Origin of the sequence: Sorangium sp. So ce590, from assembly GCF_051521365.1 — a bacterium.
Taxonomy (GTDB): domain Bacteria; phylum Myxococcota_A; class Polyangia; order Polyangiales; family Polyangiaceae; genus Sorangium.
On the sequence record NZ_CP150346.1, the window covers coordinates 6,060,628 to 6,175,970 of the forward strand.

General features: G+C 71.9%; 84 protein-coding genes and 2 pseudogenes (1 of these 86 running past the window's edge). 52 read left to right on the forward strand and 34 right to left on the reverse strand.

The genetic code is table 11. The annotated features are described in order from the left end of the window. Nucleotides 1–155: 155 nt before the first annotated feature. Entirely contained in the window at nt 156–515 is a 360-nt protein-coding gene (locus tag WMF28_RS22560) for a S16 family serine protease (RefSeq protein WP_437595302.1), read from the reverse strand. Nucleotides 516–749: 234 nt separating this feature from the next. On the opposite strand from WMF28_RS22560, the gene WMF28_RS22565 reads away from it, so the two are divergent. Beyond that, nucleotides 750–4,223, forward strand: coding sequence for an RCC1-like domain-containing protein (locus WMF28_RS22565; RefSeq protein ID WP_437595303.1), 3,474 nt, complete (start codon nt 750–752; stop codon nt 4,221–4,223). A gap of 108 nt (nt 4,224–4,331) precedes the next feature. Here WMF28_RS22565 and lon read toward each other — a convergent pair whose 3' ends face one another. From lon to WMF28_RS22585, 4 genes are all read right to left on the reverse strand, one after another. Beyond that, nucleotides 4,332–6,728 carry an endopeptidase La gene (gene lon / locus WMF28_RS22570; protein ID WP_437595304.1) on the reverse strand — a complete coding sequence of 799 codons (2,397 nt, stop codon included), beginning with the start codon at nt 6,726–6,728 and terminating at the stop codon, nt 4,332–4,334. A 233-nt stretch (nt 6,729–6,961) separates the two neighbouring features. Next, a complete protein-coding gene (locus WMF28_RS22575) occupies nt 6,962–8,773 on the reverse strand; it encodes an LA_2272 family surface repeat-containing protein (RefSeq protein WP_437595305.1) in 1,812 nt (603 codons plus the stop codon). 49 nt (nt 8,774–8,822) lie between these two features. Beyond that, a complete protein-coding gene (locus WMF28_RS22580) occupies nt 8,823–9,704 on the reverse strand; it encodes a tetratricopeptide repeat protein (RefSeq protein WP_437595306.1) in 882 nt (293 codons plus the stop codon). Continuing rightward, a complete protein-coding gene (locus WMF28_RS22585) occupies nt 9,701–10,399 on the reverse strand; it encodes an RNA polymerase sigma factor (protein WP_437595307.1) in 699 nt (232 codons plus the stop codon). The genes WMF28_RS22580 and WMF28_RS22585 overlap by 4 nt, the downstream gene beginning before the upstream one ends. Nucleotides 10,400–10,776: 377 nt before the next feature. Here WMF28_RS22585 and WMF28_RS22590 point away from each other — a divergent pair, with 377 nt between their 5' ends. The 10 genes from WMF28_RS22590 (at nt 10,777) to WMF28_RS22635 (ending at nt 22,071) form a co-directional block, all read left to right on the forward strand. Further along, a complete protein-coding gene (locus WMF28_RS22590) occupies nt 10,777–11,283 on the forward strand; it encodes a hypothetical protein (protein WP_437595308.1) in 507 nt (168 codons plus the stop codon). Nucleotides 11,284–11,476: 193 nt separating this feature from the next. Further along, nucleotides 11,477–12,523 (forward strand): alpha/beta hydrolase family esterase, encoded by a 1,047-nt coding sequence (locus WMF28_RS22595; RefSeq protein ID WP_437595309.1) that lies wholly within the window; start codon nt 11,477–11,479, stop codon nt 12,521–12,523. 268 nt (nt 12,524–12,791) lie between these two features. Next, nucleotides 12,792–13,856 carry a DUF3237 domain-containing protein gene (locus WMF28_RS22600; RefSeq protein WP_437595310.1) on the forward strand — a complete coding sequence of 355 codons (1,065 nt, stop codon included), beginning with the start codon at nt 12,792–12,794 and terminating at the stop codon, nt 13,854–13,856. A 59-nt stretch (nt 13,857–13,915) separates the two neighbouring features. Beyond that, nucleotides 13,916–15,115 (forward strand): MFS transporter, encoded by a 1,200-nt coding sequence (locus tag WMF28_RS22605; RefSeq protein ID WP_437595311.1) that lies wholly within the window; start codon nt 13,916–13,918, stop codon nt 15,113–15,115. A 113-nt stretch (nt 15,116–15,228) separates the two neighbouring features. Then, nucleotides 15,229–16,455: a flavin-dependent oxidoreductase gene (locus WMF28_RS22610; RefSeq protein ID WP_437595312.1), complete on the forward strand. Its 1,227-nt coding sequence runs from the start codon at nt 15,229–15,231 to the stop codon at nt 16,453–16,455. Further along, entirely contained in the window at nt 16,452–16,898 is a 447-nt protein-coding gene (locus tag WMF28_RS22615; RefSeq protein ID WP_437595313.1) for a DUF3237 family protein, read from the forward strand. Before WMF28_RS22610 ends, WMF28_RS22615 begins: the two co-directional genes overlap by 4 nt. A 90-nt stretch (nt 16,899–16,988) precedes the next feature. After that, nucleotides 16,989–18,275, forward strand: coding sequence for a hypothetical protein (locus WMF28_RS22620; RefSeq protein ID WP_437595314.1), 1,287 nt, complete (start codon nt 16,989–16,991; stop codon nt 18,273–18,275). A 375-nt stretch (nt 18,276–18,650) separates the two neighbouring features. After that, complete coding sequence (locus WMF28_RS22625) at nt 18,651–19,628, forward strand: fumarylacetoacetate hydrolase family protein (RefSeq protein ID WP_437595315.1); 978 nt, start codon at nt 18,651–18,653, stop codon at nt 19,626–19,628. Between the two features lie 131 nt (nt 19,629–19,759). Beyond that, a complete protein-coding gene (locus WMF28_RS22630) occupies nt 19,760–20,911 on the forward strand; it encodes a 4-hydroxyphenylpyruvate dioxygenase family protein (protein WP_437595316.1) in 1,152 nt (383 codons plus the stop codon). Then, a complete protein-coding gene (locus WMF28_RS22635; RefSeq protein WP_437595317.1) occupies nt 20,911–22,071 on the forward strand; it encodes a homogentisate 1,2-dioxygenase in 1,161 nt (386 codons plus the stop codon). The genes WMF28_RS22630 and WMF28_RS22635 overlap by 1 nt, the downstream gene beginning before the upstream one ends. Before the next feature lie 90 nt (nt 22,072–22,161). Here WMF28_RS22635 and WMF28_RS22640 read toward each other — a convergent pair whose 3' ends face one another. Continuing rightward, nucleotides 22,162–24,471: a protein kinase domain-containing protein gene (locus WMF28_RS22640; RefSeq protein ID WP_437595318.1), complete on the reverse strand. Its 2,310-nt coding sequence runs from the start codon at nt 24,469–24,471 to the stop codon at nt 22,162–22,164. A gap of 131 nt (nt 24,472–24,602) precedes the next feature. After that, nucleotides 24,603–25,226 carry a TetR/AcrR family transcriptional regulator gene (locus tag WMF28_RS22645; protein ID WP_437595319.1) on the reverse strand — a complete coding sequence of 208 codons (624 nt, stop codon included), beginning with the start codon at nt 25,224–25,226 and terminating at the stop codon, nt 24,603–24,605. 312 nt (nt 25,227–25,538) lie between these two features. Between WMF28_RS22645 and WMF28_RS22650 the strand changes: the two genes are divergently transcribed. Both WMF28_RS22650 and WMF28_RS22655 read left to right on the forward strand, forming a co-directional pair. Beyond that, the gene (locus WMF28_RS22650; RefSeq protein WP_437595320.1) at nt 25,539–27,047 is read left to right on the forward strand and encodes a serine/threonine-protein kinase; all 1,509 of its coding nucleotides are present in this window, start codon (nt 25,539–25,541) and stop codon (nt 27,045–27,047) included. A 10-nt stretch (nt 27,048–27,057) separates the two neighbouring features. Then, complete coding sequence (locus tag WMF28_RS22655) at nt 27,058–28,161, forward strand: hypothetical protein (protein WP_437595321.1); 1,104 nt, start codon at nt 27,058–27,060, stop codon at nt 28,159–28,161. A gap of 4 nt (nt 28,162–28,165) precedes the next feature. Here WMF28_RS22655 and WMF28_RS22660 read toward each other — a convergent pair whose 3' ends face one another. Further along, nucleotides 28,166–29,605: a PQQ-dependent sugar dehydrogenase gene (locus WMF28_RS22660; RefSeq protein WP_437595322.1), complete on the reverse strand. Its 1,440-nt coding sequence runs from the start codon at nt 29,603–29,605 to the stop codon at nt 28,166–28,168. A 248-nt stretch (nt 29,606–29,853) separates the two neighbouring features. Here WMF28_RS22660 and WMF28_RS22665 point away from each other — a divergent pair, with 248 nt between their 5' ends. The 14 genes from WMF28_RS22665 to WMF28_RS22730 all read left to right on the forward strand — a co-directional run bounded on the left by WMF28_RS22665 (nt 29,854) and on the right by WMF28_RS22730 (nt 44,117). Beyond that, nucleotides 29,854–30,504, forward strand: coding sequence for a cytochrome c3 family protein (locus tag WMF28_RS22665; protein WP_437595323.1), 651 nt, complete (start codon nt 29,854–29,856; stop codon nt 30,502–30,504). 122 nt (nt 30,505–30,626) lie between these two features. After that, complete coding sequence (locus tag WMF28_RS22670) at nt 30,627–33,653, forward strand: TAT-variant-translocated molybdopterin oxidoreductase (protein WP_437595324.1); 3,027 nt, start codon at nt 30,627–30,629, stop codon at nt 33,651–33,653. Beyond that, entirely contained in the window at nt 33,650–34,993 is a 1,344-nt protein-coding gene (nrfD, locus tag WMF28_RS22675; protein ID WP_437595325.1) for an NrfD/PsrC family molybdoenzyme membrane anchor subunit, read from the forward strand. The genes WMF28_RS22670 and nrfD overlap by 4 nt, the downstream gene beginning before the upstream one ends. Continuing rightward, a complete protein-coding gene (locus WMF28_RS22680; protein ID WP_437595326.1) occupies nt 34,993–35,526 on the forward strand; it encodes a DUF3341 domain-containing protein in 534 nt (177 codons plus the stop codon). The genes nrfD and WMF28_RS22680 overlap by 1 nt, the downstream gene beginning before the upstream one ends. Continuing rightward, the gene (locus WMF28_RS22685; protein ID WP_437595327.1) at nt 35,523–36,158 is read left to right on the forward strand and encodes a c-type cytochrome; all 636 of its coding nucleotides are present in this window, start codon (nt 35,523–35,525) and stop codon (nt 36,156–36,158) included. Before WMF28_RS22680 ends, WMF28_RS22685 begins: the two co-directional genes overlap by 4 nt. After that, entirely contained in the window at nt 36,155–37,342 is a 1,188-nt protein-coding gene (locus WMF28_RS22690; RefSeq protein WP_437595328.1) for a hypothetical protein, read from the forward strand. The genes WMF28_RS22685 and WMF28_RS22690 overlap by 4 nt, the downstream gene beginning before the upstream one ends. Continuing rightward, nucleotides 37,339–37,731 (forward strand): hypothetical protein, encoded by a 393-nt coding sequence (locus tag WMF28_RS22695; RefSeq protein WP_437595329.1) that lies wholly within the window; start codon nt 37,339–37,341, stop codon nt 37,729–37,731. The genes WMF28_RS22690 and WMF28_RS22695 overlap by 4 nt, the downstream gene beginning before the upstream one ends. Next, entirely contained in the window at nt 37,728–38,567 is an 840-nt protein-coding gene (locus WMF28_RS22700) for an SCO family protein (RefSeq protein ID WP_437595330.1), read from the forward strand. The genes WMF28_RS22695 and WMF28_RS22700 overlap by 4 nt, the downstream gene beginning before the upstream one ends. Continuing rightward, a complete protein-coding gene (gene coxB / locus WMF28_RS22705) occupies nt 38,564–39,655 on the forward strand; it encodes a cytochrome c oxidase subunit II (protein ID WP_437595331.1) in 1,092 nt (363 codons plus the stop codon). Before WMF28_RS22700 ends, coxB begins: the two co-directional genes overlap by 4 nt. Then, entirely contained in the window at nt 39,652–41,310 is a 1,659-nt protein-coding gene (locus WMF28_RS22710) for a cytochrome c oxidase subunit I (protein ID WP_437595332.1), read from the forward strand. The genes coxB and WMF28_RS22710 overlap by 4 nt, the downstream gene beginning before the upstream one ends. Beyond that, on the forward strand, nt 41,285–41,950 hold the full coding sequence (locus WMF28_RS22715; protein ID WP_437595333.1) for a cytochrome c oxidase subunit 3: 666 nt from the start codon (nt 41,285–41,287) through the stop codon (nt 41,948–41,950). Before WMF28_RS22710 ends, WMF28_RS22715 begins: the two co-directional genes overlap by 26 nt. A gap of 15 nt (nt 41,951–41,965) precedes the next feature. Further along, nucleotides 41,966–42,304, forward strand: coding sequence for a cytochrome C oxidase subunit IV family protein (locus WMF28_RS22720; protein ID WP_437595334.1), 339 nt, complete (start codon nt 41,966–41,968; stop codon nt 42,302–42,304). Between the two features lie 144 nt (nt 42,305–42,448). Next, on the forward strand, nt 42,449–43,186 hold the full coding sequence (locus WMF28_RS22725; RefSeq protein WP_437595335.1) for a hypothetical protein: 738 nt from the start codon (nt 42,449–42,451) through the stop codon (nt 43,184–43,186). Nucleotides 43,187–43,304: 118 nt separating this feature from the next. Continuing rightward, a complete protein-coding gene (locus tag WMF28_RS22730; RefSeq protein ID WP_437595336.1) occupies nt 43,305–44,117 on the forward strand; it encodes a ferritin-like domain-containing protein in 813 nt (270 codons plus the stop codon). Nucleotides 44,118–44,195: 78 nt separating this feature from the next. Here the strand turns inward: WMF28_RS22730 and WMF28_RS22735 are convergent, their stop codons facing one another. Next, a complete protein-coding gene (locus WMF28_RS22735) occupies nt 44,196–44,708 on the reverse strand; it encodes a GNAT family N-acetyltransferase (protein WP_437595337.1) in 513 nt (170 codons plus the stop codon). A 527-nt stretch (nt 44,709–45,235) separates the two neighbouring features. Between WMF28_RS22735 and WMF28_RS22740 the strand changes: the two genes are divergently transcribed. Then, nucleotides 45,236–45,829, forward strand: coding sequence for a hypothetical protein (locus WMF28_RS22740; RefSeq protein ID WP_437595338.1), 594 nt, complete (start codon nt 45,236–45,238; stop codon nt 45,827–45,829). A 498-nt stretch (nt 45,830–46,327) separates the two neighbouring features. After that, nucleotides 46,328–47,539 (forward strand): hypothetical protein, encoded by a 1,212-nt coding sequence (locus WMF28_RS22745; RefSeq protein ID WP_437595339.1) that lies wholly within the window; start codon nt 46,328–46,330, stop codon nt 47,537–47,539. Between the two features lie 59 nt (nt 47,540–47,598). Here WMF28_RS22745 and WMF28_RS22750 read toward each other — a convergent pair whose 3' ends face one another. Further along, a complete protein-coding gene (locus tag WMF28_RS22750) occupies nt 47,599–49,146 on the reverse strand; it encodes a phytoene desaturase family protein (protein WP_437595340.1) in 1,548 nt (515 codons plus the stop codon). Between the two features lie 334 nt (nt 49,147–49,480). Between WMF28_RS22750 and WMF28_RS22755 the strand changes: the two genes are divergently transcribed. Together WMF28_RS22755 and WMF28_RS22760 are read left to right on the forward strand one after the other, a co-directional pair. After that, the gene (locus tag WMF28_RS22755; RefSeq protein WP_437595341.1) at nt 49,481–51,187 is read left to right on the forward strand and encodes a protein kinase domain-containing protein; all 1,707 of its coding nucleotides are present in this window, start codon (nt 49,481–49,483) and stop codon (nt 51,185–51,187) included. Between the two features lie 264 nt (nt 51,188–51,451). Then, nucleotides 51,452–56,458 (forward strand): translocation/assembly module TamB domain-containing protein, encoded by a 5,007-nt coding sequence (locus WMF28_RS22760; protein WP_437595343.1) that lies wholly within the window; start codon nt 51,452–51,454, stop codon nt 56,456–56,458. Between the two features lie 148 nt (nt 56,459–56,606). Here WMF28_RS22760 and WMF28_RS22765 read toward each other — a convergent pair whose 3' ends face one another. After that, a complete protein-coding gene (locus tag WMF28_RS22765) occupies nt 56,607–57,104 on the reverse strand; it encodes a hypothetical protein (RefSeq protein WP_437573098.1) in 498 nt (165 codons plus the stop codon). Nucleotides 57,105–57,182: 78 nt separating this feature from the next. Between WMF28_RS22765 and WMF28_RS22770 the strand changes: the two genes are divergently transcribed. Continuing rightward, nucleotides 57,183–57,941 carry a class I SAM-dependent methyltransferase gene (locus tag WMF28_RS22770; RefSeq protein ID WP_437595344.1) on the forward strand — a complete coding sequence of 253 codons (759 nt, stop codon included), beginning with the start codon at nt 57,183–57,185 and terminating at the stop codon, nt 57,939–57,941. Nucleotides 57,942–57,959: 18 nt separating this feature from the next. On the opposite strand, the gene WMF28_RS22775 is transcribed toward WMF28_RS22770, so the two are convergent. The 5 genes from WMF28_RS22775 to rpsO all read right to left on the reverse strand — a co-directional run bounded on the left by WMF28_RS22775 (nt 57,960) and on the right by rpsO (nt 65,752). Next, on the reverse strand, nt 57,960–59,018 hold the full coding sequence (locus WMF28_RS22775; RefSeq protein ID WP_437595345.1) for a hypothetical protein: 1,059 nt from the start codon (nt 59,016–59,018) through the stop codon (nt 57,960–57,962). 84 nt (nt 59,019–59,102) lie between these two features. After that, entirely contained in the window at nt 59,103–61,010 is a 1,908-nt protein-coding gene (locus tag WMF28_RS22780) for a protein kinase domain-containing protein (protein WP_437595347.1), read from the reverse strand. After that, nucleotides 61,007–62,434, reverse strand: a complete 1,428-nt coding sequence (gene pyk / locus WMF28_RS22785) for a pyruvate kinase (protein ID WP_437595349.1) — start codon at nt 62,432–62,434, stop codon at nt 61,007–61,009. The genes WMF28_RS22780 and pyk overlap by 4 nt, the downstream gene beginning before the upstream one ends. A gap of 277 nt (nt 62,435–62,711) precedes the next feature. Beyond that, complete coding sequence (pnp, locus tag WMF28_RS22790; protein ID WP_437595350.1) at nt 62,712–64,976, reverse strand: polyribonucleotide nucleotidyltransferase; 2,265 nt, start codon at nt 64,974–64,976, stop codon at nt 62,712–62,714. Between the two features lie 509 nt (nt 64,977–65,485). Further along, the gene (rpsO, locus tag WMF28_RS22795) at nt 65,486–65,752 is read right to left on the reverse strand and encodes a 30S ribosomal protein S15 (protein WP_437595351.1); all 267 of its coding nucleotides are present in this window, start codon (nt 65,750–65,752) and stop codon (nt 65,486–65,488) included. Nucleotides 65,753–66,138: 386 nt separating this feature from the next. On the opposite strand from rpsO, the gene WMF28_RS22800 reads away from it, so the two are divergent. Further along, the gene (locus WMF28_RS22800; RefSeq protein WP_437595352.1) at nt 66,139–67,710 is read left to right on the forward strand and encodes a serine/threonine-protein kinase; all 1,572 of its coding nucleotides are present in this window, start codon (nt 66,139–66,141) and stop codon (nt 67,708–67,710) included. Between the two features lie 55 nt (nt 67,711–67,765). On the opposite strand, the gene ruvX is transcribed toward WMF28_RS22800, so the two are convergent. Continuing rightward, complete coding sequence (gene ruvX, locus WMF28_RS22805; RefSeq protein WP_437475727.1) at nt 67,766–68,194, reverse strand: Holliday junction resolvase RuvX; 429 nt, start codon at nt 68,192–68,194, stop codon at nt 67,766–67,768. Between the two features lie 113 nt (nt 68,195–68,307). On the opposite strand from ruvX, the gene hisS reads away from it, so the two are divergent. From hisS to WMF28_RS22825, 4 genes and pseudogenes are all read left to right on the forward strand, one after another. Beyond that, nucleotides 68,308–69,594, forward strand: coding sequence for a histidine--tRNA ligase (gene hisS / locus WMF28_RS22810; RefSeq protein WP_437595353.1), 1,287 nt, complete (start codon nt 68,308–68,310; stop codon nt 69,592–69,594). Next, entirely contained in the window at nt 69,591–71,369 is a 1,779-nt protein-coding gene (locus tag WMF28_RS22815; protein WP_437595354.1) for a hypothetical protein, read from the forward strand. Before hisS ends, WMF28_RS22815 begins: the two co-directional genes overlap by 4 nt. Nucleotides 71,370–71,472: 103 nt before the next feature. Beyond that, on the forward strand, nt 71,473–72,105 hold the full coding sequence (locus tag WMF28_RS22820) for a COMM domain-containing protein (RefSeq protein ID WP_437595355.1): 633 nt from the start codon (nt 71,473–71,475) through the stop codon (nt 72,103–72,105). 103 nt (nt 72,106–72,208) lie between these two features. Next, nucleotides 72,209–72,265: pseudogene (locus tag WMF28_RS22825) on the forward strand (hypothetical protein); the annotation flags it as partial. A 103-nt stretch (nt 72,266–72,368) separates the two neighbouring features. Here the strand turns inward: WMF28_RS22825 and WMF28_RS22830 are convergent. The 3 genes from WMF28_RS22830 to WMF28_RS22840 form a co-directional block, all read right to left on the reverse strand. Then, the gene (locus WMF28_RS22830; RefSeq protein ID WP_437604383.1) at nt 72,369–73,073 is read right to left on the reverse strand and encodes a hypothetical protein; all 705 of its coding nucleotides are present in this window, start codon (nt 73,071–73,073) and stop codon (nt 72,369–72,371) included. After that, on the reverse strand, nt 73,070–74,014 hold the full coding sequence (locus WMF28_RS22835) for an alpha/beta fold hydrolase (RefSeq protein ID WP_437595356.1): 945 nt from the start codon (nt 74,012–74,014) through the stop codon (nt 73,070–73,072). Before WMF28_RS22835 ends, WMF28_RS22830 begins: the two co-directional genes overlap by 4 nt. A gap of 92 nt (nt 74,015–74,106) precedes the next feature. Beyond that, nucleotides 74,107–75,162: an AraC family transcriptional regulator ligand-binding domain-containing protein gene (locus tag WMF28_RS22840; RefSeq protein ID WP_437595357.1), complete on the reverse strand. Its 1,056-nt coding sequence runs from the start codon at nt 75,160–75,162 to the stop codon at nt 74,107–74,109. Nucleotides 75,163–75,506: 344 nt separating this feature from the next. Between WMF28_RS22840 and WMF28_RS22845 the strand changes: the two genes are divergently transcribed. The 7 genes and pseudogenes from WMF28_RS22845 (at nt 75,507) to WMF28_RS22875 (ending at nt 83,626) form a co-directional block, all read left to right on the forward strand. Further along, complete coding sequence (locus WMF28_RS22845) at nt 75,507–77,168, forward strand: MutS-related protein (RefSeq protein ID WP_437595358.1); 1,662 nt, start codon at nt 75,507–75,509, stop codon at nt 77,166–77,168. Nucleotide 77,169: 1 nt separating this feature from the next. After that, nucleotides 77,170–78,153 carry a hypothetical protein gene (locus WMF28_RS22850; protein WP_437595359.1) on the forward strand — a complete coding sequence of 328 codons (984 nt, stop codon included), beginning with the start codon at nt 77,170–77,172 and terminating at the stop codon, nt 78,151–78,153. Between the two features lie 742 nt (nt 78,154–78,895). Beyond that, nucleotides 78,896–79,960: pseudogene (locus WMF28_RS22855) on the forward strand (S8 family serine peptidase); the annotation flags it as partial. A gap of 241 nt (nt 79,961–80,201) precedes the next feature. Continuing rightward, a complete protein-coding gene (locus tag WMF28_RS22860) occupies nt 80,202–81,353 on the forward strand; it encodes a hypothetical protein (protein ID WP_437595360.1) in 1,152 nt (383 codons plus the stop codon). Then, complete coding sequence (locus WMF28_RS22865; protein WP_437595361.1) at nt 81,350–81,973, forward strand: RNA polymerase sigma factor; 624 nt, start codon at nt 81,350–81,352, stop codon at nt 81,971–81,973. Before WMF28_RS22860 ends, WMF28_RS22865 begins: the two co-directional genes overlap by 4 nt. Next, nucleotides 81,964–82,839, forward strand: a complete 876-nt coding sequence (locus WMF28_RS22870; protein WP_437595363.1) for a hypothetical protein — start codon at nt 81,964–81,966, stop codon at nt 82,837–82,839. The genes WMF28_RS22865 and WMF28_RS22870 overlap by 10 nt, the downstream gene beginning before the upstream one ends. A gap of 61 nt (nt 82,840–82,900) precedes the next feature. Continuing rightward, nucleotides 82,901–83,626, forward strand: coding sequence for a hypothetical protein (locus tag WMF28_RS22875; RefSeq protein WP_437595364.1), 726 nt, complete (start codon nt 82,901–82,903; stop codon nt 83,624–83,626). Between the two features lie 193 nt (nt 83,627–83,819). Here the strand turns inward: WMF28_RS22875 and WMF28_RS22880 are convergent, their stop codons facing one another. Both WMF28_RS22880 and WMF28_RS22885 read right to left on the reverse strand, forming a co-directional pair. Then, nucleotides 83,820–86,006 carry a hybrid sensor histidine kinase/response regulator gene (locus tag WMF28_RS22880; protein WP_437595365.1) on the reverse strand — a complete coding sequence of 729 codons (2,187 nt, stop codon included), beginning with the start codon at nt 86,004–86,006 and terminating at the stop codon, nt 83,820–83,822. 47 nt (nt 86,007–86,053) lie between these two features. Continuing rightward, entirely contained in the window at nt 86,054–88,456 is a 2,403-nt protein-coding gene (locus WMF28_RS22885) for a hypothetical protein (protein ID WP_437595366.1), read from the reverse strand. A 209-nt stretch (nt 88,457–88,665) separates the two neighbouring features. Between WMF28_RS22885 and WMF28_RS22890 the strand changes: the two genes are divergently transcribed. The 3 genes from WMF28_RS22890 to WMF28_RS22900 all read left to right on the forward strand — a co-directional run bounded on the left by WMF28_RS22890 (nt 88,666) and on the right by WMF28_RS22900 (nt 92,200). Beyond that, entirely contained in the window at nt 88,666–89,916 is a 1,251-nt protein-coding gene (locus WMF28_RS22890) for an MFS transporter (protein ID WP_437595367.1), read from the forward strand. 184 nt (nt 89,917–90,100) lie between these two features. Then, nucleotides 90,101–91,531: an MATE family efflux transporter gene (locus WMF28_RS22895; protein ID WP_437595368.1), complete on the forward strand. Its 1,431-nt coding sequence runs from the start codon at nt 90,101–90,103 to the stop codon at nt 91,529–91,531. 78 nt (nt 91,532–91,609) lie between these two features. Then, complete coding sequence (locus WMF28_RS22900; protein WP_437595369.1) at nt 91,610–92,200, forward strand: Uma2 family endonuclease; 591 nt, start codon at nt 91,610–91,612, stop codon at nt 92,198–92,200. A gap of 7 nt (nt 92,201–92,207) precedes the next feature. Here WMF28_RS22900 and WMF28_RS22905 read toward each other — a convergent pair whose 3' ends face one another. From WMF28_RS22905 to WMF28_RS22915, 3 genes are all read right to left on the reverse strand, one after another. Next, nucleotides 92,208–95,831, reverse strand: coding sequence for an SNF2-related protein (locus WMF28_RS22905; RefSeq protein WP_437595371.1), 3,624 nt, complete (start codon nt 95,829–95,831; stop codon nt 92,208–92,210). A 394-nt stretch (nt 95,832–96,225) separates the two neighbouring features. Continuing rightward, a complete protein-coding gene (locus tag WMF28_RS22910; RefSeq protein WP_437595372.1) occupies nt 96,226–97,155 on the reverse strand; it encodes a hypothetical protein in 930 nt (309 codons plus the stop codon). A 79-nt stretch (nt 97,156–97,234) separates the two neighbouring features. Continuing rightward, a complete protein-coding gene (locus WMF28_RS22915; RefSeq protein ID WP_437595373.1) occupies nt 97,235–97,498 on the reverse strand; it encodes a hypothetical protein in 264 nt (87 codons plus the stop codon). Nucleotides 97,499–98,174: 676 nt separating this feature from the next. Here WMF28_RS22915 and WMF28_RS22920 point away from each other — a divergent pair. Then, on the forward strand, nt 98,175–98,792 hold the full coding sequence (locus tag WMF28_RS22920; protein ID WP_437595374.1) for a hypothetical protein: 618 nt from the start codon (nt 98,175–98,177) through the stop codon (nt 98,790–98,792). A gap of 555 nt (nt 98,793–99,347) precedes the next feature. Beyond that, on the forward strand, nt 99,348–100,442 hold the full coding sequence (locus WMF28_RS22925) for a serine/threonine-protein kinase (protein WP_437595375.1): 1,095 nt from the start codon (nt 99,348–99,350) through the stop codon (nt 100,440–100,442). A 602-nt stretch (nt 100,443–101,044) separates the two neighbouring features. Here the strand turns inward: WMF28_RS22925 and WMF28_RS22930 are convergent. The 4 genes from WMF28_RS22930 to WMF28_RS22945 all read right to left on the reverse strand — a co-directional run bounded on the left by WMF28_RS22930 (nt 101,045) and on the right by WMF28_RS22945 (nt 105,776). Continuing rightward, the gene (locus WMF28_RS22930; RefSeq protein WP_437595376.1) at nt 101,045–102,160 is read right to left on the reverse strand and encodes a hypothetical protein; all 1,116 of its coding nucleotides are present in this window, start codon (nt 102,158–102,160) and stop codon (nt 101,045–101,047) included. A gap of 287 nt (nt 102,161–102,447) precedes the next feature. Beyond that, the gene (locus tag WMF28_RS22935; protein ID WP_437595377.1) at nt 102,448–102,642 is read right to left on the reverse strand and encodes a hypothetical protein; all 195 of its coding nucleotides are present in this window, start codon (nt 102,640–102,642) and stop codon (nt 102,448–102,450) included. Nucleotides 102,643–102,892: 250 nt separating this feature from the next. After that, on the reverse strand, nt 102,893–104,254 hold the full coding sequence (locus WMF28_RS22940; protein ID WP_437595378.1) for a DUF1552 domain-containing protein: 1,362 nt from the start codon (nt 104,252–104,254) through the stop codon (nt 102,893–102,895). Between the two features lie 31 nt (nt 104,255–104,285). Continuing rightward, nucleotides 104,286–105,776, reverse strand: coding sequence for a DUF1592 domain-containing protein (locus tag WMF28_RS22945; RefSeq protein WP_437595379.1), 1,491 nt, complete (start codon nt 105,774–105,776; stop codon nt 104,286–104,288). An 849-nt stretch (nt 105,777–106,625) separates the two neighbouring features. On the opposite strand from WMF28_RS22945, the gene WMF28_RS22950 reads away from it, so the two are divergent. Beyond that, nucleotides 106,626–106,811, forward strand: a complete 186-nt coding sequence (locus WMF28_RS22950) for a hypothetical protein (RefSeq protein ID WP_437595380.1) — start codon at nt 106,626–106,628, stop codon at nt 106,809–106,811. Between the two features lie 145 nt (nt 106,812–106,956). After that, on the forward strand, nt 106,957–107,997 hold the full coding sequence (locus WMF28_RS22955) for a Gfo/Idh/MocA family protein (RefSeq protein WP_437595381.1): 1,041 nt from the start codon (nt 106,957–106,959) through the stop codon (nt 107,995–107,997). A 275-nt stretch (nt 107,998–108,272) separates the two neighbouring features. Here WMF28_RS22955 and WMF28_RS22960 read toward each other — a convergent pair whose 3' ends face one another. Then, nucleotides 108,273–109,412: a family 16 glycosylhydrolase gene (locus WMF28_RS22960; protein WP_437595382.1), complete on the reverse strand. Its 1,140-nt coding sequence runs from the start codon at nt 109,410–109,412 to the stop codon at nt 108,273–108,275. 302 nt (nt 109,413–109,714) lie between these two features. Beyond that, complete coding sequence (locus WMF28_RS22965) at nt 109,715–111,442, reverse strand: glycoside hydrolase family 43 protein (RefSeq protein WP_437595383.1); 1,728 nt, start codon at nt 111,440–111,442, stop codon at nt 109,715–109,717. A 715-nt stretch (nt 111,443–112,157) separates the two neighbouring features. Here WMF28_RS22965 and WMF28_RS22970 point away from each other — a divergent pair. After that, nucleotides 112,158–112,898: a hypothetical protein gene (locus WMF28_RS22970; protein ID WP_437595384.1), complete on the forward strand. Its 741-nt coding sequence runs from the start codon at nt 112,158–112,160 to the stop codon at nt 112,896–112,898. Nucleotides 112,899–113,221: 323 nt separating this feature from the next. Here the strand turns inward: WMF28_RS22970 and WMF28_RS22975 are convergent, their stop codons facing one another. From WMF28_RS22975 to WMF28_RS22985, 3 genes are all read right to left on the reverse strand, one after another. Then, nucleotides 113,222–114,436, reverse strand: a complete 1,215-nt coding sequence (locus WMF28_RS22975; protein WP_437595385.1) for an endo-1,4-beta-xylanase — start codon at nt 114,434–114,436, stop codon at nt 113,222–113,224. Nucleotides 114,437–114,536: 100 nt separating this feature from the next. Then, nucleotides 114,537–114,986 (reverse strand): hypothetical protein, encoded by a 450-nt coding sequence (locus WMF28_RS22980; protein WP_437595386.1) that lies wholly within the window; start codon nt 114,984–114,986, stop codon nt 114,537–114,539. Nucleotides 114,987–115,214: 228 nt separating this feature from the next. Further along, nucleotides 115,215–115,343: the end of a hypothetical protein gene (locus WMF28_RS22985; RefSeq protein ID WP_437595387.1), read on the reverse strand. The gene runs 1,011 nt beyond the window's last position; only the last 129 of its 1,140 coding nucleotides appear in the window; its start codon lies off the right edge, out of view; the stop codon is at nt 115,215–115,217.

The window sequence follows — 115,343 nt, forward strand, 5'->3', positions numbered from 1 at the left end:
GGCGAGCCATCGCCCTCACCCAGCGCGACGGCTACCCGGGCCGGTCTGCGGCTCCCCCACGGCTGGCGGGTAATCTTCGACCGGCGGAGCGGCCAGCGGTCCATCCCGGAACTGCGCGCCCCCCCGGCGCGCGCGGCTCGGCGCAGCCCCCTCCCCTACGCGGCGGCCGCCGGCTCGGCCGCCGTCACGTTCGCCGCCGCGCCCGCGGCCTCGATCGGCGCCCCCTCCAGCGCGGCCGCGATCACCTGGCTCATGTCCTGGACGAAGATGAGCTCGAGCTCGGACCGCACCTCCTTCGGGATCTCCTCGGCGTCGCGCGCGTTCTTCTGCGGCCGGACGACCCGCGTGAGCCCGGCGCAGTGTGCCGCGAGCACCTTGGCCTTGATCCCGCCGACCGGCAGCACCCACCCGCGCAGCGTGCACTCGCCTGTCATCGCCGTGTCCGAGCGCACGCGCGGCCCGAGATCGCGCGGGGACGAGCACCTCTCAGGTGAGTAGTGGTCAAATTTGAGCATCTAGGCGGGAAGGCGAAAAAAAGAAGAGACCCATGATCTTCCCGCCTTCATGTGAACTCTCTCTGGGCAAATGCGACCACGACCGGAGCTTGACAAGGAAGGAAATTCTATAGTTTCCTGCGAAGCTTCATCACGGCCAGACGGAGGATTGCATTGGACACTCGGCGGCGCCCTCGCATCGACGAAAGCAGGGCTGTATCTGGTCGAGGTGCGGGTCGAGCGCTGTTCGCGCGGATGCTCGTCGCGATCGTCGCGATCGTGACCGTGGCGTGCGGCGACGAGCCAGGCGACAGCAGCACGAGCAGCGGCGACCCGGGCGGGACCGGCGGCAACGCGGCAACCAGCACGAGCGGCACGGGCGGGACCGGCGGCAACGCGGCAACCAGCACGAGCGGCACGGGCGGGGCCGGCGGCGCAGGCGGCAGCGGCGGGGGCCCCGGCTGCACCGCGGGCGCGTCGCAGAGCGTGCCGTGTGGCGCCAATGGAAACGGGGAGCAGACGCAGGTCTGCACCGACGGTGTCTGGGTCGATGAGGGCGCGTGCGACGATCGGGACGAGTGCGTCAACGGAGCCCAGCAGAGCGAGCCTTGCGGCCACAACGGCGCCGGGACGGCGACCTCGGTCTGCACGGGCGGCGTCTGGCCGCCGCGCGCCTGCGTCGATCCGGACGTCTGCACGAACGCCGCTACGCAGCAGGCGGCCTGTGGGCGGAACGGGGCGGGCACGAAGCCGCAGGTCTGCACGGCAGGGCACTGGCAGGACGATGGCGCCTGCGCCGACCCCGACGTCTGCACGAACGCCGCTACGCAGCAGATCGCCTGCGGGTTGAACGGGGCGGGCGCGAAGCCCCAGCGCTGCGCCGCGGGCCAGTGGCAGGACGATGGCGCCTGCGTCGATCCGGACGTCTGCACGAACGCCGCTAGGCAGCAGGCGGCCTGTGGGCGGAACGGGGCGGGCACGAAGCCGCAGGTCTGCACGGCAGGGCACTGGCAGGACGATGGCGCCTGCGCCGACCCCGACGTCTGCACGAACGCCGCTACGCAGCAGATCGCCTGCGGGCTGAACGGGGCGGGCGCGAAGCCCCAGCGTTGCGCCGCGGGCCAGTGGCAGGACGATGGCGCCTGCGTCGATCCCGACGTCTGCACGAACGCCGCTACGCAGCAGGTGGGCTGCGGATACAACGGCGCGGGCACGAAGCCGCAGCGTTGCGCGGATGGCCAGTGGCAGGACGATGACGCCTGCGCCGACCCCGACGTCTGCACGAACGCCGCTACGCAGCAGGTGGGCTGCGGATACAACGGCGCGGGCACGAAGCCGCAGCGTTGCGCGGATGGCCAGTGGCAGGACGATGGCGCCTGCGTCGACCCCGACGTCTGCACGAACGGCACGACGCAGGACGTTTCGTGCGGGCTCAATGGTCGCGGCGATCAGCAGCAGACCTGCACGCAGGGCGCGCAGGTGGACACCGGCGCGTGCATCGATCCCGATGAGTGCGTCGACGACGAGGTGGCGCTCGCGACGTGTCCCGGCGGGGTCCAGTCGACGACGTGCGTCGAGGGGCTCTGGGTCGAGGACGGGGCGTGTGAGAAGAGCCCGATCAGCGCGAACGAGCGCAACACGTGCGCTGTCGTGGGCGGGAAGGTCCACTGCTGGGGCAGCAACACGAACGGCGAGCTCGGCAATGGCACCATGATCTCGACGGGCGTGCCGACGCCGGTCTCGAACCTGAACGACGCCGTGGCCGTCGGGATGGGTACTTCCCACGCGTGCGCGCTGCGCGCGACCGGCGCCGTCGTGTGCTGGGGGTCGGGCAGCTCGGGCCGGCTCGGGAACGGTTCCGCCACGACGACGACGACGCCCGTCCCCGTGTCCGGTCTCAGCGACGCCGTGGCCCTCGACGTCGCGTCCGGCCACGCGTGCGCGCTGCGCGCGACCGGCGCCGTCGTGTGCTGGGGGTCGGGCAGCTCGGGCCAGCTCGGCAATGGCTCGACGGCGCAAGCGACGACGCCGGTCACGGTCTCGAACCTCGCCGACGCCGTCGACGTCGACGCGGGCGCCGCACACACCTGCGCGCTGCGCGCGACCGGCGCCATCGTGTGCTGGGGAGCGGGCAGCGCGGGCCAGCTCGGCAATGGCATCGCGGCGAACCAGACGACGCCCGTGGTCGTGTTCGGCCTGAACGACGCGATTTCGATATCGGCCGGCGGGGGCCACAGCTGCGCCGTGAGGGCGAACGGCGGCGCCGTTTGCTGGGGTCAAGGGCGCGCTGGCCAGCTCGGCAACGGCTCGTCGAACGACGTCTTCACGCCCGTCGCGGTGTCGAACCTCTCGGACGCGGTCGCGATAGAGGCGGGCAACGCTGATAACAACGGCTCGAGCACGTCCTGGGGCCACACGTGCGCGCTGCGCCGGAACGGCGCCGTCCGGTGCTGGGGGTATGGCGTTGATGGCCAGCTCGGGCAGGGCGGCTTCTCTTCGAGCTCGGCCGGCGTTGCGGTGCTGGATCTGAGCGACGCGCGCGCCGTGACGGCGGGCATGCGTCACACGTGCGCCATGCGAGGCACCGGTGAGCTCCGCTGCTGGGGGGCGGCACGCGACGGACAGCTCGGGAATGGATCGACCGCCACCGCGCTGTTTCCGGCCCCCGTCGTGAATCTCGGTGACGCGGTGGGGATCAGCGCGGGTACATACCACACGTGCGCGCTGCGCCAGAACGGCCAGGTCCAGTGCTGGGGGGCGGCAGGCGACGGACAGCTCGGCAACGGCTCCACGGCGGACCAGACGACCCCCCTCGCCGTGTCCAACGTGACCGACGCCGTTCAAGTCAGCGCGGGCGATTACCACACGTGCGCCCTGCTTCAGGACGGGCAGATCCAGTGCTGGGGGTTTGGCACCGATGGCCAGCTCGGGTACGGCTCGGCGCTCAGCCGCAGCACGCCCGTCACGGTGTCGGGCCTGACGGACGCCGTCGCGATCAGCGCAGGCCATCGCCACACATGCGCGGTGCGCCAGAACGGGCAAGTTCGGTGCTGGGGCGATGGGGACGTGGGAGGACTCGGCGACGGCTCCAAGGCGGACCAGACCACGCCCGTCACCGTGTCCAACATCGCCGACGCTGTCGACGTCGCGGCCGGCAGCTATCACACGTGCGCCTTGCACGCATCAGGCGCTGTCTCGTGCTGGGGCCATGGAGCGAACGGGCGGCTTGGAAACGCCACCTTGACGAGCGCATTGACGCCGGTCGCGGTGACGAGCCTGGGCGACGCCATCGGGCTCGCTGCGGGGAGCGATCACACGTGCGCGATCCACCGCACGGGCGCCGTGAGCTGCTGGGGCTCCGGTTTTTACGGACAGCTCGGGAACGGCACGATGACGGACGTCACCATTCCGATCCCGATCTCGAACCTCGGCGATGTCGTGCACCTGAACGCGGGGAACTCGTACACCTGCGCGGTCACGGCTCTCGGGGGAGCGTTCTGCTGGGGTCGCGGTGACAGCGCGCAACTCGGAGGCGGCTCGGTGGCCAATGCGCTGACGCCGGTGCCGGTCTCGGACGTCGCCGATGCGGTGAGCATCAGCGCTGGGACGAGCCACACCGCCGTACTTCGCCGGACGGGCTCGGTCGCGGCCTGGGGCGCGACGGGCATGGGTCAACTCGGCAATGGCAGCCCGAAGGTGAGCTTCCCCATCGCCGTCGTCGGGCTCTGAGCTTCGCACGCGAGCGCGCCTCCGCACGTCGAGGCGCGCTCGCGGTGGCGAAAGCTGGCCCATGGCTCCGACGAGTACCCCGCGCCCGGCCGCCCCCCCCCGCGCGACTCACGCGGCAGCCGCCGGCTCTCCGGCCGCCGCGCCCGCGCCGACCGGAGCCACCGCCTCGATCGGCGCCTCCTCCAGCGCCGCCGCGATGACCTGGCTCATGTCCTCGACGAAGATGAGCTCGAGCTCGGACCGCACCTCCTTCGGGATCTCCTCGGCGTCGCGCGCGTTCTTCTGCGGCAGGATGACCCGCGTGATCCCGGCGCGGTGCGCCGCGAGCACCTTGGACTTGATCCCGCCGACCGGCAGCACCCGGCCGCGCAGCGTGCACTCGCCGGTCATCGCCGTGTCCGGGCGCACGCGCCGGCCGGAGAGGAGCGAGGTGAGCGCCGTGAACATCGTCACGCCCGCCGACGGACCGTCCTTGGGCACGCCGCCCGCCGGGACGTGGATGTGCAGGTCCTCCGCCTCGAGCTTCGCCGTGTCGACGCCGAGCTCGCCGGCGTGGCTGCGCACGTAGGTGAGCGCCGCCTTCACCGACTCCTTCATCACGTCGCCGAGCTGGCCCGTGATCTCGACCCTCCCCTTCCCCGGCATCCGCGAGGTCTCGATGAACAGGATGTCCCCGCCCACCGGCGTCCAGGCGAGCCCGGTCGCGACCCCAGGCACGCTCGTCCGCTCCGCGACGTCGCTGAAGAACCGCACCTTTCCGAGGTACGCGCCGAGATCGCGCGCCTCGATCACCCGGCGCGACACCTTGCCGTCCGCCGCGCGGGCGATCTCGAGCGCGACCACCCGGCAGAGCTTCTTGATCTCGCGGCCGAGCTGCCGCACCCCGGCCTCGCGCGTGTAGTCACGCACGATCGCCGCGAGCGCCTCGTCCGTGATCGACAGCGACCCCGGATCGATGGCGTGCTCCTTGAGCTGCTTCGGGACGAGGTGCGACCGCGCGATCGCGATCTTCTCGTCCGGCGTGTAGCCGGACAGCTCGATGACCTCGAGCCGGTCCCGGAGCGGCGCCGAGAGCGCGCCGAGATCGTTCACCGTGCAGAGGAAGACGACCTCCGACAGATCGAACGGGAGCTCCATGTAGTGGTCGACGAACGTCCGGTTCTGCTCCGGATCGAGCACCTCCAGGAGCGCCGCCTCGGGCGAGCCGCGGAAGCCCGCGCCGAGCTTGTCGACCTCGTCGAGCAGCACGACCGGGTTCCTCACCTTGGCCTTCTTCAGCGCGTGCACGATGCGGCCAGGCAGCGCGCCGACGTACGTCCGCCGGTGGCCGCGCAGCTCCGCCTCGTCATGCACGCCGCCCAGCGAGATGCGCACGAACGGGCGGCCGGTGGCGTCGGCGATCGACTGGCCGAGCGAGGTCTTGCCCACGCCGGGCGGGCCCGCGAAGCACAGGATCGTGGCGCGGGCCTTCCCGGTCAGCTTGAGCACCGCCATGTGCTCCAGGATGCGGCGCTTCACGTCGTCGAGGCCGCGGTGATCCTCGTCGAGCTTCGCCTGGACGGCGTCGAGGTCGTCCTTGACCTCCGCCCTCGCGCTCCACGGCAGATCGGCGATCCACTCGAGGTAGGTGCGGATCACGTTGTGCTCCGCGCCCTGCGGGCCGATCGACTCGAGCCGCCGGAGCTCCCGGTCGGCGACGGCGCGCGCCTCCTCGGAGAGCCCGGCCTCGTCGAGGCGCCGCCGGAGGAGCGACAGCTCGTCTTCGCCCTGCTCGCCGCCCGCGAGCTCCTTCTGGATGGCCCGGAGCTGCTCGCGGAGGATCGCCTCGCGCTGGCCCTTGCCGAGCTCGCGACGCACGTCGCTGTCGATCTTCTTCTTCAGATCCGCGAGCGCGGCCGCCTCGGAGAGCAGGCCGGCGACCCGCTGGAGCCGCGGGACGACGCGGAGCTCGGCGAGCACCTCCATCTCCTTGTCGGTCGGGAGGCCCAGCGCGCCGGCCACCTGATCGGCGAACAGGCCCGGCTCGGCCCGGCTCGCGGCGGCGATCTCGGGGAGGTTCGTCGCGGTCCTCGGGCCGAGCTCGCGGGCGCGCTCGCGCAGCGACGCGGCGAGCAGGCGCGCCTCCTCGGCGTCGCCGGGGAACTCGGGCGCGAGGGCGCCCTCGGCGCGCCAGTACGGCTCGGCCTCGACAAGGGAGGTGAGCGCGAAACGATCGAGCCCCTCGATCACCAGCCGGTAGCCGTTCGAGACGCGCGTGACGTCGACGATCCGGGCGAACGTGCCGATGTCGTGGAGATCCTCGCGCCGCGGATCCTCGCGCTTCGGATCGCGCTGCGCGATCACGCCGATGACGTCGCCGGGGTGCACCGCGGCGAGCAACGCCACCGAGCGGGCGCGGCCCACCGGAAGCGTGAGCACGGTGCCCGGGAAGAGCACGCCCGTGCGGAGCGGGAGCAGAGGGAACGGAGAGCGAGGCGCGCTGGCGCCGCTGCGAAGCTGGCTCATGCGAACTCCTGTGGGCAGCGGTCGGCTCGCGCCATCCCTGCCGGTTCGTTCGATGGACGGGTGGTTACGGCGCGCCGCGCCCCTGCCGGTCAGGCAGCGCGCGGCACGCGGATCGGACGCTCACGTAGACCGCCGCGAGCAACCGCTCGGGCGAGCTCCATGAATCGATGAACGGAAAGTAAATTCGTTCACGCGTCCGTCAACCCACCCCGCGAGCGAGCGCGGCGGTTGGCTCAGAACGCCTGGACGCCGAGCACGACGCCGGGCCAGCGGCGCTGGGCGTCCGAGTCGCCGATGCCGAGGGGGATGCTGCCGTAGGGGCTCAGCCGGGCGTCCTCGGCGGTGTCGCCGAACGCAACGTTGTAGCTGGGGCCGCCGAAGACAGCGAGCTCCGGGAAGAGGCGGACGCCGAGGACCGCGCGCGCCTGCACCAGCGTGGCCGAGGCGTTGATCGACGAGGGCTCGTGGAGCGAGTACCCGAGCAGGTCCATGTCGGCGTAGACGCGCTCGCCGAGGGGGATGCGGCCGCCCAGGCCGAGCGAGACGACCATGCGGGGGCGGTCGCCCGTCATGCGGATGCCGATCCCGTAGATGTTGTGGAAGTGGTCGCTCCCGTTCTTGAGGCCGGCCATGACGATGCCGGACTCGAGCCCCCACACGTCGAGGTGGAGGCGGCCGTTGCGGACGACGTTGAGCAGCCCGAACGAGAACGGCGACTCGTCGGCGTAGTTGACGAGGCCGATCTGCATCCCCTCCACCTTGCCGGTGGCCACGTTGACGAGCCCGATCTGCACGCCCGTCGACTCGCCCGCGGAGAGGTTGGCGAGGCTCACCTGAGCGCCCGTCGACTTGCCGGCGGCCACGCTGGCCAGGCCGACCTGCACGCCGGTCGCCGCGCCCACGCCGAGGTTGACGAGGCCGACCTGCACGTCGGTCGCGTCGCTCACGGCGACGTTGGCCACGCCGATCTGCAGGTCGGTCGAGGCGCCCGCCGCGACGTTGACCATACCGAGCTGCGCACCGTCCACGGCGCCGGAGGCGATGTTGAGCACGCCGCCCTGCGCGCCCGTGACCGGGCCGGCGGTGACGTTGATCGGGCCGACCTGCGCGCCCCAGAGCCCCCTGGCGAGGTTGAGGCCGGCCGAGATCTGCACCCCGCGCGCCGGACCGAGCGCGAGGTTGGCGCCGGCCGAGAACTGCGCGCCGCACACGAACGACGAGGCGATGTTGACGCCGACGCCGACCTCGAGGCCCGTGATGCCCGCCGTGTACCCGCCGGCGAGGTTCAGCGAGTAGCGGCGGACGACGTTCGCGCCGTCGACGGTCGAGGTGCCGACGAACGGGAAGAGGTCGGCGCCGAGGACGACGGTCTTCGCGCCGGGGAGCTCGCACCGAGGAGGCTCCGGGGGCGCGGAGCGCGCGGCTCGCCTGGCCTGCGCGGACGGCGCAGGGCGCGCGGCGCGGGGAGGCGCGGCCTGCGCGCCTGCGGGGGGCGCGGCGGGCTCCGGCTGCGCCGGCGGCGGCGGCGCCGTCTCGCGCGGGCGCTTGCCGAACGCCGCCGCGAGCTCCGCCGCCTCGTCACGAACGAGGTTGCCCGCGAGCAGGGCGATCGCCTCGGCGGCGCGATCGGGATCCTCGGGGACGTCGATGGTGCGCTCGATGCGGCGGTCGTCCGCGGCGCTGTAGCTCAGCGTGACGCGGCCGTCGGGCTCGCCGCGGACGACCAGCGTCGGGCGCCCGGCGGTCGCCGCGGAGGCCAGCGTGACGCTGGCGCCGAGCTCGCGGCCGACGGCGGCGCGCACCGCGTCGGGGTCGAGCGTCCACGGCGCGCCATCGACGACGAGCTCGACGCCGACGGCGCTCGGCGCCTCGGCGAGGACGCGCGCAGGAGGCGCGGAGATCGCGGCGAAGGCGCCCGCGGCCGCGAGGGAGCGCACGAGGAGGACGCCCGCGCGGAGGCCTGCGCCGCGCGCGGACGTGCTCCGTTCGCGGCGCGGCGAGCCCCGCAGAGGCGCGGGGAGGAGAGCGATGTCGGGTGTGTTCATCAACCGTGCTGTGCCCGCTCGCGGCGCGTTCGTTCACGCGCCGTGACGTTCACTCGTCCGCGCTGCGCATCGCCTCGATCAGCGAGCGCGACTCGGCCTGGCGGTAACCGCCGAAGGTGCCCTGCGCAAACGGCTCGAGCGCCCGCTGCGCCTCGTCCTTGCGGCCGAGTCGAACGAGGCAGAGGGCGCGGTTGTACTGGGCCTCGACGGCGAAGCGGCCGCGCGGGGCAGCGGCCAGGTAAGCGTTCCAGGCGTCGAGCGCGGACGCCGGGTCGCGCTCGACGAAGTGCGCGCGGTGCGCCGCTTGATAGAGCGCGTCCGCGTCGGGCCCGGCCGGCGGGCGCTGGATGGCCTGGGGATCGGCGGCCTTTGGCGGGGCGGGCGGGACGCGCGCGGCGCTCGGCGCGACGGCCTTGCGCGCGGGCGGCGCGACAGCCATCACCGGCGCGCGCGGCGGCGCGGGGTCCGGGCTGGGCGGCGGCATCGACGGCTGGACCGGCGCGAGCGGATCCGCGGGCGCCTCGGCCTCCGGCGCGGGCGCCTCGGCCTCCGGCGCGGGCGCCTCGGCCTCCGGCGCGGGCGCCTCGACCTCCGGCGGCGCGGGCGCCTCGGCCGCGCGCCGCGGCCCGGACAGCGCGCGCGGCGACGGCGGCGCGGGCGGCTCGCTCGGCGCCTCGGCCGCGCTCAGGCCGAGCTGGGACGCGATGTCGTTCCAGCCGCCCGGGAACCAGCGCGCGGCCGAGGCCCACGCGACCGATCCGACGAGCACGGCGGCCAGCGGGACCACCACGCGGACGGTGGTGAGCCGGCGGGCGCGCTGCGCCTTGAGGCCCCTCATCACGCGGGCGCGCGTCTCGTCACGACGGGCGCGCGACGCGTCTGCATCCTCGCGCAGCGCGCGCGCGGCCTCGCGGAGCACGTCGTCCTTCATGGGGTCCTCTCTTCCAGCAGCGTCCGGAGCTTCTGCTTGGCGTGGAACAGCCGCGTGCGCACCGTCGCCTCGGGCACGCCCAGGATCTCGGACACCTCGCGCGCGCTGCGCTCCTCGACCTCGCAGAGCACGAACGTCGCGCGCTGCGCGTCCGGCAGCGCGTCGAGGGCGCGGTTCAGGGCCTGGGCGAGCGCGGCGCGGCCGGCCTCCCGCTCGGGGCTCGGCGCGTCGTGCTCCTCGGGCTCCAGGGCGAGCCGCTCCATGGCCGCGCGGCGCCGCGACGCGCCGCGGAGGTGATGGCGGGAATGGTTGACCGCGATCGAGATGAGGAACGTCTTCAGCGACGAGCCGCCGCGGAACCGCTGCGCGGCCTGCGGCAAGCTGACGAAGACGTCGTGCGCCAGGTCCTCGGCGGCGGCGTCGTCGCCGGTGAGGCGGCGGGCGAACCCGCGCACCGCCGCGTAATGCTTGTCGTACGCCTCGCCCACCGCCGCGGCGTCCCCGCGCCGCAGCCGCTCGACGAGCGCTTCCTCCTCGTCCTGCGCGCGCTCGGCGCCGCGGGAGAAGAGGAACGGCATGACGAGCGCGATCGCCCTCATCGGCCGCGACCTCTCCGCCGCGCGCTCGGGGTGAACGACGCCCGGCGTCTGTCCCGGCGGAAAGCCCGCCGATCGCTCCGTCCCATCTCGGTCCATTCCTGCGTTGTCATCGTTACATCCGAACGGGCCCCGCGGCGCTGCCCTTTTGCCGTCAGCAGGCGTCGGAGGGCTCGAGGCGACCTGGTGCACAGCGCTTCGTGCCCGGAAGGGAGGGGACCGTTCATGGAGGCCGTCCATTTCGTGCCCGGACCGGTCGGGAACGTTCAACCCCGGCGGGCGAGATCGACCCCCTCAGGGGGTCCCCCCGCCGCCGGGCGGGTTCCGGGCGGGTGGGCGTCGGAATCGTGCCGAGGCTCGCGACCGTTGAACGAAGCGCGCGGCAGCGGGCACGCAGCATCGAGTGGGCAGAAGGCGCCGCCGCGACGCGCGGCGCCGCGGCCACGGATCCATCGCAGATAAGGAGTGATGACGCTATGAGCATGCGCACGGCTTTCGAGTGGGGTCTTGGTCTCTCTCTGTGCTTCGTCTCCACGACGATGATCGGTTGCCATATCAACACCCACTGCGACTGGGACGACGACGAGGAGGAGTGCTTCTGGCACGAAGATCGCGATGCTCCCGACGCCCCCGACGTCCCCCACGCGGAGCGCCCGGACCGCGACGACGACGACGACGGCGGCTCGAGCAGCGCCGGCGGAGGCGGCTCGAGCAGCGCCGGCGGAGGCGGCTCGAGCAGCGCCGGCGAGGGCGGGAGCTCCTCGGAGAACCCGGGCGCCTGCAAGGCGGACTGCGACTGCCCGAGCGGCAGCGAGTGCGTCGCGGGGGCCTGCAAGGTCCCGTGCGCGGCCTCGTGCGATTGCCCCGAGGGCGAATCCTGCGAGGCCGGCTATTGCGAGCCGCCGCCCGAGCCGGCGCTCTCCTGCGAGGCGGACTGCGACTGCCCGAGCGGCGGCGCGTGCGTCGAAGGCCTCTGCACCTGAGCCGCGCCGCGCTCCCCCGCGGCAAAGCGCGCCGAACACGAAACGCCGTCTCGATGGGGTCGTGACGCCTCGCGTCGAGGCATAGGCGAGTATGCCTATGCCTCGATCCTGCGGGCTCGGGTACAAGTTCGTCGCAGGCACCTGCATCGGAAGATGCGAGGACGGACGGCGATCTTGGACGAGGCGAGGACCCATGAAAACGCTCCGCAATTTCGGCACGACGGTTCCCGAGGTCGTCGCGCTCGCGGCGTTCGCGGCGTTCGCGGCGATGGCCTGCTCCAGCCAGGGAGACGGGACGACCGAGGCACCGGCCGGCAGCGCCAGCGCCGGAGGGCTCGCTGACGCCAGCACCAGCGGCTCCGGTGCCACGGGTGGCTCGTCGGCGACGGGTGGCTCGTCGGGCGCTGTCGGTGGCGCCAGCGGCAGCGGCGGGCACCCGACCTCGGGGGGAGCCGGCGCGGGCGGCGCGGGCTCCGTCGGCTCCAGCTCGAGCGGTTCGGGGGGAGAGACGGAGAGCGCGGGCTGCGGTAGCACGACGGAGCCGACGAGCGGCCGTTTCAGCATCGATGTCGGGGGCACGACGCGCGAGTACATCCTCGCCGTGCCGGACGACTATGATTCGAGTCGTCCTTACCGGCTGATCTTCGCCTGGCATCCCCGCGGCGGCTCGGCCGAGCAGGTCGCGACCGGGTTCGGCGGCGGCTACTACGGCCTCCAGGGCCGCGCCGGCGGCTCGGCGATCTTCGTCTCGCCCGAGGGCATCGACCAGGGCTGGGAGAACAAGAGCGGCCGCGACATCGCGTTCCTCCGCGCCATGCTCGACCGCCTCAGCGCCGATCTCTGCATCGACGAGAGCAAGATCTTTTCGACGGGATTCAGCTACGGCGGCATGATGTCGTACGCGATCGGCTGCGCGATGGGCGACACCTTCCGTGCCATCGCCTCCATGTCCGGCGCGCTCTACAGCGGCTGCGAGGACGGCGACGACCCTGTGGCCATGTGGGGCGCCCACGGCGACACCGACAACGTGGTTCCAGTCGATAATGGTCGGAGCGCTCGCGATGTCTTCCTCGAACGAAACCACTGCGACCAGCAGACCACACCGACCGAGCCGAGCCCCTGCGTCAGCTACGAAGGCTGCGACGCGGGCTATCCCGTCGTCTGGTGCGAGTTCAGCGGGGGCCACGCCCCACAGAACAACTCCGGCGAGTCGATCTGGAGCTTCTTCTCGCAGTTCTGAGTCGGGTCTCGCTCGCCGCAACTTTCATGGACGACGTCTGGCGCCACCGCTGCCAATCGACGACATGCTCTTCACTGAATGGACGGATCCGACGATGAAGATGGGGAATTGGCCGACGAAGGCCTTGATGTTTGGAATCCTTGGCATCTGCTCTGGAGGGTGTGGTCAGTCAAGCGAGGATGGCAGCGGACCCACGACGAGCAGCAGCGCTAGCGGCGCGGCGTCGGGCGGCTCTGGTGCAACGACCGGCACCGGCGGCGACGCCGGCATGGACGGCGCGGGTGGCGGGATCGCCGGAGCCGGTGGCGCTGGGGAGACCGGCGGCAGCAGCGGCAGCGCTGGCGGGAGCGCCGGCGCTGGCGGCGACAGCAACGGCGGCGGCGAGGCGACGATCGTCCCCGATCCATCGTGGACCTGCGGCATGCCCGGCGGCATCCCGCTCCCCACGCTCGGCGAGCCCGTCTTTCGGGCGACGCTCCAGCTCGGCGAGACCCACGACGTCGGGACCACCCAGTTCGGACACCGCCGCCTCCTCGACGTGAAGGGGGGCACGCTCACGGGCGACAAGGTCCAGGCCACGTTCCTCACGGGCGGCATGGAACTCGAGCTCACGCTGTCGAACGGATCCGTCGAGCTCGAGGAGATCAACATCCTGAGAGCGAGCGACGGCACCCTCATCTACCTGCGGAGCTGCGGCGTCGCGCCCGCCGGCGATGCGGTCGTCCGGATCGTCCCGGACTTCGAGGTCGCGACATCGAGCTCGCTCGCCTGGCTCAACACAGGGAAGTTCGCGGGCACCCGTGTCGTCGACGCCGCGGCGGGCACGGTCCAGATCGACGTCTACGACATCGCCGACGTGGCCGCCGGAGAGCCGAAGATCCAGCTCAAGGATCCCGAGGGCGTTCCCAACCAATCGTGGGAGTGCTCGACGGCGACCGGGGCGAGGGGCTCGAGCGTGTTCACCGAGTCCGTCACGCTCGGTGCTTCCATCTCCGTCGGCGCGAGCAAGCGCGGCACGCGCAACATCATTCCCATCACCGGGGGCACAGTCACCGGTGGAATGCTGCTCAGCGGCCTGTCGGGCTCGGTGCTCCCCGGAGGCGCGGACTACCAGCTCCTCGGATCGAGCACGGTGCTGGACGCCAGGTACGCGCTGTCCTCGAACGGCGAGGTCATCGTGGTGAGGAACTGTGGACCGTTCGGCGCGCTCATCCCGGTCTTCGAGACGCGCGCGGACGGCCCCTACGCGATCCTCAACACGAAGCAATACGTGAGCTCCGACCCGGGAGGCGCGGCGGGCGGTGTCAGCCTCACCTTCTACGAACGCAGATAGCTCCAGTGCGGCCAGTTGCAACCATCCCGGGTAACGGGACGAAAACGGGAGATTTCCCCATGGGCGCATCGCCCCCTCACGCGTCACGCGGCGCGGTCACGCTGTCGCTGTGCTTCCTGATTGCCCTGCTGGAGGGGTTCGATATCCAGGCCATCGGCGTGGCCGCCCCCCTGCTGATCCCCGACCTGGGCCTCTCGCCCGCGCAGGCGGGCGTCGTGTTCGGGGCCGGCATGGCCGGGCTGGTCTGCGGCGCGCTGGCCGGCGGCTGGATGGCCGACCGCACGGGCCGCAAGCCGCTGCTGATGATGGCTGTCGGCGTCTTCGGCCTGTTCACGCTGGCCACCCTTGTGGCGGGCGGACCGCTGTCGCTCGGCCTCTACCGGTTCCTGGCTGGGGTCGGACTGGGGGCGGCGATGCCCACCCTGGTGGCCATCGCCCTGGAGATCGCCCCGCCCGACCGGCGGACCCGCACCACCACCATGATGTTCAGCGGCATGCCGGCCGGCGGGGCGCTGGCGGCGCTGTTCGCGGCCGGTTTCCTGGAACGGTTCGGCTGGCACAGCATCTTCCTGGTCGGCGGCGTGCTGCCGCTCTTGCTGCTGCCGGCCATGGCGTGGCTGATGCCCGACAGCCGCACGGCGGCGGCCGGCGGCGCCCGGCGGCCGGGCAGCGCGCAGGCGCTGTTCGGCGAGGGCCGGCTGCTTGTCACGCTGCTGGCCTGGTTCACCTTCGGCCTGACGCTGCTGGTGCTGTATCTGCTGCTGAACTGGCTGCCGTCGCTCGTGGCGGCCAAGGGCCTGGGCGGGACCGGGGGCGCTGGGGCCGCCTTCGCCTTCAATGTCGGCAGCGTCCTCGGCTGCTGGATCATCGGCGCGCTGGTGGACCGGCTCGGGCCGCGCCTTCCCATCATCGCGGCCTATCCCGCGCTGGCCCTGTCGCTGTTCGGGCTGGCGTGGGCCGACAGCCTGCCGCCGGTGGTGGTGCTGGCCGGGCTGGGCGGCTTCTTCCTGCTGGGCGCGCAATATTCGCTCTATGGCGTCATCCCGCTCTATTACCCGGCGCCGGCGCGCGGGCTGGCCACCGGCGCCTCCATCGCCGCCGGCCGGCTGGGTTCCATCGGCGGGCCGCTGATGGCGGGCCTCCTGCTGGGCCAGGGCTGGGGCCCCACCGCCGTGGCCATGGCCATGGTGCCAGTGGTGCTGTCGGCCGGGGTGGCGGCCGCGGTGATGACCCTCCGCGGCCGCTATGCCAGTGATTGAGGAATGGGCGGCGGCGATCAGCGCCGGGCCGTCGCGGTTGACGTCGGGACCAAACCATCATCAAAGCCTATAACAACAGGCGGCTTCAAGCCGCATGTCTGCGGGAGGACTTTATGCAGGTGATCGTCGCAGGCGCCGGGATCGGCGGCCTGGCCGCGGCTCTGGCGCTGCACGCCTCGGGCCACGAGGTGACGGTGTTCGAGGCCGCGCCCACCATCCTGCCGCTCGGGGTCGGCATCAACCTCCTGCCCCACGCCGGCGAGGTGCTGGACGAGCTGGGCCTCGTCGAGGCCCTGCTGGCCCAGGGGGTGGCGACCCGCGAGCTTGTCTATTTCAACCGCTTCGGCCAGCGCATCTGGGGCGAGCCGCGCGGCCGCTTCGCGGGTCACGCCGCGCCGCAGATCTCCCTGCACCGCGGCGCCCTGCAGGGCGTGCTGTTCGACGCCGCCGTCGAGCGGCTGGGCGCAGGCCGGGTGATCTGCGACCGGCGCCTCTCGGACCATGAAGAGGACGGAGGCCGCATCGTGGCGCGCTTCTTCAATCGCGAGGGCGTGGCCTCGGAGGTTCCCGCCGACCTCCTGATCTGCGCCGACGGCATCCATTCGGCGGCGCGCGCCGGCCTCTATCCGGACGAGGGGCCGCCGGTCTATGGCGGCCGCATCCTGTGGCGGGCGACCAGCCTGGCGGCGCCCTTCCTCACCGGCGCCAGCATGATCATGGCCGGGCATCAGGACCAGAAGTTCGTCGCCTATCCCATTTCCCCGCCGGGGCCGGACGGCCGGCAGAGGGTCAACTGGATCGCCGAGCTCACCGTCGCCGAGAGCCTGCGACGGGAGGACTGGAACCGGACGGGCGATCCCGCCGACTTCCTGCCCAGGTTCGAGGCCTGGCGCTTCGACTGGCTGGATGTGCCCGGCCTGATCCGGAGCGCCGAGGCGATCTACGAGTTCCCGCTCGTCGACCGCGATCCCCTGCCGCGCTGGAGCCATGGGCGCATGACCCTGCTGGGCGACGCCGCCCATCCCATGTATCCGATCGGCTCCAACGGGGCGAGCCAGGCCATCCTGGACGCCCGCGCCCTGGTCCGCGCGCTCGCTGCCCATACCGATCCGGTGGAGGCGCTCGCCGCCTACGAGGCCGAGCGCCTGCCCGCCACCGCCGCCATCGTCGCGGCCAATCGCGGCAACGGCCCGGAGCAGTGCATGCAGATCGCCCAGGACCGCGCGCCCGACGGCTTCGAGCGTATCGAGGACGTCTTCGCCCCCGGCGAGCTTTCGGCCATCGCCGCCCGCTACAAGGTGCTCACCGGCCTCAAGCGCGCCTCGGAGCCCCGCGCGTGAGCCCGCCCCTCGTTCGCCTGATGACGCTCGAGGTGACGGTGGACCCGCCGGTCACCGTCAGTCCGAGCCCGCCCGGCCGGCGCTTCATCCCGATCGTCGGCGGCACGGTGGCCGGCGGCCTCGAGGGCCGGGTGCTGCCGGGCGGCGACTGGCAGACGATCTGGGCCGACGGACGGATGGACATCTCCGCCCATTACATCCTCGACATCGCCGGCCATGGGACGGTGGAGATCCTCTCCGAAGGCGTCCGCGCCGGGCCGCCGGAGGTGCTGGCGGCGCTCGGGCGCGGCGAGGCCGTGGATCCCAGGCTCTACTATTTCCGCACCGCCATCCGTATGCGCACCTCGGCGCCAGGGCTCCTGCGGCTGAACGCCGTGCTGGCCCTGGCCGTGGGCGAGCGGCTGGCCGACCGGGTGCGGCTCACGGTGTACGAGATCGGCTAGGGGGCGCGACCGTTGCTGAGACCTCACGGAGAACGCATGAGCACACAGACGAGAGCGTCGAGACGCCGGGGCGATGTTGGCGCAGGGTTCTTGGCCCTCATCGTCGGCATCACTTCCTTCAACCGGTCGGCACAGGCGCAAGCGCAGCCCGAAGCACCGCCGGGGCCCGCGGGCGGAGACCTGCCGATCGCGGCTCCCGCGACCGAGCCCGCGAGCCCTCCTGCAGACGCGACCACGGCGCGAGCGCCGTCTGCGGAGGCCCACGCCGGCGCGCCGGCACTGCAAAGCGCGGCCGGGCCCGGCCCAGCTTCGCCGGCGCCGCCGCCTCCGGCAGAGGAGGAGCCATGGAAGAAGCCGCTCAGCGTCGCGGCCTGGGCCCGCGTCGGAGGTCGCCTGCAGAACCCCGGCGCGCGCGAGAAGATGGACCGACTGCTCGCGGACGGAGAGCTGGATCTGTCGTTTTCAGGCGAGATCAACCGGTTCATCGGGGTGCAGGGCGCGATCGTTGCTCAGTTTGGGCCGACCCCGACGGGGGGCAACATCGCGGGCAGCGCGACCCTCCGTGACGCCATCGCCAAGATCAAATTTCATGATTTGCTGAACGTCTGGATCGGTCGAATGATCGTGCCGTCGGATCGCTCCGCCTTCTCCGGGCCGTGGTCGATGGGGCCGTGGAACTATCCAGGATTCTTCGAACCCTATGCGCCGCCGATTGGTCCGAGACAGGGGCCTCTCGGGCGCAACGATGGAGTAACCGCCTGGGGCAAGATAGCGGGCGGCCTATTCAAATATTACGCCGGTGCTTTCAACCTGCATGACTCTTCGGTGAGCCCGCTCTACACGGCGAGGCTCAATTTGAGCTTGCTCGACCCGGAGCCAGCTTATTACCAGAAGTCCACGTACCTCGGAGAGAAGAGCATCCTCGCGCTCGGCGTGGCGGGTGAAGTGCAGAGGGAAGGTTCAGTCGAATCGTTGCCGCCCCCCGCGATGGGCATGCCCCCAGGCGTCCCGCGCAAGGACACCTTCATGGAGGCCAACGCCGACATCCTGTTCGAAAGGAACCTCGGCACGGCGGGCACGATCACGCTCGAAGGCGCATTTTACAAGTACTTTGGAGACTTCGAGAGGCTCGACTATTCCTTTTTTGCACTCGCGAGCTACCTCACGCCGAGCAACGTCGGCGTCGGGAAGCTGCAGCCTCTGGTTCGACTGCAACAAGCGAAGCCGAAGAACGCCGACCCCTATGTGCTCATCGATGCCCAGATGGGCTACATCATCGAAGGGCACGCTGCGCGCGCGGCGCTCGGCTATCAAAGGAGCGATCTCTCGGGGGCGAAGGGGAATGCCCTGTTCCTCGGCGTCCAACTGCAGAAATGATCCCCGAAGCTTGGGAGTCTTGCGTCCACGACCCGCTTGCGAGGAGCTGGTCATGCGCGGCATGGGAGCGGCCCCGTCGGCAAGTCGACGTCACCGACGTGGGCGTGAGTCTCGCATCGCGGCATAGGTGAGTATGCCTATGCCGCGAGCCAGAGGGATCGGGTACGAAGTCGTTGCAGTCACCTCCATGGCGCGCTGCACAGGATCGTGGAGCGTCGTGAAAACATCCAATCCGGTGTTCATGCGGATCCGTTCAACCGGTTACCCGATGCGCAGCGCGCAACGAAGGACGAGCCCTGGCAGGCGCGACGGGGCTCCTGCTCGTCGAGCGGAGGCGAAGAGACGCCCGGGGCGCCACGAGGAGCTCGCACGCGCATGAAGCTCGCCTCTCTCCGCGGCCCCGGCCGCGACGGCACGCTCGTCATCGTCCGCCGCGACGGCCTCGCCTGCGCGCCGGCCGGCGCCGCCTTCCCGACGCTCCAGGCTGCGCTCGACGACTGGGAGCGCGCCGAGCCCGCGCTGCGCCGCATCGCCGACGACATCGAGCGCGGCGACGCGGCGGTGGCCCCGCTCGTCATGGAAGAGCTCGCTGCGCCCCTGCCCCGCGCGTACGAGTGGGTCGACGGATCGGCCTACATCCATCACATCGAGCTCGTGCGCAAGGCGCGCGGCGCCGAGCCCCCCGCGACGCTCACGACCGATCCGCTCGTGTACCAGGGCGGCTCCGGCGTCCTCCTCGGGCCGACCGACGACATCGTCCTGCGCGACGAGGCGTGGGGCCTCGATTTCGAGGCCGAGGTCTGCGTCGTCCTCGGCGACACCCCGCAGGGCACGCGCCGTGACGAGGCCGACCGGCAACTCCGCCTCTTCCTGCTGGCCAACGACGTGACGCTGCGCAACCTCGTGCCCGCCGAGCTCGCGAAGGGGTTCGGCTTCTTCTGCTCGAAGCCCGCCACGGCGTTCTCTCCGTTCGCGATCACGCCGGACGAGCTCGGCGACGCGTTCCGGGACGGGCGCGTCCACCTGCCGCTCCGCTCGACCTACAACGGCGCGCTCATCGGCGATCCCGAGGCCGGCCCGGAGATGCACTTCTCGTTCTTCGATCTCGTCGAGCACATCGCCAGGACCCGCAGCTTCACGGCCGGGACCCTGCTCGGCAGCGGCACCGTCTCGAACCGGGATACGGCGCGCGGCGTGTCGTGCCTGGCCGAGAAGCGCATGCTCGAGATCCTCTCGCACGGCGCGGCGAGGACGCCTTTCATGAAGCCGGGAGACACGATCATGATCGAGATGCTGAGTCGCTCGGGCGAGAGCCTCTTCGGGCGCATCGCGCAGCGGGTGGTGTCCGGATGAGCGCCCCGGCGAAGCGGACCACGCGCTACGGCCACTGGCGGAGCTCGCGCAGCTGGCGCGCGCGCATCGCCCTCGCCTACAGGGGCGTCTAGCTCACCCCTGCGTTTACCCCCTCGCGACGGAGGATCCGGATGGCCAAGGTGGAGTCGATCGGCATCAAGCGGGTAGAGGCGCTGCACTATTACGTGCGCGACCTGGAGCGGAGCCGCAGGTTCTACACGGAGAAGCTCGACTTTCAGGAGATCGCCGCGAGCTCGCCGGAGCTCACGGCGGCGGCGGCGCAGCGGTCGGTCGTCTTCCAGGCCGGCGAGTGCGCCATCGTGTGCTCGCAGCCGCTCGGCGAGGGCGGGCGGGCGTGGCGCTACCTGCGCAAGCACCCCGACGGGGTGGGCACGATCATCTTCGAGGTGGAGGACGTGGGCCGCGCCTTCCGGCTGCTCGAAGGCCGCGGGGGCACGCCGATCGACGAGATCCACCGGGCGACGGACGAGGGCGGCACGTTCGCGTCGTTCTCGATCACGACGCCGTTCGGCGACACCACCTTCCGCTTCGTGGAGCGGCGCGGCTACCGGGCGCTGTTCCCCGGCTGCGTGGCCTACGACGCGCCGCGCGGCGGAGAGAACCGCTTCGGGCTCGCCCGGTTCGATCACATCACCTCGAACTTCCAGACGATGGCGCCCGCCCTGCTCTGGATGGAGCACGTGCTCGGGCTCGAGCCGTTCTGGAAGATCGCGTTCCACACGAACGACGTCGCGGAGGGCGCCGATCACGGCTCGGGCCTGCGCTCGGCCGTGATGTGGGACCCGGGCTCGGGCGTGAAGTTCGCCAACAACGAGCCTTACCGGCCCTACTTCAAGAGCTCGCAGATCAACGTCTTCAACGAGGAGCACCGCGGCGACGGGGTGCAGCACGTGGCGCTCGCCGTGGAGGACATCCTCGCGGCCGTGCGGGCGATGCGCGCGCGCGGCGTGGAGTTCATGCCGACCCCGGCCGCCTACTACGACATGCTGCCCGAGCGCCTGCAGCAGCTCGGCGTCGGGCAGCTCGACGAGGACGTGGCGGCGCTGCGGGAGCTCGAGGTGCTGGTCGACGGCGACGGCGCGAGGTCGTACCTGCTCCAGATCTTCCTCAAGGAGTCGGCCGGCACGCACCGCGATCCCGACGCCGGGCCGTTCTTCTTCGAGCTCATCCAGCGCAAGGGGGACCGCGGCTTCGGCGCCGGCAACTTCCGGGCGCTGTTCGAGAGCATCGAGCGGCAGCAGAAAGCGGAAGGGAGCGGCTGATGCTCGATCGCGTCGTCGCCGGGAGCGTGCCGCGCAAGCACCACATCGCCCTCCGGAGCGAGGCGGGGGAGCTCCGCTACGAGGAGTGCCTGACGCGGGAGGGCTTCGACGGCCCCTACACGATCGCCTACCACGAGCGCCGGCCGCACGAGCACCGGGTCGCGCGGGCGGCGCACGGCTTCGCGCTGCCGGTCGCCGCGCCGGCGCGCCCGCTCGCGAAGCGGCACTACCGGTCGCAGGAGCTGCCGCGCCGGGGCGGGCCCGCGATCGACTGCCGCGTGCCGCTGCTGTTCAACGACGACGTGGTGATCGGGATCGCCCAGCCGGACGCCGATGATCCGGTGTACTTCGCGAACGCCGACGCCGACGAGCTGCTCTTCGTCTTCCGCGGCGGCGGCGTCCTGCGCACGATGCTCGGCGATCTCCGCTTCGAGCGGGACGACTACGTCGTCGTCCCGAAGGGGCTCTTCCACCGCTTCCTCCCGGACGCCGCGCCCCAGCAGTGGCTCTCGATCGAGGCGGCGGACATCCACCTCCCGCGCAAGTGGCGCAACGAGGTCGGCCAGCTGCGGATGGACGCGCCCTACTCCCACCGCGATTTCCGGCGGCCGACGTTCGTCGGCCCCCTCGACGAGGGCATCCGCGCGCTCGTCGTGAAGCGCGGCGGCGCGTTCCACGGCTTCGCCTGCGAGCGCTCGCCGCTCGATGTCGTCGGCTGGGACGGGACGGTGTACCCGTTCGCGTTCCCGATCCAGAGCTTCCAGCCGCGCGTCGGGCTGGTGCACCTGCCGCCGGACTGGCACGGGACGTTCGCGGCGCGGGGCGCCCTCATCTGCAGCTTCGTGCCGCGCCCGGTCGACTTCCACCCGGAGGCGATCCCCTGCCCCTACCCCCACTCGTCCGTCGATTGCGACGAGCTGCTGTTCTACTGCCGCGGCAACTTCACCTCGCGCCGCGGCGTCGGCCCCGGCAGCATCTCGCACCACCCGGCCGGCGTGCCGCACGGGCCGCACCCCGGCGCGTACGAGGCGAGCCTCGGGAGCCGCGAGACGAGCGAGCTCGCCGTCATGCTCGACACGATCCGCCCGCTCGCGGCCACCCCGGCCGCGCTCGAGGTGGAGGACCCGGGCTACCAGGACAGCTTCATCGCGGGCCCCTGATCCGGATCAGGCGCTCGGCGCATCGAGAAGCAGCGGTTCAGGAACTCGTTGATTTCCTTCTCCCCGAGGCCGCTTCGCGCAGCCGCCTTCTCAAGCGAGCGCCTCGGCGTCGATCCTCCCGCGCCGGGGCGCGGTGGCCGGGAGCTCGAGCGTGAACTTCGCGCCCAGGCCGGGGCCCTGGCTCTCCGCGCGGAGGGCCGCGCCGAGCAGGCGGGCCTCCAGCACGCTCGCGTGCAGGCCGAGCCCCGTGCCCTCGGGCCACGTGGTGAACCCCTGCTGGAACAGCCGCGCCAGATGCTCCGACGCGATGCCCACGCCGGTGTCCTCGACCTCCACCGAGCAGCCACCCTCCTCCCGCGGCGCGCACCGGACGAGGACCCGGCGATCCGGGCCCGCCGCGTGGCACACCGCCCGCCGCGCGTTGGTGATGAGGTTCGTGACGATCTGCAGCAGCCGGCGCCGGTCCGTCTCGACCCGCGCGTCGTCCGAGAGCTCGCAGACGACCTCGATGCCGTGGTGCGCGCGCTCGGCGCGGTTCAGCCCGACGCGCAGGGCGTCCTCGACCACGGAGGAGACAACGACCGGCTCGACGATGATCTTCATCCCGGCGTTGCGCAGCTGATCCGACACGATGTCGCGGATGCGGCTCACGCATTCGCCGAGCTCCGAGAGCTCGCTGGCCGCGGCCTCCTGCTCGGCCGCGAGGTGCCGGGCCAGCTCCTCGACGTACTCGATCAGCCGCTGGCCGCGCGGGTCCGCCGCGAAGAACCCCGCGAGGTCGTCCCTGTGCGTCTTCAGGAGCTGCGCCACCTGGCCGAGCCGCGGGACGCGCGAGCCCGCGATCCGCTCCGAGAGCTGCATCCGCAGCACCATGACGCTGTTCAGCGCGTTGCCGACGTTGTGCACGGCGCTGTCCGCGACCTCGGCCATCCCCGCCTTGCGCGCGGCGTCGGCGAGCCTCTGCTGCGTGCTCCGGAGCTCGCGCGTGCGCTCGTCCACCCTGCGCTCGAGGTCCTCGTGGACAAGCGCGTTGCTGAGCGAGACGGCCGCCTGCGCGGCGAGCAGGTGGAGGATCTCGAGCCGCTCGGGCCCGAAGAGCCCCTCGAACAGGTTGTTCTCCAGGTAGATCGCGCCGAGCACCCGCTCCCTGCACAGGAGCGGCGCGCAGAGCATCGACCGGACCTTGCGGGAGCTCACGCAGGGGTCGTCCCGCAGCGCCGGGTCCCGGGAGGCGTCGGCGTGGATCACGCTCTGGCGCGTGCGCACGGCGAGCCGCACCACCGAGGCGCAGACCTCGTCGCTCTGGTCCTCGAGCGGGATCGACGGCAGCGCCCGCGACTCCGGCGGGTGCGCCACGCCCTGCGCGACGAGCACGAGGCCGTCGCCGCGGACGAGCAGCAGCGCCCCCCGCTCGGCGTCGGCGTTCTCGATGAGCACCTGCACCATGCTGGTGAGCAACCGCTCGACGACGAGCTCCTCGGAGAGGACGCGCGCCGCGTTGAGCAGCGGCGACAGGGACCGCTGCGCCTCCCCCTCGCGCCCGACCAGGCGGTGCGGGAGGCAGCAGCGACCGGAGGCGTCGCGCTCGCCTGGAGGGAACGGGGCGATACGACCGTCTTCGCGGAGCGAGCGCTGGCACCTGAGCAGGTCTCTCGCCAGGCCCTCTGCGCTCTGGTACCGCGCCTCGGCGTCCTCCGCGAGGAGCTTCATGACGAGGGCCGACACGGCCGGAGGCACGGAGCCCTCGGGCAGCGGCGCGGGGGGTCGGGGGGAGTGCATCCACTCGAGCGGGCCCGAGGCGTCGAACGGCAGGCGCCCGGCGAGCATCACGTAGAACACGACCCCGAGCGAGTAGAGGTCTGTGCGCCAGTCGAGCGTCCGGCTCGTCCGGCCCGCCTGCTCGGGCGACATGTAGGGGAGCCTGCCCTCCTCGACCGCGCTCTGCGCCTGCGGGTGCTCGTTGCGGAGCCGCGTCGAGAACATGAAATGGGTCAGCCGGACCGCGCCGGCCTTCGGGTCGACGAGGAAGCTCTGCGGCTGGATGTACGTGTGGATCACGCCGCCGCCGTGCACCTCGGCGAGCGCGCCGGCCATGCTCGCGGCCCACGCGAGGAGCTGCTCGATCCCGAGCGGTGAGCGCGCGAGGAGCCGGTCGAGGGGCACGAGATCCTCGTCCTCGAAGACGAGGACCGGCGTCTCGCCGCAGCGCTCCATCCGCGTGGGGCGCAGCACCTGCGCGGCGTCGAGAGAGCGGGTGATCTCGAGTTCGTTGAGGAGCGCGCCGGCGGCCAGAGCCGTCGTGTGACGAGGTGAGTCGAGGTGAGCCTTGAGCAGCACGCGCCTCCCGTCGCTCTCGCGCACGGCACGCACGAGGATCCACCGCTCATTCGTCGTCTGCAACACCTCTTCGTATCGATAGCCCACCGCTGCTTGCAAGGCTCTGCTCCGATCTGGCGAGGCGCCGATTGGCCGCCAGCAAGGAGCCGATGGTAAGCCAGCGATCCGCGCCTGTCACATATGCGGCGCCGGAGTCAGCGCTCCGGCTTGCGGGCGGGCTCACGGCCGACGAGGCCGTAAAGGACGATCCGGTGGACGGCGGACAGCGTCGCTTCCACCTCCTCGCGGGAGCTCTGGAACAGCCACGGAGGGGAGAAGCTCGCATAGGCGCGCAGGAGCGCGCGCGCGGCGAGCTCGGGGTCCTCGACGTCGAGCTCGCCCGCGCGGGCGCCGCGCGCGATGAGGTCGCGGAGGAGCGCGCGCTCCTCGTCGAGGAAGCGGGCGTGGGCCGCCTTCACGGCGCGGCTCTGGCAATGCACGAGATCGCACGCGTGCGCGCCCGAGCCGGCGAGCTCCAGGAACGAGCGCGCGCGGGTGTCGAAGACCGCGCGCAGCCGGTCGCCGAAGGGCTGGCCGTCCCCGGCCGCGGCGGCGCGCATGGCGGCCATGACGGCGCGGTGCTGGCCCTGGGACAGCTCCTCGACGATGGCGTCCTTCGAGGCGAACTCGAGGTACACGGCGCCGACCGCGATCTCGGCCTCGCGCGCGATGTCGGCGACGGTCGTCTTGGCGGGCCCATACCGGCAAAGGAGCCGCTCTGTCGCCTCGAGGATACGCTGGCGCCGCTCGCTCGCGCTGCCGGGGTGACCGTGCTCCATGAGGTGAGCGATGTTCTCTCGGATTCACGCGCGGGGGAAGTGGCCCGGCGAACAGCTGGAGGGAGCCGACGGGGGCGCGGGCAGCGCGACGGCGCCGGCCGCGCGGGGGGCGCGGCGGCAGCGCGGGTCGGCGCGGCCGCGCGGCGGCGCGCGGGCCGCGCGGGGCGCGCGGTCGCGGCGCGTCGGAGCCCAGCCCCGAGATTGATCGCCGTCCGCCCGGCGGCTATCGTGGGCTGGCTTTGCGCCGGATCTTCCGCGAAGATCGCGCGGTTCACGAGATCCGCGATCCGGCGCCGCCGAAGGGACCGATCCATGACGAGCACCGCGCCGACACACGACGAAGCCGAAGGGCTGGTTCGACAGGGGCAGGTGATCGCCGGCAAATACCGCGTCGAACGGGTGATCGGCATCGGCGGGATGGGCGTCGTCGTCGCGGCGACCCACCTCCAGCTGGAGGAGCAGGTCGCGATCAAGCTGCTGCTGCCCAGCGCGGCCCACTCGCGCACGCTCGCCGAGCGCTTCGTGCGCGAGGCGCGCGCCGCGGTGAAGGTCAAGAGCGAGCACGTGGCGCGCGTGACCGACGTCGGGACGCTCGATTCGGGCACGCCGTACATGGTGATGGAGTACCTGTCGGGCAGCGATCTCGCCGAGGCGCTCCGCGCGGGCGGGCCCATGGCCCCGCAGGCCGCGGTGGAGTACGTGCTCCAGGCCTGCGAGGCGCTCGCCGAGGCGCACGCCGCGGGCATCGTCCACCGCGACCTCAAGCCGGCGAACCTGTTCCTGACGCGGCGCGCCGACGGCTCCCCGTGCGTGAAGGTGCTCGACTTCGGGATCTCGAAGGTGGCGACCGGCGGCTCGGATCCGCGGATCACCGACACGACGGCCGTCATGGGCTCGCCGCTCTACATGTCGCCGGAGCAGCTCAAGTCGTCCCGCGACGTCGACGCGCGCACCGACCTCTGGTCGCTCGGCGTCATCCTGTTCGAGCTGCTCGCGGGCGCGCCGCCGTTCGACGGCGCGACCATGCCGCAGCTCTGCGTGGCGATCATGCAGGGGATCCCCCGCCCGCTCGCCTCGCTCCGCCCCGACGTGCCCCCGGCGCTCGTGGCGGTGATCCTCCGGTGCCTGGAGAAGCTGCCGGAGCGGCGCTTCCGCGACGTGGGCGCGCTGGCCGAGGCGCTCGCGCCGTTCGTGACCGGGCGGGCGCGGCTGTCCGTCGACCGGATCAGCGGGATCTCCCGGAGCTCGGCGCCCTCGCGGCCGGACACCCCGGCGCGGAGCGGGGCGACCTCCCCGACCATGGTGAACACCTCCCCGGCGTGGACCGATACGGTGGTGCCGCGGAAGCGGCCGGTGGGGCTCGCCGTCGCGCTGGCCGGCATCGGCCTGTCGCTGGTCGCCGCGCTCGCGGTCTTCGGCTTCCTGAGCGCCCGCGCGCGCGGCGACGGCGCCGCGACCGAGCCGTCCGGCAGCGCCTCGGCCGCGTCGTCCCCGGCGGGCTCCGCGGCGCTGCCGGAGGCGCCCGCGGCGCCGTCGCCGGCGGGCTCCGCGGCGCCGCCGGACACGCCCGCGGCGCTCTCGCCGGCCGTCACGCCGGGCGGCGTCGAGGCGCCCGCGCCCGCGGAGGACCGCGCGGCGCCGGGTCCGGCCCAGGCGGCCTCGGCGCCGCCGGCCAGCGCCAGGCCCGCGGCGGCGCGACCGGCGAGCGCCGCTCCCCGACCCGCAGTCGCCGCGACCGCGCCGCAGATCCGGACCGCCCGGCCGGCCGCCGCTCCGGCCGCCGCGCCGACCAGCGGCAACCTGTTCGACGATCGCAAGTGAGGACACGATCATGACGAGCCTGCCCATGCAGCACCTCGGGCGCCTGCTGGCGCTCGCGATGTTCCTTGCCGCCCTCGTGGGGGGCGGCCGCGACGCCAGGGCCGATACGGCGGCCGCGCAGGCGCTGTTCGACGCGGCCAGGCAGCTGATGGCCCAGGGCAAGTACGCCGACGCGTGCCCCAAGCTCGAGGAGAGCCAGCGGCTCGACCCGGGGATCGGCACGCAGTTCAACCTCGCGGCCTGCTACGAGCAGATCGGCCGGACGGCGAGCGCCTGGTCGACGTTCCTCGACGTGGCCGGCGCGGCGAAGGCCGCCGGCCAGGCGGAGCGCGAGAAGGTCGCGCGGCAGCGCGCCACGGCGCTGGAGCCGAGGCTCATCCGGCTGACGATCACGGCGCCAGCCGACGCCCCGGCCGACCTCCAGGTGAAGCGCGACGGCGCCCCCGTGGGGCGCGCGCAGTGGGGCACGCCGGTGCCCCTGGATCCCGGAAAGCACACGATCGAGGCCTCCGCCGCCGGCCGAACGCCGTTCGTGAAGGCCGTCGAGCTCACCCGGGCGGGCGCCTCGGAGACGGTGGCCATCCCCCCGCTGCCCGCAAGCGCGCCGGCGCGCGCCGCCACGCCGCCGGCCAGCACCGCCGCGCCGCCGGTGAGCGCCGCCGTCGCGCCGCGCGCCGCCGCGCCGCCGGCCAGCGGCGCCGCGTTCGCGCCGGTCGCCGGACGCGCGCCGGCCCCGCCGGCCGAGCCGCTGACCCGGCGCCGCAGCAAGGGGATGATGGTCACGGGCATCGTCCTGACGAGCATCGGCACCGTCGCCCTCATCGGCGGGGCCCTGGCGATCGCCTCCGCGTGCTCGGGCCCGGGCTGCGAGTCCGGGGAGGAGCTCGACCCGTTCGAGGAAGAGTTTGGCTACGCGGAGGAGGACAGCGAGATGGACGCCGGGTACGCGCTCGTCATCGGCGGCCTCGTCTTCGCCGGCGTCGGCATCCCGCTCGCCATCATCGGCGGCCGCAAGGTGCCGGTCCAGGCGGAGAGGAAGGCCGCCTCCGCGCCGGCGCCGCCGCCCGAGCTCGTCATCGGCCCGCGCTACGCCGGGCTCCGCTGGTCCATGTGAGCCGTCACTCCGGATCGACGCGGTACACGGTGCCGCCGCCGAAATCCGTGACGTAGACCTCGCCCACGCCGTCTTGCCCGAAGCTGGCGACCTTGAACCCGAACGACCCGAGATCGTCCGTCCGGTCGACGGGCGCGGACGCCACCCCGCCCTCGTACGTCAGCGTCCAGATCCGGCCGCTGCAGTAATCGCCGAAGAAATAGCTCCCCCGGAGCCATGGGATCCTGCTGCCCCGGTAGACGTAGCCGCCCGTGACCGAGCAATCCTCGATGACCCGCCCGGCGTGGGCGTACTCGGCGGCGGGGGGCGTGGTGATGCCGTCAGGATCGCAGTCTTCCGCGGGCACGAAGCAGTGCGCGCCCTCCATGAGGCGCCAGCCATAGTTCTTCCGGCCCTGCCCCGCCGGCTCGATGTTGATCTCCTCCCACAATCGCTGTCCGACGTCTGCGATGTAGAGATCGCCCGTGCATACGTCGAAGCTGAAGCGGTACGGGTTCCGCAAGCCGTAGTCCCAGATCTCGGGCAGGACGCCCTCACCGGTCATGTTCCCTTCCGGGATGCGGTACGGGTGCGTCGAGACGTCCAAGCGAAGGATCTTCCCGAGCAGCGTCGCGAGCTCCTGGCCATTGCCGATGGGCGAGTGGCCGGAGCCGAAATCGTTGCTGTTCCCGCCGTCGCCGAGGCCGAGATAGAGAAAGCCGTCGACCGGGCTGAACTCCAGCGAGCCGCCGTTGTGGTTTCGCTCCGGCTGCGCCTGCTCGAGGATCGTGGCCACCGGCGCCGGATTGGCCACGTCCGGGCGGTCGCCCCGCGCGAGCTCGACGACGCGCGTGTCGCCGCCCGTCGCCTTGTCCGAGTAGTGAACGAAGAACCGGCCATTGCTCTCGTAGTCCGGGTGGAAGGCGAGCCCGAGGAGGCCGCGCTCGCCCGCGAAGAGGACGAGGTCCCGCAGATCGAGGAACGTCGTGGGCTCGGTCGCCCCCTCGTCGAGCACGAGGATCTGACCGGGCTGCGTCACGATGAAGAGCCGCGTGGGGTCGCCCGGCGCGGATTTCACGAGGAGCGGTGACCGGAGGCCGGTGACGACCGGGGTGAGCTTCAGCGAGCCCTCGTCCTCGGTCGGCGGCGAGCAGCTCGGCCGCGCGACAGGCGCGCCGCCGCCGCCGTCACCGCCGCTCCCGCCGGCGCCGCCCTCCCCCGCGCCGCCCTGATCGGCTCCGCCCCCGCCGGCGCTCCCCCCGGCATCGCCGCTTCCGCCGGCGCTACCCCCCTCGATGCCGCTCCCGCCCGTCCCGCCGCTCGAGGAGACCGAGGAGGCCCCGCCGCCGCCGAGCGACAGCGGGGAGAGCGATTCGTCGCGCGAGCACGCGACGAAGGCGAGCCCGGCCGCCACGGGAAGCGCGATGAGCAGGAGGGGCGACAGGGCAGAGCTCGATTGCCTCATCGCGGGAGGATATCGCAGATCTCCGTCCCGGGAGGTGAAGAACGGGTGTTCGTGCCCGGCGTCGCGCGCAATCCAGCGCAATCCAGCGCGCGGGACAAGCACGCCGGACGGCGCCGCTCCGGGATCGCCCTCGCGCGCTGCTCCCGCCGCGCGCGAGATGACGAGATCGCGAAACGACCCCAGCGATCCTCGCATCGATGGAGATGGCCGTGTCGCCGCACATCGAGCGAGGCCGGCCACACGCGATCATGGCATCCGTTTTTCCGCGATGGAGCAACACCGCCTTTCGACTCGCCATCGCCGCCGTCCTCCTCGGCGGCGCGGCGGCCGTGGCAGCGCCGATGATCTACGTGCGAACCGAGTGGAACACCGGGCAGAGCCTGCCCGTGCAGCAGCCGGTGCAGTTCGACCACAGGCACCATGTGCAGGACGACGCCATCGATTGCCGGTTCTGCCATTACACGGTCGAGCGCGCCGGCACGGCGGGCATGCCGTCGACGGCGCTCTGCATGGGGTGCCACAGCCAGATCTGGAATCAGAGCCCCAAGCTCGAGCTCGTCCGGAGCAGCTATTTCTCGGATATGCCCATCCGCTGGAACCGCGTCACCGACGTCCCCGACTTCGTCTATTTCAATCATGCGATCCACGTGAACAAGGGGGTCGGCTGCGTGACGTGCCACGGCCGCGTGGACCAGATGGCCGACGTCTACAAGGTGTCTCCGATGACGATGGGCTGGTGCCTCGACTGCCACAGGGCGCCGGAGCGGCACCTCCGCCCGCCCTCCGCAGTCGCGGACATGGACTGGGACGCCGGCCCCGACGCGGAGCGGATCGGCCGGCAGATCGCGCAGGAGCTCGGCGTGCGGCGTCTCGAGTACTGCTCGACCTGCCACAGGTGAGCGCGCGCAGGAGCAAGAGCCAGGCGGGGACGGGGACAAGAAGACAACGACGGGCGTGCGACGAACCGCGGAGAGCAGTCGAGGCGGCGGCGCCGATCCACCGATGACCTGAAGAGGGATTGATGGCTGATCAGAGACAGACCCCCTGGAGCGCGGCGCTCGACGGCAAGACGGGCAAGGCGTACTGGCGCAGCCTCGCGGAGCTCCTCGAGTCGCCGGAGCTCCGCGAGGCCGCCGCGCGGGAGCTCCCCGGAGGCGAGGGCGGCCCGGGCGCGGTGAGCCGGCGGGCCTGGCTCAAGCTCCTCGGCGCGAGCATGGCGCTCGCAGGCGTCTCCGGGTGCAACTCGAGGCCCGCGGAAAAGATCGTCCCCTATGTGACGACGCCGCCGGAGGTGACGCCGGGCATCCTCCGGTACTACGCCACCAGCCTGGAGCTCGACGGGTTCGCCACAGGCATCCTCGTCGAGAACCACGAGGGGCGGCCGACGAAGGTCGAGGGCAACCCGGAGCACCCGGCGAGCCTCGGCGCGACCAACGTCTACGAGCAGGCGTCGGTGCTCGGCCTCTACGATCAGCACCGGGCGCGCGCGGCGCGGCGCGGCGCCGCCCCGGCGGCGTGGCAGGCGTTCGTCGAGCAGCTCGGGGGCGAGCGGAGCGATCGCGGCGCCGGGCTCCGGTTCGTCCTCCGGCCGACCGGCTCCCCGCTCGTCCTCGACCTCATCGGCCGCATCCAGGCGCGCCATCCGGCCGCGCGGTTCACGTTCTACGCGCCCGCCCGGTCTTCGCACCCGGCGCGCGGGGCCGAGCTCGCCTTCGGCGCTCCGCTCCAGGCGCAGTACGACTTCCGTACGGCGGACGTCATCCTCGCGCTCGACGCCGACTTCCTCGCGTCGATGCCGTTCAGCGTGCCGCATGCGCGCCAGTTCTCGGAGCGCCGGCGCCTCGGCTCGCCGACGGGCACCATGAACCGTCTCTACGTCGTCGAGCCCGGGATGAGCCCCACCGGGAGCATGGCCGATCACCGCCTGCGCAAGCGCCCGAGCGAGATGCCGGCGCTCGCCGCGGCGATCGCGGCGGAGCTGCTCCTCGCGGAGGGCGCGCGCCCCGGATCCATCCCGCCGCAGGCGCTCGGCGCGCTCGAGCCGCTCCGGGCGCACGTGCGCGAGGAGGAGAAGCCGTTCGTCCGGGCGCTCGCGCGCGACCTCGCGCGCGGCGCCGCGGCGAGCGTCGTCATCGTGGGGGAGCGGCAGCCGCCCCAGGTCCACGCGCTCGCGCACGTCATGAACACGGCGCTCCACAACGACCGCGCGGCGTGGGTCACCCGGGCGACCCTGATCTCGGCCGGCGCCGCGGAGCAGGAGCTCGCCGCGCTCGCCGACGAGATCCGGCGCGGCGGCGTCGATACGGTGGTGATCCTCGAGAACAACGTGGCCTATACGGCGCCCGCGGATCTCGAGCTCGCGGCGCTGCTCCGCGCCGTCCCGAACCGCGTCTATCTCGGGCTCTACGAGGACGAGACGGCGGCCGCCTGCGACTGGTTCTTGCCCGCCGCGCACGAGCTCGAGGCCTGGGGAGACGCCCGCGCCTACGACGGCACGATCTCGCTGGTCCAGCCGCTCATCGAGCCGCTCTTCATGGGCAGGACCGCCTCCGAGGTGCTCGCGGTGTTCGCCGGCGAGCCGCGCCGGGGCGCGCGCGAGCTCCTGCGCGACGCCTGGACGGCGCGGCGGGGCGGCGCCGATTTCGAGGCGTTCTGGGAGGACGCGCTCCGGCGCGGGCTCGTCGAGGGCAGCGCGGCCCCGCGCGAGAGCGCCGCGCTGCGGGTCGACGGGGTGATCGCGGCGCTCGGGCAGCTCGCGGCGGCGGTCCCGGCGCCGGCCGAGGTCGTCGAGGTCGCCTTCTCGACCGACTCGAACGTCTATGACGGCCGGTTCGCCAACAATCCGTGGCTGCTCGAGCTGCCCGATCCCGTGACCAAGCTCACCTGGGACAACGCCGCGCTGCTCAGCCCGGAGACGGCCAGGGCGCTCGGCGTCGAGAGCGAGGATGTGGTCGATCTCGAGCTCAGGGGGCGCGCGATCTCGATACCGGTCCTCATCGCGCCGGGGCACGCCGACGGGACGGTGTCGCTCGCGCTCGGCTACGGGCGGAGCGGCGCCGAGTCGATCGCCGCCGGGGTGGGGGCCGACGCGTACCGGCTCCGCACGGCGGACGCGCCGTTCTTCGCGGCGGGCGTCTCGGTGCGGAAGCGGCCGGATCAGAAGCACCCGCTCGCCCTGACGCAGGCGCACTTTCGCCTGCAGGGGCGCCCTATCGCGCTCTCGGTCCCCCTCGCCGTCTACCGCGAGCACCCCGGCTTCACGGAGGCGCTCAAGGGGCCGCTGCCGTCGCTCCTGCCCGAGGTGCCTGCCCCCGGGGCGCCGCTCGGGCAATGGGCCATGACGATCGATCTCACGATCTGCACAGGATGCAGCGCGTGCGTCGTCGCGTGCCAGGCCGAGAACAACGTCCTCGTGGTGGGCAAGGAAGAGGTCCTGAACAGCCGCGAGATGCACTGGCTCCGCATCGACACCTATTACGCGGGCGACCTGCGCGACCCGGGTGTCGTCCACCAGCCCATGCTGTGCCAGCACTGCGAGAAGGCGCCGTGTGAATACGTGTGCCCCGTCAACGCGACGACGCACAGCCCCGACGGACTCAACGAGATGACCTACAACCGCTGCGTCGGGACGCGGTTCTGCTCGAACAACTGCCCCTACAAGGTCCGCCGTTTCAACTGGTTCGATTATACCGAGCTCCACGCCTACAACACCGGGCTCGCGAAGCTCCAGCGCAACCCCGACGTGACCGTGCGGGAGCGCGGCGTCATGGAGAAGTGCACGTACTGCGTCCAGCGGATCCGCCGCGCGGAGATCGCGGCGCGCATCGAGCAGCGCGGGATCCGCCCGGGGGAGGTCGTCACCGCCTGCCAGCAGGCCTGTCCGACGCGGGCGATCCAGTTCGGCTCGCTCGATCACGAGGGGACGCCGATGGTCGCGTGGCGGAGCGAGCCGCGGAGCTACGCGGTGCTGCACGACCAGGGGACCCGGCCGAGGACGATGTACCTCGCGCGCATCGACAACAAGAACCCGGAGATCGGCGAGCCGTGACACAACCCCTCATCCTCGGGAGGCCCACCGACGAGGCCCTCTCGGAAGAGCTGCTGTCGGTCGTCTGGAAGCCGCGATCGCGGCTCTGGTGGGCCGCGTTCGCGCTCGCCGGCGCAGGGACGATCGTGCTCGCGATGACCGTCACCTACACCATCACGAGCGGGATCGGCGTCTGGGGCAACAACATCCCGGTCGGCTGGGCGTTCGGGATCATCAATTTCGTGTTCTGGATCGGCATCGGGCACGCCGGGACGTTCATCTCGGCGATCCTGCTCCTCCTCGAGCAGCGCTGGCGCACGAGCATCAACCGGTTCGCCGAGGCGATGACCCTCTTCGCGGTCGTCCAGGCGGGCCTCTACCCGCTCCTGCACCTCGGGCGGCCGTGGTTCGCGTACTGGCTCATCCCCTACCCTGCCACGCTGAGGGTCTGGCCTCAGTTCAAGAGCGCGCTGCCCTGGGACGCGGCGGCCATCTTCACGTACTTCACGGTCTCTCTCGTGTTCTGGTACGTCGGGCTCGTCCCCGACTTCGCGTCCCTCCGCGACCGGGCCCCCGATCGCCGCCGACGGGTGATCTACGGGATCCTGTCGCTCGGCTGGCGCGGCTCCGCGCAAGGCTACCGCCATTACCGCCTCCTCTACGGGCTCCTCGCCGGTCTCGCGACACCGCTCGTGCTCTCGGTGCACTCGATCGTGAGCAGCGACTTCGCGATAGCGCTCGTCCCGGGCTGGCACTCGACCATCTTTCCCCCGTTCTTCGTCGCCGGCGCCATCTTCTCCGGCTTCGCGATGGTGCTGACGCTCCTCATCCCGGCGCGCCGGGTCTTCCACCTGAAGAGCGTCGTCACCCAGCGGCACATCGACAACCTCAGCAAGCTGACGCTCGTCACGGCCTGGATCGTCATCTACTCGTACATCATCGAGCTCTTCGCCGCCTGGTACAGCGGCTCGGCGTACGAGATCTATCAGTTCTTCGTCGCGCGCCCGAGCGGACCGAACGCCGCCGTCTTCTGGGCGCAGATGATCTGCAACGTCGCCGTCCCGCAGCTGCTCTGGTCCTCGCGGGTCCGGAGCAACATGGTCCTGCTCTGGATCATCTCGATCCTCGTGAACGTCGGTATGTGGTCCGAGCGGTTCGTGATCATCGTCCTGTCGCTGCAGCGCGAGTTCATCCCGTCGGGGTGGCACGCCTACAGCCCGACGTGGGTCGATCTCTCGATGTTCGCCGGGACGTTCTGCTTCTTCCTGCTCCTCTTCCTGATCTTCCTGCGCCTCTTGCCGTTCATCCCGGTGGCCGAGGTCAAGGAGCTGAATCACGAGCTCGGCAAGGAGGAGCACTGATGCGAAGAGGTCTGCTCGCCGAGTTCGAGACGCCGGAGGCGATGCTCCGGGCGATCGCGGAGCTCAGGAGCCGCGGGTACCGCAGGCTCGATGCGTTCACGCCGTACCCGGTGCACGGCCTTGACGAGGCGCTCGGCCTGCGCCGCTCGCCGCTCAACTGGATCGTCCTGCCGTTCGCGCTGGCGGGCGCCGCCGGAGGCTACCTCGTCCAGTGGTACAACAACGCGTACGACTACCCCCTCAACGTCGGCGGCCGGCCACAGCACGCGGCCCCCGCGTTCGTGCCGATCACCTTCGAGATGACGGTGCTCGCGGCCGCCCTCGGGGGGTTCGTCGCGCTGCTCGTCCTCATGCGGCTGCCCGAGCTCTGGAGTCCGATCTTCGACGTTCCGGGCTTCGAGCGCGCCACCATCGATCGATTCTGGATAGGCATCGACGCCCGCGACCCGGCGCTCATCCGCCCCCTCGCCGAGCGCGACCTCACCGATCTCGGCGCGCTCGCCGTCGCCTGGGCCGGGAAGGAGCGCACATGAAGCGCGGCCGCCTCCTCCCGCTCTCCTGCCTGGCCGCGGCGGCGCTCTGCCTGTCGTGCACCCCGGCGGCCCCGAGCGAGCGCGAGCCCGGGGACGCCGACGCGCTGGACCTCGAGCGCATGCTCCACCAGGCGCGCTACGCACCCTACCAGGCATCGGAGCTCTTCCACGACGGCTCGGTCATGCGCCATCCGCCCGAGGGCACCGTTCCGAACGACCGCGTGACCGGCGATCCCGGGCTCACGCGGGGCGTCGCGGGCGGGGCGTACGTGGCGCGCATCCCGGTCCCGGTGACGATCGAGCTGCTCCGGTACGGCCAGGGCCGTTACGAGATCTTCTGCGCCGCCTGCCACGGGATCGCCGGAGACGGCGAGTCGGAGGTCGCGCGCAACATGACGCAGCGCCGCCCGCCGTCGCTCGTCGACCCGCGCGTGCAGGCGTTCCCGCCGGGCCGCGTCTACCAGGTCATCGTCGAGGGCTACGGGCTCATGCGCTCTTACGAGACGAACATCCCGCTCCATGAGCGCTGGGCGATCGTCGCCTATGTGAAGGCGCTCGGGAGGAGCCGCGCCGCCGCGCTCGACGCGCTCCCTCCACCCCTCCGCGAGCGCGCCCGGAAGGAGCTCCCGTGACGTTTCGTATCCCGGTATTCCGGGGCGGCCGCGCGATCGTGACGCGGTCCCTCGGCCTCGCGCTCGTCGGCGCCGCGCTGCTCGTCGCCGGCGCGTTCGTGGACCGCGAGCGGCTCTTCTATGCGTACCTCGCGGCGTACGCCTACGCCGTGACCACGGTGGTCGGCGCTCTCATCTTTCTCATGATCTGCCACGCCATGAACGCGACGTGGCCGGTGGCCGTCCGCCGCCTCGCGGAGGCGATCGTCGGGGCTTTGCCCCTCCTCGTCGTCCTGTTCATCCCGCTCCTGTTCGGGCTGGACACGCTCTATGGCAAGTGGCTCCGCCCCGAGTCCATCGGCGACGAGCACGTGAGGGCGATCGTGCTCCACAAGCAGCCTTACCTGAACCTCCCCTTCTTCCTCGTCCGGACGGCGATCTACTTCGCCGTGTGGCTCGCCTTCGGCGCCCTGCTCCTGCGCGGCTCGCTCCGGGGCGACGCGAGCCCGGCCGTCGCGGACAGCGGCCGGCTCCGCACGATCAGCGTCGCCGGCCTCCCGCCCGTCGCGCTCACGCTCTCGTTCGCCTCGTTCGACTGGCTCATGTCCCTCGCGCCGACGTGGATCTCGACGATGTTCCCTGTCTACGTCTTCGCCGGCGGCTTCGTCGCGGCGATAGCGCTGCTCACGGTGCTCGCGTTCGCCGCCGAGCGCGCCGGGCTCCTGCCCGGGCTCCGCGCGTCGCACTACTACGCCCTCGGCCGGCTGCTGCTCGCGTTCACCATCTTCTGGGCCTACGCCGCCTTCTTCCAGTTCATGCTGATCTGGATCGCGAACAAGCCCGAAGAGGTGGAGTTCTACCTGCACCGCTCCCACGGCCCGTGGGGGCCCGCGACCCTCGTCCTCGTGCTCGCGCGGTTCGTGATCCCGTTCGCGATCCTGCTCAATTACAGGATCAAGCGGCGGCCAGCCTGGCTGTCGGCCGTCGCCGCCTGGATCCTCCTCGCGCATTACCTCGACATGCACTGGCTCGTCGCGCCCGAGGCCTCCGGCGCGCGCGCGCCGTTCCACTGGCTCGATCTCGCGGCGCTCCTCGCCGTGGTCGGCCCGTGCGTCGCGTTCGTCGCGCTGCGCCTGCGCGGCAAGCCGCTCGCCCCCATCAACGACCCGGCCCTGCCGGCCGCCTTCCGTTACGAGAGCGTATGACGTCCCACTACCGCCGTCCCGACGTGCGCCAGGAAGAGGATCTCCTGCCCTGGCGGATAATCCTCGCCGTCGCGTTCGCCGTCGTCGTGATCTTCTTCATCCTGGGCATCTGGTCGAGGATGATCCTGCGCGACCGCGAGGCGGAGCTCCGCCCCGCGGGCAGGACCCTGGAGCGCGCCCTGGAGCGCCTCCCGCCGCGCGGCGTGGTGGCCGGGGTGGATCAGCGGATCTTCCAGCGCCGGGCCGTCGGCGAGGAGGGGCTCGGCACGATGCTGAACCGCGAGAAGCGCGAGGAGCTCGACCGCTTTGGCTGGGCCGATCAGGGCCGCGGGCTCGTGCAGATCCCGATCGAGGACGCGATGAATCTCGTCGTCGAGGAGAGCCGATGATGAGGATGCATCCGGTGTCCGCCGCCGCGCTCCTCTCGCTCGTGTTCACGCGCGCGCCGCTCGCCGCCGCCGCGGATCCGCCGTCGCTCCCGCCCGCCGCGCGCGAGGTCGACATCGAGGAGCGCCTCGGGGGCGCGGTCGACAAGGCGCTCCAGTTCACGGACATGGACGGGCGGCGCGCGCCGCTCGCCGAGCACTTCGATGGCCGGCGGCCGGTCCTCGTCGTCCTCGCCTATTACCGCTGCCCGACGCTCTGCGGCCTCGTGCTGCGCGGCCTCGTCGCCGGCATGGCGAAGCTCGATTACCGGCTCGGCGACCAGTACCGCGCCGTCACGGTGAGCTTCGATCCGCGGGATACCCAGGAGTCCGCGGCGCGGAAGCGCGGCGCCGCCCTGTCGGCGCTGGGGATGGCGGGCGCGCCGGCGCGGGAGACCTGGCCGTTCCTGACCGGCGAGCTGCCCGAGATCCGCGCGCTCGCCGGCGATCTCGGCTTCCGGTTCGCGTACGACCCGCGGACCGAGCAGTACGCGCACCCCGCGGCGGTCTTCGTGCTCACGCCGGAGGGCCGCATCTCCCGCTATCTCTATGGCATCGAGTTCTCCGCCCTCGACCTCCGGCTCGCGCTCCTCGAGGCCAGCCGCGGGCAGGTCGGCACCTCCTTCGATCGCGTCCTCATGACGTGTTATCGCTACGACCCCGCGAGCCGCCGCTACGGCCCTTACGTGGCCGGCTTCCTGCGGATCGGCGCGGCCGCCATCCTGACCTGGGTCGCCACGGTGCTCGCCTTCTTCGGGTGGCAAGGGTGGCGGCGCCGGCGGCGGGAGGACGCGCGATGAACGAGCTCCTGCGCCAGCTGCTCTTCCTGCCCGAGCAGCGCTCCTCGCTGGCCCGCGAGATCGACGGGCTGCACTACTTCGTCATCCTCATGACGATGGGCGGCGCCGTCCTGATCACGCTGATCGGCGGGTATTTCCTTATCCGTTATCGCCGGCGGATCCAGAACACCCCGCGGCCGAACACCGGGGTCCTCGCGCGGCCGGCGCTCCTCCTGGAGACGGCGGGGCTCTTCGGCCTCGGCTTCGTGTTCCTCACCTTCTGGAACATCGGCACGCGGCAGTTCGTCGACCTGCGCACGCCGCCGGACGACGCGCTCGACGTCTATGTCACGGCCAAGCAGTGGATGTGGAAGTTCAGCTATCCGGAAGGAGAGAGCATGATCTCGGTGCTCTACGTCCCTGCGCGCAGGCCAGTGCGGCTCGTGATGACGTCGCGCGATGTCATCCACAGCTTCTTCGTGCCCGCGTTCCGCATCAAGCAGGACGTCCTCCCGGGCCGGTACACCACCGCCTGGTTCGAGGCGACCGAGCCCGGCGCGTACCCCATCCTCTGCACCGAGTACTGCGGCACGAGCCACTCGGAGATGCGCGGCCAGGTGATCGCGCTCGACCCGGAGGACTACGAGCGCTGGCTCGCGGGCGGCGCGGCGAGCACCCCGGCGTTCGCGCAGGAGGCCGCCGCCAAGGCCGAGCAGGAGCTCGCCGCGGCGGAGCCGACGATGCCCGTCCGCGGCGAGCGCGCCGCCGCGCGGCACGGCTGCCTCCGCTGCCACACCCTCGACGGCACGCCGCACGTCGGCCCCACCTGGGCCGGGCTCTACCGCGCCGTCGTGCCGCTCGAGGACGGCGGCGAGCGCATCGCCGACGAGGCCTACATCACCGAGTCGATCATGGATCCGCTCGCCGTCGTGCACCGCGGCTTCTCGCCGGTCATGCCGTCGTATCTGGGGCAGATCACGCCGCCCGACATCGCCGCGATGATCGAGCTCATCAAATCGATCCGCGACGTCCCCCGCGGCCCCGTGGTGCCGTGGGACGGCGGAGTCAGCGGGGGCGGCGCCGCCGCGCCGGGGGGGATGACGCCATGATGGCCCATGAGGTCGAGGGGACAGCGCCCGTTCACGGCTCGCACGAGCTCGATTACCTCCGCGCCGGCGTCGGCGTGCGCTCGTGGCTGCTCACGACCGATCACAAGCGCATCGGGCTCATGTTTTACGCGCTCATCGTGCCGATGCTCATGCTCGGCGGCGCCTTCGCGCTCGTCCTCCGGACAGAGCTCCTGACCCCCGGGCCCACCGTGATCGACGCGTCGACCTACAATCGCATGTTCACGCTCCACGGCGTGGTCATGGTCTGGCTCTTCATGATCCCGTCGATCCCGAACATCTTCGGGAACTTCGTCCTCCCGCTCCAGATCGGCGCGAAGGACCTCGCCTTCCCGCGCCTCAACCTGGCGAGCCTCTACTTCTACGCGATCGGCGGCGTTGTCACGCTGGCGACGGCGATCTTCGGGGGCGCGGACACCGGGTGGACGTTCTACCCGCCGTACAGCACGACCACGCCCACGGCCGTCATGCCCGTCGTGATCGGCATCTTCATCCTCGGCATCTCGTCGATGATGACGGCGGTGAACTTCATCGCCACGACGCACACGATGCGCGCCAGAGGGGTCGGCTGGGGCCGCCTGCCGCTCTTCACGTGGGCGATCTACAGCACGAGCATCATCATCCTGCTCGCGACGCCCGTCCTCGGCCTGACGATCCTGCTCGTCGGGCTGGACCACATCTATCATTTCGGCATCTTCGACCCGACGCTGGGCGGAGATCCCGTGCTGTTCCAGCACCTGTTCTGGTTCTACTCCCACCCGGCCGTCTACATCATGGTGCTCCCGGCGCTCGGGGTCATCAGCGAAGTGGTCTGCACCTTCTCGCAGCGGCCCCCGGCGTCCTACTGGGCGATCGCCATCTCGTCGCTCGGCATCGCCTTCATCGGGTTCACCGGCTGGGGGCACCACATGTTCGTGGCCGGGATGAGCGAGCTCGACGCCGGGATCTTCGGCGCGCTCTCGATGTTCGTCGCGATCTTCTCCGCCATCAAGGTCTTCACCTGGGTGGCCACGCTGCAGAAGGGGGCCATTTATTTCAACACCCCGATGCTCTATTTCTTCTGGTTTCTGTTCCTCTTCGTCTTCGGCGGCATGACCGGCGTCGCCGTCGCGACGCAGTCGCTCGACGTCCACTGGCACGACACCTACTTCGTCGTGGCCCACTTCCATTTCATCATGGTGGGGGGCACGGTCACCGCGTTCCTCGCGGCCGCGCACTACTGGTTCCCCAAGATGTTCGGCCGCATGTACTCCGAGCCGATGGGGATGGTCAGCTCGTTCGGCGGGTTCCTCGGGTTCATCCTGACGTTCCTCCCGCAGTTCTTGCTGGGCAACGCCGGGATGCCGCGCCGTTATTACAGCTACCCGGAGCAGTACCAGTGGCTGAACGTCCTCTCGACCGGCGGCGCCTACCTGCTCGCGGGCGCGCTCGTGCTCTCGCTGGTGAACCTCCTCATCGCCCTGCGCTGGGGGCCGCGCGCCGCGGCCAATCCATGGAGGTCCCGCAGCTACGAGTGGGAGACGCCGCCCATCCCACCGGCGCACAACTTCCCTGTGACCCCGATCATCGAGCGCGGCCCGTACGACTACCACCTGACCGACGAGGAGGCCCATGCCCGAATCTCAACCGCCCGCTGAGCCGCTCGCCCCGGCGCGGCTCGCCATGCAGTTCGAGGATCTCGAGAAGCAGACCCACGCCGCGCACTTCGGGATGTGGATCTTCCTCGCCAGCGAGATCCTCCTCTTCGGCGGGCTCTTCGCCCTGTATGCCGCCTACCGCGCGGTCTTCGGCGCCGAGTTCACCGCCGCCGTCGCGCACAACAACGCCACCATCGGCACGGCGAACACGGCGATCCTCCTGACGAGCAGCCTCCTCGTCGCGCTGAGCGTCTATGCCGTGCGCCTCGATCAGCCCGTGAGGGCCGGCCGCCTCCTGCTCGGCGCCATCGCGCTCGGCCTCGCCTTCCTCGCGCTGAAGGGCGTCGAGTACACGCACCACTTCCACGAGGGCATCTTCCCCGGCGCCGCCTACCGCTTCGAGGCGCTCCCGCAGCCGGGCGCGAACGTGTTCTTCACGCTCTATTACCTGACGACCGGGCTCCACGCCATCCACGTCACGGCGGGGCTCGTGGTCCTCGGCTGGCTCGCGTGGGGGTGCTTCCGGCGCCGGTACGGCGCGGGCAACGAGACGCACGTCGAGCTCGGCGGGCTCTACTGGCACCTCGTCGACGTGATCTGGATCTTCCTCTGGCCCATGCTCTACCTGATGCACCGCTAACGGCATGTAGCGCTCATGATCGTCAAGCACCTCTCCTCGCGGACCTACGTGATCGTCTGGCTCGTCCTGATGGCGCTCACGCTGGCCTCGTACCTCCTCTCGCTCGCCCACCTCGGCCGGGCCGACGTCGTCGCGGCGCTGCTCATCGCCACGGCGAAGACGGTGCTCGTGCTCCTCTTCTTCATGCACCTCATCGAGCAGCGCTTCGCGAACACCCTGCCCATGATCGTGGCGGCCCTCCTCCTCGGCCTGCTGCTCACGCTGATGATCGCCGACGTGACGACGCGCGAGACGGTCTCGCGCGGGCCGGTCCCGCCGGCTCCGCCGCCCGAGGCCATCGCCCCGCCCCGGTGATCCGGGGGAAACGCTCTCCGGGCACGGGCGATCACCGCCTGCCGATCGACCTGGCACCTCGCTTGCTCTGTCCAGCGCATAGGGCGCGCAAGGACGGATCTTGCGCCATGTTGTGCCGCAGAAAGGACATAGTGAGTCATGGCCATGCAGAAGAAGCGAAAGGTGCTCCGGGCTCCCTTCATCGTGACCGTCGCCGCGGCGGCCTCGCTCGCGGGCGCCGTGGCCTTGCCGGGGTGCGACCCCACCGTGCAGGGCGGCAGCTGTCCCGAGGAGATGCCGGAAAGGGGATCGAGCTGCGACGCGGACGACCTGTCCTGCGACTACATCGACTCCTGCGACAACCCCATCGACTTCAGGTGCGTGGACGGGGCGTGGCAGGTGGAGGACGAGATGTCCTGCAACCCGCCGCCGCCGGCGTGCCCCGAGGAGATGCCGGCCAACGGGGCTCCCTGCGACGGCGGGATCGGGACCTGCGGCTACGAGATGATAACCGGCTGCGGTCCGATGCCGATCGACGCGGCGTGCGTCCTGGAAGACGACACCTGGCGCTGGCAGGTGCACGAGATCTTCTGCAACCCGCCGCCGCCGGACCAGTGCCTCACGGCCGCCACCGCGAACGAGTGCGCGGGTCTGGGGCCGACATGTCAGTGGCTTGTGCCAGGCTGTGCCGAGGGCTCCGGGACCCCGGCGCTGCCCGCGGTGGGCTGCTTCCCGAGCCTGCCATGCGAGGCCGACGAGGCGTGTCCATCCGGGACGCTCTGTCAGGAGGTCGTCGTCAACCCCTGCGTCGCGTCGTCTCCCGACGGGGCGACCTGCGCCGCGTGCGGGGCGACCGAGCACGTCTGCGTGCCGCCCTCCGCGGCGACCACCGCGTCGAAGTGAGCTCCTCCGCGGCCGGCACTCCCACCTCCCGGCCACCGCGGCGGCGTGAGCCGCTCCGCGGCCGGCGCGCTCCGCCTCCCGTCTTGCCGCCCTCGGACCCCGCGCATAGGGTGACCCCATGACGGACGCCCCCGACGCAAAGCAGGACAGCACCGCGGCCGCGGAGCAGGCGCCGCGCGAGCAGCCGTCCCCCCTCCCTCCCGCGAGCGACGCGGTGCGCGCCGAGTGGGGGCGGCGCGTCGAGGCCGAGTACCGCTCGGCGGCGATCACACAGCACCTCACGCTCTGGCTCATCCAGATGGGCGCGTCGCCGGATCTCATCGACGACGGCCTGCGCATCGTCAAGGACGAGCTCGCCCACGCGCGCCTGAGCCATCGCGTCCACGCCCTCGCGGGCGGCGGGGCCTTGCCGGCGCTGCGCCGCGAGACCCTCGGCCTGAAGAGCAGCGGCGACGAGCCGCTCGAGATGGCTGTCGCCCGGGCGGGCGTCGAGGTGTTCTGTCTCGGAGAGACGGTCGCTGTCCCGCTCTTCAAAGTGCTCCGCGAGGGGTGCACCGTCCGTGTCGCGCGCCGGGCGCTCGACCGCATCCTGCGCGACGAGGTCCGGCACCGCGACTTCGGCTGGACGCTGCTCAGCTACCTGCTCGAGCTGCCGTGCGCGCCGGCGGTGAGGCAGCTTGTCGACCGCGAGCTCCACGCCATGTTCACGCGGCTGCGCAGGAGCTACATGCCTCCCGGCGGCGCGAGGCGCGCGGCGATCTCGGACGACGACCGCGCCTGGGGCCTGATGCCGGTGGCCCGTTATGGCGAGATCCTCGAGCGTGCCATCGAGCGGGACTACGTGCCTCGCTTCGGCGAGCACGGCCTCGACGCGGCCGCCGCGTGGCGCCGCTCGGCGAGCGCGCCCGACAGGGCCGCCGCGCCCCCCTGAGCCGGCCCCGCCCGCCCTCGACACGGCGCCGCGAGGCGGGCCGTCGCCCTTCGGGGGCGGGCCGGGGCTGGCGGTAGGTCAGGCCTTGAAGAGGTCGAACTCGGGGCTGTAGGTCACGACGCCCCGGGCGCGCTCCAGCGCGTGCCCTGCGAGCTCCAGCACCATGAACGCCTCATCGACCGCGTACTCGTTGCCGAGGCCGTACAGGCTGGCCTTCTTGAACCCGAACCGGGCGTAGTACGCCGGCTCGCCGAGCACGACGGCGAACGCATGGCCGGCGTCCCTGCACGCCTCGAGCCCTCGCCGCGCCAGCGCGGAGCCCACGCCGCGACCGTGGAGGTCCGGCAGCACCGCGAGCGGCGCGAGGCCGAGGCCCCCGTCGGGCGCGCCGTCGCCGGCGATCGTCACGGGGCTGAACAGGACATGTCCGACGATGGCACTCTCCATCTCCGCGACCAGCGAGACCGTGGAGCGCCCCGCGTCCCGCAGCCTGTCCACGAGATCCGCCTCGAGCGCCGAAGGAAACGCGGCGATGTGCACGGCGCGGATCCCGGCCTCGTCGCCCGCCCGCTCGGACCGGAGGCTCATCATCGAAGCACCCCGCCAGGACGGCGGTTCCCCGCCGCTTCGCCCGATCCGCCGGGGGCCTCCGGCGCGATCCCTCGCCCGCGGTCAGCGTCAAGCGCCGAGGCGCACCTGGCTGTGACAGACCACGTCCGACCGCGTTCACGCGTGGAGAGCGTCCCGAGGACTCCAGTTCTCCACAGGCGTTCTCCACAGGAAAGCCCCCGGTGCAACAGCTGGATTCTGTCGATTACCATCGCGGCGCGCGCCTCCTCTCGTCATGGCTCCCGCAGAGCCTAGCCGAACCGAGCGCGGACCGGCGAGCCGGCATTCGCTCCGCGCACGCAACAACGCGTAATTGTTACAATTTAAGGCGCAAGAGGCTCCGCCGTCCGACCCTGACAGGTTGGGACAATGTCCGTCCGATCGATCCCTTTCCGGACGGGTCGAAGGTGGCTATCCATGGTAGACATCAAAAACACGGCGCGACGACGTGTCTCTCGCACGGCGCGCGTGAATGGCGCGCCGGAATGCTCCGTTTTGGAGGAGATTTCATGGAACAGATCTCGCTCACGTATTTTGTCGACTTCGTTCTCAAGGCCGGGACGCCCAAGCTGACCGGCGTCAGGGAGTTCAAGGAGCGGAAGGACGAGCTTTACACGGACTTTTACAGGCAGGTCCGCGAGGCGATCGTCGACATGCACAGGAGCGGAAAGCCCACCAGCGTGCTCGACGGCTTCCTCGCCGCCCAGCACGACGAGCGGCGCCGCCGCATCTACCCGTCGGTGGTGAATGGATACCGCAAGTTCCTCGCCTCGACGAAGATGACGTGGTTCGAGCCGCCGGCGTCGACGTACCGCCTCGGCGATCTCGAGATCAACGTCAATCCGGAGCTCGGGCTCCTCATCGATGGGACGCCGCACGTGATCAAGATGTATTTTCGCGGGGAGCCCCTGTCGTCCAAGCGGGTGTCGGTCGTGCTGAATCTCCTCATGAACGGCCTCGCCGAGAGCACGCCGGGCGGCGCCTTCGCGGTGCTCGACGTGCGGAACGCCAAGATTCACACCTTCAAGGTGCCGAACCCGCGGCTCAGCCTGCTGCTCCGCGGCGAGGCGGCCTCCTTCGCCACCATCTACACCGGGCTGTGACGGCCGCGGCGCCGGGCGAGGCGGCGGCGCGCAGCGCGAACGTCGCACCACGTCATCGCTCGGCATCCACCGAGCCCGGGGCGCCCACCGCCGCGCCACCGACGCCGCCGCGCCGCGCGCCCGCCCAGCGCACGAGCCGGCTCAGCGGGCGGACCGGCAGGCGAGCGGCCTCGCGACGACGCCGTGACGCGGCAACGCCGTGACGCGGCAACGCCGTGACGCGGCAACGCCATGACGCGGCGGCGCCGCAACGCCGCGGCACCGTCACGCGGCAGCAGCGGAATGATGCAGCACTGAACCCGCGACGAACGGCGCACAGGCAATCAGCTGTAGGAGATTTACGCCTCTGGCCACATCGCAGCACGCACAAGCAGAGCAAAAATGACCGATCCCGTGAAAGAGAACTACGATCAAGCCGTCAGCTTCAGTTATCCTCAGGCTGCCATGGACCGCCGCGCGCAGATCACTGCAACCCCGCTTCATGTACCCAGCATTCTTGTGGTCCTTGATCCGGCGTGGCCGGCGCTCTTCAGCCTGTGCCTCGCGGTGGCGCCGGGCTGCGGGGTGCTCCTGCACCGCTGCGACGCGGCCACCGCCGCGACGATCGCCGCCGAGCGGCGGCCGCTCGCGATCATCCTGTCCAACAGCGTCTACGCGAAGGAGCCGGCCGAGTTCGACGCGCTCGCCCGCGACGTTCGCTCCACGCTGCTGCGGCTCGACGAGGAGGTCAGCGAGCGAGAGCTGGAGGCGATGCTGAGCGGCGCGCTGCGCGAGACGCGCGAGATGAACGCCCAGCGCGACGCGGGGCGGCGCGACGAGGGCAGCGGGCGCTACACGCTGATCGGCACGCAGCTCAGCGAGGCCGTCGGCGCGAAGGGCGCGGCCCCGCGTGCGGCGCCGAGGCCGGGCGCGAGCGCCGATCCCCGGCTCGCGCAGCGGCACCGCGAGTCGTCGCCGAGCCACAGCACGATGCCGCCGCCGTCGGCGCGCGCCGGCTCCCCGCCCTCGGTCCGGCTGCCGCTGCCGAGCCAGCCGTTCACCCCGGTGCCTCCGTCCAGCGCACCGCCGTCGTTCCGCTCCCCGCCCTCGGTGCGCTCCGCGCAGCCGTCGTCGGCGCGCGCGCAGCCGAGCGCGTACGCCACGGGCATACCTCGCTCGGTCCCACCGCCCGCCTCGCGCCCGCTCTCGGGCCCCCCGCCGGCCCATCCGGCGGTCACCGCCGGCGCCCCGCAGTCGGTCCCGCCCCCGTCGACGCGCGCGGCGGCCGCCTCGGTGCGCGCGGAGCTGCGGTCGAGCCCGCCCCCTCCGATGCGCGCCCAGCCGAACGCGTCGCCGCCGTCGTCGCGCGCGCTGCCGGGGGTCCCGGCGGCGCGGCGGCCGACGCCGATGCCGCCGTCGAGCTCGCAGGCGGGGCCGCCTCCCTCCGCGCGCAGCCTGCCGAGCCCGCCCTCCATGCGCGGCATGGCGAACTCGCCCCCCTCGGTCCGCTCCGGCCCGCCCGGTCGGCTCTCGGGCACCGAGCCCCCGCCGTCGATCCGGACGATGGGTCCGCTGTCGGCGCGCCTGGCCCCGCCGTCCTCGGTTCGCCCCGAGCTGTCGCCGCGCTCGGGCGTGCGGGAGCGGGGCAGCGAGGAGCTCGACGCCGTGTTCGAGGATCAGAAGCTGCCGCTCGACGCGCTCGGCAACCGGGGCGGCACGACGACGCGCTGAAGCGCGGGGGCCTCTGCGGCGCTGTCCGGCGAACGCTGTAGCTCGTCGGACGGCGGCGCCTATCCGCGCGGGCGCGTGACCCACGACACGGCGGAGGCCGCAGCGCGCCCGAGCAGATCGCCGGCGATGTCGCTCAGCGCAGGAGGCGCGGGCGCGCCGAGATCGCGGCCCAGGTCGACGAGGATGCGGTCGACGCACTCCATCGCGCTCGAGGCGGCGAGCTCCATGCCCGCGCCGCGGCCGCCGGCGGCGCCCCCCGCGAGGTAGAGCCCTCGCACGGGCGTGTGCACCGCCGGCCGCGCGCGGCCGACCTGGCCAGGCGTCTGCGCCGTCCCCGCGGCGAGCTCGCCGCCCGGGACGCACGCTCCCCCGCGCCCGTTCCCGGGCGAGCCGTCGACGCCGTCGACGAAGAGCGCCGCGGAGAGCAGGCCGGGCACCGCGCCGACGAGCGCGCGCAAGAGCTCGTCGGTCGTCGCGGCGGGCGCGCCGGGCGAGGCGCCGCCGCTCGCGCCAGACACGGCGCATGCGCAGAGGAGCTCGTGCCCGGGCGGCGCGAGCGACGGATCGAAGCGCGTCGGCGCCAGGCAGTAGAACGGCAAGGCCGGCGCGCCGTCGCCGCCGCCGCCGATGCCGGCGAGCGCGCCCGCCGCGACGAGCCGCTTGCGCAGCCCGATCTTCACCTGGGCCTGCCTCGGCTGCGGCGTCAGCGCGCGGGCGCGCGCCACGTACGCCTCCGGGAAGTGCGGCTCGCCCACGAGGCCCGCGACGGTGGGCAGGAGGCCGGCCGTGCTCACCACGACGCGCGCAGACAGCGTCGTCCCGTCCTCGAGCTCCACGCCGCGCACGCGCCGAGCCTGCACCAGCACGCGGCGCACGGTCGTGCCCGCGAGCACGGCGGCGCCGTGCTCGCGGGCCAGACGGCAGAAGACGTCGGGGACCCGAGCCGCGCCGCCCTCGGGGTAGCTCTGCCGTCCGGAGCGGGCGAGCCGGCGCAAGGAGAAGAGCGCCTCGCCGGCCGACGCCTCGGATCCGGGGAGCAGCAGCGGCAGGCCGAGCAGCCCGCCGAGCCGGGCCGCGGCCGCGGCGCGCGGGAGGAAGCGGGCCGCGTACGCCTCGGCCGTCACGTCATCGCACGCGGCCAGGTCCACGTCGCGCATCGCGGTCGCGTGCGCGAGGAGGCGCGCGGCGCGCGCGGCCTCCAGGGGCGTGAGCTCGAGGGCGCGCGCGAGATCCAGCGCGGAGGCGGCCAGCTGCCGGTGATCCGCCGGGAAGACAACGCGGCCGCCGCGCTCAGCTTCGCGGCCGCCGCGCGCGGGGCCCGCGAAGCTGAGCGCGGCGGGCTCGCTGCTCTGCCGGAAGGCGATCGCGTCGCCCTGGCCCACGCGGCGGAGCACGTCGCCGACGGGGCCCTCTTCGCCGCGGCAGAGCATGTGCGTGCCTGTATCGACACGGAAGCTGTCCCTCTCGTAAGCCGCGGCGGAGCCGCCCAGGCGGCGCTCCTTCTCGGCGAGGAGGGTCGGGATGCCGGCGTGCGCCAGGAGGAGCGCCGCGGCAGCGCCGCCGACACCCGAGCCGATCACCACCGCGCGCAAGGGAACCTCGTCCATGACGTCGTGAGAACATAACGCGGCGAGCCCGTGCGCGGCGTGTCGTGCAGCACCCTCCGTGCGTCGCAGGAATCACGCCACGTGCGCAAGGAGCACCAGAAGCGCAAGGAGCGCTGGGAGCGCAAGCAGCGCCAGGAGCGCAACGAGCGGAGCGGCGGAGCGTAAGCAACGCTGGACGCGCCAGGCGCGCGGCGCCCGCGAGCGGCGACCACGAGCGGCGACCACGAAGCCGCGCGCAGCAGCGCAAGCCAACAAAGCGTCGAGGCGCGCGCCGAGCGTTGACCGTCGAGAACAGCCCCTCGTAGAGTGTAGCCTTGCAGCCGACGTGCCCGCCATGAAGACCTGCCCGCAGTGCCATCAGCGTTATCCGGCCGACAGCGCCTTCTGCTTCATCGACGGCTCGTCGCTCGTCTCCGAGAAGGATCCCCGCATCGGGATGTCGATCGCGGGCCGGTACGTCATCGAGCAGGCGCTCGGGATCGGCGGGATGGCCACGGTCTACCGGGCCTACAACAAGCTCATCGGGACGCCGTGCGCCATCAAGATCCTGAACCGCGAGTTCGCGCAGGACACGACGACGCGGGAGCGCTTCCGGCGCGAGGCGCGGCACGCGCAGCGGCTCGCGCACCCGAACATCATCGAGATCTTCGATCAGGGCGACACCGACGAGGGGCTGCCCTTCCTCGTGATGGAGCTGCTCCAGGGGACGAGCCTCGCCGACGTGGTGGAGCGCAGCCGGGTGCCGCTCGCGCGGGCGCTGCCCATCTGGGTGCAGATGGCGCGCGCCCTCGGCCGAGCGCACGATTTCGACGTCGTGCACCGCGATCTCAAGCCCGAGAACGTGTTCCTGCTGAAAGGCGACTGGGTGAAGCTGCTCGACTTCGGCATCGCCCGGTGCGCGCAGGACGCGCGGCTCACGAACCTCGGCGAAATTTTCGGCACGCCGCAGTACATGGCGCCCGAGCGCAGCACGACGATCGACGCGGGCCCCCCGGCCGACCTCTACTCGCTCGGGGTCATCATGTTCGAGATGATCACGCAGCGGCTGCCGTTCGACGCGCCCGATCCGGCGAGCTGGATCCTGAAGCACATGAACGAGCAGCCGCCGGCCCTCAAGGAGCTCGCCCCGGAGATGCCCGACGCGCTCGACCGGCTGGTCAGCGCCCTGATGGCGAAGGCGCCCTCGGAGCGCCCCGTCGACGCGTACCGCGTGCTCGCGGAGCTCGAGGAGATCGCGGCGGCGAACCGGATCGCGCTCCCCCCGCCGCCCGAGGCGATGCCGCGCGACTCGGCCGTGCGGTCGCGCGGCGCCGGGCGCGATCCCTGGGTCAACCGGCTCGATCTGTTCGAGAAGATGACGGCCCGCGCGTTCGGAGCGTCCGCGCCGGCGGACATCCAGCGGCAGCTCGAGGGGCTGCGCGGCCTCGTGCGGGAGCACGCCGAGCTCCGCTCGAGGGCGCTCGACGAGCAGCGGCGCCTCGAGGGCGTCGCCGAGGAGTGGCGCGACGGCCGGCTGCAGATCGGGCGGGCGATGGACGCGCTCACGGTCGACGCCTCCCTCACGCGCGACGAGGCCCGCTCCTTCCGCGCCAGGGTGGCGCCGCTGAACGCGGCGACGCAGGCGTTCATTCCGGCGGTGCTGAGCGCGCACAAGGAGGCCGTGCGCTGGGAGGGCCGGAGCGGGTTCGCCGAGCCCTACCTCGAGCTCGCCGCCAGCTACCGCCAGCTGGCCGAGCTCGTCGAGGGCTGGTACGCGTCGCGGAAGGCGGATTACGAGGCGGAGAGCGAGGCGATCGCCCGCGAGCACGAGGTGGCCGAGGTGGACGCGCAGATCAAGAAGCTGCGCGAGCGGCTCGAGGAGCTCGATCGGCAGCTCGAGGCGCGGCGCCGGGAGTCCCAGGAGCGCATCGCCGAGATGGGGCGCAGGGCCGATCAGCTCGACGCGGAGCTGCTCCACCTGGCCAGCCGGTTCTGCGCGCCGCTCCGATCGAAGCCGGAGCTCGGCACGCTCTTCGTGGAGCTCGAGCGGCTCGCCGGCTGAGCGCTCGGCTCCGGCGCGCCTCGGACGCGCCGCCCGGCGACGGGCAGGCCGCGGCGTCCGGGCGACGTCGTCCCCACGGAGCCCGTGGATCCGGCGCGGACGCGCCTCGGCCGGGATCGCGCCGGCGTCACAGCAGCCCTCCGTCGCCTGGTTTCACGTCGCGCGCCGGCGCGGTCGCCGCACCTCTTGCGTACTAAGCTACCCTCCGTGACGCCCGCCCCCGCACCAGAACCGCGGCGCCCTCTGCCGCGCGCGCCGGGACGCATGCGCCGCGCCGCGTCCGCGGCGGCGGCAGCGCTCGGGCTGGCTCTGGTGTTCACCGGCGCCGCTGCCGTCGGTGTCGCGCTCCACCTCGACACGCCCGCCGCGCGCCGCGTCGCCCGAGACGCCACGAACCGGCTGCTCGGTTCCCTCTTCCAGGGGCGCATCGTCGCCGACGAGATCGACGCGCTCAGCCTGAACGGCGTGCGGATCCGCTCCGCGGTCGCGCTCGATCCGCGGGGGAACAAGGTGATCCGCGCGGGCGGCATCGAGGCGCGCGCCGACGTGCTCTCGATGCTCCGCGGCGCGCTCCTCGGGACGGGCGCGCTCCGCATCGAGGTCCCGTACATCCGGGTCGAGCAGATGGAGGTGCTGGTCCAGGACAGCGGCGCGGGCGGCGTCACCCTCGGCGAAACGTTCACGCCGCTGCCGCCGAGCCGCCCGCCGTCGCCTTCGCCCGAGGCCCCGCCGCGCGAGGTCGTCGCCGCGCTCTCGCGCATCGAGATCGGGCGCGGGTGGGTCCACGGGCAGCTCGCGCCGCCGCGCGCGCTGGACGCCGACGTCAGCCGGCTCGTCGGGTCGGTGCACATCGGCCCGGAGGGCGTGGCGGTCGACGTGGACCAGACCGGCCTCGTGGATCGCGCCTTCCTGCCCGCCAGGACCGCGGGCACGGCGAACTACCACCTCCGCGCCGGCGAGAAGGTCCGGATGTGGAGCAGCTTCGCCGGTCGGCTCGCCGACGTCGAGGTCACCGCCCGGGCCGTGCTCGACGAGGAGCACCTCGAGGCGCACGCGAGCGTCCCGCGCGCGACGCCGGAGCAGCTCCGGAGCCTCCTGCCGGATCACCCCCTCACCGAGCCGGTGGCCGCGCGCGTCTCGCTGAGCGGCCATCTCCCCCAGCTCGACGTCGCGGCCTCGTTCTCGGCGGACCCTCCCGGCCCGGCGGGGGGCAGCGTCGCCCTCGCGGGGCGGCTCGACGTGACGGGGCCCGTCCGGCTCGACGCCGATGTGCAGGCGCGCGACATCGATCTGCGGGTCTTCGGCGTGCACCTCTCGCCCGCGGCGGCGGGTGGCGAGCGCGGCGCAGCGCCCGCACGGACAGGCGTGGCGCCCATCCGGACAGGCGTGGCGCCCATCCGGACAGGCGTGGCGCCCATCCGGACAGGCGTGGCGCCCATCCGGACAGCAGCCGCCGCGAACGCCGCGCCGGAGAGCGGCCACAAGCCGACGGAGGCGGCACCCTCGATCACCGCCGAGGGCCGGGTGCGCGTCGAGCTCGGCGACGAGCTCCGGCTCGCCGTCGAGGCGCGGACGGAGCCGACCGAGCTGCTCGGGGAGCGGGTGCCGGCGGCGGACGTCCACCTCGTGCTCGACCGCGGCGAGCTCCACATGCACGCGCACCTCCACGAGCCGGGCGCGCCGATCGACGCCACCGTCTCGCTCCTGCCGGGCGGCCAGGGTATCCGCTTCGCGGCGACGGCCGACATCCCGGCCATCGCCGCGGCGCCGCGCCTCGCCGGGCCCGTCGGCGGCGCCGGCCGCGTGCGCGTCGAGGGGAGCCTGCGCGATGGGGCGCTCGACGCGCGGGTCGAGGGCGCGTTCGCCGGGCTCCGGGTCGGTCCGGACGTCGCGCTCGCGAGCGCGCGCTTCGCGGGGCGGGTCTCCGGGCCGGTCGACGCGCTCACGGTGAGCGGCTCGCTCTCCGGCCAGGAGGCGCTCGCCGGCGGGCACACGTTCGACGAGGTCACGGCGCAGATCTCCGGACCGCTCGCCGCGCCGAAGCTCCGCGCGACGGTCACCGACGGAGACGACACCCTGAACGCCTCCGCCCGGCTGAGCTCCGCCACCGGCGCGCTCCGCGACGTCGAGCTCCAGCTGAAGCGCGACGGCGCCGAGGTCGCGGGGAAGATCGCGGCGATCCGCCCCTCGGCCGGCGGGCTCGCCGTCGAGGGGATCGAGCTCGCCTCCGCCGAGCTCGGCTCGCTGAAGGGTCAGCTCGCGGTGCGCGGCGACGACGTGACCGGGCGGCTCCAGGGCAAGGACATCGACGTCGGCCGCCTCGCGCGGATGCTCTGGATCCCGCTCCGCGTGCGCGGGCGCGCGGACGTCGACGTCGCGCTCGACCACGACCGCGAGACCGGGCGCTCGGGCCACGTGCGGCTCGCTCTCACGGGCGGCGAGGTCGCGTTCCTGTCCGGCGTCTCGGCGCAGCTCACGGCGATCTTCGAGCGCGACCAGATCAAGGCCGACGGGCTCGTGCGCCTCGACGCGAGGGCGCCGCAGGCGGCCGGAGGACCGGCGGGGAACGGCGCGGGGAACGGCGCGTGGGACGGCGCGCTGCCGCGGTGCGCCGGCACCCTCGCGAGCGTGCGCTTGTCCGGCGCCGAGGGCACGCTGAAGGGGCCTCTCCTGCGCGCGGAGACGTGGGCCGCTCTGGTCGGGCAGGCCGAGGTCGCCGCGGACGACTGGGACCTCGGGTGCCTCGCGCAGCTCATGCCGATCGGACACATCGTGAGCGAGGTGCGCGGCAAGCTCACGACCCGCTTCCAGGTCTCGCGCGCGCCCGGCGAGCCGTTCCCCTCGCTGCACGACGTGCTCGTGCGGACGCAGGGCCTCGCGCTCGCCGGGCCTCACCGCCTGGGCGCCGAGCGCCCGGCCTGGGAGTCGCGCTTCATCGACGCGCAGCTCAAGGGCTCGCTCGACGGGACGACCGGCAAGGCCGACGCCGCGCTGACCCTGTACGACGGCGGGCTGCTCGCCGACGCCTCCGGCTCGATCGAGCTCGACCTCGCGGCGCTCGCGGGGCCGCCCGCGGACCGGTGGTCGTCGCTCCTGCGCTCGCCCATCGCCGCGCAGGTCTCGCTCCCGCGGCGCGCGATGGACCAGCTCACCACCCTCCCCTCGTTCGTGCGCGACGCGCTCCCGCCGCTCGCCGGCGAGCTGCGGATCGACGCCTACGCCAACGGCACCGTCGCGCGTCCATCCCTGACGGCGCGCACCCTCTGGTGGGGCCTCACGTACGTGCCGCCGGGCGCGAAGGGCGCGACGGATCTCCTGTTCCCCACCGACCTCGACGCGTGGCTCACGTACGACAGCGAGAAGGCCACGCTGGACGCGCACGTCACGCGCGGCGCGGACGAGATCGCGACCGTGCGCGCCGAGGTGATCGCGCCGCTCGACCGCCTGCTCGGGGACGTCCCGGCGCGCGCGCTGAGGGGCGCGCCTCCGCTCCCGGCGTGGACCGGCCGCTTCCGCGCGACGCTGCGCAACGTCCCGCTCGGCGAGATCCCGCTGCTCGGCGACAGCGGCATCGGCGGGCACCTGAGCGGCGAGATCGAGATGCGCGATCTCAACGTCGCGCCGGCGCTCACGGCGCACCTCACGCTGCCGGGCGTCACGATCGGGAGCGATCTCGCCTTCGAGCGCGGCGTGCTGTCGCTGCGGATCGACCCCAGGCGCAGGACGGGGCGCGGGGACCTCCACGTCACCGAGCTCGCGCTCGAGGGCCGGAGCGGCGGCAAGCTCCGGGCGAACGCCTACGCCAGCGTGCGCTTCCGCGACGGCTTCCTCCCGATCCCCGACGGCGAGCGCACCGACCTCGCCATCTCGGCGGAGCGCTTCCGGCTCGCGGCGCTGCAGCCGCTGGTCGGCAGGCTGCTGAGCAAGCTCGACGGCACCCTGGACGGCGACCTGCACGTCGAGCTCGGCGGCGCGTCCGGGGCCGACGGGGGCAGCGTCCGCGCCCAGCTGGAGGTCCGGGACGGGGTCGTGCACATCCCCGAGCTCGGGCAGGAGCTGCGCGACGTGGCCGCCCGCGTCACGGCCGACAGCGGCGTCGTCCGGATCGAGGGGTTCCGCGCGGCGGGCACCACCGGGCAGGCGCAGGGCTGGGCGCTGTTCCGGCTCGACGGGCTCGCGTTGCGCGACGGGGCCGGGGCGCTGACCATCGCCGACGACCAGGCGCTCCCGCTCACGCTCGAGGGGGTGCCGCTCGGGACCGCCTCGGGGACGCTGTCGTTCATCGCCGAGAAGAAGCCGGGCGAGCTCGCGCTCTACGCGACGGTCCCGAGGCTCCGCCTCTCGCTGCCGGCGACGAGCAGCCGCGACGTGCAGCCGCTCGGCGACAACCCCGACATCTCCGTCTCCCACCCGCTCGGGCCGGAGAAGGAGAAGCGCGCGGCGGACGCGCTCCGCTACACGATGACGTTCGACGTGCGCGACGCGGCGGTCAGCGGCGCCGGGCTAAGGCTGCAGCTGAGGAGCGCCGAGGACGCGCCGCCGCGGGTCGTGATCGGCGAGGACGTGGTGGTGTCGGGCGGCATCGAGCTCGCGCGGGGCGAGCTCGAGATCTACGGCAAGGTGTTCGAGATCGAGGGCGGACGCGTGCGCCTGCGCGAGGAGGAGACCTCGAACCCGCACCTGAACGCCACGGCGCACTGGGACGCCCCGGACGGCACGCGCATCCACGTCGCGTTCAACGGCAACCTCCGGCCCATCACCGAGAGGACGCTGCGCTTCACCTCGAGCCCGCCGAGCTCGCAGCAGGACATCCTCGCGCGGCTCCTGTTCGGCGCCGATTTCTCCGGGGGCGCGCAGGCGGCGGGCGCCGAGACGCCCGCGCGGCTGGCCGCGGGCCGCATGGTCGCGTCGGTCGGCGGCGAGCTCGCGGCGGCGCAGTTCAACGCGCTGCTGAGCGGCATCGCGCCGCTGCGCGGGCTGTCGACGCGGTTCGGGACGACCTCGGACGGGACGCTGCGGACGAGCCTCATCTACCGGCTGAACGACGACCTGACGGCGAAGGCCACCTTCCAGGAAGGCGCGCTGCAGGGCTCCTCGACGAGCGAGGGCGGGCCGAACCCCGGGGGGATGGCGAGCGAGCGCGGCACGCGGACCGAGGTCACCATCGACTGGCGCTTCGACGAGCACTGGACGCTCCGCGGCACGGTGGGCGTCGACGCGCGCCAGACGACCTCGGGCATGCTCGACCTGCTCTGGCAGTACCGGTACTGAGCGGCGCGAGCGGGCGGAGCGGACGCGAAGCGGACGCGGGGGTTCGGGGCGGAGCCCCGAGGAAACAAAACTAGGGCCGCCCGCGCGAAGCCGCCGCGAAGCGGCGCCGAAGTCCGGCCATCCTTGGCCGGACTTCGGGCGGGCGGAGCTAGCTTGCGGCCCGCGCGGGCAGCCGGATCTCGCGCCCGCTGACGCAGAGCGTGGGCGGCTCGGCTTCGACGAGCAGCGGGGCGAGCTGCGACTGCGCGTGGCGCGAGAAGCGCGCATCGAGCGCGCCGCCGCGGGCGCGCGCGTACACGACGCCGTCGTCGCCGAGGGAGAGCGTCGCCGGATCGAGCGGCTCCTCGGTGCCGTCGAAGAGGAGCAGCGTGACCGCGCCGCCGTCGCCGATCCGGAGCGCGTCGACGAAGAGCGGGGCGTCGTCGGCCTGGAAGTAGCACCAGTCGTAGCCGTTCGTGAGGATCGGACGGCCGTCGTCCGGGTGCCGCGCGATCCACGACCTGAGCCCGCGCTCGAGCGCCGGGTGGTCGACGCGGGCGCCGTCGTGCCAGAAGCGGCCCTCGCGATCGAGCCGGATCGAGCTCTCGCGGGACGTCCCTGGGGGCGGCGCGAACCGGAAGAAGTCAGGATGGTCGCCGGGCTTCATGGGTCACCTCGCAGGAGAGATGCGCCCCGGCGCGGCGCCGCGCAAGCCGCGCGCGCCGGGGAGTACTATAGCGAGCCCATGCGATCCCAGACGGACGAGGCCGTGGCCGACGAGCACCTGCGCGCGACGCGGGCGTACTACGACGAGTTCTCCGCGCGCTACGAGGCCCGGCGCGGGGGGCGCGATCGCGGGGGCTACCACGACCTAGTCGACGCGCTCGAGGTCGACTTCGTGCGGCGCTTCGGCGAGGGCCGCGACGTGCTCGAGGTGGGGTGCGGCACCGGGCTCCTGCTCGCGCGGATCGGCGCGTTCGCGCGCTCTGCGCGCGGGGTCGACCTCTCGCCCGGCATGCTCGAGCGCGCCCGCGAGCGCGGGCTCGACGTCGTCGAGGGGAGCGCGACCACCCTGCCGTTCGCCGACGAGAGCTTCGACGTCGCCTGCTCGTTCAAGGTGCTCGCCCACGTCGAGGACGTGCGCCGCGCGCTGTCCGAGATGGCGCGCGTGGTGCGGCCCGGCGGGCACGTGATCGCCGAGTTCTACAACCCTCTCAGCCTGCGCGGGCTCGTGAAGAAGCTCGGCCCGGCGGGCGCCATCAGCGACAGGACCCGGGAGAGCGCCGTCTTCACGCGCTTCGACGCGCCGCGCGCCGCCGCCGCCCTGATGCCCGGGAGCGTGCGCGTCGTCGCCTCGCGCGGCGTGCGCATCGTGACGCCGTTCGCGGCCGCGATGCGGGTGCCCGGCCTCGGGCGGCTCCTGCACCGGGCGGAGTGGGCGCTGTGCGACACGCCGCTCGCGCAGCTCGGCGGGTTCTGGATCGCCGCCGCGCAGAAGGCGTGAGCCGCGCGGCGGCCCCGGTCAGAACCGGCCGAGGAGCCCCCCGTAGAGGCCGCCGGGGAGCACCGAGATCGTCGGCGCGGCGCTGAAGCTCGGGGGCGGCGGCGGCACGCGGCGCGTGCGGAAGGACACCCTCTCCGGGACGAACGTGATCTGCGCGTGGGCGATCCCGGCCGCGACGAGCGTCGCGAACGCCCCGAAGGCCACGCGGTTGACGGCGGCCGCGGTGTCGATCCGGCGGTTCAGCGCGTCGATGTCGACGCTCTGCGCGGGCCTGCCCGGCGTCGAGGGCCTCGGCGTGACGTCGACGTTCTCGTAGCTGGACAGCGCCAGCGCCGACACGATCGAGGTCCCGCCGGCGACGGCCTGGCTGACCAGGAAGAACCAGCCGATCCCCTCGTCGCCGTTCTGGAACTGCCCCACCCCGAAGGGCAGCATCGCGGTCCATCGGGAGTTCCTCTCCACGACCCGCTCGCGCCCGGCGAGGCGGCGGAGCTCGGCGACCCAGCGGCGCTCGTCCTCGCGGCCCCGCTCGATCCGCAGCCGCTCCGCGCGCTGCACCTCGGCCTTCTGCCGCGTCATCTCCTCGATCCGCGCCCGGATGCGCGCCCGGACCGCGGTGAACCGATCGATGACCTCGGGCTGGAACACCGCCGGGTTCGGCGAGTACACCGGGTTGTCGAGGAGGATCTGCTCGATGTACGCGTCCGCCGCGCCCGTGCGCCGCAGCGCCACGAGCGCCGCGACGGCGAGGCCGCGCGCCCGCTCGATCAGGACGGGATCCGAGATCCGGCACGGCTTGCCCTCCACCTCGGTCGCGCCGCGCTCGCAGGGCGCGTTCGCGGGGTCGAGCATCGCCGCGAAGCGGTCCACGGCCTCCTCGTAGTGCCCGGCGTCGAAGCGCGTCTTGGCGAGCTCGAGCTGCTGCATGTCGTCGGCGCGCGCCGGGCCCGTGAAGAGCAGCGCGAGGGCGCCCACCGCGGCCGCAAAGAGCCGTTGCGGCGCGAGCAGGGCGCGGCTGCTCCCGACCGATGGGAAGCGAGCGCCGGGAGACTTCCCGCCTGGAGTTCGCGCAGCCATGCGGAGGGGTGCGCCGTGATGTAGCGGAGTTTGGCCGGGGATGCTGAGATTTCAGGCGCCGACGCCTTGATTCTGTCGATGCCGTCAGCCGGACGGCCAGGAAACGGTGTTCGATTCGCCGGCCACGAGCGTCACGTTGCCGACGCGCGGCGCCGCGTCCGGCGTCGCGGGCGTGAAGATGCAGCGCCCGCTCCAGGACACGTCGCTCAAGGTCACCGTCTGCGGGGTGCCCGCGTAGCCGATCACGCCGATCTGCGGGCACGCGTACTGCGCGCTCGGCGGCGCGCCGCTCAGGACGACCGTGCTGGGCAGGATCTCCAGCTTGTGCACGATCCGCTGCGGCGCGGTGACGCCGGGCTTGGGCGCGACGACCGAGATGACGCCCGAGTACGACTTGCAGCACCGCGAGCCGGGCACGCTGATGTGGATGCTGTGCGCGCCGACCTTGAGGGGCGTGACCTTGTTCGCGCCGAACCAGCGGATCTCGACGCCATCGAGCACCACCTTGGCGCCGCTCGGGACGATCTGGAAGACGACGTCGCGGACCGCCGGGACCTCGCCCTGAGGCGCGGCCGTCGGCGCGATCGACGAAGGCTGAGGCCGCCGGCGGGGCCGCGGCGCGATCGCGAGCTCCGTCGCGCTGGGCGCGACCGCGCGCAGGTTCGGCGGCGGGATCAGGGCCTCGAGGGGCGCCGGCCGCAGCGGCTCGGCCGCGGCGGGCGCGTCCCCCTCCGGCGACGGCGGGGGCTCGCGGAGCGCGCGGGCGACACCGAACGCGGCGACGCCGAGCGCCGCCGACCCGAGCGCGACGAGCAGCGCGCGCCGCGCGAGCTGCCTCCGGCTGCGGCTCGCGTTCAGCTTCGCGATCCGCTTGAGGATGCTCAGATCGCTCGGCGCGAGGGCGAGGGCCCGGTTGTAGTCGGCGGCCGCGCCCGGCACGTCGCCGCGCTTGCGGCCGGCCTCCGCGCGCGCCACGAGGCGCGGGACGAGCCGCGCGACGTGCCGCTCGGTGTAACCCGCCGGGTCGGCGAAATAGGCGGCGAGCTCGACGCGGGGCTCCGCGATGCCGAGCTCGGTCAGCTCGGCCCGGATCAGCTCGGCGAGCGCGCGCGGGCTCGCCGCGCGGGCCGCGATGTCGTGCGCCAGGGCGCTCGCGACGATCCGGCTCCAGCGCGCGCCCACGGCGGGCCGCTCGCGCTCGGCCTCCGGGTAGGCCCCCTCGAGCACCTTGCGGAGCACCTGCGCCGGGTTCTTGCCCTCGAACGGCAGGTGCCCGACGAGGCACTCGTAGAAGAGCACCCCGAGCGCGAAGACGTCGGTGCGCGCGTCGACCTCGCCCCCCTCGATCTGCTCCGGCGCCATGTGCGCCGGCGAGCCGAGCACCTGCCCGGTCGACGTGACGCCCTGGGCGTCGAGGATCTTGGCGATGCCGAAGTCGGTGAGCTTGATGACCACGCTCGCGCCGTCCCAGCTGACGCCGGGGCGGTCGGATGGCAGCTCGACGAGCACGTTCTCCGGCTTCACGTCGCGGTGGATGATCCCGGACGCGTGCGCGTGCTCCAGCGCGTCGCAGAGCTCGAGCGCCATGGCGGCGCCGATCTCGGCCGGCATGTCGGGGTGGGAGCCCAGGATCTTGCGCAGCGTGGAGCCGCGGAGCAGCTCGACCACGAGGTAGCGCTCACGGTCCTGCTCGCTCGAGACGTCGTACACCTCGACGATGCCGTGGTGGCGCAGCTTCGCCGCTGCGCGCGCCTCGGCGACGAAGCGGGTGCCGACCTCGGCGTTCTCGCGGAGGTGCTTGTGGATGATCTTGACTGCGACCTCGCGGCGGAGCCGCGGGTCGCGGGCGCGGTAGACCGTGGCCATGCCGCCATGGCCGATCTCCTCGATCAGCTCGTATTTCTCGAGCTTCGGGAGGCCTTCTGCGCCCGCGTGTCTGGAGAGGGATTCCTGCTCGCCCGTCGAGCCCCTATCGCGGGCGGGCAGGCTCATTCAACAACCTTCACCCGAATCGTGTTGGTCGACCCCGAGACGCCGACAGGAGCACCGAAGATGGTGACGAGCTTGTCGCCCGGCGAGACGACGCCGTTCGCGAGCAGCTGACCGGTGGCGCGCTCCACCATCTCATCCGAGTTCCGGAGCGCGTCGACGGGGAACGGCACCACGCCCCAGAGCAGCGCGAGCCGCCGGCGCGTCGTGTCGTTCGGCGAGAAGGCGACGATCGGCACCACGGGGCGCGCCTTCGACGCGTACCGCGCGGTGAGGCCGCTCTCGGTGAACGCGATGATGAGCTTCGCCCCGATGTCCCGCGCGATGTCGCACGCGGCGCGCGCGGTCGCCTCGGGGACGTTCGCGCGCTGGCCGGGCTGCTCGCTCGAGAGATAGCGATAGAACGAGCTCTGCTCGGCCTCGGTGACGATGCGGGCCATCATCCGCACGACGAGCGGCGGGTGAGCGCCGGTCGCGGTCTCCTGCGAGAGCATGACCGCGTCGGTGCCCTCGAAGACGGCCGTCGCCACGTCGCTCGCCTCGGCGCGCGTCGGGCGCGTCGCGGTCACCATCGACTGGAGCATCTCGGTCGCGACGATGACCGGCTTCTGGTGCACGCGGGCGAGCCCGAGGATCTCGCGCTGGATGATCGGCACCCGCTCCGGGTTGAACTCCACGCCGAGATCGCCGCGCGCCACCATGACCCCGTCCGAGGCGAGGATGATCGACTCGAGGTTGTCGATGGCGCCTGGCGTCTCGATCTTGGACACGATCGGCGTCGGGCGGCCCCAGGCGTCGCAGATGTCGCGGACGTGCCGGACCTCGTCCGCGTTGCGCACGAACGAGAGGGCGACGTAATCGACCCCCTGCGCGAGGCCGAAGCTCAGGTCGGCCTTGTCCTTCTCGGTGAGGGCCGAGATGCGCACGCGCCTGGCGGGCAGGTGGACGCCGACGCGATCGCGCAAGCGTCCGCCCTGCGTCACGCCGGCGTGGACGCGCTCGCCGTCGACCTTTGTGACGGTGACCACGACACGGCCGTCGTCGATCAGGACGACGTCGCCCGGCTGCAGGTCGGAGGCGAGCCCCTCGTAGAGGATCGGGATCTCGCCCGGCGTGGCGACAGGGCTGTCCCTGTTCGCCTCGATCAGCGTGACGGAAGCCCCGTCAGCCACCTCGAAGGTGTTGCCGGGGAAGCGACCGGCTCGAATCTTCGGGCCGCAGAGATCCTGCAGGATCGCCACTGGCTTTCCGCAGGCCTCCGCAGCCGCGCGGACCGTGGCAATTGCCTTGCCGTGATCCTCATGCGAGCCGTGAGAGAAGTTGAGTCGAGCGACATCCATACCGGCGCGGATCAGCTGCTCCAGCGTCGTTTGAGAGTCACACGAAGGACCAATGGTACAGACGATTTTCGCTCTGCGTACGAGCACGGGCGGAGCATGCCACGAGCAGGGGTCGCGACACTACCCTGATTGTGAAGGAGCCATGCTGACTTCACCGGATTCCAACAAAGCGGCCGGGGCGACGGGCCCGGACGCCGCGCGCGCGTCGACGCAGCGGCCGAGCGCGCCGGCCCGCGGCGGACAGCGATCGCCGCGCGAAGCCGCGGATCGCTGGGAAACAGATGATTTTTGTGAGGAGCGTGAGCGTCGGGGAGGCCGGCGCGCGCCGCAGCGCGGCATGGCCTCCCCGTCTGCGGTCGCGTGACTAGGAGCGTCGCTCGCGGCGCTCGCGCGGCGGTCCGCCTCGATCGCGATCCATGCCGGGCCGCGATCCGCGGTCGCCGCCGCGCCCTCCGCCCGGACCATCGCGCCGCGGCGGCGGGCCGGCGTCGCGCGCCTGCGCCATGCGCTCGCGCGCCCGATCGCCCTCCTCGCCCTCCGGCAGCGGCAACAGCTCGCGCCGGCTCAGCCGGATCTTGCCGTCGCGATCGACGCTCAGCACCTTCACGTCGATCGAGTCGCCCTCCTTGAGGACGTCCTCGACGCGCTCGACGCGCGTGTGGGCCATCTCCGAGATGTGCAGCAAGCCGTCGGTGTTCGGGAGGATCTCGACGAAGGCGCCGAAGTCGGTGATGCGCTTGACCGTCCCCGCGTAGGTCGTCCCGACCTCGGGCTCGGCCGTCAGCCCCTTGATGATGTCGAGCGCCCTCTTCACCGCGTCGGAGTCGGCCGACGCGACGTTCACCGTGCCGTCGTCCTCGACGTCGATCGCGACGCCGGTCTGGTCGACGATGCCCTTGATGGTCTTGCCGCCGGGGCCGATGATGAGCCGGATCTGGTCGGGCTTCACGCGCACCGTGGTGATCCGCGGCGCGTACTGGCTGAGCTCGGGCCGCGTGGTCGCCAGCGTCTCGAGCATCTTGTTCAGGATGTGGATCCGCCCCTCGCGCGCCTGATCCAGCGCCTGCATCAGGATGTTCCGGCTCAGGCCGGCGATCTTGATGTCCATCTGGATCGCGGTCACGCCGCGCGCGGTGCCGCAGACCTTGAAGTCCATGTCGCCGAGGTGGTCCTCGTCGCCGAGGATGTCCGAGAGCACCGCGTAGCGCTGGTCCTCCATGATGAGCCCCATCGCGATGCCGGCGACCGGCGACTTGATCGGCACGCCCGCGTCCATCAGCGAGAGGCACCCGCCGCAGACCGCCGCCATCGACGACGAGCCGTTCGACTCGAGCGTCTCCGACACGATCCGGATCGTGTAGGGGAACTGATCCGGCGCCGGGATCATCCGCAAGAGCGCGCGCTCGGCGAGCGCGCCGTGGCCGATCTCGCGCCGGCCGGGGCCGCGCATCGGCTTCGTCTCGCCGGTCGAGAAGGGCGGGAAGTTGTAGTGGAGGTAGAAGCGCTTCCACGTCTCCCCCATCAGGCCGTCGATCTTCTGCTCGTCGGTCGAGGTGCCGAGCGTCGTCGTGACGATCGCCTGCGTCTCGCCGCGCTGGAACAGGGCGCTGCCGTGCACGCGCGGGAGCAGGCCCACCTCGCACATGATCGGCCGGATGCTCTTGCCGTCGCGCCCGTCGATGCGCCGGCCCTCCTCGATGACGTAGGTGCGGACGACGTGCGCCTTGCGCTCCTCGAACTCGGCCTTCACGAGCCCCTGGAGGGGCAGGAGCTTCTCGGCGCCGAGCTCGGCGGCCAGGGTCTCGGTCATCTTCTTCTTGAGCGAGCTGTAGCCCTCGTAGCGCGCCTTCTTGTCGGTCACCCGCGTCGCGGCCTTGAGATCGCCGTCGACGAGCTCGGCGACGCGCCGCTTGATCTCCGCCGGGAGCTGAGGGGCGACGAACTCGCGCTTCGGTTTGCCCACCGCGGCGCGCATCTTCTCGATGAGATCGATGACCGGCTGCGCCGTCTCGTGCGCGAACATCAGCGCGTCGATGATCTCGGCCTCGGTCGCCTCCGCGGCGCCGCCCTCGACCATCACGATCGCGTCGCGCGAGCACGCGACGACGAGATCGATGTCGCACTTCTCGATGTCGGCGGCCGTCGGGTACGCGACGAACTCGCCCTCGAGCCGGCCCACGCGCACGCCCACGATCGGCCCCTGCCAGGGGACGTCCGAGATGTGCAGCGCGGCGCTCGCGCCCGTCAGGGCGAGGACGTCCGCCTTGTTCTGCTTGTCGCTGGAGAGGACGGTCGCGATGATCTGCGTGTCCCGCTTGAAGCCCTCCGGGAAGAGCGGGCGGAGCGGGCGATCCATGAGGCGGCACGTGAGGATCTCCTCCTCGCGCTGGCGCGCCTCGCGCTTGAAGAACCCGCCGGGGATCTTGCCGGCGGCGTACGTCTTCTCGACGAACTCGCAGGTGAGGGGGAAGAAGTCGAGGCCCGGCCGCTCGTCCTGCGAGACAACGGTCACGAGCACCATGGTGTCGCCGTAGGTGACGAGCACGGCCCCGTGGGCCTGCTTCGCCAGGCGGCCGGTCTCGAGGGTGAGGGCACGGCCGCCCACCATGACGGATTCACGAACAAACATTGGAATTTCAGCTCTCTCTCGCGATCGCGAGGGCCGCTGCGTGCGGCGCTACGCCGAGCGCGAGGGGCTGCTCTTCTTCCTCGGTCCCTGCGCAGGAGCCGAGCTGCTGCGCACGAAGCGAAGACGAAGACGCGCGGAGCCCGCGCTCGGAAACAGCGAGGCCTATCGCCCCGCCGGTCCGTGGTCAATGAATGACCTCCTTAGAGCGTTCGCTCCCCTCTCGCCAGCGCAAAAAGCAGGCGTTCAGGGGTGCGTGCCGCAAACCTCCCGAACGGAAGGGGCCGAAACGCCGGCCCGTCGTCCGTGGCGCGTCGATGGATCGATGGAGATCGCGGAGTGGAAGGGAGCTGCGCGGCGGAACGGACCACCCCGGCGGGCTGTCGCCAGGGCTCGTCGTCTGCTCGCTCTCACGTGGGGTCACGCGGGCGCGGCGGGTCGAGCGCCCGCTCGGGCGCGCCACGCGGGCGCTCGAGGCGCCCGCGGGCCGGCGCGATCCGCGCGGAAATCGGCTACTTGCGGAGGTTGAGGCGGCCGATGAGGGTGCGGTAGCGCTCGACGTCGATGCGCTTCAGGTAGTCGAGCTGCCTGCGGCGCTGGCTCACCAGCTTCAGCAGACCCCGGCGCGAGTGGTGGTCCTTCTGGTGCGTGCGGAAGTGATCCTGCAGCTGGTTGATCCGCTCGCTGAGGAGCGCGATCTGGACCTCGGGGGACCCGGTGTCGCCCTCGTGAACCGCGTACTTCTGAATGATATCCGTCTTCTGAATCGAGTGCAGCATGCTGGCTCTCCATGGCCTTGCCGGTGCGCTGCCGAGCGTCCGGGCCGGGGCGTCTTACAACGCCGGCGACTGGCCAAGCGACGCCTGAAGGTGAGCCCCGCGCCCGTAGCGGCGCGAGCCCACGAAGTTCAGGCCAGTGAGCTGAGGAGCGCGCGAGTATACGCAGACGCCTCGCTCCGTCAACGCGGTCGACATGGGCGCGCGATTTGTCACCCCCAGAACGGCCGATTGGCTACCCTCGGTCAGCGATGCCCGGCACCCTCCGGCCCCCTGACGACGCTCCCCGACTACAGTCGGACCCTTCCCGACCCCAGTCGGACGCACGCGGCCCCCGATCGCAGTCGGACGCACGCGCGTCGCAGTCGGACCTTCATATCGCGAACGCGATGACGAGCCTGTCCACCTCCGCCACCGCGCTCCCGGCCTCCGGGAGCGACAACGCGACCCCCAAGGTCTGCCCCACCTGCGGGGTGCGCTACCCGGCCGAGTTCAGGGTCTGCCCGCGGGACGCCGCGACGCTCGACGAGTCGGAGGACGACGCGCTCCGCGACGACCTCGTCGGCAAGACGATCAACGAGACGTACACGGTCGTGCGCGTCGTCGGCGAGGGCGGCATGGGGCGCGTCTACGAGGCGCGCCACACCCGGATCTCGAGCAAGCGCTTCGCCATCAAGATGCTGCACCCGGAGTTCGCGCGGCAACCGCAGGTGATCTCGCGGTTCCAGCGCGAGGCCGAGGCCGCGGCCGCGGTGCAGAGCCCGTACGTCGTCACCGTCTTCGACGTCCACCGCACCGCGGAGGGGCGGCCGTTCCTCGTCAACGAGTTCCTCGAAGGCAGGGAGCTCGCCGACTACCTCAATGATGTCGGCAAGATGAAGATCGGCCCCGCCGTGCGCATCGTCCGGCAGATCTGCAAGGCGCTCACCGCCGCCCACGCGAAGGGCGTGGTGCACCGCGACATGAAGCCGGAGAACGTGTTCCTCACCGGCGACCTCACGATGCCCACGGCCAAGGTGATCGACTTCGGCATCTCCAAGGTCGACGACGCGCCGGGCGCCGCGCTCACGCAGACCGGCATGATCATGGGCACGCCGTCGTACATGGCCCCGGAGCAGGCCCGCGGCGAGCGCGTCGATCATCGGGCGGACATCTACGCCGTCGGCGCGATCCTCTACTGCGCCCTCACCGGCAGCCGGCCGTTCGACCGCAACGACCCGACCGCGACGCTGACCGCGGTGCTCACCGAGGACCCGCCGCGCCCGCGCTCGCTCGAGCCGAGCATCCCCGAGCCGCTGGAGATGATCATCCAGCGGGCCATGGCGAAGGAGCCCATCCATCGGTACCAGACGATGGAGGAGTTCGACGCGGAGCTCGCGCTCTACGACAGCAACGAGACCGAGCCGAAGGAGCTGAGCTCCTCCGGCGTCCAGCCCGGGCCGCGCAACTCGCTGCCGTCGGCGCCGCGCGCCGCGCCGACGATGACGATGCAGCTCCGCCAGGCGCAGCAGGTGAGCATGGCGAGGCCGCTCATCCTGCTGCTGTCGGTGCTCGGCATCTTCTGGGTCGCCGGCGGCCTCATCACGCTGGTCACCGCGATCATCCGCCTCTCGCGCGGCGGCACCGTGACCGACAACCTGACGGGCCTCGAGGCGGTCCTGCTCGCGTTCGGCATCGGCTTCGCGCTGATCACCCCCGCGCTGATCGGCGCGCGCCACGTGCGCCGGAGCGTGTGGAACAACAGCATGAGGGCGGTCGATCTGGCCGACAACCTCCGCCGGCCGATCGTGGTCGGGCTGTGCGCGTACGGCTTCGCGTCGCTGCTCGTGCGGGTCGTCGAGGCCGTCGTCCTCCGGCGCGCGGCCGGCGTCGCGTGGCCCATGTGGGACGTCGTGCTGTTCGCGATCGGCGCGGTCGGCGCCGCCGGCGCGTACCTGCTGCTCCGCAGCGAGAGCCGCTAGCGCCGGCGAGCGCCGGCGAGCGCCGCAGCGCCGGCGAGCGCCGAAGACTCCGCGGCTAACCGCGCCGCCCGTCGAGCCAGGCCTGGAGCAGCAGCGCCGCCGCCGCCCCGTCGACGCGCTCCTTGCTCTTTCGCCCCGAGACGCCCCCGTCGCGCAGGCGCCGTGCCGCCTCGACCGTCGTCAGCCGCTCGTCGACGAGCTCCACCTCGACGCCGGCCGCGTCGGCCAGCACCTGCGCGAAGGCCACCGCCCGCCGCGCGGCGGGCCCCTCGGCCCCGTTCATCTCGAGCGGCAGCCCCACCACGAACCGCGTGATCCCTTCGTCCCGGGCGAGCGCCGCGAGGGCCGTCAGGAGCGCCTTCCGGTTCCGCCCGTCGAGCAGCGGCCGCGGGTGCGCGTAGAGCCCGAGCTCGTCGGTCACGGCCACGCCGACGCGGGCCTTCCCAAGATCGATCGCCGCAGCGCGCGTCTTCGCCTTCGCCATGCTCCTCGGGGAGAGCACATAGCCCCCGGACGGTGAGGCGGCGAGACCCAACGTACCGGGAAGCATCCGACCGGCTTGACCCGCTCGCCAGCACCGACCATAAGCGCCGCGCGATGGAACTGCGTGCGGTACGGGGGATGAACGACATCCTCCCCGAAGAGGTGGAGCGCTGGCACAAGCTCGAGGGGGCCTTCCGCCTCCACGCGGAGCTCCACGGTTATGCCGAGGTGCGCACGCCGCTGATCGAGCCGACGGAGCTCTTCCGGCACCAGATGGGCGAGACGACGGACGTGGTCGAGAAGGAGATGTACTCCTTCGAGCGCCACGGCGATCAGCTCACCGTTCGCCCCGAGGGCACGGCGGGCGCCGCGCGCGCGTACGTCGAGCACGGCGTGCACGCCAAGGAGCCGGTCACCCGCTGGTACTACCTCGGGGCGATGTTCCGCGGCGAGCGGCCGGCCAAGGGGCGCTACCGCCAGTTCTACCAGGCCGGCTGCGAGCTCTTCGGCGATCCCGGGCCGCTCTGCGACGCCGAGACGATCGACCTCGTCGCGGGCTTCCTGCAGCGCATCGGCGTCGACGACTTCGTCGTCCACGTGAACTCGCTCGGCAGCGCGGGCACGCGCGAGCGCTACCGCGAGGCGCTGCTCGCCCACTTCACGCCGCGCAAGGGCGAGCTCAGCGACGACTCGCAGCGCCGCCTCGAGAAGAACCCCCTGCGCATCCTCGACTCGAAGGACCCGCGCGACCACGAGGTGGCGCGCGACGCCCCGTCGATCCTCGACCTGCTCGACGACGCGGACCGGGCCCACTGGGAGGGCGTGCTGCGCTGCCTCGACGTGCTCGGCGTGAACTACGTCATCGACCGGTCGCTCGTGCGGGGGCTCGACTACTACACGCGCACGCTCTTCGAGGTGAAGGCGACATCGAGCGAGCTCGGCGCCCAGAGCACGCTCGCGGGCGGCGGTCGCTACGACAACATGGTCGCCGGGCTCGGCGGGCCGAGCGTGCCGGCGATCGGCTTCGCGATGGGGATGGAGCGGCTGCTCACGGTGATGCCCGACGCCGCCTCGCGCCGCAGGCCCGGCTGCTTCCTCGCCCCGCTCGGCCAGGCTGGCGCGGACCGGGCGCTCGTCCTGGCGAAGCAGCTGCGCGCGCTCGGCGTCTCGGTCGAGCTGGACGGGCGCGGCGGGCGGCTCAAGGCGATGCTCCGGCGCGCGGACGCCCTCGGCGCGCGGCTCTGCGTGATCCTGGGCGACTCGGAGGTCGAGCGCGGCGTCATCCAGATCAAGGATCTCGTGGCGCACGTGCAGGAGGAGATCCCGCTGGAAGGAGCGGCGCGCGTGCTCGCGGATCGGGCCCTCGAGGCTTCACCCGTCGGCCAGCGGGGAGCGCGTTGACCACCGAGGCGATGGGAGCACCGGGCTGCTCGCGGGGGGCGCGCGGCGCTCCGGCGGGCGAGGAACAGGGCAGGGCGCGGCGCGCGCGCGCGGCGCTCTCGCTCGCCGCCGCGCTGGTCGCGCTCGCCGCGCCGTCCGTCGCGGCGGCGCAGGTCGGCTTCGGCCAGCCCGGCATGGGCCCGCCCCCCTCGAGCTCGCCGCAGCCGCCGCCCGGCATGCCGGAGACGCACGCGGCGCCGACCTCCGAGGAGAGCCCGATCCAGACCCAGGAGCCGACCCTGCCGGAGGACCCGCTGGCCGTGCCGCCGTCGGTCAAGAAGCAGATCGGCACGAACGACACCGGCGAGTGGGAGGTCGGGCGCGCCGAGGAGATCCAGCGCGACTGGTACGGGCTCTATTACGGCGAGCGGAGCGGCAGCTACCAGTTCCGGACGCTCTTCCCCCTGTGGGCGGAGCGCAAGATGCCCGGCGACCGCGCCACGATGGTGACGCCGCTCTACTACAACCGCCGGAGCAAGGACGTCGACGCCGACGTCCTCTTCCCGTTCTTCTGGAAGCTGCGGGACCAGAACACCTACACGACGATCGTCGGCCCGTTCATGCACCGCGAGTCCGAGGGCCGCCCCGCGAGCCCCGGGCGCAAGGCGGAGCCGGGCCGTCACGACAACTGGCTCGCGCCGCTCTTCTTCGAGGGCAAGAGCGACGATGGGAGCGGCTACCTCCACATCCCTCCCCTGCTCACCTTCACGCACCACACCGCGCGGAGCGGCTTCAACCTGGTCGGCCCCCTCTTCTGCAGCTGGAAGGGCGGCCCCGCGTGCGACGCGCGCTCGGCCGACAAGATCGATCTCGGCCTGGCCCCGCTCTACTTCTACGGTCGTGACGAGAGCAGCGAGTACGAGGTCATCCCGCCGCTCCTGCACTACTACCATTACAGCGACGTCGGAGACCGCTCGACCAACATCTGGGGTCCCTTGATGTGGCAGCACTCGCGCAAGGGCGACGTGTTCAACATCATGCCCTTCTACTGGCACAGCTGGGGCAAGAACCACGATCGAACCACGCTGTTCCCGTTTTTCCATTACGGATACGAGGGCAACTCGAACCTGCTCGTCACACCGCTCTTCGTGAAGGCGCGCGGCGAGGAGGGGGAGAGCACCTTCGCGACCTGGGGCTACGCTCGCTATCGAGGGCGGACGGAGCTCGACATGATCACGCCGCTCTTCTGGCAATACAGGGATCCGGACATCGATCTGGAGCGGACGTTCCTGCTCCCGTTCTATTACCGGAACACCTCGCCGCGCAGCGATGATCTCGTCCTCTTCCCGTTCTACGGCCGCTTCAAGCGCCACGGGCTGAGCGACACCACGTGGCTCACACCGCTGGTCCGGCACACGCAGGATCTCACCGGCTGGGAGACGGACATCTACCCGTTCTTCTATTCGGGTCGAAACCGCAGCTCCACGCACCTCGTTGTCGCGCCGTTCCTCTGGGACTTCGCGTCGCCGACGTCGCGCACCACGATGGCCCTGCCGGTCTTCTTCCGGTTCGCGGACCAGAACTCGGTGACGCAGGTCGCGCTCAACACGGTCTACCGCGAGCAGCGGCTGCGCACCGGCAAGGAGTGGGAGTTCCATTTCTTCCCCGTGTTCTCGTACGGCGAGACGCCGCAGGGGCACTGGTGGAACGTCCTCTACGGGCTCGCCGGGTACACGCGCGAGGGCACGATGTCGAAGATGCGCGCCCTCTACGTCCCGATCCAGCTGAGCAAGTGAGCCGGCCGGGCGCCGCGCCGGCCGCGCTCGCGGGCCAGTACGGCCGGCGCGCGCGCGGCCATGGACATCGCCGTGGCGCTCGGCAATCGTTGGCGAGGTCGCGATGAGCACCCCCGCGCGCGAAGCGCCCTCCCCCCGCGCCGAGCTCCTGAGCCTCGGCGGAGCGCCGCCGCCCCCGGAGCTCGGCGCCGACCTGCGCCGGCTCCTGGAGCTGCCCGAGGGCGCGCGGCGGCGCCTCTGGGAGGCGCTCGGGCCCAGCCTCGGCGAGCCGGTGCCCGCCGCCGTGGAGCGGCTCCTCGACGCGTTCTGCCGCCGGCACGAGGTCGACTCCGAGGCGCTCGCGCGGGTGCTCAAGGCGTGCCGCTTCCTCGTCCGCGAGGCGAGCAAGCGCGACCTCGACCGCGCCGCCCTTGCGGCCGACCTCGCCGCGCTCGCGCCCGGCGAGGGCGCCGAGGAGATCCAGGCGATCCTGCTCGCCGGCTACGACCAGGCCAGGGCGGTCGTGCGGCGGGAGATCGTGCGCGGCGCGCTGCTCGACCACGGCAAGCTGCTCACCGGCGTTGACTGGCGCATCGACACGATCGCGGCCGCGAGCCGCGGGGCGAAGATCGCGTCGCCCGTCGTCCTGCTCACGCTGAGCTACCAGGAGGGCGAGCACCGCTCCCGGATCACCCTCCAGGCCACCCCCGACATGCTGCTGGAGCTCCAGCAGCTCTGCGCGCAGATCCTCGGCTGACCGCGCACGTCAGCGCGTTGAAGCGCCAGGTGCCATCGCCGAGGAGCACGACGACCAGGTCGTCCTGCTGCCCTCCGCCACGCGCATCGAGCCCGTGCTTGCGGTGCTGGCCGCGCTCGGCTGCGTCGCGCTGATGGTGGGCGCGATCGTCTTCCACGTCACACGCGGGGAGGCGGCGAACGCGCCGTTCAACTTCCTGCTGGTCGCGCTCTCACTGTTCGTCGCGTGGGGCCGCCGGTCGAAGGCGCCGATCGCCCCCCGCGTCAGGTCCAGGGCCACAAGGAGAACGTACCCCCGAGCTCGACGCCGACCGTCATCGGCTGGACCCACGGCCCGTAGCTCTCCAAGGTCGCGGGGAGCCTGTACGCCGCGCGAACTCCGGAGAAATAGCGCCGGCCGAAGCGGAGGCCCGCCGTGACTCCGAACGAGAAGAGCGCGGTCCCGCTCAGGTAGGTTCCGTCCTTCGCCTCGGGGAATTGCTCCAAGTACGAAGCGCTTTGCCACATCGTGGTGGCGATATTGCCGCGGAACCCGGCTCCGGCCGCGGCGTACCATTTCGGTCGATAGAACCCCGGGGCGAGGGTGAGGCGATAGCCGTAGGCGAGCGCCGTGTGCGCTTCGTTTTGAGCCAACTTGAGGTCGAGGTCGACGCGTCCGAGCACGTCGAACCCAGGTCGATCGAAGAGCCGCGCGCTCAAGCCGCCCGTGAGATCCCAGCTCGAAAAATCGATGAGCGCGTCGAGGTCGACGTGCAAGCCGAGCCTCCGCGCTCGCCCGTGCCCCACGTCGATGCCCCGAACGTACCCAAGGCCCACCATGAAGCCCGGATCCAGCGTCACACGAGCGCGGAGATGATCATCGCCAGGTGCGCCGCGCAGCATCGACTCAGCGGCGGCCTGCGCGCGCGCCGCGCTCGGAGCCAAGAGGACGCCGGCCAGAGCGCTGAGCAGAAGTCCGGCGCGCTTCACGGGTGACCTCCGAGGAATTCACGGATGGCTTCGTGAGCTTCGGCGCGGCGGAGCAGCTCCGAGTGCTCGGCGTCTTCGATCTGGAACACCTCTGCGTTCGGGAAGCAGGGGACGTGATGGTCGAGCTGGAAGTCGTGGCCCAGACGGCCGTCCGACTTGCCCGTGATGAACAGCACGGGGTTGTCTTCGAGGCCCTCGGTGAAGTCGAAGCTGTAAGACTCGTCGAAATTTCCTTGCCAGAGGTTGATGCGATAATTCGCGCGAAACCCGAGGCGCCAGAAATCATAACCCAGGAGCGAATCGCGCTCCGTCGTTCCAGCCAGGCCGATGACGTAGAAGTAATCCGCGCGGGCATCCCCGCTCGGCAGCAGGTAGTCCGTGGCGTTCAGGTATTGATGCACCTCACCGCCGAAGAAGTTCACGCTCGCCACGTTGGCGTCTCGGGCGGCCGCTGGATTCAGGCTCCCGGGCTCCGCCACGACGGCGCGGCCCACTCGCTCGGGGTAGCGCTGGAGGAAATAGGTCGCGTACGCGCCGCCCCAGGAGATGCCGATCAAGTGGACGGGAGCGTCGGGGCTCCAGAGCTCAGCTAGATAGTAGAGGTCGTCCAGGTAGGTCGGTCCGTCGAGCTCCTCGTCCGGGACGCGTGCCGAGAGCCCGGTGCCTCGTTGATCCCAGAAGACGAGGAAGTACTCGTCATCGAGGACTTCAAGGGAGAGGAGGTCCCGGTGATCCCCTCCGGGCCCGCCGTGGAGGACGATCACGACGGGATTGTCTGCGTCGCCTCGGGTCTGGAGATGAACCTTTCGCCCGTCCTCAAGCGATGTCTGCGGTAGAGAGGGATCGTCGACGACCGTGAGCGGCACGAGGTTTCCATCCGTTCCGCTCTCGAGGCAGCCAGTGGAGACGACGCCCAGCAAAGATAGAGCCAAGTGCTTCATGATGTGGGCGGATCCTGACGCGCACCTCGGCGTCGGGGAGGGATCGAGGGCGCCACAAGGGGGACCGATCGCGCCAACTTGCGCGCTACGTCTTACACTTTGGCGCGTGCGCGTGAGCCCTGGGCGCGAAGCTCGGCGGGCGGGGCGCCGAACCAACGTTGGCACGCGCGTCGTAAGGCGCGGACGTCCGAGTAGCCGAGCAGGTCGGCGACCTCGCTGAGCTTGAGAGAGCCTCGAACGATCAGCTCTTCCGCCCGCTCACGAAGGACCTCATCGACCAGCTGGCGAAAGGTGATCTTCGCGAGGCCGAGCCGCCGCTGCAGAGTCCTGGTGGAGCAGCCGAGCGCGCGCGCCGCGCCGTCGACGCAGAGCGGCTCCTGACGCTGAACGGAGGCGCGCAAACAGGCCGCGGTCTTTTGCAGATCGTCTGCGCCGTCTCCGACCGTCTCGAGGAGCCTTTGGGCGAGGGACCGGAGGTGCGGAACCAGAGCGGGCCTGGCCGAGTGCAGCGGAGCATCGAGCAGCTGGGCCGGCGCGACGAGGGCGTTCCTGGGCGCCGAAAAACGGACCCGCGCACCAGCGAATAGTGCAGCCCTCTCCGTCGTCCACCCCGGGTGGCGAGCGTGGGCCCAGCAGATCTCGAAGAACGGATGCAAGACGCCCGTCGTGAGGACGATGGTGCGAGCATAGAACGTCATGGTCGCTTCAGCGGCGACGCGCGGTGTGGGTCGGCCGTCTGGCAGGTGCGCGTCGGAGATGTAGACGCGCTCGCCTTCGACCCAATAGGTCGCGAGCGAAGCCTGGTTCGCCAACGGGTTGAACCGTTGGACCATGTCGAGGGCATCTCGGAGCGTCGCGCTGGTCTCGGCCAAGAGCCCCATGGCGCCGAAATCTTCCGGCCTTCCGGTTGCTCCAATGTCGATTCCTACCCCTGTATCGGCGAGGCTCTCCTCGATCGCCTGCAAGAGCTCGACGTGCTCTCGAAAGGCGATGCGCGCCTCGGGATGCTCGAGCATTTCACTACGAAGGCCCACGGCCCTGAGCATTGCCTCCGCGTCCAGACCTCGGCTCACCGCGTAGCGAGCGGCGCGGCGCGTCCACGAAGCAGCGATCGTTCCGCTCAGGGTCTTTGTCCGTCTCCCGGTCATCGGTGGCGTTCGACCCTAGCACCAGAGCCGGCTCGACCTTCGGGCTTCGCCCCGCACGGCCGGCACCTCGCGTCGTGGCCCGGCCCCGTGCTCGGACCCGAGATCGAGGTCGAATCGCCACGACCGGCCCGATGGCCCCCTCGCCATCTCCGAACTGGGGCCTCACCGGGACGCCGGAGCGCCCCAGCCGTCGTGGAATCTTGCAGTTTCGCGACCATCTTCATGGGTGTTCCCTGCGCGGGGGAACTTTTCCTGCGAGCGCGGGTCGTCTGCTCGTGCACCCGATCCACGCGCAGGTTCCCACCGAGAGCATCGCCCGTCCGCCCGCGCCCCATGGGCCCGACGTGCCCTGTGCGGCCGCGCTCCCGTCCACGGACAGGATCCCCAGCCTGCTCTTCGTGGATCCGCCCGCGCGGGCCGATCTCGACGAGCTGCGACAGTCCCTCTCGTTCGCGTTCACAAGCGGCGTCTCCGGCGGGTTCTTCGGCCAAGCGCTCGATCGGGCGCCCATCGCGCCCTCCACGTGGGATCCGAAGAACTTCGCGCCGGACCTGTTCCTGGAGGAGCTCGTGGCCCGGTGCTTCCGCGTCCGCGTCGGGGGGCACGAGGCCGTCGTCAACCGAGGGTTCATCCTCCGCGTCCTCTCCCGGCCTCCGAGCGACACGCGCGTGACCGAGCTCCGGAGGGGGATCCTCCACGAGCTCTCGATCTCACCCACGTTTCGCAGGCAGCTCGAGAAGCTCTACACCGCCTCGTGCCGGTTGCGGGGCGCGCTCGAGGGCGCGGTGGCAGGGAAGAAGTTCGATCCGACGCGGCGGCAGCTCGACGTGCTCGCGATCGTCAAAGAGGTCTTCGATCTGATGAGCGCGTCGTTCGAGGGCGCTCGATCGGGCCTCTCCCGGCTGCGCGATTTCGGCCAGGCGGTGCAGGCGACCGAGGGGTATCGATCGATGGCCGATCTCCTCGATTACGACGAGCACCTCGCGACGCTCCGCCTGGACATCCGCGTGGGCGCCGACGGCCGCATCCGCGGCTTCGACGTCGTGACCGTCCGGGAGCGGCAGGAGAACCCGTTCGTCCTGTCGCCGGTGCGGCGCTGGCTCGCGAAGCTCGAGATGTTCTTTCGCGGGTACAGCTTTGGCGACGGAGAGGTCATGGCGAGGCTCATCGACGCGGTGTTCGAGGGCGTCGAGGATCAGGTCGTCCAGCTGGTCCCGCTCGTCGGAGAGATGGAGGTCTACCTGGGAGCGCTCGGCTTCCGGGATCTCACCGCGGCGGCGGGGCTCGAGGTCAGCCTGCCGGAGCTCCGGTCCGTCGCGGAGGGCGAGCGCGTGCTCCTCGGCCTCTTCAATCCGCTCCTCGTCGCCAACGGAGGCAAGGCGGTGCCGTGCGACGTCGTGATCGATCGGGCCGACACGACGCTCCTTGTCACGGGGCCGAACTCGGGCGGAAAGACTCGCCTGCTCCAGTCGGTGGCGCTGGCGCAGCTGCTCGCGCAGGCAGGCATGTTCGTGCCGGCGCGCAGCGCGAGCGTCGTCTGCGTCCCAGGGCTCGTTGTGTCGCTCATCCAGGAGACGAAGTTCGATCAGAGCGAGGGGCGGCTCGGCATGGAGCTCCTCCGGATCCGGGCGCTCTTCGAGGAGCTCGGCCCGGGAGCGATGGTGATCCTCGACGAGCTCTGCTCGGGGACGAACCCGTCCGAGGGGGAGGAGATCTTCGAGCTCGTCGTCACGCTGCTCGCGAAGCTCCGCCCGCAGGCGTTCATCACCACGCATTTCCTGACGTTCGCGGCGCGGCTCGAGCGGGAGAAGGCGATCAGGAACCTCCGGTTCGTCCAGGTGGAGCTCGACGCGGCGCAGAAGCCCACGTACCAGTTCATCGTCGGCGTGGCCGCGACCTCGCTCGCGGCCCAGGCCGCGGCTCGGCTCGGCGTGACCCGCGGCGAGCTCGAGGGCCTCATCGATCGCAACCTGCTCGCCTCCCGAGCGCACTCCAGGGAGAGCTGACGTGGCGACGTTCCTCGCGACGGAGCGGATGAACCCCGCGCTCGCCGCGCGCGTGGAGCGGGCCGTCAGCCACCGGGCGCGCGCACGCCGTCACGCGGCTCGAGCCGGAATCGAGGGGACGCTCGCGAGCGGGCGGCGGCTTGGGCGGGCACGGCTGCTCACGCTGCTGACGGCGGTGGTCATCGGGCTCCTCGCGATCGCGATGTACCTCCACGATCGCCGCACCGTCGAGGCCGAGCGGCGCGCGCTGCTGGCCGTGATCGACGAGCGCCGCGCGGGGCTCCCGGCGGGCTACGAGCGCTTCGTCGAGGCGACGGATCGCTGGATCGGCGAGGCCGCGAGCGACGGGGACCCCGCCGACATCGTCGACCCCTCGCTCCGCGCTCCGGGGGCTCTCGACGCCCTGCTCCGCCGGCCCGCGGTGTACGTGCGCGCTCCGCGCGCCGAGCTGCGCGACGTTCGCGGGATCGACGACGCCGCGCGCGGATCCGACAAGGATGCGTTCCTCCTGTGCCTCATGAGGCCCCCGCCCTCCCCCTCGGAGCGCGATCGGCTGACGAAGGTGCGAGGCGTGTATTTCGGCGGGACGAAGGTCGACGAGGACACCGCGAACGTCCGCCGGCTCGTCGAGGCGCGGCTCGGCCTCGCGGTGCTCGGCCCCGCGTTCGATGGCTCGGTGCGCGCGGCCCGCGAGCTCTCGGCGCTGAAGCGGCTCCGCAAGGCGCTGGAACAGTCCCCGATCGAGCTGGCGAAGAAGGCGGCCGGCGCGGAGATCCTGATCGTCGTGGCCGAAAGCCCGATCGAGACCGAGACGTTCGCGAGCTCGGCGCGCGTCTCGCTCGTGGATCTTGCGGCGAAGAAGGTCCTCTTGCGCGTGGGCCGGCGGGTCGACGAGCAAGCGCTCTCGCCGATGGGCGTGATCCATCGCGAGCAGATCGAGGGCTGCGGCCTCGCCTTCGCGGTGCGGCGCAGCGTCGAGGAGTGAAGGCTTCGATCCCCGGATCGCGAGGCGGTCACCGAGCTCCGGCCCGCTCACCACCTGCGACGGCTGCCCGGACGGCCCTCTCGAGCACCTCACCGACCTCGCGCGTCCGCAGAGGACGAGCTCGTTCCACACGAGCTCTGCACCGTCTTCGTGAGAGGCGCCGTCGAGCAAGAGCGCCGCGCTCGCTCTCGAGCCATCCGTGCCGGCGGAGGTGACGCGCCATGCGCCGGACGGCCACGCGACCTGCGTCGCGCCGCGCGAGAACCGCGCGGCGTAGGCGGGACACCACCGCGCGGCGAGCACGGCGTAGTCGAGGCGCAGGGCCGGCCCGCGCGCGGGTCTTCGAAGCACCGGACGGCGAGGTTCGCGCCCCGAGGGCCGATGGCGGCTCACGCCCTCAACGTGGAGGCTCTCGCCGCCATCCGCCCGGCGAGGCGTGCCCCGCCCCTCTGGAGCAGAGGCCACGCGCCAGACGGCAACGCCGGCTTCCGCAGCGCGAGGCGCCCTGGTGAGGCCGCCCAACGGGCGATCTCACGCCTGGCCCGGCGCTTGCTGACACCAGCGATGACGCGGCGATGAGCCCCGTCGACGCTGGCTGCGAGGAGCGCTTGAGCGCCGCAAGCGGCCTCGCCCGGGTGCCATCTCGCGGTTCACCCAGGTGCGCTGTCACCGAGAGCGTAGTTGCTCGTGGACAGCGATCCAGCCTCGATGAGGACCTCGCCGCGCGGGACAGCTTCGCCCGGCGAGCGGCACGAGCGCCGCGTCGCCCTACGCCGCGGGCGTGGCGGCGCTGATCTGGGCCGCCGATCCGACGCTCAGCGCCAACGAGGTGATGGATATCCTGCGCACGACCGCCGACACGTTCGGCTTCGGGGACGCGCGCATCGTCGACGCGAGCGACGCCGTGAAGACGGTCCTGGGCAACATCCCGCCCGCCGTGAAGATCCTGAGCCCCGCGAACGACGCGAGCGTGCTGCACGGCACGGAACTCACGCTCTCGGCGCAGGCTGACGATGTCGAGGACGGCCCTGCGTGCTGCACGGTCCACTGGTCGAGCAGCCTGATGGGCTCGCTCGGCGGGGGCGCGACGCGGGAGGTGTTCCTCACCCAGGGCAGCCACACGATCACGGCCACCGCGACCGACTCGAACGGCGCCTCGACGACCACCTCGATCGTCGTGCACTCGGGGAACTCGCCGCCGGTGCCGGAGATCCAGGAGCCCACGGCCGGCAGCACCATCACGCAGAACGTGATGACCACCCTTCAAGGCCGCGCGTTCGACGCCAACCTCGGGCTCGAGATGTTCCTGCCGTGCAGCAGCCTGCAGTGGAGCTCGCCGCAATTCCCGGGCTGGGCGCCCATCGGCTGCGCCGTCGCAAGGACGTTCCCGAACGTCGGGCCGATGACGCTGAAGCTGACGGCGACCGACGACAGCGGCGCGATCGGCACGGTCACGCGCACGGTCAACGTGGTGGCGCCGCCGCTCGACGCGCCGCCGAACGTGTACCTGTCCAACATCGTGAATGGCAACGGGATCGACTACGATGTCCCGAAGTTCATCAGCGGCGGCGCCGTCGACCCCGACGGCGGCAGCATCGTGTCGTACCGCTGGACGGTGATTCACGACGGGGTGGAGACCGAGATCCGCGGCCCAGCGGCGACGCCCGGGTTCAGCTGGACCCCCTCGGCGCACCTGCCCACGGATTGCGGCGGCTACTCGGTGCAGCTCCGGCTGTACGCCACCGACTCGCAAGGTCAGGTCGGCTTCACCACGATCACCATCTACGTCTTCCAGCCAGTCTGCTGAGCTGCCCCGGCGCCGAAGGCGCGACCGCCAACGTGGGTCGGGTCGCGCCTTCGGCGGAGGCGCTCGCGGGGAGGGTCCAAAGGGTGCGCGATCGCGCAGCTCATTGGGGCTTGACGCCTCCGAAACGTTTGGATTCCCTTCTCCCCGGCCGTCGAACCATGTCAACCTCCCGAGCTGGGCGCGGAACCTCCTGCCGATCGCGAACGAGCCCGGCGCTACCGTCGCTTGCGATCCACAGGACATGATGCGCCGGCTCGACCCCCGCCGGCGGGACATCCTCGCTGCCGCCGAGTCCCTCGTCTTCTCCTTCTCCGAGCGCGGCGCGCTCGCGCTCGCCGCGCTCGCCGCGGTGGCGGGCGATGCTCGCGCCGACACCGCGACGGGCGCGCGCGGGGTCGAGCTCGACTGGATCGCGCCCGGGGAATGCGCGGATCGAGGGCGCGTGCTGGCCGAGATCGCGCAGCGCCTCGGGCGGCCGTCCGAGGAGAACGGCGAGCCGACGCTGAAGGCACGCGCGGTGGTGTCCCGCAACGAACGCGGGCCGTGGGACCTCCGCCTCACGATGACGCTCGGCGAGACGACACGGTCGCGCGAGCTCCACAGCGAGACCTGCGCCGAGCTCGCCGACGCGGCGGCGCTGATCATCGCGCTCGCCATCGATCCCGACGCAGCCAACCGCGGCATCCCGAAGGCGGCGCCGGACACCGACGCGGGGCCAGGCGCCATCTCCGGCGCGGATCCGGGCGCCGGCGCGGCGCCGGAGGTGGACGCAGCTCCGGACGCGCCCACCGCCGCCGAGGCGCCGCCCGCGGCCCCGCCCCCGGCAGGCGCCAGCGCCCCCGCGGCCCCGGCGCAGCGCGCGGCGCGCCCGTCGCGCCCCCTCGAGCTGCGCGGCACGCTCAGGGCCTCCGGCGTCCTCGACACCTCCGCGCTCCCGGCGGTCGCCCCGGGCGCCAGCATCTCCGCGGGCGTGCTGATCGGAGCCGTCCGCGCCGAGGTGTCCGGCACCTACTTCGGCGCGCAGCAAGCGCTCGTCGCGCGGACGACGATGGGCGGCGACGTCCACCTGGCCACCGGCGGGCTGCGCCTTTGTTACGCAACGCGTTATCACGCGTTCGAGCTCGGCCCCTGCGCCGGTATCGAGGTCGGCGTCATGGGCGCGGCCAGCTTCGGCGCGGCGTCGCCCGGCTCGAACCGGGCGCTCTGGATCGCGCCGCACCCCGGAGCGATCGCGACCTTCGCCCTCTCGGACCGGATCCGCATCCCGCTCGCGATCGACGTCCCGTTTCCGGTGACGCGCGATCGGTTCGTGCTCGTCGGCATCGGCGCTGTCCATCGGAGCGCTGCCGCCACGCTCCGCGCCTCGCTGGGGGTCGAGGTGCGATTTCCGTGACGGATCCGGACGGCGCCGGCCATGTACTTCGCGTGACGAGGACGTCCCCCGCGTCGGCGCTCCCCTTCGCGGGGTCCGTCTTCGATCCGCGCGCCGGCGTCCACGAGGCGCCCGTCCTCCTCGACTTCGACGCGGTCTATGACGAGCACGCCGACTTCGTCTGGCGAAACCTGCGCCGGCTCGGCGTCCGCGAGGCGAGCCTGGACGACGCCTTCCAGGACGTCTTCGTCGTGGTCCACCGGCGGCTCGGCGAGTTCGAGCCACGGTCGAGCGTGAAGGCGTGGCTGTTCGCGATCCTCTGCCGGGTGGCGCGCGATCACCGGCGCCTCGTCCGGCGCAAGGGAGGGCTCGAGGAGCTGCCGGGCGGCGTGGCGGACCGCGCGCCGGGGCCGGCGGAGCGGCTCGAGCAGGTCGAGGCGCTGAAGCTCGTCGACGCGCTCCTCGCGGAGCTCGACGACGACAAGCGCGCGGTGCTCGTGATGGCGGAGATCGAGGAGCTGAGCGCGCCGGAGATCGCCGCGGCGCTCGACGTGAAGCTGAACACGGTCTACTCGCGGCTGAGCGCCGCGCGCCGGGAGTTCGAGCTGGCGCTGGCGAGGAGCGGGGGTGGATGGCCATGAGCGATCCGGGCGAGAGGGCGCGCGCGCTCCTGAGGGCGGCCCGAGCGGACGGGCTCGCGCCGTCCGACAAGGTCCGGCTCCGCGCGGCGATCGCGGGGAAGCTCTCGGCCGCCGCGCCGCAGGAGCCGTCCGGGGAGGCGCCCACCTCGCCCCCGCCGCCGCTCGCGGGCAGCGGGGAAGGCGGCGTGCTCTCGGGCAACGCGGCCGGCGGCGTGCTCTCGGGCAAGGTGATCGCGGCGGGCGCGCTGATCGGCGCCGTCGCCTTCGCCGGCGGGTTCTTCACCGGCAGGGCGACCGTCGACGTGCCTCCGCCGGCCAGCGCAGCGCCGCCGGCGAGCGCGCCCGCGGTGACGCCGCCCGCGGTGACGCCGCCCGCGGCGCCTCCGCCTGCGGTGACGCCGCCCGCGGCGGCTCCAGTCGCCGCGCCGGCGCCGATGGCGGCGCCCTCGCGCGCCGCCCGCGCGGTCGCTTCCGCACCGCCGCGGCCGCTGGACCCGGGCGCGGAGGACGCCGCGCGAGCGCCCTCGACAGGCGGCGGCGAACGCGAGCCGGCGCGCCCGCGCGGCGGACAGCCGGCGACGCCGAGCACGCTCGCCGCGGAGATGGCCTTGCTGCGCGAGGCGCAGGACGCCGTGCGGGACGGCGATCCGTCGGCCGCGCTCGATCGCCTCGACGACCTCGGCGCCCGGTTCCCAGAGGGCCAGCTCCGCGAGGAGCGCATGGCTGCGCGCGTGCTCGCCCTCTGCGCGGCAGGGCGGGCGCCGGAGGCGCGCGCGGAGGCCGAGCGGCTCCTCGGCGAAGCGCCGGGCTCGGTGCACATGGGCCGAGTCCGCGCCTCGTGCGCGTTCCGAGAAAATCTCGACTGACAGAGACGGATGTTCCTCGCGCCGGCCATGTAGCGATGGACCGCAAGAGACAGGAGGAACCATGAATCGTTCGACCCGCGTCGCGCTCGCGTTGCTCTTCACGGCTGCCTCGCTCGGGAACACCGGCTGTCAGTCGCAGGATCTGCCCATCGGCAGCGGTGAGCCCAACCCCGACTCCAGCGCGGCCGCGCTGCTCATCGCGCACTGGGATGGATACGTCGAGAACTTCAAGTTCCGCTCGGGATCGGACGTGATCCAGATCGACATCGACACCGTGGAGGGCGCATCGATCCAGGGGAAGGTGCGCTTCGGCACGGGAGCCGCCATCCCCCCGGCTGTGGATCCGGACGTGGGCTATCCCACGTCGATCGAGCCGGGCAACTACTACGATACCGACCTGCCCTACGAGGGGTTCGATTTCACCATGCTCGATGCGCAGCTCACCGACCGCCGGCTGCGTTTCGCCATCGATCCCCGAGAGCTCTGGACGGGCTGGTGCGAGCTTCAGACGTCGTACCTCATGCAGCCAGACTCGGACGCCTACCTCTGCATGCCCAACGGGGGGTGGGGAACAGGGGCCGCCGGCTGTACCCAGGACGGGCAGCCCACCGACTGCGGATACATCGCGCTGTGTAGAATAGGCGTTTGCGATTGTGATGCATCCGGGTGCACCATCGATGTGCGCAACACGGTCGCCTTCGATTTTGTCGTCGACCAGCAGAGGGCAGACGGCAGCATCGTGTTCGGGAGCACCATGTACAACGTCCGGCTGACGCGCAACCCCTGACGGCGAGCAGCTCAGGTGGTCCGTGGCCAAGCGGTCCATTCGATGCGTGGCTGGCGCGCGACAACGTTCCTCGCGTCGCTCCCTACCACGCTCGCAAATGGGTCGCGCGCCAGCGGGTGGCCCCGCTGCGCGCAGATCCTCGGCTGACCGCGCGCGCCGCCGCCGGCGCGCGCGCGTCACCGCTGAGCGCGCCTCACCGAGACCTCGCGCTCTCCCGCTCCTCGGCCTGGTTCGCCGTGACCACCTCGGCGATCGCGCTCAGCGCGTCCTCGGCGGAGAACGGCTTCTCCAGGAGCGGCCGGCCCGACGACGCGAGGAACCGCTCCACGTCGGCGCCGAAGCCCACGCCGGTCATGAAGATGAACCCCTGCGCGAGCGCCGGATCGCTCTCGCGGATCCGCGTGTAGAAGACGTCGCCCGACATGCCGGGCATCCGCAGATCGCAGAGCACCACGTCGAACCGCTGGCCGCCGGCGAGCATCCCCATCGCCGCGTCCGCGCTCGGCGCGACGGCCACCTGGTGCACGCGGCCCAGCTGCTCGCACAGCGCGCGCGCGAGCGACGCCTCGTCCTCCACCACGAGCACCCGCGCCCGCGTCGACACGAGCCGCGGCACCGGCGCCACGCTCGGCGTCGCCTCCTCCGCGCGCCCCGCCGCGGGCAGCGAGATGACGAAGCGCGCGCCGCCCGGCGGATCGCTCCCGGGGACCGGGCTCTCCGCCGTGATCTGCCCGCCGACGCGCTCGATGATCTCGCGGCTGATCGACAGGCCGAGCCCCGTGCCGACCTCGGGCCCCTTCGTGGTGAAGAACGGCGTCCAGATGCGCGGGAGGTTCTCCTCCGCGATGCCGGCGCCGGAGTCGGTCACCACGATCTCGACCGTGTCCCCGTCGCTCCGCGTCTCGACCGTCACCGTCTGCTCGCGCGCCTCGTGCTTCGAGCCCGGCTTCGAGATCGCCTGCGCCGCGTTGACGAGGAGGTTCACGATGACCTGCCCGAGCCGGCCGTCCTCCATGAGGACCGGCGGCACCTCCGACAGGCTCTTCACGATCTGCGCCCGCTCGATGATCTGGCCGCGCGTGAGGCTCAGCGCCGACTCGACGGTGCGGTTCGCGTCCGTCAGCGCGCGCCGCGCCCCCTCGGGCTGCGGCGGGCTCGCGAACAGCTTGAGATCGCGGACGATGTCGACGATGCGCTTGATCGAGTCGCGCAGCTCCCGGAGCAGCTCCGACGCGCTCGAGGCGGCGGCGCCCTCCATGCGCACGTTCGGGCCGCGCAGCAGGCGATCGAGCATGTCCAGGCCGAGCAGGATGAACGCGGCCGGGTTGTTGATCTCGTGCGCGACGCCGGCCGCCAGCGTGCCGAGCGTCGACAGGCGATCGACCTGGATGAGCCGGGTGCGCGCCGCGTGCTCGGTGCTCACGTCCGCGAGGACGCCCTCGATCGCCACCACGCGGCCGCGATCCGAGACGAGCGGGTACACCGTGCCGCGCGCGGTGATCGCGTCGCCGCCCCGCCTGCGCAGGCGCGCCTCGTAGGACGACGAGGGGGCGCCGAGCTTGGCCCGCGCGACCGCGTCCTCGAAGCACATCACGCCCTCCGGATCGGCGTGGGCCTCGCCGAGGAAGCCCGGCGTCTTCAGCGCCTCGGTCACCGGCACGCCGAGGAGCCGCTCGGCGTGCCGGTTCAGGAACGAGAGCTCGCCGGTCTCGGGATCCAGCCGGAAGATGATGAGCGGCGCGTTGTCGAGGAGGTTCCTGTGCTGCTCCTCGAGCTCGCGGATCCTGAGGAGCCGCTCGGCGGCCTCGCGCTCGCCGGCGACGACGCGCAGCGAGCGATCCAGGCCGGCGCCGAGCGCGTCGGCGAGCTGCTCCAGGAGCTCGATCGGCGCGGCGGCCGCCGCCGCGGCGTCGGCGTAGCCGAGGACGAGCGCCGCGATGACGGGGCCGCCGGACGGCCCGGAGCGCGCGGAGGCCTCGCCGCCGGGCGGCGCGGCCCGCACCGGGAGCGCGACGTACGAGAGGCACCCCGCGGAGGCCCCCATCCCCTCGAGCGCGTCGCCCGCGCGGGTGTCGACGCAGGAGAACGTCTTGCCCTCGCCGAACACCCGCCGGAAGAGCGCCACGGGCGCGGGGACCAGCGCGCTGAACGGCGCGGCCGCGAGCGTGTCGCCGCGGAAGGCCGCGTACGCGCGGAGCTCGCCCTCGGGCTCCGGAAACAGCATCGCGAGGACCTGGAACGCGGCGAACCGGCCGACGGCGTCGGCGAGCTCCTCGAACGGCCTCGGCAGGAGGAGGTTCGAGTGGCGGGCCACGACGGTGAGGACGGCGTTCAGCGCGACGAGGCGACGGTACCTCTCGCTCGCAGGCGCATCGTGCATTTCCACGCCATCTCACCACGTCAGCGCGCGGGAACGAGAGGCATTCTTCATTTTTGTCCGGCCGGCGGGTCGGATGGGGTCGCCGGGGACGCGGGCCGGGGCGCCGCGCGGTCGCACCGCTCGAGCAGGCGAAGGGCGGCATCCCGGCGCTCCTCGCTCACGGCGGGCCCGGTGCCGGCCGCCCCGTCGTGGGCGGCGTACTGGGCGAACATCCGGCGGGCGGTCTCGACATCGTCGACGCCGCACGCCACCACGAGCCGCAGCCGCTTGGCCTCGATCCAGACCCGCTGGACGGGCAGGTGGGCGCCGAGCGCCCGCTCCAGGCGATCGGCCGCCTCGTCGAAGCGGCCGTCGTTCAGGTAGTGGCGGCCGAGGAGGTAGCTCGGCAGGCCGTCGCCGGGGGCCTGCGCGGCCCAGGCGCCGAGGAGCTCCGCCGCCCGGAACCGATCCGGCGCGCCGCCGCGGGTCCCGATCAGCAGCTCGGCGACGGCCGCGCGCGCCCGCTCGTCGTGCGCGGCGGCGATCTTGACGTCGAGCGTCCGGAGCCGGTCCTCGTCGACGAGGCGGCCGGCGACCTCGCGGTACCAGGCCACCGCGCCCTCCCGGTCGCCGGCCGAGAGCGCGGCGTCGCCGAGCCGCTCCGCCGCGCGGTCGCGCAGGTGGCGCGGCATCGACGCGTCGCCGGCGATGGCCGAGAGCTCGCGGACCCCCTCGCCCCGGCTGCCGGGCGCGTCGCTGGCGAGCCGCGTCTCCGCGATGGCGACGCGCGTCGCGGGGCTCCGGTCGAGCGCGAGGACGCGCTGGTACTCGGCGATCGCGCCCTCGTGGTCGCCGCGCGCGCGCAGCTGCTCCGCCTTCTGCGCGCACGCGTCGACCACGTGCGGGCAGCGCCGCTCGAAGACGGCGGGCCGATCGAACCGGGCCTTCGCCTGCGCCCTGGCGGCGTCGGGGAGCGACAGCGCGTCGAGCTCGGCGTGCCACGCGCGCTCCATCTCGTCCCACGAGGCGCCGGTGATCTCCGGCAGCGCCCTCCCGCCGTACCAGGCGCGCACCGCGGCGGGGCCGTGCGTCGCGCGCACGTGGCCGACGAAGGCGCCGCTCACGGTGTACGCGGTCGACGAGTTCTCGGCCAGGAAGCCGAGCGCGAAGAGGCGCGAGAGCCGCGGCAGGATCCCGAGATCTCTCATGGCCTTCGCCCATTCGCGCGGGCTCAGGTCCTCGCCTTCCCTGGGCGATCCGGCGACGGCGATCCCCTCGATGAGGCCCGGGTCGGGGAGCCACCCGCCGAGCCGCCCGGCGATCTCGAACGGGCCGCGGGCGAAGGCGCCGGCGAGCACGTGCATGATCTCGTGTCCGAGCGTCGGGTGCGGGAAGCCGGCGGCCTGCAGGTACACCTCGCGGCGCCACGGCTTCGCGACGTACGTGCGCGACGCGCCCATGAGCGCGCCCTTCTGCGCCGCGCTCTCGAACAGGTAGGCGCGGACCCGGAGCGGCTCGCCGTCCCGCTCGGCGGGCGCGCCGAGCCAGCGCTCGCCGGCCTCGATGTGGGCGTCGCACTCGCGCACGAAGCGCAGGATGTCGCCCTCGCGCATGCCGCGCGGGTAAACGACCTCGCAGCGCTGGCCCTGCGAGAACGCGCCGAGCTCGGCCGCGATGGTCTCGGAGGTCTGGAAGTGGCCGAGGCGCGCGCCTTCGAGGAGGTTCACGGCGCCCAGGGCGGCGCTCGCCGCGCCGAGCAGGAGCAGCCCGGGGCGGCCCTGCGGCTGGAACGAGATCCGGCCGCCCGTGTCGTGCACGAGGTGCTGCGCGAGCACGGACGCGGCGAACAGGGTGGCCAGCGTCCCGGCGCGGTAGGTGAGCAGCCCGGAGGCGTCGACGACCGTGTCGTAGAGGGTGCCGCTGAAGAAGCCGACGAAGGGGTCGTAGGCGAAGACGATCGGGCTCGTGTAGAAGCGGACGGCGCTCACGCCGATCGAGGCGAGCGGGGCGGCGAGCGCGGCGAGGACGGCGACGAGCCGGCGCCGCCATGCCGGGGGTGGGGGCGCGGCGTCCTCGCGCCGGATGCCGGCGGCGAGCTCGCCCGCGACCGCGCCCCAGGCGCCGCCGAGCGCCGCGCCGAGGACGGGCCCGAGGGCGAAGTGCGCGGAGCCGCCGAGCACGTCGCAGAAGCCGGCGCGGAGGCCGTGGCCGAGCGTGGTGGCGTACGCGACGAGCGCGAGCAGAGCGCCGTTCGCGACGCCCCGCCGGAAGGCCTCGACCGGCAGGGGCCGGTGGGCGGCGACGTCGAGGGCGGTCGTGATCGCCGCGACGCTCGGCACGAGGAGGCCCGCGGCGAGCGCGCTCTCGTAGCCGGGGCCGTCGAAGAGGGGCAGGAGACCGACGAGCGCCATCGCGATCGCGACGAGCGCTGCGCCGAGCCTCAAGGCCGGTGAACGGAGCAGCGTGGGCATGGGCGCGGGTGCCTCCAGGGCTGCCTTAGTAGCCGCGCCTGCCCGGAGAGGCGAGCGAGATGCGGGCCCCCCCCGACGCCCGGGGTCGGGTTCAAGGCGTCTTGCCCCCCGGAGGCTCTCTCGGGCCCCTCCCGCCGGCGCGTTCCAGGAAGCTGGACTCTCCTTCCCGTTCTCTTCTCTTCTCTTCTCTGCTCTGCTCGCCCCCCGCAATGTCCCCTCCCCCCGCCGGCCTCTCTCGCCACCCCGATTTCCTGCGTCTCTGGGCGGCGCAGGCGGTGAGCGCGCTGGGCAGCCGTGTCAGCCGGACGACGCTGCCCGTGATCGCCATCGTGAGCCTCGGGGCCGACGCGGGTGGCGTCGCGGTGCTCTCGGCCCTGTCCACCGCGCCGGGCGTCCTGGTGGGGCTCTTCGCGGGTGGGCTCGTCGATCGCTCGCGCAAGCGGCCGTTGCTCATCGGCGCGGATCTCGTGCGCGCCGCGCTGATCCTCTCGGTTCCGATCGCGGCCTGGACCGGCGCGCTCACCCTCCTCCACCTCTTCGTGGTGGCCGCGCTGGTCGGCATGGCCACCTCCCTGTTCCAGATCGCCGACAACGCGTACTTGCCGGCGCTGGTCGGGCAGGACCGCCTCGTCGAGGCGAACGCCAGGCTGGAGGGGACCGAGGCCGCCGCGGAGATCGCCGGCCCCGGCGCCGCGGGCATCCTGATCCAGGTGCTCACCGCGCCGCTGACGATGGTGGCGGACGCGCTCTCGTATCTCGGGTCGGCGGCGCTCCTCGGCCGCATCCGGGCGATCGAGACGCCGGCCGCCGCCGGAGGCGACGGGGCCGAGGGGGGCGCCTCGCTGCTCGAGGATCTCCGGGTGGGGTTGCGCCACGGCCTCGGCCACCCCGTGATCGGGGCGACGTTCCTCGCCATGGGCGCGCACGCCCTGCTGAGCGGAGGGGTCTTCTCCGCGCTGTACATGCTCTATCTCCTGGAGGACCTGCGGCTCGATCCCGCCGCGGTCGGGCTGATCATCAGCGCGGGCGGCATCGGCGCGCTGGGCGGCAGCGTCCTCGCGGGCTGGCTGGGCCGTCGCTTCGGCGCCGGGCCGGCGATGATCCTCAGCCTCATCGTGGGTCAGGCCGGCGCCGCGCTCATCCCGCTCTCCGCGCAGCTCGGGCCGCTCGCGGTCCCTGCCCTCGTGCTGCACCAGCTCCTCGGGGACGCGTTCCTCGTGGCGTTCATGATCCACGCGGTGAGCGTCCGGCAATCGATGCTGCCGCTGCACGTGCTCGGCCGGGTCAACGCCACGCTCCACGTGCTCACCAGCGCGCTCTTGCCGGCGGGCACCCTGGCGGCCGGATGGCTCGCCGGCCGGATCGGCGTGGAAGCGACGGTGTGGGCCGGCGTGATCGCTGGCTTCGCCGCGCCGCTCCTGCTGCTGCGCCCCGCGGTGTGGCGGCTGCGGGCGGTGTGAGCGCGCGGGTCACGCCTCTCGCCGTCGCGCCCATGGGAAGGACTGACGCGCTCAGCCGCCTGCGCCGACGGCAAGCCGCGGGCCAGCGGGAATGGACTGTCGCCGCGCGTCGGCTACGTTACGCCGCGCTCGACCCGCCATCCACGCTCCCTCTTCCGCCCCCTCCCCGCGGGCGAGGAACCTGATGAAACCGAAGTTCGGAACCGATCTGACGACCGGCAGCATCCCCAGACACCTCGTGACGTTCTCGCTCCCGATGCTGCTCGGGAGCTTCCTGCAGACCGCCTACAGCTTCATCAACGCCATCTGGGTGGGTCAGTTCCTCGGCACCGGGGCCCTGGCGGCCGTCACCGTCAGCTTTCCCGTCATCTTCACGATCTTCGGCGTCGGGATGGGGATGACCCTGGCGACGAACATCCTCGTCTCGCAGAGCTTCGGCGCCAGGCGGTTCGACGAGCTGCGGCGCGTGGTGGACGGCTCCACGGTGCTCATCTACGGCCTCGGCATCCTGCTGACCGTCCTCGGAGAGATCTTCACGCCCGAGATCCTCCGGGCGATGGATACGCCGCCAGACGTCCTCCAGCCGGCGGTGAGCTACCTCCGGATCTACCTGCTCTCGCTGCCCTTCAGCTTCGGCATGTTCGCGCTCCGGAGCATGCTCCAGGGGACGGGAGACTCGAGGACTCCTCTCTATTTTCAGCTCGGCTCCGTCCTGCTCACGACGGTGCTCGATCCGCTGCTCATCTTCGGGCGGCTGGGGCTGCCGGAGCTCGGCCTGAACGGGACGGCCTGGGCCACGCTCGTCTCTCACGTCCTCCTGCTCGCGGCGCTCAACATCCATCTCCGCGTCCGGAAGTCGCCGATCGCGCCGAGGTGGCCGCGCTTCGGCCAGCTCGGTCCGACGATCCGGAAGACGTGCCGTATCGGCGTGCCAGCGTCCATCCAGCAGTCGGTGGTCTCGCTGGGCATGGTGGTCGTGACGGGGATCGTGAACGGGTTCGGGGAGGTCGCGACCGCGGCGTTCGGCGCGGCGTCGCGGATCGACCAGATCGCCGTGTTGCCGGCGATCACCCTGGGGATGGCGATATCGACGCTCGCCGGGCAGAACCTGGGCGCGGGGCACCACGGCCGCGTGCGCGAGGTCTTCAGGTGGGGCTGCGTGTTCAGCGGCGGGATGACGCTCCTGATCTCGGCGGCGGCCATCGTCTTCCCCGAGGCGCTCCTCCGGGTGTTCATCACCGATCCGGTCGTCATCGGGCTCGGCGTCTCGTACCTGCACATCGTGGGCGCGTGCTATCTCTTCTTTGGCCTCTCCTTCGTGAGCAACGGCATCATCAACGGCTCCGGCGCGACCGGGGTCACGACCGTGATCTCCCTGCTCAGCCTCTGGGTGATCCGCAATCCGCTCGCCTACTGGCTCTCCCGCGAGATGCACAGCGTGGAGGGCGTCTGGTACGCCATCGCGCTGAGCTTCTTCGTGTCGATGGTCGCCAGCATGGCCTACTACTTCTCGGGGCGCTGGAAGCGGTCCCTCGTCCAGCCGGCCGCTCCGGAGGACGCGACGCGACAGGCCGACCCCGCAAAGACCTTCGCGAACGAGGTCGGAGAGGCGTGATGACGGCGGGGAGCCGCACCGGCCGGTCGCCCGGCGCGTCGGCTTGCCTGGCCGCGCTCCCGCAGGCAGGCTGAGCCCATGGGCCAGCCCGCCGAGAAGCCCCGCCGCGCCACGTACGCCGACCTCGAGGCCGCGCCGCCGAACAAGGTGGCAGAGCTCATCCGCGGCGTGCTGCACGTCTTCCCGCGGCCGGCGCCGCGGCACGCGCGCGCGGCGTCGAGCCTGGGCATCGAGCTCGGTGGTCCCTTCGACCACGGCAAGAACGGACCGGGCGGGTGGTGGATCCTGGACGAGCCGGAGCTGCACTTCCCCGATCCGGAGTCGCCGGGCGACGTGGAGGCGGTCGTGCCGGACATCGCCGGCTGGCGGCGCGAGCGCATGCCCGAGCTGCCCGACACACCCTACTTCTCGCTCGCTCCGGACTGGATCTGCGAGGTCCTGAGCCCCTCGACCGAACAGCACGATCGCAAGGAGAAGATGCCCCTCTACGCGCGCGAGGGCGTGCAGCACGCGTGGCTGGTCGATCCCATCCAGAGGACCCTGGAGGTCTTCTCGCTCGCCCCGGGCCGCGGCTTCACCCCGGTCGCCACCCACCGCGGCGCCGCGCGCGTCCGCGCCGCGCCCTTCCAGGCCATCGAGATCGAGCTCGCCGTGCTCTGGGCGACGTAGCGCGCCCTCAGGCGGGCGCCGGCTCGTCGTCGAGCGCCGGCGCGCCCTCCCCCTCGCCGCCCTCCCCCTCGCCGCCCTCCCCCTCGCCGCCCTCTCCGCCCGCCGGCCCCGGAAGCCGCTCCGAGAGCAGCCCCAGGAGGTCCTGCGTCGAGAGCTTGCCCGCCGCGTCCTTGCCGCCGAGGACCTGGGCCACGAGCGACCGCTTCTGCTCGTGCAGCGACAGCATCTGCTCCTCGATCGTCCCGAGCGCCACAAGGCGGTAGATGGTGACCGGCCGCCGCTGGCCCAGGCGGTGCGCGCGATCCGAGGCCTGGTCCTCGACCGCGGGGTTCCACCAGGGATCGAGGTGGATCACGTTGGTCGCCGCCGTGAGGTTGATGCCGAAGCCCCCCGCCTTGAGCGAGATGAGGAAGAGCGGCGCCGCCCCCTCCTGGAACTCGCGCACCCGCTCGCCACGCGCCTTCCGGGGCGTCTCGCCGTCGAGGTAGACGTACGCGACGCCGCGCGCCTCGAGCGCCTCGCGCACCAGCGCGAGGTGCGAGGTGAACTGGCTGAAGACGAGGGCGCGCTGCCCCTCGGCCCGCAGCTCCTCGACGAGCGAAAGCAAGCGCGCGAGCTTCGACGAGGCGAGCTCCGAGCGCTCGTCGTAGAGGCGCGGGTGCGAGGTGAGCAGCCGCAGGCGCGTGAGCGCCGCGAGCACCTCGACGCGCCGCTCCTGCTCGCGCCGGACCGACCGGCGCGTCTCGAGATCGGACAGCGCCGCGAGGCGCGCGTCCTCGTACAGCTGCCACTCGGCGCCCGAGAGGACGACCGGCACGCGCACCTCGGTGCGCGCCGGGAGCTCGGCCTCCACCTGCGCCTTCGTCCGCCGGAGGAGGAAGGGGGCGAGCACGCGCGCGAGCGCGGGCGCCGCGGCCGGGTCGCTCTGCCGCTCGATCGGCGTGGCGTAGCGGTCGCGGAACGAGTCCCAGCCGCCCAGCAGGCCGGGAAAGACGATCGCGAAGAGGCTCCAGAGCTCGCCGAGGTGGTTCTCGATCGGCGTGCCCGAGAGCGCGAACCTGAAGTCCGCCTGGAGCGCCCTCGCGGCGCGCGCGCGCAGGGTGGTCGCGTTCTTCAGGTTCTGGGCCTCGTCGAAGACGACCGTGGCGAAGCGCCGGGCCGAGAGGCGCGCGGCGTCGCGCACGAGCAGGCCGTAGCTGAGCACCAGCACGTCGCCCGGGCCGAGCCGCGCGAGCGCGTCGTCGCGGTCGGGCGCGTCCGCGTAGAGCGTGAGGCGCAGGGAAGGCGCGAAGCGCTGCGCCTCGTCCCTCCAGTTGAAGGCCACCGAGGTCGGGGCGAGGACGAGCGCCGGCCCCCGCGCGCTGCGCTCGAGCAGGACGGCCAGCGCCTGCACGGTCTTGCCGAGCCCCATGTCGTCGGCGAGCACGCCGCCGGCCCCCCAGGCCGCGAGCCGCACGAGCCAGCGGTAGCCGTCGCGCTGGTACGGGCGAAGCTCGGTCCCGAGCGCCGGAGGGACGGCCGGGCAGAGCTCGCCGGCGGCGGCGGCGCGCTCGGCGAGCTGCCGGAAGGCGCCGTCCGCCTCGAGCGCCGCGCCGGCCCGCTCGAGCTCCCACAGCACGCCGGCGGACGAGGGGCCCACCGAGAGGCCGTGCCGGGTGGCGTGCACGTGGTCCGACAGGCGCTCGAGGTGGAGGCGCAGGGCCTCGCCCAGCTCCACGTAGGTCTGCGCCTCGACCTGCACGTAACGCTCCCCGCGCCGCGCCGCATCGAGCAGCCGGGCCAGCTCCACGCGCTCTCCCTCGACGCTCAGGCCGCCGAGGACGCCGAACCACTCGCGCCGCCGCTCGAGGGCGACCTTGAGCGCGTGGGGACCGCGGTCGCCCACGACGCGCAGGGGCGCGCCCACCCACTCGAGCTCCGGCGGCGGCTCGCGCGCCGCGCAGGCCGCGAGCAGGTCGAACGCGCCGTGCGCGCTGGCGAAGCGGTAGTGGAAGCGACGGTCCTCGAACGGCTCGGCCCCGCCGAGCGGGAGCTCGGCGGCGAGCGCGGCGGCGAAGTCCTCTTCCCGGCGCAGGTCGCGCAGCGCGTGCAGGGCCTTCTCCCCGCGCCGCACGTGCACGTCGCGGGCGCCCGCGCCCGGCACGAGGGCCGGGCCGTCGGCGAGCGGCCGGAGGCGCAGCTCGACCTCCACGGCGCCGCGGGGCTGGGCCGTGAGCCGCAGCACCGGGAGCAGCTCCGGCGGGACCGACTCGCCCATCACGCTGCGCGGCATGGCGACGGGCACGCGCTGCGCCCACCGCGAGAGCGAGGAGAGGAGGGCGGCGTGGCTCTCGGGCGGGAAGACGTTGCCGTCGCGCACGAGCACGTCGACGAGCGCCCGGACCTCGGCCTTGACGTCGAGCAGCGTGAGCCGGCGCGCGCCCTTGTCCCAGTCCCAGAGGAACACCACCTCCTCGGGGCGGGCCCGGCGCACGCGCTCGATCAGCGCCGGAGGCAGGGCGGTGCCCTCGACGCCGGCGCTCACCCGCACGGCGCCGTGGCGCTCCTCGGCCACGAGGCCCACCGGCGTGCGCTCGATGCGCACCGCGACGTCGGGCGCCTCGTCGAGGAAGAGGCGCGGGTGGCCGATGAGCGCGTCGAGCAGCGCCCGCGACGCGAACCCGTCGCCGTCGGGCAGGAGGGCGGCGATGCGGGCGTCGTCGGAGGAGAGCTTCGCGCCGTGCTCCAGGAGGAGGCGCTTCCGGCCGATCCGCGCGCCGGCGCCGCGCTGGCCCTTCTTGCCGAGCCGGTGGATCCAGGGGGCGACCGCGACGCCGGCGCCCTCGACGACGTCGAGCCGGAAGGTGATCTCGACGCCGGCGCGCGCGCCGGGGCCGTCGTCGAGGGCCCTGTCGAGCGCCAGCAAGGTGCGCTCCCAGGCGGGGCGCCCGAGCTCGTCGAGCGCGCGGAAGAAGGCCTCGCCCGGGGGCTGGCGGAGCCAGAGCAGCGCCGCGTCGATGGCCGCGAGCACGTGCACGCAGTCGACCGCGCCGCAGCCGCACTCGGCGCGGGGCGCCCCGGGCGCGAGGATCAGCCGCGCCTCGGGCCGGACGAAGCCGGCGCCCACGCGCTGCGACTCGAAGGGCTGCGGGTCGTCGAGGCGAAAGCCGGGCAGCGCGGGGTCGAAGCGCAGCGCGGCGGCCCGGAGCGCCCGCTCGGGGCGCGGGGCCACGGCGTCCGGGACGCGGGCGCGCAGGGCGCAGAGCAGGTCGTGCGCCGGGAGGGCCCGCGGCTCGTCGGGCGCCCGCAGCAGCGCGGGGACGGCGGCGCGCGCGAGCGCCGCGCCGGCGCGCTCGTCCTCCAGGAAGCGGAGGACGAGGGGCGGCAGCGCGTCGCGGAGGCGCGAGGGCGGGAGCCACGCGATCGAGCGCGCCAGCTCGTCGGCGCTCGCCAGATCGATGAGGCGCCGCCGCGCGCCGAGGACCCGCAGCTCGGGCCAGAGGGCGGGGTCGACGCGCGGGGCCACCGCCTCGAGGTTGAGCCGGGCGACGTGCGCGATGCCGTGGTGCGCGAGCCAGGACAGGAGGGCCGCCCGGGTCTCGAACGGCGCCGCCGGGACTGCGGGGGGGACGGCCTGGGGGTCTCCTGGCATGGTCGGGCCGCGTAACGTTGTGGGTGCGCGGGCCGGGTTCAAGGGGTTTTGGCGCGCTGCCCCCCCCGGGAGCGAGCGCGCCGCGGAGCGCGGCCGCGAGCAGCAGCGCCCCGCCCGCGGCCGTGTCGACCGAGCACGGGCGCACCGCGTCGACGCCGCGCCCCGAGAGGGTCATCGCCAGCGCGAACGCGAGCAGCAGAGGCTCGTGTCGACCGCTCCAGGGCGGGAAAAGAGGCTCACTCCTTCGTCACGGTGATGACGAAATCACCGACAGTACCCCTACGATCGCTGCCTTCACCAATTTGTATCTCGGGAAAATTCCTCGAAGATCGGCCAACAGCGCTCGACGAACCCATCGGGTCGATGGCAAGCGTTGAGTGAGGCGAGATAGGCCTCACTTCTTCTTGGGGTTCTCGTTCTTCTCTGCTTCCTTGAGGCGCGCCCTCTTCTCGTCGTCGGTGCGATAGACCATCCACGTTGAATCGAGCTTTGCCTTGGGAAAGTGCTTCGATTTATACAGCCTGTTGAGCGCCCTCTTCTCGGCGGGGGTGAGCTGGTCGGCGACGCGGCGCACGTCCTGCTCGAGATCGACCTTCGCCGCCTGGTGCCTCTGCTGCGCCTCAGCGTTCTGGCGAGCCTGCTCCCTGAGCTTCGCCTCGCGCTCCTTCTCCTCGGCGGCGCGCGCCGCTGCCTGCTCTTCTCGTACTTTCTCGGCCGCCGTCTTCAGGTTGTACAGCGCCTGGCAGTTCTCGCACGGATCACACGACGCGTGATCGTTCCCCTGATCCCGCCGCAGCGCCTGCGACTCCGTGACGGTCCACCCGTCGCGGAGGAGGTTCCCGATCGGGAGGCATTCGGCGCAGTTGAGCAGATCGCGGGGGTTCTCCGTCAGCGATCCTTTCACATGCGTCTCGATGGCCGCCTTGCTGTCCCGGATGTCCGAGGGGATGACCTTGGCACGGTACTCGTTCTCTGCGTCGTGCTGGCCCGAGTTCTGGCCGAGGAGCACGCGCAGGGAGCCGTCCCGGTAGCGCCCGACGACAGCCGCGATGGTCTTGGGCAGCTCGTGCCGCCCGTGCCTGTCCCCGATGCTGATGGTGTCGTGATCATCGCTCCCGATCCCGAACGCGACCTTCAACGCCCGGGCGTATTCCTGCGCCGAGGAGGACGCGCTTGGTTTCTTTCGCATCGACGCCATCTTCTGGTTGATGGCAATCTCCGTGATGCGTTCGACCACGAACGCTAGCCGCTGGCTCTCCTTCACGTGCGAGATGCGCCCGCTCTCCTCGTTGGATCCGCCAATGATCCTGGAGCCAGTCGCCACCCACCCCCGGAGCTCCTCGTGTAGCCCGACCCAGGTTGGGGTAGCCCGGCTCAGGTTGGGGTAGCACGGCTGCCCACATTCAGACCGCGAGCCTGGGCAGGTCCGCGGCGCAGGCCGCTGCCGCGCTCGGGCGGGAGCGCTCGGCCGCGCGCGCCGAGGCGAGAGGCCGCGACGTAGCTCCAGGAGCCAGGTGGTCCTCCCCCATCCAGGGCGCCACCGTGGACATCTGACACACGCGGAGCGCCGGGCTCTGCTCCGGGGACGACTCGGTCGCGATGTGCACGAACGACGACGAGGACGCGCTGAGCCACAGGTACGTGAACCACCCCGTCGCGACCGGCACGCCCGCCTCCTTGCGGACGCGCCCGGCGTGCGGGAGCAGGAAGCCGGGCCCAGGGGGCCCTGGAGAGATCGGGGACGACGACCCCGCGGCTCGCGTCGAGCCGATCGAGGCCGGACGCCTTGAGCCGTTTCGTCAGCTCGATCGACTCCTCGACCGTGACCCCGCCATCCACCCGGTCCGTGATCGAGAGCCGGACGGTGGGCGGCAGGCGCTCCGGCCAGGCGTTCCGCACCGCCTCGAACGTCTCGATGCGGAGGCGTCCTCCGGCCGCGGCGCCGTCGCCTCCGTGCGAGGCTCACGAGCCGACTGTCTCACCGTTGGCACAACTGAGACAGGTCGAGACACAAGTGAGACACAACGAACCGCGATGCCCCCCCGCGGCAGGCCGCGATCTCCGCGCGAGCTGTGCCAAATCCCGCTGGCACCGAAGCTGCTTCAAGACAGGCGAAGACAGGCGCGACGATGGCGCGCCTCTCCCCGAAGGACGCGCCTCGGGGAGCAGAGACGACAGGAGCCCTGAAGGGGGCCTGGGCGGTGGCGTCAGGGGTGTCCTCCCCTGGCGGCGCCTGCGCGCCAGGCTGCCGCGCGATCACCGATCCGGTGGCCGCATCAGGGCTCGAACAAGCACGATGCGGAGGTTCTGATGCGCCACACAGGATTGGCTTTCTTGCTCATCATGATTGGACTCGTCGGCTGCCAGGCGGAGAGCGACGGCGACGTCGGGGAGACGCAGGAGCCGCAAAAAACACAGGAGTGCGGCGGCTTCCTCGGGACGAGCTGTCCCGACGGGCTCGAGTGCGTCGACGACCCGACCGACGACTGCGACCCAGAGCACGGCGGCGCTGACTGCACCGGTGTCTGCGTCGAGCCCAAGCCCGTCATGTGCGGCGGCTTCCTCGGGACGAGCTGTCCCGACGGGCTCGAGTGCGTCGACGACCCGGGCGACGACTGCGACCCAGAGCACGGCGGCGCTGACTGCACCGGTGTCTGCGTCGAGCCCAAGCCCGTCATGTGCGGCGGCTTCGCGGGCTTCCCCTGCCCCGACGGGCTCGAGTGCGTCGACGACCCGGGCGACGACTGCGACCCAGAGCACGGCGGCGCTGACTGCGCTGGCGTCTGCGTCGAGCCCAAGCCCATCATGTGCGGCGGCTTCGCGGGCTTCCCCTGCCCCGACGGGCTCGAGTGCGTCGACGACCCGGGCGACGACTGCGATACGGCCACCGGCGGCGCTGACTGCGCCGGCGTCTGCGTGGCGATCCGGCGCGCGTCCCCGGTCGCGCCACAGCCGCTCTGACACAGCACGAAGGTCGAGCGCCTCGCCGCGCTGCCCGTGTACGGCCGTGCTGTACGCTCCGCTTGCCGGCCGCGCCGCGCGTGGAGGCGCGAGGCCCCCATCCCCCGCCGGGCAGGATGGGTCTGCTTCGCGCTCGCACGCGCGTTCTCTACACTCCGTCATCCACGGCAAGATCGCTTTGCCCTCCGCCCTGCTCGGTTTCGACCGCCGAGGGAGTTCCATGTGGTGCAGACGCCGACGCACAGCGCCGCCATGCGACCGTGTGAGCACAAGGCCGCAACAAGCGCTCTGCGGGAGCGCTGTCCGGGATTCCCAGGTTCCCGTGTTCGCGATAGGCTCTGGGCATGCCCCGGTCCCTGGCCCAAGCGCGTCGCCCGAGAGGCACACCGACGCGTCTGGGAGACAGAGGCGGCACGGAGGTGCGCGATCGTGTTCCAGCCATCCTCGTTCGATCCCCAACCCGATTCCCAGAGAAGAGACGGCGCGCGCGCCGCGGCCGCGCTCGCTGATCGACCCGCAGACTCCCGCCCAGCCTCCTCGCGCCGCGCCGGACGGATGCGAGGCCGCCTCGTCGGCGGGCGTTACCGGCTCGAGCTCCCGCTCGGGCGCGGCGCCATGGGCGAGGTCTGGCGCGCGCACGACAGCGTCCGGCACGTCGACGTCGCGCTGAAGTTCCTCGTTGTCGCGCGGAGCGGCCGGAACCTCGACGCGATCGAGCGGTTCCGCCTGGAGGCGCGGGTCGCGGCGCAGCTCGGGCAGAAGACAGGCGGCGTCGTCGCGGTGCACGACGCGGGGGAGGACCCGGCGGCGGGCCCGTACCTCGTCATGGAGTACGTGCGCGGCAGGTCGCTGCGGCAGCTGCTCCAGGAGCGGGGGACGATGCCGGCCGTCGAGCTCACGGCGCTCCTCCGGCAGCTCGGAGAGGCGCTGTCGGTGGCGCACGGCCTCGGCATCGTGCACCGGGACATCAAGCCGGCGAACATCCTGCTCATCGAGGGGAGCGACGGGCACCTCCGCGCCAAGATCGCCGATTTCGGGATCGCCAAGTGGGTCGGGCAGGATCGACCGGTCGACTTCCGCCGCCGGACCGCGGACGGGGTGGTGCTCGGCACGCCCGCCTACCTGAGCCCGGAGCACACGTGCGACGGGCAGGCGGGCCCGCAGCTCGACATGTGGTCGCTCGCGGTCGTCGCGCACGAGGCGCTGACCGGGCAGCAGCCGTTCCCGGGGCGCAACCTGGCCGCGGTGCTCGCGGCCATCCTGGTCAGCGGGCGCCCCCCGCTGGCCACGTTGTGCCCGGGAGCGCCGCCCGCCCTGGAGGCGTGGTTCGCGCGCTCTTTCGCCATCAGCCCGTCAGAGCGGTTCCCCTGCGTGGAGGTGATGATCGCCGCCTTCACGGCCGCGGCAGGGGCGCCGGTCGCGCCGCCGTCCGCGACGCGGGAGCGGCCGCGGCGCCTGCGCCTCGCGGCGGCCGGCGTCGCCGCGGCGCTCGGGGTGGCGCTCGCCGCGGGCCTGCTGTGGGAAGGGGCCGCGGGCGCGCGCGGCGTCGACGAGAGCCTCCGCGACGCGGCGCGCGCCGCCGGGCGCGCGGTCGACGCGGCGCAGGCCGTGACAGCGCGCCTGCTGGAACGGCGGGGCGCTGAGCCCTGACGGCGTGCGCCGTCGCTCCCTCCACCGATCGCCGACGCGCCGCCGTCAGGCCGGTGGGGGGTGGTGAGCCACACGGCCGCGAGGACCTTCGGGTCGGAAGCCGCGTGCTCGTCCACCACGAACGCGTCGTCGGGGGCGCTCGCCTCCGAGGGACCGCGCACGCCGTAGATCGACGCCAGGGCCGAGAGCGCGACCTCGGCGTCGAGCGGCGCGCAGGCGCGCTCCTCGTCGCACGCGGCCGCGAACGCCGCGGCGTCGATCTGGGTGGCGAGCCCGGCGCGGTGCAGGCGCGCGCGCGCATCCTCGGGGCGCAGGGGGGTCGTCATGTCATCCGGCCGATGCCACCGCGGGAGCTCGGCTCACGCCTCCGGGGCACCCTCGTGGCATGGTGCACGATCCCGCCGTGGAAAGGTAGCCACACGCCGCCGTCCCCTGTCACATCGCCGCTGTCACATCGTCCCCTGTCACATCGTCCCCTGTCACATCGTCCCCTGTCGCACCCCTGTGGCAGGGGACGGGGTGAGGACCAGCGTCGCCGGCTCGTCGCGCGCAGCGCTCATGCTGCCCCTCTCCGCCCGCGGACCGGCCGCCGCGCGGGGCGATCAGCGATACGGCCCGTGCGGGCTCGGCGCCGCGAGCGCCGAGACGATCGCGATCGCGCGCTCGATCCGGTCCCGCCCCGTCTCGAGCTGACCGAAGACGAGCGTTACAGCGGCCTCGTCGCCCACGACCGCCGCCGGGCGGAGCGCGGCGATCTCGCGCCGAAGCTCGTCGCCGAGGCGCTGCATCGCCCGGTCGGGCGCTTCCGCCAGCACCTCGTAGGCCCGGGGCAGGGCGTCGTCGCCGGACGGACCTCGGGCGCCCCTGGCCGAGCCGCGCCTGGGCCGTCGCCTCAGGGTGAATCGCTCCGAGGGGGACGCGGCGCGGGCGGCGCGGACGCGGGTGCCGAAAGCGCCCTTCTTCCCTTCCCTGCCGAACTCCACGGTGAGCAGCCTGCTGCGGTGCTCGATCTCGATGGTCATCTCGCCCTCGGACGAGGCCGCGCCGGACAGCAGCCGCCCGCCGAGCTCCTGCGAGAGCGCCCGCAGCTCCTTCGTGAGCGCCCGGCCGCGGCCGGCGACGAGCGCGGCGGCGCGGATGGCGCTCACGAGCTTCTCGGCGTCGTCTTCCAGCCCGGCGCGGATGGCGGTGAGCCGGTGCGACTCGAGCGTGAGCTGGTAGTCGGCGGCCGCGCGGAGCGCCTCGCGCAGCGGCGGCGTGAGCCACCAGCGCGCGAGCGTCGGGATGCTGGCCTTGACGACGAAGGCGCCGTCCAGCGCCGGGTCGCCGACGTCCACCTGCCTCGCCCGGAAGGTCCCGTCGTTCGCCCGGCGCAGCCGCTGCTCGTGGACCCGGAGCCTGAGGCCCGACGGGTTCCGCGCCGAGCTGGTGATGCGGGTGTGGTACCGCACGACGGACGCGTCGCCGTGATCGATATCGTGGTCGACGAGCAACGCGACGTTCTCGAAGACCACGGAGATCTGCATCCGGGGGTCTCCGCGCTGGCCCGGCCCTGACCTGAACTCGCCGCCGACAAGGGCCGCGGCGCGCTGCCAGATGGGCCGCGCGATCCGCCATCGGGCCTCGGCTGCCCGCCTTGCGTCCTGCCGCGCCTGCGCGAAGCACCTCGCGAGCCCCGCGATTCCCGAGAGGATCATCAGGACGAAAATGGGCTCCATCCTCCGCCATCCTATCCTCCCCGCCGGGCGCGCGCCCAGGCGTGAAGAGCCGGATCGCGAGCGGCGCTGTCGCAATCTCGAGTCCGGCGCGGCCCTCGAGGGGGCTCGGGATCTACCGGTGACCGAGCGCGAGGCCCCGGGAAGCTGCGGCACCGGCGTGGCGCGCGAGCGCCGCGGTCCCGCGGGGGTGACCGCGGCGCTCCCGTCCCGGTGTGGACCTCGCGCCACCCACCGCCGCCGGCCGGCGCGCGTCGCCCTCGCGCTCGAGCGCCCGCGCCGAGCCGGCGTCATCGCCTGCGCTGCGCCCGCGACGCATCGAGCGCGCGGGCGACACGCGCGAGCCAGTTGACGCTCGAGATCTCCGTGGTGCGGCCGACGGAGCTGTCGGTCGAGCGATCGTCGAAGTCGAGGCCGGCGGCGGCGAGCACAGCCGCCGACAGCGCGGCCGTCCCCCACCAGAGCGCGCGGAGCAGCTCGCGCAATCCGGGCTCGGGCGGCGAATACTCGCAGCTCCCGTATCGCCTCGGCTTGCTGCAGGCGGATCGCTAGAGGCACATCTTCGAGCGTAGGTGGACGGGCGCCGCGACCGGATCGCGGCGCCGTCGGTGTGTGTCGCGGCAACGGGCCGCTCGTTCACGAGGTGGGTTGTGCTCGATCCGGGGACGATGGGGCGGCGCGCGCAGGCCGGCGAGCGCGTGCGGAGCGCCTCTTCCAGACGCCGCGATGCCGCGGTCAGACCTGGACGCCCGCGAGCGGTGACGTGACCCGCCCCGCGTCGAGGCCGATCTCCGTCGCGGTCGAGCCCATGACCTGGGCGACCGTCAGGAGCGCTTTGCTCAGGTTTTCGCCGGGGAAGTTGTGATGCTCGTCGCCGCGCAGCCGTCCTCCGGCTTTCCCCGCGAAGAGCACCGGCCATTCTGTCTTCGTGTGCACCTTACCCCAGGCGGTGTCGGACGTGACGAACACGAGCGTGTTGTCGAGCAGGTTCGAGCTACCGTGCGCGGTATTCTTGAGCTTCGTCAAGAACTCGTTCAGGCAGCGCATCGTGTAGATCACGCCCTTGTCGACGCGAGGCTGACCCGATTGATCTCCGGCATCCCCGTGACAGATGGTGTCGTGAAAGTCGTCGTTCATATCCTGCGCGAGGTGCCGGTAGTAGACGTGCGCGGCGGGCAGCGAGAACATGAACGAGAGCACGCGGGTCCTCTCGCAGGCGAGCGCGAGCGCCGAGAGCTCGACCATGGCGGTGTTCACCTGCGGGGGCGCTTCGCTCTGCGAGTCCTTGCCGGCGGTGGGGGCCGTCGGGCTGCTGCATGCGGGCGGCGAGCCGCCGCCGGGCGTCGTCGTCTCGAGGCGCCGCTCGATGGCGCGGATCGACTCGAGGTGCTGCTCCACGCGTTGCCTGTCGGCCGCCCCGAGCCGCTGCTGCAGGCCCGCGCCGTCTCGCAGGATCGAGTCGAGCACGCTCTTCCGGACGTTCGCGAGCTTCGTCGCCTGGTCCGCTTCTTCGTCGTTGGGCGCCGGCGTGCCGCCCATGAACAGCCGGTTGAACACGGCCCTCGGATCGAACTCCGGGTTGTTGCGCGAGTTCGGTCCCCTGTGCGAGACGGTATGCAGCGAGTCCTGAGGGCCGCCCGGCGTCGCCGGCGTCAATCCCACCTCGAGAGAGCGGTACGGCGCCCCCTCGGAGTTGAGGTTCGCGACGACCTGGTCGATGGATGGGGCCCGCACGGCGTTCCCGCTGAGCGGCGCGCCGGTCGTGGCCCCCGCCGACCCCGTGGGGTGCTCGAAGCCGGAGACGACGAGCTTGTTCTCGAGGCCGCTGATCACCGTGAGATGAGACTTGTGCTCCGCGAGCGGCTGGAGCTGGGGACTGAGCTCCCAGGCCGAGCCGGAGCCCGTGCGCGCCGGCTTCCAGCGGCCGGGCAGCGTACCGTTCCCGAAGAACCACGTGACATAGAGCGGCGAGACCGGGGTGTTCGACTGAGCGAGCGCCGTGCCGCTCTGGTTCAGCATGATCTCCAGCAGCGGGAGCGGGATCGTGACGGCGGCGCCCGTCGCCAGCATGCCCCGGAGAACAGTTCGTCGGTTCAAGGCTTTGGTCGTCATGGGGTACACCGTTCGACTAGGGTTGCGGGGCGACGGCCGAAAAGGCTTCGTTCGTCACGACGTCGAGGACCAGCTCGCGCAGCTTGAGCCCCGACGCCTCGAACGAAGCGACAAGCGTGTTCAGCACGCTGCCGTCCACGGCTCGCTCCTCGTGGCCTGCTGCATACGAGTAGTACTTGCGGACGAGGCATCGAGCGACCTCGTCGCTCGCGCCGACGGTCATGCCGAGCTCGCGCGCGTCGGCGACCGGCTCCCCGTCGAAGTCGCCGCTGGAGTCGATCGGCAGGCCGTGGTCGGTCGTGCGGTAACGGCCGATCGCGTCGAACGTCTCGAGCGGCAGGCCCAGCGGGTCCATGTAGGCATGACAGGCGGCGCAGGCAGGCGCGGTCCGGTGGGCCTCGAGCCGCTGACGTTTCGTGAGGGGCCTGTCCGCAGGCGGCTCCGGGAGCTCGAGAGCGACGTTGCCGGGGGGCGGCCGCACGGGCGTGCACATGAGGGCGTCACGCATGAACTTGCCGCGCAACGTGGGCGACCCCTCTTTCTGGTTGGCGAACTGCGAGAGGAAGCCGGCCTTGCCCAGGATCCCGACCCGCGGGCCGTCCGCAGGCAACGAGCGAACCTCGAAGGTGCTCGAGCTCAGGCCGGTCGCGTCGACGCCGTAGAGCTCGGCGAGCTCCGTGTTGACGACGACCTTCGTGGTCGAGAACAGGTCGAGCGCGCTCGCTTGATCATCGAACGCGAGGACCTCCCAGGTGCCCCGCATGTCGCGAACCATCGCCGCTTTCAGCGCGGCGCCGTACTCCGGAAATAGCTCCGCGTCTTTCGCCTGCGTGCCGATTCGATCGAGCCGCATGTACTCTTCGGCGAAGGCGCCGATGGCCTCGCGTCCGGCGGGCGCGTCGAGCAGCCGCGTCGCCGCGGCACGAACGCCCTCCACCGTCGCGAGCATCCCGCTCGCGGCCTGGTCGAGCAGCTCCTCGTCCGGCAGGCTGTTCCACACGAGAAACGCGAGCCGGGACGCCATCTCGTAGCCCGTCAAGCGTAGCGACCCATCGGCGCTCGGAGCTCCGAGCTCCGGGCGATACAGAAAGTTCGGCGATGAGAAGAGAGCCACTGTCGCCCAGCGGGCCCCCTCGACGGCGCTGCCGAGCTCGGTCGCGGCCTCGCTGGCGACCGCCGCGAGCCGGTCGACCTCTGCTGTCTCGAGCGGGCGGCGCCACGCTCGAAGCCCCTGCACCTGGATGAAGCCGCGCACGCAAGCGTCGTCTTGCGCGCCGCTGGGCGTGCAACCGATGAACTGGTCCCGCTTCGCCGAATCGGAGAACACCGCGTCCACGGCGCTCTCTATGGCCGTGTGGTACTGCTCGACGCCTCGTTCCGAAGTCACGACCGTCGAGGCGCCGATGACCGCAAAGTTTCCGTTCCAGCTGTCGGAATCGAGCGCGTCGAGATGGACCTCCACGCCGAACACGTCGCGCACGGCGTTGCGGAACTGCGTTCTCGTCAAACGACGCAGCATCCCGGCCGCGGGTTGGAACGCCGGAGGGGCCGAGCCCGTCGACGATCCATCGCTTTCAGCGGAGGATCCCCCAGTGCCGTCCGACGAATCACCCAGCGTGCCCGTGCACGCGGCCGCGAACGCGAGCGCACAAACGGCGGCGACTTCTCTTGAGGAACGGAGCTTGTGCCAGGACGGCTTCTTCATCTTGCTCTCCGATACTGCGAGGGGTGACGACGCACGGGTACCCACATCTGGCGACGGTGCCTGAGAGCAACTGCTCGCACTGCGAAACCCATCGCGCCCGGCGTGACGGAATGTAGACCACCTGACCGTGGTCCCCGGTGGATCACCGCTGGCAGAACGCCAAGCACCCCTATCGGCAATCGCCTTCGCGACGACCGAACGGAACCCGTGCCGAGACCGGTCAGACCACGAAGGCCTCCGCACGCAGGACGACCCCACAAGGCAAAGCCAAAGGATACCCCGTGCAAAATGTGAACGATCACATTTATGATGTCAAACCCAAACGACCGGCCCGACGGGGATCCTCGAGCCCGGGGGAGGACAACGCTGGCGGGCTCCTCCGGAGCGCCGCGTCACGGGGCGGCGGGCGTCGGACCGCGCTCGACGCCGACCAGCGCACCGACGGCAGGCGCTCGATGCCGCAGGCGGCCGGCGCCCCGGGTATGGCCTCCTGAACGCGGCGGCTCGGGCGCGTGCTCCGGCCAACAGCTCGCCCCCGCGTCGGTCGATTTGGATTGACGCGCGAAATGTGAGCGTTCACATTCACAGAGTTGCGATGGCATGGGTGAGCTTGCCCTTCACCTGGTCAGGAGACGTCGTATGGCGAGGAGCATGACGCTGATGGGTGCCGCGATGATGAGCGTCGGCATTGGCTTTGCAGTCGGCTTTGCCGGCGGCTTTGCGGGCGCTGCATGGGCCGCTGGCGGGACGGCGGACGTCCCCGCATCGGCCGCCGAGGGGAAGGATTTCGGCTGCGGCGCAAAAGGACAGAAAGCCTGTTCTATGCAGACCTTCTGAGGCGCCGCGCCCTGCTCTCGCCCTCTCCGCTCCTCGCGCAGGGCGCGCTCCTCTTCCAGCCCCTGGCCCTACCCGTCGGGTCGACTCACATCGAGCGTTTACAGACGCGCCGTCGGCCACCAGCGTCGCGCGCGGCGAGGTGCCCATGTCCACATCTGCCCAAGGTCCGAAGTCGAGCGAACACCTCACCCCCGTGCGCTGGGGCGTCCTCGGGGTGAGCAACTTCGCGATGAATGTCAGCCTGCCCGGTATGAAGCGGGGGCCCCTGACCCAGCTCGCCGCGCTGGCCTCGCGCGACCTCGGCAAGGCGCGCGCCGCCGCGCAGTCGCTCGGGATCCCGAAAGCGTACGGCAGCTACGATGAGCTGCTCGACGATCCGGAGATCGAGGCCATCTACAACCCGCTCCCCAACCACCTGCACGTGAAGTGGACGGCGCGCGCGGCCCGCGCCGGCAAGCACGTCCTGTGCGAAAAGCCGATCGCGCTCAGCGCCAAGGACGCCGCGGCGCTTGTCGACGTCCAGCACGAGACGGGCAAGCGGATCGCCGAGGCGTTCATGATCCGCCACCACCCGCAGTGGCAGCAGGCCAGGGACTGGGTGCGAAGCGGCCAGATCGGCGACCTGGTCAGCGTCCACGCGGCGTTCTCGTATTTCAACCGCGACGCCACCAACATCCGCAACAGGAGGGAAGTCGGGGGCGGCGCGCTCTACGACATCGGCTGCTACGCGGTGAACATGTCGCGCTTCCTGTTCGGACGCGAGCCCGTGCGGGCGATGGCGCTCGCCGAGCGCGATCCCGAGTTCGGCACCGATCGCTTGACCTCGGGCCTGCTCGACTACCGCGGCGCGCACCTGACGTTCACGTGCAGCACGCAGGCCGTGGCCTACCAGCGCGTGAACGCGCTCGGTACCAGGGGCCGCATCGAGATCGAGATCCCGTTCAACGCCCCCGCCGATCAGCCGTGCAAGCTCTTCCTCGATGACGGCTCGACGCTGAACTGCAGCTCGGCCCAGGTCACCTCGTTCCCCGCCGTCGACCAGTACCAGCTGCAGAGCGAGGCGTTCTCGCGCGCCATCCGCACGGGGGGCCCCGTCGAGAACCCGATCGAGGCCGCGGTCGGCAACATGCGGGTCATCGACGCGCTCTTCCGTTCCGCCGAGAGCGGGCGCTGGGAGAAGATCTAGCTCCGCGCGTCTGAAATCCCGCCAGGGATTGCTGACGCGCGGTGACACGCGGAACTAGGGCGGCCGCGAAGCGGACGCCGGGGTTCGGGCGGAGCCCCGAGGAAAAGAGCTAGGCCCGCCCGCGCAAAGCCGCCGCGGAGCGGCGCAGAAGTCCGGCTGTCCCTGGCCGGACTTCTGGCGAGCGGGACGAGCGGCGCCCGCAGCGCCCGGCGTCGTCACGGCCGCGACGGCGAGAACGCCCCTCGCCCCGCGACGCCTGCGAGCATCCTGCAAGGTCAGCCACGGGTCCGGCGCCGTCGCATCGCCAGGGCGGAAAGCCCCACGGCGAGCGCCGCGGCCCACGAGCTCGTCGTGGTGCTGGCTCCGGCGACGACGCACCCGCAACCTCCGTCGGAGGCCTCCTCGTCCGGCGGTGTTCCGCCGATCCCACCTCCCTCGCCCGGTGCGTCGCCGCCCCCGGAGGAGGAGGTCACCGTCCCCGCCCCGCCCGCGCCGCCCCCGGAGGAGGAGGTCGCCGTCCCCGCCCCGCCCGCGCCGCCCCCGGAGGAGGAGGTCGCCGTCTCCGCCCCGCCCGCGCCGCCCCCGGAGGAGGAGGTCGTCGTCCCCGCCCCGCCCGCGCCGGTGCCTGACCCGGTGCCCTCATCGCGGGGCACATTTCCGGTGAATCCGGTCTGCCCCTCCCGGGTCAGCGACAGCACCAGCGTGCCATCTTTGACCGTCACGTTCTGCGGGTCGAAGTCGACGCGGTTCCCATCGAACGTCCAGTCCGCTTTGCTCCATCGCGCGCCGTCCAGGGAATCGAACTCGTCGTGCCACGCGAGCTCGAAGACTCCGTTGTTATAGCGATAGTACTTGACCCAGTTGACGAACTGGTGCTGCGGGAGGACGGAATCGTCGAACGCTCCGACCCACTCGGTGGCCTCGGAGGACCACGTGTTGAAGCGCAGAGACTGGGGATTCTTCAGGCTGGCCACCTGCTGCCCCGTCGTCCTCCTGACCTCTTTCCCGTCGAAGCTCCAGGCGACGTAGTCCGGCGTCCACTCCAGCGCGTAGGTGTGATAGCCGTCCGCGAGGGAGACGTCCGTCGTGTGCACCTCTTCCGACGTCGCCCTCGTGCCCGTCCCGGTGATGATGTTCGACTGCCAGCTCCGGGCGCCGTCCTTCCCGAAGACCTCGATATCGATCTCCTCCCAGAATGCGCCGGACACCTCGGAGCCGTCCTTGTAGGTGAAGAAATTCGACAGGATGCCGCTCCCGCGCGCCATGCGCATGCGCATCTCGATGCGACCATGAAGATAGCCCTGGGGCGTGTAGAGCTCTGCTCCCTTGTAAGGCTTCGCGGCCGCGGTCGAGCTCATCGCGAGCGCCAGCGACGCAGCGGCGAGCATCAGACCAGCGCGCAATTTCGTGAACATCGTGGAACCTCCTATGAGAACGTTAACATGGACGGCGTCCATGCGATAGTTCTTCGTCGGCTCCTCGTGTCAGGGCGTGGCCTGCTGGTTCGCGCTCGGCATCCTTGACATCGATGCCGACTCTTGGCGGCAGAAGGGGTCGCTGGCCATGAGCGAGGCGCGCTCCAAGCCGAGGGCCGAGGCCGCCGAGCCGCCTGCGCCGGCGGCAGCGAGGAGACGCTGACCCAGGCGACGCCGGGTCAGCTTTCCGCGGCGCCTGGAGGGCAGATTTCCGCGGGCGCCGCGGTCATTGCACCAGACCGTCAGTCCGCGGCGGCCCCGCTCCGCCCTGCTTCTCGGGCACGACGCCGCCGCGCGGCGACCGCGCCCAGCGCGATCAAGGCGGCGAGCGCGCCCGCGGGGGAGCTGGGCCCCGATTGGACCCGGCAGGCACACCCGCCCCCGTCGTCGCTGGCGCCGTCAGCGGGGGCGGCGCCACCGCCGCCCGTGCCGCTGCCCGCCGTTGCTCCGGTGCTGGTCGTTGCGGCGCTGCTGACGCTCCCACCCCCGCCCGCGCCGCCGCTGCCCGTCGCTCCCCCTTCACCCACGCTCGGAGCGCCCCCGCCGCCGGTCGGATCCGGATCCGGATCCGGGGCGTCGAGCGGAGTGAATCTCCACCAGTCGACATTGAACAGAAAACCGTTTCCACCGGTGAACTTGAGGTACAGATCGTGTACCCCTGTCGCACCGTCGACAGCGCAGGACGTGGTAACCCAGGTCTGGAAGCCGCCGGTCCCCTGGACCATGCAGGTTCCCACCAGCGTGCCGGTCGTGCTGTCGAGGCGCAGCTCGATGTTACCGCCGCTGGTCGCCGAGGCCACTCGTGCGTCGAAGGACACCGCGCCCGTGCCGAAATCGACGCCCTTCACCTTGATGTAGTCCCCGTTTTCAATCGACCCGACGTTCATTCCGCCCTCGCTGCATGCCTCGGTCTCTACACCGGATTCCCAGGCAATCGTTTCAGCCTCCGTCATGACATACGGATTCAGGGTACCGACGCCAGGCGGGCCCGCCTGAGTCATCTTGATCGTCGGGAAGGTACCATCGGGGTTGAAGGTGAATCGCTCAACGGCCGTCGATCGGTGAAAGCCTCCACCGCCCGGCAAGGCACCGTTGTGATAGAAGAAGTAGGAGCTCCCCTTGAAGTCGATGACGCCCGCGTGGTTGGTGAAGCTGCTGCCCTCCGTGGGCATGATGACCCCCCGGTAAGTCCACGGGCCGGTGGGGCTGCTGCTCGTGGAGTACGCGATATATTCGGAAATTGGCCCCCCCGCATACACCAGGTAGTACAGTCCGTCGCGCTTGTAGAGCCACGGACCTTCTTCGTACTTGGTCGCATGGCGATCATCGGCCTTACGCCCGGTGCTCTGCCCAAAGCTCGCCGCCGTCATGGGCACGTGTACGACGTCCCCCTGGTAGGAGATCATGTCTTCGTTCAGCTTCACGTAGCACACACTGGGGTTTCCCCAGTACAGATAGGCCTGACCGTCGTCGTCGATGAACGGCGTCGGATCGATGTCGCCGCAATCGGCGCTGATCAGCGGTTTTCCCAGGGCGTCTTTGAAGGGACCGGTGGGGCTGTCCGACACGGCCACGCCGATGGTCATCCTGTTGAGCGAGCGGCTCGTCACAGGAACGTAGTAGTAGAACTTTCCGTTTCTGTGGATGGCCTGGCCTGCCCACGCGTCTCCCTTTGCCCAGCTGAAATCGCCATACCTCAGCGGTGAACCGTGATCCGTCCAGTTCACCATATCCGTGGAGGAGTACACTCTCCATTCGTTCATCCCGAACCAGTCCGTCGCGCTGTCTTCGTCGTGTCCGGTATAGAGGTATACCGTATCATTGTAGACCATGGGCGCAGGATCGGGGGTATAGATGGTCTGAACGATGGGATTGTCTGCCAGGGCGCCTGACGGAAGCGCGGTCACGCCACAGATCAACAATGCCGCCGTGAGAAGCCTACGCTGGAGGGACGTGGTGTTCGTTGCCATTCCTGGGTCCTCGCTGCTCTCCTGAAACTTCTTCAGGTGTTGTCGGTATCGCAGCGCGCTCGGTTCATCACTCTCCGGCGCTGCTCGTGGGGGTGATTCGCCGCCAAGGCGGCCCGCTGGGCGCTCTGGCAGTGATCGTCTTTCGCGAGAGATGAAAAAATCGGCGGCAGACGACGTCCGAGCCCTCACGCTCGGAACCTCTCCGACGAAGCGCGCCGAGCGCCGTGGCGCTCGACAGCGCGCGTCTGCCCCCCTCACGATCATGGTCGTCGCGCATGCTCCGAGACCACCGAGCGAGCGAGACGCTCCGCCGAGCCCGATCGGACGACGAACGTCTCGATGCGCATGACGCCCCATCCGGGGCAAAGCAAGAGGGTGCCGATCGGGTGTATAGTGAACGTTCACATTACGGGTGTCAACCCCGATCGACACCCCCTGGGGCGTCTCCAGCCTCGCCCCTCCCCCGGGTCCAGCGCTGCTTTCCAGCAGGAATCCGGCGCCTGCTCCTCCCGACGCCGCGCTCCGGAGGAGCCCCCGGCCAACCTCGTCTTCCCTCGGGATCGAGGAGATCGCGTGCCGGTCGATCGCTATTGACACCTCTTATGTGATCGTTCACATGGAACCAGGTTCGATGTGAACGACACGAATTTCGGTGTTCCCAGCTTCCATGCCGGCGGTCTCGCCGGACGGGTGTAAAATGAGAATCTCTCTGCTCGTGGTACCTGCAATCACGGTCCTTCTTGCCTGCGGCTCCGACGCCGACCCGCCTCCGGACGACCAGGCCACCGCCAGCTCGACCGGCGCTGGAGGTTCGGGCGGAGGAGCCTCGACGAGCGTCAGCACGAGCGCCTCCAGCAGCGCGAGCTCCGGCGGGGCCGGCGGGGGCGGCGGAGCCGGCGGCAGCGGCGGAGCCGGCGGCAGCGGCGGCGAAGACCTGCTCGCGGCGGCCGCCAACATCGACGGATTTCGCTGGGAGATGCCGTGCGACAGGGACCCGGGCAACAGTGACGAATGTACGACGTCCAGGCGGGTCGACGAGACGCGGACGTTCGGCGGCTCGCCCGACACGATCTACCAGGTGACCGTCCGTCTCCGCGGCGTCGTCGAGCCGGAGACGTACCGGGGCGGCACGCCCGATGGCATGCACTTTCGCGTGGGCGGTACACCCGACAACCCGACGTACAACGTCTACAGCTTCTCTGTCTCAGATCCGCCCGAGGTCTACTACCTCAACGATAGCCCCAACGTGGGTCACGACGTGTTCATCATCGACCATACGAAGACCATCCCGGTTCGGGGCGGAGCCAGCGTATCCTTCCTGGGCGACGATCCAAATCGCGTCATGATCGCCAACTTCAAGCATCTGGTCGTGGACGGCGTCCCCCCTGCGCCCGAGCCTTTCGTCGGTCAATTCATACAGCTCGACGTCCAATCCGTCGAGGAGACGCAGCCCTGACCGCGCGCCGCGGCGACCTCGTTCGACGTCGCCCCCGAGCGGGAGCGCTCCTCGGCATACGCCTCCGCCCGCTCCCGCAGCTCGGTCGTGTACCTCGCCGAGCTGCCCGATAATTGTGAGCGTTAATATTCAGGAATAACAGCGACCGGCGGTGCGGCGCGGTTCACCGTGAGCCCGAGGGGGGACAAGGCTGGCGGGGGCTCCTGCTTGACGGACTTCTCTCAGGCGAGCTCCGCTGGGCAGCACGACAAGGCGGGGTGGCTGACCGGCAGCACAGCCGCACCGCGCGGTCTTCCAGGATCACCGCTTGAGCGGGACGTCAATCACCCACGATCCAGGAAGTCCATCAGCCACTGCATCGCCGGCCGCATCCTGTCGTCCGGATGCTGGATGCCGGTGTTGTCCCGCCAGGTGGTGCCGACGATGTAACCCCACAAGGTGATGCCCTGGACCGAGGGGTGATTCCAGTACATCGTGAACTGCTCCTCCATCACCCTCTTCTGCTGGTTGTCGTCCGCGATGCCGATGTCGTACTCGGTGATGTGCACGGGCTTGCCCAGCGAGGCGAGCGCGTCGATGTAGCCCTTGACGGTGTTGGTGTTGATCTTGTACGCGTCGTGGGCCTGCGCGCCGATGACGTCGACCGGGGCGCCCGCGTCGATGACCGCCTTCGCGATCCTCATGAAGTTGTTGTGGTCGTTCTGGTACTCGATGTTGTTGTAGTCGTTGAGGATCAGGACCGCGTTCGGGCAGAACTCGCGGGCCCACTTGAAGGAGTTGACGATCCAGTCCCAGCCGCTGGCGCCATCTCCGCCGATGCCGTTCTTGTAGGAGGGCGTGGTGTGGGGCGGCGGCTCGTTGACCACGTCGATGTACTTGGTCTTGGGGTAGCGCTCGCAGAACGACTTCATCCAATCCCGCACGGCCGCCTGCTGCTCCGACCCGGAGAGGCGCCCGACCCAGTCGGGTTGCTGGGAGCCCCACACGAAGACGTGGTGCTTGAAGAGGATGTTGTTGTCCTGCGCGTACTTGTAGATCCTGTCGAGCGCGGACCAGTCCCTGTTCCCGCGGGACTTCTCGACGGAGCCCCACTTGCCCTCGTTCTCGGGCGTGATCTGGTTCCAGTACTTCACGAAGCCGTCGCGCACGGCGCCGCGCGTCGTGATGTTGCCGACGAACTTCCCCGTGGGCTCGGAGCCGCCAGCTCCGGTGGACGCGCTGGTCGAGGCGCCCGAACCGCCGCCGCCCTCGTTCGATCCGCCGGTGCTGGCGCTGGTCGTCCCGGCCCCGGTCGTCCCGGCCCCGGTCGTCCCGGCCCCGGTCGTCCCGGCCCCGGTCGTCCCGGCCCCGGTCGTCCCGGCCCCGGTCGTCCCGGCCCCGGTCGTGCTGCCGCTGGTGACGGTGCTGCCAGCTCCCCCCGAGCCGCCCGCGCCACCTTCACCGCCGTCGCCCCCATCGGAGCATCCAAAGAGAGTCGCGACCCCGAGCGCGATCCACGTCGTGCCGCACAGCCATCGAGAAGAACGGTTCTTGTTCATGTTAATTTCCGCAAGTTGAGCGATTGAAGATGGCAATCCTTCGAGCGGCGAGCCGATAGGCAGCGGCTCGAGCTCCGAAATATCTGGATTCCCTTGTCCATCAGGCGATGATCGGGTCGACGAGCCCGCCTTCGCGGCTCTCGTCGCCGAAGTTGTCGAGCGGGCCTCCCTGCCCGTTGGTGCAGCCGACCGCGGTGCCGATCGTGTCGAGCAGCTTGTTGTTGGTGATCTTGACGTCGACGAGCTGGCCGGTCTTCAGGGAGCCCGAGGCGCGGCCGGCGAGGAGGTACGGGACCTTCCGGAGGGAATCCGTGTCCTCACGCTGCGCGTGGCGCAGCCGCGGGGACATGCTGCGCTCGGCGACCTGCCAGAGACGCTCGAAGCTCGTGAGCTCGCGCACGAAGGCGATCGCGAGAGAGCGCGCGGTCTCGAGGAAGCGACCCGACAGCCGGCGACCTGCGGTGCGCCGATCCGCCGCCGGCGGCGCGCACCGCCGAGCGAACGGTAGCGGTGCCGAGATCCATCGGAGGACGAAGATCTCGGTGCGCATGGACGACCCACCCTAAACGAAGCAAGAGGATACTGCTCCGGAGTACTGTGAACGGTCACATGATCGATGTCAAACCCAATCGACTTGCCCGCGGCCATCCTCCAGCCCGAGGGAGGACGCTGGGATGGACCCGTGACCGTGATAACTGGAACTTTCCGGCAGCGACACGCATGCGGAGAGCGCCGCCGCGTACGCCGGGCACCGGCGCCGGGGCGACGAGCGCGGAGGCTACGAACGGTCGAAGAAGTCGAAGACGTCAGGCAGCACGAGCGGAACCATTCCTGCGTGGTCCGCATCGACTTCCTTGTACGTGATCGTGTAGCCGCCAGCCATCATCCAGTCGCGCAGCTCCCGGCT

What these genes read in the sequence shown, in the direction of transcription:
- WMF28_RS22560 (WP_437595302.1), bottom strand. Translation starts at nt 515, where the DNA reads ATGCTCAAATTTGACCACTACTCACCTGAGAGGTGCTCGTCCCCGCGC.
- WMF28_RS22565 (WP_437595303.1), top strand. Translation starts at nt 750, where the DNA reads ATGCTCGTCGCGATCGTCGCGATCGTGACCGTGGCGTGCGGCGACGAG.
- lon (WP_437595304.1), bottom strand. Translation starts at nt 6,728, where the DNA reads ATGAGCCAGCTTCGCAGCGGCGCCAGCGCGCCTCGCTCTCCGTTCCCT.
- WMF28_RS22575 (WP_437595305.1), bottom strand. Translation starts at nt 8,773, where the DNA reads ATGAACACACCCGACATCGCTCTCCTCCCCGCGCCTCTGCGGGGCTCG.
- WMF28_RS22580 (WP_437595306.1), bottom strand. Translation starts at nt 9,704, where the DNA reads ATGAAGGACGACGTGCTCCGCGAGGCCGCGCGCGCGCTGCGCGAGGAT.
- WMF28_RS22585 (WP_437595307.1), bottom strand. Translation starts at nt 10,399, where the DNA reads ATGGACCGAGATGGGACGGAGCGATCGGCGGGCTTTCCGCCGGGACAG.
- WMF28_RS22590 (WP_437595308.1), top strand. Translation starts at nt 10,777, where the DNA reads ATGAGCATGCGCACGGCTTTCGAGTGGGGTCTTGGTCTCTCTCTGTGC.
- WMF28_RS22595 (WP_437595309.1), top strand. Translation starts at nt 11,477, where the DNA reads ATGAAAACGCTCCGCAATTTCGGCACGACGGTTCCCGAGGTCGTCGCG.
- WMF28_RS22600 (WP_437595310.1), top strand. Translation starts at nt 12,792, where the DNA reads ATGGACGGCGCGGGTGGCGGGATCGCCGGAGCCGGTGGCGCTGGGGAG.
- WMF28_RS22605 (WP_437595311.1), top strand. Translation starts at nt 13,916, where the DNA reads ATGGGCGCATCGCCCCCTCACGCGTCACGCGGCGCGGTCACGCTGTCG.
- WMF28_RS22610 (WP_437595312.1), top strand. Translation starts at nt 15,229, where the DNA reads ATGCAGGTGATCGTCGCAGGCGCCGGGATCGGCGGCCTGGCCGCGGCT.
- WMF28_RS22625 (WP_437595315.1), top strand. Translation starts at nt 18,651, where the DNA reads ATGAAGCTCGCCTCTCTCCGCGGCCCCGGCCGCGACGGCACGCTCGTC.
- WMF28_RS22630 (WP_437595316.1), top strand. Translation starts at nt 19,760, where the DNA reads ATGGCCAAGGTGGAGTCGATCGGCATCAAGCGGGTAGAGGCGCTGCAC.
- WMF28_RS22635 (WP_437595317.1), top strand. Translation starts at nt 20,911, where the DNA reads ATGCTCGATCGCGTCGTCGCCGGGAGCGTGCCGCGCAAGCACCACATC.
- WMF28_RS22645 (WP_437595319.1), bottom strand. Translation starts at nt 25,226, where the DNA reads ATGGAGCACGGTCACCCCGGCAGCGCGAGCGAGCGGCGCCAGCGTATC.
- WMF28_RS22650 (WP_437595320.1), top strand. Translation starts at nt 25,539, where the DNA reads ATGACGAGCACCGCGCCGACACACGACGAAGCCGAAGGGCTGGTTCGA.
- WMF28_RS22655 (WP_437595321.1), top strand. Translation starts at nt 27,058, where the DNA reads ATGACGAGCCTGCCCATGCAGCACCTCGGGCGCCTGCTGGCGCTCGCG.
- WMF28_RS22660 (WP_437595322.1), bottom strand. Translation starts at nt 29,605, where the DNA reads ATGAGGCAATCGAGCTCTGCCCTGTCGCCCCTCCTGCTCATCGCGCTT.
- WMF28_RS22665 (WP_437595323.1), top strand. Translation starts at nt 29,854, where the DNA reads ATGGCATCCGTTTTTCCGCGATGGAGCAACACCGCCTTTCGACTCGCC.
- WMF28_RS22670 (WP_437595324.1), top strand. Translation starts at nt 30,627, where the DNA reads ATGGCTGATCAGAGACAGACCCCCTGGAGCGCGGCGCTCGACGGCAAG.
- WMF28_RS22680 (WP_437595326.1), top strand. Translation starts at nt 34,993, where the DNA reads ATGCGAAGAGGTCTGCTCGCCGAGTTCGAGACGCCGGAGGCGATGCTC.
- WMF28_RS22685 (WP_437595327.1), top strand. Translation starts at nt 35,523, where the DNA reads ATGAAGCGCGGCCGCCTCCTCCCGCTCTCCTGCCTGGCCGCGGCGGCG.
- WMF28_RS22695 (WP_437595329.1), top strand. Translation starts at nt 37,339, where the DNA reads ATGACGTCCCACTACCGCCGTCCCGACGTGCGCCAGGAAGAGGATCTC.
- WMF28_RS22700 (WP_437595330.1), top strand. Translation starts at nt 37,728, where the DNA reads ATGATGAGGATGCATCCGGTGTCCGCCGCCGCGCTCCTCTCGCTCGTG.
- coxB (WP_437595331.1), top strand. Translation starts at nt 38,564, where the DNA reads ATGAACGAGCTCCTGCGCCAGCTGCTCTTCCTGCCCGAGCAGCGCTCC.
- WMF28_RS22710 (WP_437595332.1), top strand. Translation starts at nt 39,652, where the DNA reads ATGATGGCCCATGAGGTCGAGGGGACAGCGCCCGTTCACGGCTCGCAC.
- WMF28_RS22715 (WP_437595333.1), top strand. Translation starts at nt 41,285, where the DNA reads ATGCCCGAATCTCAACCGCCCGCTGAGCCGCTCGCCCCGGCGCGGCTC.
- WMF28_RS22720 (WP_437595334.1), top strand. Translation starts at nt 41,966, where the DNA reads ATGATCGTCAAGCACCTCTCCTCGCGGACCTACGTGATCGTCTGGCTC.
- WMF28_RS22725 (WP_437595335.1), top strand. Translation starts at nt 42,449, where the DNA reads ATGCAGAAGAAGCGAAAGGTGCTCCGGGCTCCCTTCATCGTGACCGTC.
- WMF28_RS22730 (WP_437595336.1), top strand. Translation starts at nt 43,305, where the DNA reads ATGACGGACGCCCCCGACGCAAAGCAGGACAGCACCGCGGCCGCGGAG.
- WMF28_RS22735 (WP_437595337.1), bottom strand. Translation starts at nt 44,708, where the DNA reads ATGATGAGCCTCCGGTCCGAGCGGGCGGGCGACGAGGCCGGGATCCGC.
- WMF28_RS22740 (WP_437595338.1), top strand. Translation starts at nt 45,236, where the DNA reads ATGGAACAGATCTCGCTCACGTATTTTGTCGACTTCGTTCTCAAGGCC.
- WMF28_RS22750 (WP_437595340.1), bottom strand. Translation starts at nt 49,146, where the DNA reads ATGGACGAGGTTCCCTTGCGCGCGGTGGTGATCGGCTCGGGTGTCGGC.
- WMF28_RS22755 (WP_437595341.1), top strand. Translation starts at nt 49,481, where the DNA reads ATGAAGACCTGCCCGCAGTGCCATCAGCGTTATCCGGCCGACAGCGCC.
- WMF28_RS22760 (WP_437595343.1), top strand. Translation starts at nt 51,452, where the DNA reads ATGCGCCGCGCCGCGTCCGCGGCGGCGGCAGCGCTCGGGCTGGCTCTG.
- WMF28_RS22765 (WP_437573098.1), bottom strand. Translation starts at nt 57,104, where the DNA reads ATGAAGCCCGGCGACCATCCTGACTTCTTCCGGTTCGCGCCGCCCCCA.
- WMF28_RS22770 (WP_437595344.1), top strand. Translation starts at nt 57,183, where the DNA reads ATGCGATCCCAGACGGACGAGGCCGTGGCCGACGAGCACCTGCGCGCG.
- WMF28_RS22775 (WP_437595345.1), bottom strand. Translation starts at nt 59,018, where the DNA reads ATGGCTGCGCGAACTCCAGGCGGGAAGTCTCCCGGCGCTCGCTTCCCA.
- WMF28_RS22780 (WP_437595347.1), bottom strand. Translation starts at nt 61,010, where the DNA reads ATGAGCCTGCCCGCCCGCGATAGGGGCTCGACGGGCGAGCAGGAATCC.
- pnp (WP_437595350.1), bottom strand. Translation starts at nt 64,976, where the DNA reads ATGTTTGTTCGTGAATCCGTCATGGTGGGCGGCCGTGCCCTCACCCTC.
- rpsO (WP_437595351.1), bottom strand. Translation starts at nt 65,752, where the DNA reads ATGCTGCACTCGATTCAGAAGACGGATATCATTCAGAAGTACGCGGTT.
- WMF28_RS22800 (WP_437595352.1), top strand. Translation starts at nt 66,139, where the DNA reads ATGACGAGCCTGTCCACCTCCGCCACCGCGCTCCCGGCCTCCGGGAGC.
- ruvX (WP_437475727.1), bottom strand. Translation starts at nt 68,194, where the DNA reads ATGGCGAAGGCGAAGACGCGCGCTGCGGCGATCGATCTTGGGAAGGCC.
- hisS (WP_437595353.1), top strand. Translation starts at nt 68,308, where the DNA reads ATGGAACTGCGTGCGGTACGGGGGATGAACGACATCCTCCCCGAAGAG.
- WMF28_RS22820 (WP_437595355.1), top strand. Translation starts at nt 71,473, where the DNA reads ATGAGCACCCCCGCGCGCGAAGCGCCCTCCCCCCGCGCCGAGCTCCTG.
- WMF28_RS22835 (WP_437595356.1), bottom strand. Translation starts at nt 74,014, where the DNA reads ATGAAGCACTTGGCTCTATCTTTGCTGGGCGTCGTCTCCACTGGCTGC.
- WMF28_RS22840 (WP_437595357.1), bottom strand. Translation starts at nt 75,162, where the DNA reads ATGACCGGGAGACGGACAAAGACCCTGAGCGGAACGATCGCTGCTTCG.
- WMF28_RS22860 (WP_437595360.1), top strand. Translation starts at nt 80,202, where the DNA reads ATGATGCGCCGGCTCGACCCCCGCCGGCGGGACATCCTCGCTGCCGCC.
- WMF28_RS22870 (WP_437595363.1), top strand. Translation starts at nt 81,964, where the DNA reads ATGGCCATGAGCGATCCGGGCGAGAGGGCGCGCGCGCTCCTGAGGGCG.
- WMF28_RS22875 (WP_437595364.1), top strand. Translation starts at nt 82,901, where the DNA reads ATGAATCGTTCGACCCGCGTCGCGCTCGCGTTGCTCTTCACGGCTGCC.
- WMF28_RS22880 (WP_437595365.1), bottom strand. Translation starts at nt 86,006, where the DNA reads ATGCACGATGCGCCTGCGAGCGAGAGGTACCGTCGCCTCGTCGCGCTG.
- WMF28_RS22885 (WP_437595366.1), bottom strand. Translation starts at nt 88,456, where the DNA reads ATGCCCACGCTGCTCCGTTCACCGGCCTTGAGGCTCGGCGCAGCGCTC.
- WMF28_RS22890 (WP_437595367.1), top strand. Translation starts at nt 88,666, where the DNA reads ATGTCCCCTCCCCCCGCCGGCCTCTCTCGCCACCCCGATTTCCTGCGT.
- WMF28_RS22895 (WP_437595368.1), top strand. Translation starts at nt 90,101, where the DNA reads ATGAAACCGAAGTTCGGAACCGATCTGACGACCGGCAGCATCCCCAGA.
- WMF28_RS22900 (WP_437595369.1), top strand. Translation starts at nt 91,610, where the DNA reads ATGGGCCAGCCCGCCGAGAAGCCCCGCCGCGCCACGTACGCCGACCTC.
- WMF28_RS22905 (WP_437595371.1), bottom strand. Translation starts at nt 95,831, where the DNA reads ATGCCAGGAGACCCCCAGGCCGTCCCCCCCGCAGTCCCGGCGGCGCCG.
- WMF28_RS22920 (WP_437595374.1), top strand. Translation starts at nt 98,175, where the DNA reads ATGATTGGACTCGTCGGCTGCCAGGCGGAGAGCGACGGCGACGTCGGG.
- WMF28_RS22925 (WP_437595375.1), top strand. Translation starts at nt 99,348, where the DNA reads ATGCGAGGCCGCCTCGTCGGCGGGCGTTACCGGCTCGAGCTCCCGCTC.
- WMF28_RS22930 (WP_437595376.1), bottom strand. Translation starts at nt 102,160, where the DNA reads ATGGAGCCCATTTTCGTCCTGATGATCCTCTCGGGAATCGCGGGGCTC.
- WMF28_RS22950 (WP_437595380.1), top strand. Translation starts at nt 106,626, where the DNA reads ATGACGCTGATGGGTGCCGCGATGATGAGCGTCGGCATTGGCTTTGCA.
- WMF28_RS22955 (WP_437595381.1), top strand. Translation starts at nt 106,957, where the DNA reads ATGTCCACATCTGCCCAAGGTCCGAAGTCGAGCGAACACCTCACCCCC.
- WMF28_RS22960 (WP_437595382.1), bottom strand. Translation starts at nt 109,412, where the DNA reads ATGTTCACGAAATTGCGCGCTGGTCTGATGCTCGCCGCTGCGTCGCTG.
- WMF28_RS22965 (WP_437595383.1), bottom strand. Translation starts at nt 111,442, where the DNA reads ATGGCAACGAACACCACGTCCCTCCAGCGTAGGCTTCTCACGGCGGCA.
- WMF28_RS22975 (WP_437595385.1), bottom strand. Translation starts at nt 114,436, where the DNA reads ATGAACAAGAACCGTTCTTCTCGATGGCTGTGCGGCACGACGTGGATC.
- WMF28_RS22980 (WP_437595386.1), bottom strand. Translation starts at nt 114,986, where the DNA reads ATGCGCACCGAGATCTTCGTCCTCCGATGGATCTCGGCACCGCTACCG.